This is a genomic window from Acinetobacter sp. YZS-X1-1, from assembly GCF_000804305.1.
Lineage (GTDB): Bacteria > Pseudomonadota > Gammaproteobacteria > Pseudomonadales > Moraxellaceae > Acinetobacter > Acinetobacter variabilis.
In genome coordinates, this window is the sequence record NZ_JWHB01000009.1 from 1 (window position 1) to 106000 (window position 106000).

A 106000-nucleotide genomic window follows, 5' to 3' on the forward strand; every position below is an offset into this window, starting at 1 on the left:
AACGTTTATCACTGATTAAATTTTGACTAACACAAGAGGTCTATTATCTTAATTATATTTATAGTTAAGTGATTAATCATATGTTTTTTGATTTAGCTGAAATCAAATTATTTATATAAGCATAAGATTCTTAGTGTAATGACAAACAAATACCAACAAACAGCATGATAAAAAATTGCATAATTAAATTTAAGTGAATTTTCACATCTTGATAGCAAAATCATCAATCCTTGCTACACTGTCTCAATTATGGAGGAATTTGGTGATGAACATTCTTGAAAATCCTAAACTTATCCATATATTACACTTATATTCTTTTATTTGTTTTCAGCCTGAAAATACTTAAACTCCTAGTTCAATTTTTGTCTAAATTTATATTTTTGAGATTCAGTTTATATGCAGATTTACTTGGCACGAAATAATCAACAAGCTGGCCCATATACGCTCGAGCAATTAAATCAGATGCTTACCAACCAACAAGTACTTCTGACTGATTTGGCTTGGCATCAAGGTATGACCGAATGGAAAGCTTTAGGTGAACTCACCCAAGGGAAACTGATCTATCAGCCTGAAGGCTATGTAGCACCAGAAATGCCAGCGACACCTGCCTATCAGGCTCCACAGAACGCAAATGAGTCAAGTACAGACTATCTTCGTGCCCGTAGCTCTCAAAATGTTGCAGCAAAAAAAGAACTGGCGAGTATTCCAAGCCGTATTTTAGCCAAGATTGTGGATCTGCTTTTATGGCTGCCTGCGACGTTTATTTTGACCGCATTTTTTACTCCTGAACAGGAAACCCAATTCGCACAACTGAACCAGGAATTTATGAATGTGATGTTAAGTAGTGATGCTGACCCTGCTTTGGCACAGCAGCTACAGACTCAGATGTTTGACATGTTTTCACAGCAGGCATGGATTGCGACTGTAATTTACCTGGTGATCATGCTCGCTATTCAAGCTTTTCTGATTGCCAAATCGGGTCAAAGTATCGGTAAAAAACTGACTAAAATTAAGATCGTAGATGCTGAGACTGGTGAAAAAACCAGCTTGATGCGTGCCTTCACTATTCGCAGTGTGTTCTTTATTCTCCTGAATATTATCTTCATGCCACTCAGCACAATCATTGACTGGGCGTTCGGTTTAGGGCAAAAACGTCAAACCGTGCACGATAAACTGGCAAAAACCCAAGTCGTTAAACAATAATTAGTCCTGCCATAAAATGGGATGTTTTGGCATCCCATTTTCCTACATAACTTTGAAATTACAATAAAATTCCTATAAATATTCTTGAAATCCGACCGACAAAATCGGTTTTTATTACAGTCATTTAAAGCACCTTTATATATAGCTTAGTTTGGCAATATCAGGCATAATGCCCTACAACGTAGCGGTGTATTATGATTAGAAGGGTGTTTTGTAAAAAAACGGCCTCTTTTATCATGCGACACTTTAATCGCTATCCCATATTAAATTAGGGAATGGGACTCTTCACCGAGGTTGTAAAATGAGACAAACGATTTTAGCTGTATTGTCTTTATCAACGATGGCTGCACTTTTAACAGGGTGTGGTGGTGATCTAGTACTTCTGAACTCTAAGGGTCCAGTTGCTGAAGGCCAAAGTAGCCTGATGATGACTGCGATTTACTTAATGCTGTTGGTGGTAATTCCATCAATTATCATGGCATTATGGTTCGGTTGGAAATATCGCGCATCGAATAAAGACGCAGACTATAAACCTACATGGGCACACTCTACTGCGATTGAAATTGTAGTTTGGGGTATCCCTGTCATTATTATTGGTATTTTAGCTTGGTTAACTTGGTGGGGTTCCCACAAGTACGACCCATACCGCCCACTTGAGGCAGATAAAGCACCATTAACAGTTCAGGTTATTGCTGAACAGTTCAAATGGATCTTCATCTACCCAGAACAAAATATTGCGACTGTAAACGAAATTCGCTTCCCAGAGAAAACTCCGGTAAGTCTTCGTTTGACTTCTAACTTCACGATGAACTCATTCTTCATCCCTGCGTTAAGTGGTCAGATCTATGCAATGGCGGGTATGCAAACTCACCTGAACTTAATGGCAGACGAAACTAGCCCAGCTGAAGGCTACCGCGGTTTCTCTTCTAACTATTCAGGCTATGGCTTCTCACAAATGCGCTTCCGTGCACATGCTGTGACTGATGCTCAGTTTGCTGAATGGGTAGCTGCAGTTAAAGCTGGTAACGGTACTTCAGTAAATCCAGAAGCAGTTCAAAAAACTGTTTTAGACCAAGCTGAATTTGCAAGCTTGCGTGACGGTAACCGTGGTAAACACCAAATCGAAGCGATTATTGCAAAAGCTACGACTCCTGAAGAGAAGGCTGCTGCTGAAGCAATGAAGCCTTACCCAACTAAGCCACATCCAGTGACTTACTACTCTTCTGTTGAGCAAGGTTTGTTTGAATCTGTGATCAATAACTACATGAGTAACTATCACGGTGCTGATCACTCAGCGTCTTCTGTTGCTCACCAGGAAGCAGCTGCTTCTGAAGCACATGTAGATGTTGAACATGCGACTGCTTCTCAAGGAGAATAATTCATGAGCTTCTTAGGTAAGTTAGGTCCAGATGCAATTCCGTACGATCCAATCGTACTGGTAACTGTTGCAATGATGATCTTAGGTGGTATCGCAGTTGTTGCGGGTATTACCTACTTCAAAAAATGGGGCTACCTGTGGAACGAATGGTTCACATCTGTAGACCATAAAAAAATTGGTATCATGTATATCTTTGTATCAGTGGTCATGCTGGTACGTGGTTTCGCCGATGCGATCATGATGCGTCTTCAGCAGTTCCTTGCAAAAGGTGGCGGCGAAGGCTACTTGCACCCAGAACACTATGACCAGATCTTCACCGCACACGGTGTGATCATGATCTTCTTCGTGGCAATGGGTCTTGTTGTTGGTTTAATGAACATCTCTGTACCGCTTCAAATCGGTGCACGTGACGTTGCATTCCCATTATTGAACTCTTTAAGCTTCTGGCTGTTCGCTGGTGCTGCGGGTCTGATGATGGCTTCACTTGCGATTGGTGAATTCGCTGCGACTGGTTGGATGGCTTATCCTCCACTATCAGGCATTGAATACTCTCCTGGCGTCGGTGTGGATTACTACATCTGGGCACTGCAGATTTCAGGTCTGGGTACGCTATTAACGGGTGTTAACTTCTTCGTTACCATCATCAAAATGCGTGCGCCTGGCATGAAACTGATGGAAATGCCAATCTTTACCTGGACATCTTTATGTACAGCAGTATTGATTATCGCAGCATTCCCAGTGTTGACTGCTACTATTGCAATGCTGTCTCTTGACCGTTACTTCGGCTTCCACTTCTTCACAAACGAGCTAGGCGGTAGCCCAATGCTTTATGTGAACTTGATTTGGACTTGGGGTCACCCAGAAGTATACATTCTGGTATTGCCAGCATTTGGTATTTACTCTGAAGTTGTATCGACTTTCGCTCGTAAAGCATTGTTCGGTTACAAATCAATGGTATATGCAACAGTTGCAATTACAGTATTGTCATTCGTTGTATGGGTTCACCACTTCTTTACCATGGGTGCAGGTGCCAACGTTAACGCGTTCTTCGGTATCATGACCATGATTATTGCGATTCCTACTGGTGTGAAAATCTTCTCTTGGTTGTTCACCATGTATAAGGGTCGTATCGTTTACACTACCCCAATGCTATGGACACTTGGCTTCCTTGTGACTTTCGGTATCGGTGGTTTAACAGGTGTATTGATGGCAGTTCCACCAGCGGACTTCCTGGTACACAACTCTTTATTCCTGATCGCTCACTTCCATAACGTAATTATTGGTGGTGTAGTATTCGCGATGTTCGCGGGTATCATCTTCTACTGGCCGAAAATGTTCGGTTGGAGACTGAATGAGACTTGGGGTAAAGCAGCATTCTGGTTCTGGTTCTTTGGTTTCTACTTTGCATTCATGCCACTTTATATCCTTGGTTTCATGGGTATGACTCGTCGTCTGAATACATTTGATAACCCAGACTGGGATCCGTATGTAAACATCGCAATGTTCGGTGCTGTTCTAGTTGCACTTGGTATTGTATGTTTCATCATGCAAATCATTGTTGGTTTCCTACAACGCGATCAACGTCTAGATTTGACTGGCGATCCATGGGATGGTCGTACGCTTGAATGGGCTACATCTTCTCCTGCTCCGTTCTATAACTTTGCTCATCTTCCAAAGATCAATGGTATTGATACTTTCTGGATCGAGAAAGAAAACGGTGTTGCTTATGCAAAACCTACGAAGTACGAAGATATCCATATGCCGACTAACCGTGCTGCTGGTTTCATTATCGCAATGTTCATCACTGTTATGGGCTTCGCGTTAATCTGGCACATCTGGTGGTTAGTAGCGGTTACTTTCGTAGCAGCTATCATCAGCTTCATCGTGTCTTCTTTCACCAAGAAAGTGGATTACTATGTTCCTGCTGCTGAAGTTGAGCGTATTGAAGGTGAACGTTATGCGATCCTTGAAAAACACTTGAAGAAGGACTAAGACCATGGCTGAAGTACTTCATCACGATAACCACGGACACGATGAGCATCATCATCACGATGATACCGACATCACTGTCTTTGGTTTCTGGACTTACTTGATGAGTGACCTTATCCTTTTCGGTACACTCTTCATTGCATTCGCTGTTTTAAGTAGCCACGTTCCATTAGGCACTCCAAGCGCGCGTGATCTGTTTGGTGATTCATTAGGTTTCGTTTTAACTGAAACGTTTGCCCTTTTGATCTCTTCCGTAACTTTTGGTTTTGCCGTTCTAGCTGCCTACAAGAAAAACGTTGGTCAGGTTCTTACCTGGTTAGCGATCACTTGGTTATTTGGTGCTGCCTTCATCGGTATGGAACTTTATGAGTTCAATCATTTAGTTCATGCTGGTCATGGCCCTAGCACTTCTGCGTTCCTGTCTTCGTTCTTTACGTTGGTAGGTACGCACGGTATCCACGTAACTTCAGGTTTGGTATGGATGATCGTGTTAATGATTCAAATCAAGAAATATGGTTTGACTCTACCTAACACTCGTCGTCTTGCGTGCCTAAGCTTGTTCTGGCACTTCCTTGACATCGTATGGATCTGTGTATTCAGCGTAGTTTACTTGATGGGAGTTCTATAATGAGTCATGATCATAACGCTGCTGGCGAATCACACGGTAACATGAAGCAATATACTGTTGGCTTCATCCTGTCTGTTGTCCTTACTGTAATTCCATTCGGTATGGTCATGGCAGGTGGTTTTAGCCGCGGTATCTTGATTACTGCTATTGCAATTACTGCAGTCGCTCAGATTCTTGTGCAATTAATTTACTTCTTGCACATGAACTCTTCTTCAGAGCAACGCTGGAACGTAATTGCATTTGTGTATACCATCTTAACCATCGCTATTCTTTTAGTGGGTTCTGTATGGATCATGAACTACCTGCACTACAACATGATGATCTAAACTGGTTGTCATGCTGAAAAAGTATTTATTCCTGACTAAGCCAGGAATTCTCTTCGGTAACTTTGTTACCACTTTGGGTGGCTACTTCGTAGCCACCCAAGGTTCTGTAGATTTCCTTCTTCTGCTTCTTACTCTTATTGGTACTACTCTCGTAGTGGCATCAGGATGCGTGGTCAATAATGTTATTGATCAGGACATCGACCAAAAAATGCAGCGCACGCAAAATCGCGCACTTGTCAAAAAAACCATTTCTGTCCCTGTTGCTCTTGCCTTTGCTTTTGTACTGGGTGTGATCGGTTTTGGCATTTTATGGTTCTGGGTAAATGCATACGCTTTCCTATTCGCAGTTATTGGTTTTGTCGTATACGTTGGTTTTTACAGCTTATGGACAAAACGAACAACTATTCACCAAACACTGGTAGGCAGTATTTCTGGCGCAGCACCGCCTGTGATCGGTTATACCGCAGTTGCAAGCCAGTTTGACCTGGGTGCCCTTTTAATTTTTTTAGGGTATGCACTCTGGCAAATGCCTCATTCATGGGGAATTGCAGTTTACCGTTTTGAAGATTACAAAAATGCAGGCATTCCAATTCTGCCTGTCGCTCGTTCAATTCGACGTACCAAGATCGAATCTTTGATCTACGTGATATTGTTCGGAATCACCATGAATGCTCTATTTGTTTATGGTTATGCAAACTGGATTTATCTGGTGGTATTGAATCTGATGACGCTTTACTGGATCTATCTCAGTATTCAGGGCTTTAAAGCTGAAGATGATCAGGCATGGGCAAAACAGTATTTCATGTTCTCGGTCAAACTGATTACCGTGATCAGTATTATTTTCAGTTTTACTTCTACTGCCCCGCAGAATCCAATCATATTCTTTTAAGAAGATAGAGTTTTACTCTATCTTTTTTTATTTCTTCACTAAATACATAATCCCCTCCGAGCTTACTTAAAGTAACTTTGTTTCCTTTAGATACTTAACTCTTGTAAATTTTTTATTTGTTTCCATACCTGCTCAAACATTCATCATCTGGCAAGATTTGCTTGTATTTCAGCCCCAAAACCACTAAACTTCACGCTTCGCATATTATGCGACACAACCAAGGTTGTGACTCCTTGCTTCAATTTCACTTAAATTGGGGCTGTTTAAACCGTAAGGAGCTGACAATGCGTCACTACGAAATCGTACTATTGGTACATCCAGACCAAAGCGATCAAGTTGTGGGTATGGTAGAACGTTACCTAACTCACATCAAAGAAGCTGAAGGTCAAATCCACCGTCTTGAAGACTGGGGCCGTCGTCAATTGGCTTACCCAATCAACAAGATCCACAAAGCTCACTACATTCTTATGAATGTTGAGTGTGGTCAAACTACTCTTGATGAGCTAGAAGAATTGTTCCGTTATAACGATGCAATCATTCGTAGCCTTATCATCCGTCGTGAAAACGCTATCACTGAAGAGTCACTATTGGCTAAGAGTGCTGAAGAAAAACGTGCGCGTAAAGCTCAACGTGAAGAAGCACAACAAGCTCAAGACTCTGCTGAAGCATAAGGAGAACCTAACATGGCACGTTTTTACCGTCGTCGCAAGTTCTGCCGCTTTACAGCTGAGAACGTTACGTACATCGACTACAAAGATATCGACACTTTAAAACAGTACATCACTGAAAACGGCAAGATTGTTCCTAGTCGTATTACAGGTACTAAAGCTCGTTACCAACGTCAGCTAGCACTTGCTATCAAACAAGCTCGCTACTTGTCTTTGATCCCTTACACTGACAATCATAAGTGAGGTTGAGCTGTGGATATTATTTTATTACAACGCATTAAAAACCTTGGTAAACTTGGTGATAAAGTTTCAGTTAAAGCTGGTTACGGCCGTAACTACTTGATCCCTCAAGGTAAAGCAGTTGCAGCTACTGAAGCTAACACTGCTGCTTTTGAAGCTCGTCGTGCTGAACTTGAGAAACAAGAAGCTGAAGTATTAGCTGCTGCTCAAGCACGTGCTGACCAATTGAACGAAGTTAACATCGTAATCACTGCGAAAGCTGGTGATGAAGGTAAACTGTTCGGTTCAATCGGTACTCGTGACATCGCTGACGCGTTGACAAATGCTGGTCTTACAGTTGACCGTGCTGAAGTTCGTCTTCCAAATGGCGCGCTTCGCAACACTGGTGAATTCAACATCGCAATCCAATTGCACCATGATGTTGCTGCAGAAGTTCTGGTTACTATCGTAGCTGAGTAATTTCTCACCGAAAAAAGGGCATGCTTCGGCATGCTCTTTTTTTATCTCTAAAAAATATAATCTGCTCAACAGTAAAAAATTCAATTTATTCTTCGCGTTCACAAAAAATTGCACTTCGCATTTTGGATCAGACCGCGTATCATTTCATCTCGTAGTGAATAAACCTTATTCATCTCCGACAATATTTAACCATTGTATTTAAAATCAGGGATTTATATGTCACAGGCGAATGCCAGCAAAAAGGCACCTACCGCTAAACCAGAAATTGTTGCTGATACCCAACTTAAGGAGTTCCGTACTCCCCCGCACAATTTAGCGATTGAACAGGCTGTACTTGCTGCCCTTATGACTGTGGCTGAATCTTTTGAACAAGTCGGTGATGTGCTGACTGAAAATGATTTTTATGCGACCCGGCATAAATATATCTTCCGTGGCATTGAACAGCTTTCTAAGGAAAATTCGCCTTATGATGCAGTACTGGTTCATGACTGGCTAATCAAGCAGAACTTACTGGATGCTGTCGGTGGTGAAGAATATTTAATGCAGCTAATGGCTGACTCGCCTTCAAGTTTCTATAACCTGGAAACCTATGCGGGTAAAATTAAAGAATTCTCTACTTTACGTAGCATGATCAAGGTCAGCTCTGAAATTTTACAGAATGCCTATGACACTAAAGGTCGCCCGGTCAGTGAAATTCTGGATTTGGCTGAAACTAATATTTTTTCGATTGCCGAACAACATAATAACAATGCCAAGGCTCAAGGCCCGAAAGCAATTAATACCGTGGTAGCTGACGTATTCGACAAGTTAAATGAACTGTCTCAATTAGAAGGTTCAATTACCGGTCTGACCACCGGTTTCGTGGAACTGGACAATAAAACTTCCGGTATGCAGGCCGGTGATTTGATTATTGTCGCAGCCCGTCCTTCTATGGGTAAAACCACCTTTGCCATGAATTTGGTCGAAAGTGTGCTGTTTAACAACAACCTCCCTGCGCTGGTCTATTCGATGGAAATGCCAGCGGATTCGATTGCGATGCGTTTGATTTCATCTTTCGGCCGGGTGCATCAAGGGCATTTACGTGCCGGTAAAATGGACAGTGATGAATGGTCTAAGGTAACCAGTACCATTGTACATTTACAGGAAAAGCATCTTTATATCGATGACTCCTCTGCACTACCACCGACTGAGGTTCGTGCGCGTGCGCGTCGTATTGCTAAAATGCATGGTGGTAAACTCGGTTGTATCATGGTCGATTATCTTCAGTTGATGAAAGTGCCGGGTATGGGTGATAACCGTGTAGGCGAGATCTCGGAGATTTCTCGCAGCTTAAAAGCCTTGGCTAAAGAAATGCAATGTCCTGTGATCGCCTTATCACAGTTGAACCGTTCTCTGGAGAACCGTCCAAATAAACGCCCGGTAATGTCTGACCTTCGTGAATCTGGTGCGATCGAGCAGGATGCCGATTTGATCATGTTTATTTACCGTGACGAGGTTTATAACAAGGAATCCAAAGAAGCTGGTACTGCCGAGATTATTATTGGAAAACAGCGTAATGGTCCAATTGGTACAGTTCGTCTGGCATTTGAGGGTCAATATACCCGTTTCAGTAACCTCTCTCCTGAGTTCTATGCCCAGTATGATGATGAAGAGTAAGCACTCAAGGTTAATCTGATTCCAAAAAAGAGGCCGAAATGGTCTCTTTTTTATTTAGAATGCTTGCTTTGCATGAAATTATATAAATGAGCATGTCCATTTATGGTAGATAGGTCTACAATATTCGCAATTCTGAAATGACCGCTTTTGTTTTCACAATCCTGTTATTTCTCTCCCTCTTTTGTGTGTTCCACACGATATTATTTTTGTCATCCCGCAGGAGTATCTAGGGTGCGCCAAGCTACAGTTTATATTGACAGTGAAGCACTGCAATATAATTTAAACCGTGTCAAACAACTTGCCCCAACCGCTAAAATCGTCAGCATGGTCAAAGCCAATGCTTACGGACATGGAGTTAAAGACTGCTTAGCAGCCTTAAAAGATAGTGATGCCTTTGGTGTCGCTTGTCTGGAAGAAGCGCTGGAAATTCGTGAACTCGGCTATCAGCAACCCATTACCCTGATCGAAGGCATTTTCTCTGCAGATGAAATGCAGGTTGTGATCGATCAGAATATTGAAGTCATTGTGCATCATCAGCCACAACTGGATTGGTTACTGGCAAATAAAGAAGCCTATATTGCGAAAGGCTTAAAAGTTTGGGTAAAACTCAACAGCGGTATGAACCGTCTTGGTTTTAAAATTGATGTGATTAAAGATGTGATCAATCAACTAAAAGCAGAAGGTTTTACCTGCGTGCTGGCGATGCACTTTGCCAATGCGGATGCGGAACATCCACTCAATGAACAGCAAATCCAGCAGTTCCTTGAAGTGAAAAATGACTGCGCACCTTTAATAGGTTCTTGCTGTAACTCAGCTGCAATCTATAAATATCCAGAATTGCATTTTGACTTTGTCCGTCCAGGCATCATGCTCTACGGCGCGACTCCATTTGCAGACAAAACTGTACATGATTTAGATCTAAAACCAGTCATGACTTTTACTGCCGAAGTGATTGCACTGAACAATATCAAAGCGGGTGAACATGTCGGCTATGGTTCTACTTTCACTGCTGATCAAGATATGGCTTTAGCCATTGTTTCTATCGGTTATGGTGACGGTTATCCACGTGCTTTCCTGAAACAGAACTATGTAGCGATTAATGGTCAGCAAACCCGTGTGATTGGCCGTGTGGCAATGGACATGATTGCCATTGATGCAACTGGTCTCAATCTGGAATTAGGTACTGAAGTCGAACTATGGGGCAAATCCCGTCTGGTTGATGATGTAGCTGAAGCCAATGGTACGATTGGTTATGAATTACTTTGCCGCATGTCTGCCCGCCCGGTACGCAAACTGGTTTAAAGAAAAACTAGCCAAAAATAAAAAAGCCCAATATAAATTGGGCTTTTTTATACGGTCAGTATTTAAGCTAATTTTTGCTCTTCATTTTCGATTAATGACAGTTCAAGTAATAAAGCATCTACTTGTTCCTGGTTAAAATCATTAGGCGTAAAAACTTCAAGCCCCATCTCTTGGCAGAATTGTTGAATGGAACTACGTTTAGAAATGTATTTCATCGACCAGTCGACAAAAGTACGCTGCTCAATCTCTTTAGTTTCAAATAGTTTAATATTTTTATGGCGTGAATCTTTAGATAGTCTCTCTGTCAGTAAAGCTTTTAAAACCAGACATTCACCTTCCAAGCACTGGAAAAAATGTCCATCAGCAAAATAAAGCACCCCTGTTATTTGATTAGGATGATTAAAATCACGTGCTTCTTTAAGGATATCCGTTAAATCTTGAAGTAAGTCGGCTTTGGACGAGGTACTTTCACTAGCATAACAAAATTGGTACATGCGGCTAACCTCTATTCTTATCTATGCAATATCGTATAGAAGTTAGCACTGTACACTAAGCAGTCAATTTTTACTAATTTTTATAAGAAATACTTATTTTTATTTCTATAAATCTTATAAGAAATAGTCATTCGATGGTGTGGGTAATTCCGCCAGGCCTTTCTTTAAAGTTTCTGACCATTGCCGGCTAATATCCGTAAAATACTCATCGTCTTCAGCAATACGTTTCCCTTTCGGCATCATTAAACTGTCTTTTTTATAGACGAGTACATCCAGCGGCATACCGACAGATACATTTGAACGTAAGGTAGAAGCAAAAGAAATTAGAGAACAGCGTAATGCCTCATCGAGTGGCATATCATAGGTCAGAGCACGATCCAGAATCGGCTTACCATATTTGCTTTCACCAATCTGGAAATATGGCGTATCCCGTGTCGCGCAAATAAAATTGCCTTGCGGATAAATATGATAGAGCTGCATTTCCTGATTTTTAATCTGGCCGCCGACCAGGAAATTACAATAGTAAGTACTTTGTTCTAAACTATCATCAGTCACATTGGCAATTACTTTTTTGAGCGTATTGCCCACCAGTTCCGCAACATCAAACATGGTGGGTAAACTCAGGATATTCGGTTCCTGCCTGAGTTCCAGCTGATTTCTGATATGTCCGATCACTGCCTGTGTTGTTGCCAGATTTCCGGAGGCTTGGAGTACGATAACGCGCTCCCCATCTGCCCCAAAGGTATATAATTTTCGAAATACCGAAATGTGATCCACACCGGCATTGGTGCGTGTATCACTGATAAATAGCATACCTTGCTCTAAACGAAGGGCACAACAATACGTCATTTTTTGTCCTTATTAATGAATTAACATCCTAGTACCTGGACGATGGAATACATGGATTCCACACCGCCTTCTTCTCTTACACCACGTACTGGCGCAACATCCCAATAGTCGCGTCCCACCGCAACATAGACATGCGCACTTGGCGTAAATAACAGATTACTCACATCAAAACAGTACCATGCCTGTTCAACAAATACCTCAGTCCAAGCGTGACTTGCCAGATGTGAGGCATTCTGTGCATAAAGATAACCTGATATATAACGTGATGGTAACCCTAAATGTTTACACATGGCGATAAAAATATGACTGTGATCCTGACAGACGCCCTGACGTGCTTCAAAAGCATCAATCGCAGAACCCTGTACCGTAGTACTATTTGATATATAAGGAATATATTCGAGAACGGCTTGAGCCAAGCCGATTAAATGTTTACGAGTTAATGCTGCAACATGGCGCTCTGCAAAATCTTTCATCTCTGCATTACATTTTGTGGCTTCAGTCGGCTGTAAAAACAGATAGGGATTTAACGAATCATTCAAGCCATGCTCATGTGCAAGATTTAGCTCAACGATGCCTTGTGCCATGATCATCAGGCTATGATAGGATTCACGCTGTGTACTGGTCATCCAGAGATTCTGAAAGGCATCATGACGAATCACTTTCTGACCCGGTACACTGACATCCCAATAATGCACTTTCTGATGTTCATTGGTGGAAGGCATCATTTTGATGTACTGAATACTGTTCCTCACCTCGGCTGTGTATGTATATTGCGTCTGGTGATTCACCATCAATTTCATACATCAGCCTCGAACAAGCGATGAATATGATCACTAAACTGGTAAAACTGCTTCAGATCAGGTGCGGCACGTAACTGTTTCCAGTATTGCTTTACACTGCCCCAGCCAATCTCACAGAGCGTATCCACAATATAATCAATTTTGCATAAGGTACGGGTAGTATCCTCACCGAGACGTAATTGCTGATCTAGCTGTTCCAGACATTGGCCCAGACTGAAAAACAGAAATACATCTGATGATTCTGCTTCCAGAATTTCGGCACAATCTGTCACGACATCGCAGATATAACCGGCATTCTGATCGGCAGTTTTAATCAGTTTCAGTAGTTCGGAATAAGCTTTGCCTGACAATACACCGCGCAATTCCTGAATATTGTCTTTTGCCACCTGAAACTGCTGGGTAAATGAAGTCGGCTGGGTACTATCCAGAACCAGCTCATTTAATGAACTGGCATCAAACGCAGGCAAACAGAAAGCATGTGCATAAGCCACAGCGGCTTCATCATCTAAAAATGGAAAATGCGAACATAAAAACTGGGTACGAGATAAATAACGGCCTAACCAAAAAATATGTTGCGCATTGGTATTTAACAAAACCATGACGTTATCCTTCTTTGGAATGTTATGAATGTAAGTTGTCGACTACCCAGGTATCTTTGATCCCGCCACCTTGCGATGAGTTGACCACCAGTGAGCCTGCCTGCATGGCTACCCGGGTCAGACCACCTGGCACAATTTCAGTGCGGTAAGGTGAGCTCAAGACAAAAGGACGCAGATCAATATGTCGTTCAGCAATACCAAAATTGCTTAAAGTCGGACTGACCGACAAATCCAAAGTTGGCTGCGCAATATATAAATGCGGCGCAGCTAAAATCTTATCTCTGAAAATATCAATATGCTGTTGAGAGGCTTGTGGCCCAATCAGCATGCCGTAACCGCCAGAACCTTGTGCTTCCTTGACGACCAGCTGATCCAAATTTGCCAACACATAGTCCAGATCTTCCGGATTACGGCATTGGTAGGTTGGAACATTATTTAAAATCGGTTTTTCACCTAAATAAAAATGAATCATTTTATCGACATAAGGATAAATCGATTTATCATCTGCCACACCTGTACCCGGTGCATTTGCGATTACAACATTATGTTGTAAATATGCAGACATTAAGCCCGGGACACCCAAAGTACTATCTGGTTTAAAGCACAGTGGATCAAGATAGGCGTCGTCGACCCTTCTATAAATAACATCAACCTGTTGACGCCCACGTATCGTTTTTACATAAACCTTAGAGTTCTCAACAAAAAGATCACGTGATGTCACTAAAGGCACATCCATGTCCCTTGCAAGGCAAGCATGTTCATAGTAAGCACTATTGAAACGACCCGGAGTCAAAACCACAATGAATGGATTATCGGTATAGGCATTTTCCGCTAGAATTTCTCTTAAGAGTTTTGGATATTGCTCAATACCGGCAATATTGGATTGCTCAAACACTTTTGGCATTAACTTCTGGCTGATCTTGCGGCATTCCAGCATATAGGACACACCAGACGGCGTTCTCAGGTTATCTTCCAGTACATAAAATTCGCCTTTGGAATCCCGGATAACATCAATCCCGCTAATCTGGCTATAGATACTGCCTTTCAAATGATGCTGATACATATGCGGCTGATACGCTTCATGGGTCAGTACCTGAAGTTCAGGAACAATATTGGCTTTGAGAATATCCTGCTGATGATAAATATCATGCAGAAAAAGGTTTAAGGCACGAACACGCTGTGCTGAACCGAGTGCCACCATATTCCACTGTTTACGGGCAATCACCCGTGGGATTACATCAAACGGAATAGTCCGCTCAGTGCCTTGCTCATCGCCGTATACGGTAAACGTAATACCATCATAAAGAAAATGTTCTTTTGCTACTTCATTTAGCTGATTCAGTTCATCCAGTGTATGCTGTGACAGCCATTCTTCAAGTCGTTGACCTGCCTGACTGTTCATCACCTGATGATCACGCATTTCATTGAAAAATTTCGAAGAAATCTCTTGGTATAAAAAATGCGGACTATGTTTGATTGAAATATTGAGTGCTGTAGTATCTGTAAAATTTTTGCTTAAATCTGCTGCAGTATGATTTTCTACTGTTGTAATAGTATTTGTATCCTGGCTTTCTTTTAGCATACAAACCTCTTCATTGTAATCTACTATAATAAAATCAGAGCAATATCCATGCCATGACATCCGTTTCGAAGTCTGTATTAACCCAGTAAAGTGCCTATTCACTCAATATCATTTTTCGCCAAGGTGTTTACGGATTGTAGGACAATTGTTGCGCAGAATAACTTGCGAAAAAAATCCAGATTTCTTATTGTGGTAAGCTCATATTTAATTTTTTTCCACTGATTGCCAGTAAAAATACATTATGTCAGCACAAGAAAAAGAAACCTCCAATAGCCTTTACCGCCAATGGCAAATCTTGTCGCGTCTTTCTACCGGCAAATGGATGGGAACCCGTGAACTCCAGGAAATCTTGAATCGTGAAGGGATCGAGATCAGTTTGCGTACCATTCAGCGTGACCTGAACCAGATTGCCCAGCGTTTTCCGATTGAGAGCAGTAAAACCACGCCACAAGGCTGGCGCTGGCGTTCAGATGCGCCCATTCAAAGCTTGCCGCATATGACCAGTTCACAGGCGGTGACTTTTATGATGGTGGAAGAACATCTCAAACACCTACTGCCACCTAGTCTGATTGAAGAAATGAACCCCTGGTTTGATCTGGCTCGACGCAGCCTGTCATCACAAAATAATGTACGGCAATGGATTAACCGGGTCAGAATCGTGCCCGCCACTCAGCCACTTATTCCGCCTGTAGTCGATAAAACGGCCCAACAGGCGATTTACGAAGGCCTGTTACAGGACAAACAGCTGGAATGTGTTTATCAGGGTCGTGGTCATAATGGCGAAGAGAAAACCTATATTTTAAATCCGCTGGCATTGGTACAAAAAGGTTCAATTATCTATCTGGTCTGTACCCGTCATGATAAATCGGATATTCAAACCTTTGCCCTGCACCGTTTTAAATCAGCGGTGGTGCTGAATTCTCGTGCCCTGCATCCGGTAAATTTTGATATTGATGAATACATCGAATCTGGGGCTTTAGGATTCCGGGTCGATTTTAACCAGCCAACAGAAAATGTATTGCTTCAACTGAGCATGCCTGAATCTGATGCGCACTATTTTGAAGAAAGTCAGCTCAGCAAAGATCAAAACATTGAAAAAATTGAAAATGGCATGGCCCTGATTAGTGCGACTGTGCCTTTTACCTCGCAACTGGTCTGGTGGTTACGCAGTTTTGGTAATAAAATCAAAAACATCGAACCAAAAATAGTGGCAGATGCTGTTTACCAAGTGAATGAAACTGATTCAGTCTCTTCCAAAGAATAAAAAAGTCCCCATTTTGGGGACCTGATCAATTTATCATTTTATTTTTATTATTGCTCTGGTGATCTGTTACTGAGCCGGTCTACTTTCCTCTTGCCCCAGAAAACAGACCGGATGTGTCACATTAGAAATGAAAGAGCCTGATAACATGAGCAAGCCAGCTCTGCATTATTAAAACGGATCGATTTTTTTGTCATAATTTACACTCCTGCTGTGGGGATAAAAATCACTATAGAGCGCTTAAGCCTGTTTTTGAAATAAAAAGAATGCATGCCTTTTGCATAATTTTTCCATAGAAGATTATTTGGAAAATTTATTATCTAGAAGATAAGTATGGCAGCTATTAAAAGACTTTCAGCAAGTTTATAAAATTAAAAAACAATTCTATGCTTGTATAAGCCAGGCAGCTCTGCACATTATTAAACGCTATCGTAGTGGAAATAGGAATTTAATTTCATAATGGCTAACCCTGCGCAATTAGTACGACACAAATTACTTAATACTTTCTTTTCACGGCACTCGGTCTGGTTTGCCTGCATCACCATCGCCGTTATTTTTACGATTTTTCATATCGGTTATGAACCGCGCTATATCTATTATTTTATGCCGGCAACTTTGGTGAATACCTTATGGATCGTCAGTATTCTGCTGAGCCTGCTAGGCCTATATGATGTCTTGCAGAACAGACATTCAATCTTAAAAAATTACCCGATTATGGGTCATTTCCGCTTTATCTTTGAAGAATTCCGCCCCGAAATTCGTCAGTATTTTATCGAAGCGGATCGAGATGCATTGCCATTTTCACGTATGCAGCGCAGTCTGGTGTATCAACGGGCCAAAAATGAAAATTCAGATAAGCCCTTCGGCTCAATCATGAATGTCTATGAAGAAAATTATAAGTTTATTAGCCACTCCCTCACTTCTTGCAGACCTGCCGATCCAGAAACCTTCCGCATTCTGATCGGCAATGAGCAGTGTACGCAGCCCTATTCTGCTTCCATTTTGAATATCTCAGCCATGAGTTTCGGCAGTTTAAGTGCCAATGCGGTTCGGGCTTTGAATCTTGGTGCGCAAAAAGGCAAATTCTTTCATGATACCGGGGAAGGTAGTATCAGCCCTTATCATCTGGAACATGGCGGTGACATTGTCTGGGAAATTGGTAGCGGATATTTTGGTTGTCGGACCTTAGAGGGTCAGTTTGATCCGGTGAAATTTGCAGAAAAAGCCAAGCTACCTCAAGTAAAGATGATTGAAATCAAGCTTTCGCAAGGCGCAAAACCTGGACATGGCGGGATTTTACCTAAAGCCAAGATTTCAGAAGAAATTGCTCAGATTCGCGGGATTAGCCGTGAACATGATTGTGTCTCACCTTCTGGTCATCCAGCATTTAAAACCCCGATTGAAATGATGAATTTCATTCAACAACTGCGCGAGCTTTCTGAAGGTAAGCCAGTCGGATTCAAACTTTGTCTGGGTCAACCTTGGCAATTTATGAGTATGGTGAAAGCCATGCTACATACCAAAATTTATCCTGATTTTATTGTGGTAGATGGATCTGAGGGCGGTACCGGTGCTGCACCAATTGAATTGATTGACTATATGGGTACTCCTTTAAGAGAAGGTCTTTTGTTTGTGCACAATACCTTGGTCGGTGCAGGATTGAGAGACAAGATTAAAATTGGTGCAAGCGGGAAAATTATCAGTGCTTTTGATATTGCCAGTACCATGGCACTTGGCGCAGATTGGGTCAATTCAGCGCGCGGATTCATGTTTGCAGTCGGATGTATTCAGGCACAGAGTTGTCATACCAATCAATGCCCAGTAGGAGTGACTACTCAGGATAAAGAGCGTCAAAAAGCACTACATGTCCCGACTAAGGCAGAGCGAGTGTTTTATTTCCATAAAAATACAATGCATGCCCTGTCTGAGCTAATCGCTTCAGCAGGTTTAAAACATCCTTCTGCCATTAAGCCGCATCATTTGGCACAGCGAATCAGCAATCATGAAATCAAGAACTTTGCCCAGATTCATTTCTGGCTTAAAGAAGGCGAATTATTACATTGCGAAAATAAAGATGAGGAAAATTTCTATTTCCGTATGTGGAATATGGCCAAACTGGAAAGTTTTTGAGCTTATAAGAAATAAAACTTAGTTAAATTAGACAAGAAAAAGGCGTTTACTGAAACGCCTTTTTTTAATTGAGAGTGTGACAGTCTAATAATAGGTCTTACTGCCATGCGCATGTAAAAAGGCTGGAATTAAACCTGTGAGTGCTGCACGGATATCCGCGCGTTCATTAATCAATTGATGTGAACCTTCTTCCAGCATTAACAAAGTTTGCAGGCGGAACTTGCGACGGATAAATTCAATGTTATAACGCCAGTCCACTGTCTGATCCTGAGCACCTTGAGCTAACCAGACAGGGATTCGGCAGGCTGGACGTGCTTCCATTTCCAACATCCAGCGTGACATCGCCAGAATCCAATCCATGCCCATCATGCGGGGTTGTAAAGGATCTTTAAGTCGGATAAAACGCAGAAATTCAGGATTATGGTTATTACGGCGGAAATGACGTGGTACTTCACGCTTGATCCGGCTGATAATGCCGAGACCGAGCGGATTATGCCACCAGGCAGTTTTAGCTGGACGAATCAATGGTGACAATAACAGCACGCGATCTACAAACGGATTTTCGCGTCGTTCTGCAAATTCGAGCAAATGATGCATCCAGATCGCACCACCGGTACTTTGTCCAATGCCAACCCAAGGTTTAGGTAACTGCTCGGCATGCTTCACATAGCGATATACCGCATGCAAAACCTGTTGGTAATGATCAAAATTCTGGATACTGGCAGATGAACCATCGCTGAGACCATGCCCCGGCAGATCATAGGTCAGGACGCTAAAACCCTGTTCCAGTAACTCACGTACGATCGGCTGATAAATTCCGCTATGTTCCAGATATCCATGTAATAGAAACGCCGTTCCCTGAATCTTGTCAAAACGGGTATTTTCTAGATTAGGTGTAAATACTTGCACATGCAGTTTAAACAGCGGCATCTGTACATAGCCTTGCCAATGCTTGCAATCCAGTAAATCAAAACCATACAGTCTGCGATAAGACAGCAGATCAATAGTGGGCTGGTCATCCCTGTTCAGGTTTAAGGGCTGTAAAAGCTGTGGCGTTGTTTCCCTGCTTGGCACAGGTAAATCCAGCTGTTTCAGGATGGTCGGGGTTAAAAACGGAATATCAGACATTAAGGCACCTCCCGACAGTCACTGGAGCCAAACCACATATCGCGGATAGTGGCCAGCATTTCATAATTGGCACGGCGACTATGATCATAATTTTGTCGACTTGGACGCCAACGGGTCAAGGACTTCGGCATCGGTGCTTCCACTGGAATAGTTTGAATGCCATTTAATGCAAACAGACGACGGGTACGTGGCATATGATAACGGTCGGTAATCAGAATCACAGTCGGTGCTCCACCTTTTTTTTGCAATAATAATGAGCTGAAACGGGTATTTTCACAGGTATTCATGCTACGGTCTTCAAGCAATTTGGCATCGACATTGTAATTTTGTAACCAGCGCTGCATATACGGCGCTTCCACACCACTCAATACGATCGGTAACTGATACTGTTTTTCAACTGCGAGTGTGGTTTCCAGACGCAAACGGGTATAGTCATTGACCACAATATCCTTACCATTTTCATGCAAGGTTAAACCACCACCTAAGACCACAATGGCATAAGGCTTAGATTGATTGACCGGTTTTTGTTGCTGCTGTTCTTGCAGTAAAGCCAGATCTTCCTTGATTTCCTCTTTCGCTGTGACCTGAACGGCACTCGCTTCTTCATCTTCTAAAGGATGAGTTATCAAGAATTCAATATATTGCTCAACGCGTTCTTTGTTTTCATTACTGTCCCACTCCAGCAGTTCGCGGACCTTCTGAGTTGGGTCAACGGCTTCAACAGGTTCTTGCTGGGACAATAAAGGCACTTGTGCAGGCTGATTCTGTTCTGCTTTTTCTTCCTGCTGTTCACGCTGATGTTCTTCAATCATCTGTTGCAGTATCTTGTAGCGTGCCTGAATCAGCATCAGATTGGCAGAATGATTTTTCTGGATATCCTGTTCCATCACATGGAAATAAGCCTGACGGGCAATCCACTGATCAGAACCTGGTTCGAGCGTATCATCTTCACTCAGGGAAGCCATTTTCTGGCTTTGTGCTGCAACTTCGTTAATTTCAAAGGACACAAATCGATTGAGTCCCTTAACCACAAGCTGCGAATAAAATGGCGAATAGATTAACATCACCAGACAGCCGAAAAATACAAACAGTCCTGCGACGATTTGTACTAAACGGACCATCCAATGGGTGTTTTTCATATACGTTATTTATCCTGATGAGATCGAATTAAGCCTTTACAATCAAATAATACCGGTTCAGGTTCTAGCATAATCTTAAATTTATCCCAGACTGTCTGCTGTACTGCGCCATAGGTTTGACGGACATCCGTCAGAGAAGCATGACCATAGTTCACCAGAACCAGCGCCTGTTTATGGAACATGCCAACTGGCCCAAGCTGTTTCCCCTTCCAGCCTGCCTGATCAATCAGCCAGCCTGCCGCCATTTTAACCTGATCATTGGCCTGCGGATAATGGGGCAAATTAGGAAAATGCACAGCAATTTGGTCAAAAACCTGTTGATTTACGATAGGATTTTTAAAGAAACTTCCCACGTTTGGAAATTCTTTAGGATCAGGCAGTTTACTCTGACGAATCCGGATCACCTGCTGCTGCAAGTTTTCTGCTGTGAGATTATCACCCACCGCTGCTTTAAGATCACCATAATTCAGTTTCAGATTTGCCTGTTTTAGTAATTTAAAAATAACGTGTGTAATCACATAACGTGTTGGATCATCTTTAAAAATACTATGACGATAGGAAAAATGACAGTCTGCGGCAGGAATGGAATCAAATTTTTTCAGCTTACGGTCATAGACCTCTACCGCATGAATAAATTCGCCGACCTCGACACCGTATGCCCCAATATTCTGCACTGGAGATGCGCCGACTAGTCCGGGAATCAGGGCCAGATTCTGCAAACCATAGAATTTCTGTTCTGTCGTCCAGAGTACGAAGTCATGCCAAACTTGGCCCCCGCCTACCCGCAGACATTGATGCTGCTCATTTCCTTCCAGCATTTCAATGCCCTGAATATCCATATGCAGGACGAGTGCATCAATCTGTTCCGGCAATAACATATTGCTACCGCCAGAAAGAATTAACACATTCAGTTGTTGCTGCTCAGCAAACTCCAGTGCAGCAATCAGATCATCAGTTGATTGGATCTGGCTGTAATAAGCGGCAATCGCTTCAAGATTTAGCGTGTTAAAAGGTTTAAGTTGAACCTGAGTCTGAATCTGCATGACTTAAACCTTTTCTGTTTGATGTTGTTTAAAAATTTCTACCCAAGCCCGACTGCTGGACTCACATTGGTTCAGGACACGCTCAAAACCATCTGCCCCGCCATAATATGGGTCTGGCAAAGCCTGTTTTGGATAGTGCTGATCATGTTCACTCATTAAAGCAACCTGGGCACGCAGGTGTCCGAATTCTGCCTCTGCCTGATGCTGAAGCGCGTGAATATCCGCCAGATTTTCCAGATCCATCGCCAGAATCAGATCATAGTCAATAAAATCATGGGTTTTAAGTTGACGCGCACGCAGACCGGAAAGATCATAACCTCGCTTTAAGGCATGCTGCTGGCTACGCAAATCAGGTGCTTTCCCCGGATGGTAATTACTGGTTCCTGCTGAGTCGATCACAATATCGAGTTTCTGTTCATCACAATAATGTCTGAGTACCACTTCTGCCGTGGGAGAACGACAAATATTTCCCAAACAAACACATAACACCTTATATGGCGTTCTGGATGACATAAACAACCTCAGAGTTAATCATTTTCAAGATACTTATGTTAAGTTATTTACCTGATGAATCCTATATCACCGCCCCATAATAATTTTGTATTTGCGATAAAAATTAAAGGATAAAGACATGAATCGATTTCAGTTTCAAACCGTTCCCAACATCATCGCCGGCCTTGGCACGATTCAGGAATTATCCTCTATTCTCAAACAGGGCCGTTATCAGCGTGTTTTACTGGTCACTGATCCAGGTATGCTACAGCATCAATTACACATGCCTATTCTGGAAATTATTGAAGATGCGGGACTAGATTATGCAATTTATTCCGATGTACAGGCCGATCCACCTGAGCATGTAGTGCTTGAAGCCGCAGATTTTACCAAACAGGAAAATGTCGATATCGTAATTGGCTTTGGTGGTGGCAGCTCTATGGATGTCGCTAAACTGATTGCAATCTTGAGTCATCCGGCACAGCACCAATCTTTGTCTGATCTGTATGGCGTAAATCAGGCTACTGGCCCCCGTTTGCCCTTGATTTTGGTTCCTACCACTGCAGGTACAGGATCTGAAGTCACCCCAATTTCAATTGTCACTACCGGTGAAACCACAAAAACCGGCATTGTGGCACCGATCCTGTTTGCGGATACTGCCATTCTGGATGCAACATTTACCCAAAATCTGCCACCTTTAATTACTGCTGCGACCGGCATTGATGCCATGGTTCATGCTATTGAAGCTTATACTTCTAAAATCAAAAAAAATCCTTATTCCGATATGCTGGCCAAGCATGCTTTGAAACTGTTAAATGCCAATCTGCAACGTGTGCTGGACGATGATCAGGATCTGGAAGCGCGTCAAAACATGCTGGTTGGCTCGATGTTGGCAGGTCAAGCCTTTGCCAATGCACCAGTGGGTGCTGTGCATGCGTTGGCATATCCGTTAGGTGGACACTTCCATATTTCGCATGGACATAGTAATGCACTGGTATTAACTGAAGTGATGAAATTTAATACACCGGATGCTAAAGCCCTCTATGCCGAACTGATGTGCTGGTTAGATCCGCAAAGCAAAGGCTGTCACGATGGCCTGACTGACCTGTTTATTGATCATTTTAATAACCATCTGGTGAAAAGTGGCTTAACCCTGAAACTCAAACAGTTAGGAATTCCTGAACACATGCTGATGATTATGGCGGAAGATGCCATGAAACAGAGCCGACTGTTACAGAACAATCCACGTGAACTTACTCTGGAAGATGCTTACAACATTTATCAGGCGATTTATTAAGTTTCAGATTATTTTCGACTCAGCAGATCTAGCCACTACAAGTTATTTAAAAATATGAAAGCAGCTCTTAAACAACGCGAACATTATTCATTTTTTCTGCCGATACAGACTCGTTGGGCGGACAATGATCTGTATGGCCATGTCAATAATGTCACTTATTACAGCTATTTTGATACGGCCGCGAATGCCCTCTTGATTCAGGAAGCCGCATTTGATCCCAAATATTCTCCAATAATTGGACTGGTGGTCAGCTCGCAATGCCAGTTCAATCAGGAGCTGTCTTATCCGGAAATTATAGAGGTAGGTGTCGCCATAGAAAAAATGGGTAATAGTTCTCTCAGCTATGATCTGGCAATCTTCAAAATGAACTCTGATACGGCAGCAGCTCAAGGCAGTTTCGTGCATGTGTTTGTCGATCGCTACACACGAAAAAGCACCCGGATTCCAGCTGAAATGCGGGATGCTTTAGCGCGTTTTGTCTCAGTATAAGATTATTTTATTTCAGCTGAATATTGTGCAATTCACCATCAAACTGTTCTAGCAAGTCACGTACAGCCGGTTCAGTCTGCAACAGCTCTTCTGCACGTTTAAAAGCACGTACTTTACGTTCTTGCTGCATGGTATATGGCGTTAACTGCTCTACATCTTCAAATTTGACCTGGAAAATGGTCTGCGGCCATTGTTCCCGTAAAGCTGCTTCGAGATGATGTTGTAGCTGCGACAAAAGCGGCTGATAACGCTCTGGAATATGAAAGACCGATGCTGCATTAATGTGGCCGGTCATGATGCCATACTGAGCCAGTTCCTGAACTGCTGGAGATAACTGGCTGTTACGAAACCAGAATTCCCATTTTTCTACCGTCCATTCACCTTGCATATCCTGTACCGGAATTTGCAGAATATCCTGCGGCATCAGATTATGGTCTGTAGAAACATTTGTATTTGCGATTTGAGTTGATGCAGCCTCTGTCTGAGTAGAAATTTCTGGCTGGCTTTCATCTGCTTTATGAATCACTTGTTCTGATCCAGGAGTCGAGGCATCCAGATTAAACTCCGGTTCTTGTTCTACTGGTGCAGCAGTATCATTTTCAGGAATGAATTCTTCTAAGAGGAAATCATCACTGCTGGCTTCAGGGCTGGATGGAACAGGTTCTGCAGGAACATCGTCAAAACCAAACAGGCCATCTTCCAGGTTTGGATCAAATACAATTTGTTCAGACTCAGATTGTTCTACTCTAGTTGATTCAGCTTGTATAACTTGAGGCTCAGAATTGGTTTCTGGCTCGTCTTCATCCAGAAAGTCATCCGAAGATAGTTCAGACTGTGTAGTGACTGGATTATCATCCTGATCGTCTTCATAGTCATCATCTAAGGAAAAATCTTCTACAGCTTGAGTAACCGGAGCACGCTCCTGCTGCATTATCTGATTTTGTTGTGGAGTTGAGGCAGCAGGTACAGCTTGTTGTATCTGAGCTGTATTGGCTGGAATTTCATTGGGTTGTAACGGACGGAAGGCTAGCAAACGCAGCACCGTCATCTCAAAGCCTTGCTCTTGCGTAACTGCAAGCTGTAGGTCAGCACGACCTTTACAGGCGATTTGATAATACAGTTGCAAATCTTGTGCTGAAATTAAAGCCGATAACTGCATGATCTTTTGATTGATCTCGGCACTGTATTTCAGGCTTAAATCTGGCAGATATTGTAATAAAGCCAGTTCATGCAAGGTAGAAATCAGCTGATCTAAAACCAGTGATACATCCAGCGCCTGCTGACGGAACTGCAATAACAATTCGCTGACACGTGCTTTCTGGTTTTGATGAATCGCCAGAATCAGATCATAAATAATTGTTCGGTCGATCAAGCCCAGCATGTCTTTGACATCCTGATGCTGGATCGCCCCCTGACCATAGGCAATCGCCTGATCGGTTAAGGATAAGGCATCACGAAGCGAGCCCTGAGCAGATTCAGCAATCTGCCAGATCGCATCCTGATCAGCCTGAATGCTTTCTTTCGTCAGGATATTGCCCAGATGTTCGGTAATTTCATCAACAGCCAATGGACGCAAAGTAAATTGCAGGCAGCGAGAAATAACGGTAATCGGCAGCTTTTGTGGATCTGTGGTTGCGAACAGGAATTTGACATGCTCCGGTGGTTCTTCCAGTGTCTTTAATAGAGCATTGAAAGAATGCGTGGACAGCATATGTACTTCATCGATCAGATAAACCTTGAAACGACCCTGAGTTGGCGCATAAGGGACATTGTCCAGCAGCTCACGGGTATCTTCGACTTTGGTACGTGATGCCGCATCGATCTCGATCAGGTCAATAAAACGGCCTTCATTGACGGCGGTACAGGTCGGACACACCTCACAAGGAGTTGATGTAATACCGGTTTCACAGTTCAAGCACTTCGCCAAAATACGTGCAATCGTGGTTTTACCAACACCACGCGTTCCCGTAAACAAATAGGCATGGTGCAAACGGCCACGCTCCAGTGCGCTTGTTAAGGCACGTGAAACATGGTTTTGACCGACCAATTCGTTGAAATTGCGGGGACGGTATTTTCGCGCAAGTACTTGATACATGTATGCTCCTTTTTACAGGTCTAAGCATACTGTTTTTTTATAAAATAGTGAATGAATTAATCAGTTATGATCTGGAGAGATAGGCCTATCAATCTGATTTAAATCAACTATCTCGAAGCTGTTTGCTCCATTTTTATGCCTGAGTGAAATATCAGAATAGTTTTTGTATATTTGAAAGATAAAATATCTATTGATCTTCCATCTATTTGAGTAGATGAATACAATCTTAAAAATAAAAATTTCTGATCGAAGGTAAAGAATTGAGTTGAATCTGCTTAAGCGAATCGCCCTAAAATAAAATCACTCTGCATCTGGTAACGTTTACCGCTTTTGTCTTCACGGATTTCCAGCACATGCTCTTCCAGATCAACATACAGTAAATTACGAGTTGCTACATTCACCAGCTCAATTTTCTGATAAGAATCATCCTGAAAACGAATCGGACCACTAAAGGTTTCCACCCCATTATGACCACTCAGGCTTTCACGCTGCAAAGTATAAGTCTGATCTTCATACAGAGTTAGCATGACAGCCATACCTGGGCAATCATCACAACGCGACAAGCAGCCCATACAAGGAGTTGTACCCTGATACTCTCCCGCCCATGCTGGAATCTGCGCCTTGGCTTCAACAATAGTATTTTTAGCTGACTGGGTTTGATCCTGACAACCGAATAAAGCACCGGTTGCCACTAAGGGAATCAGTATTACTTTTTTCATGATTTCATTTCGCAGCGCTGGAATTTGCCACAAAATAGCATATTTTAAATGACTTACTAAACTCCCAAATCAAGGATATTCAGTTAGCGCCAGCCTTTTCTTCCTGTCAATACCGCATCAGCACAGCGCAAAGTTTCCTGCGTCAGACCCCAAAGACGGTAATCTCCAGTTAATGAACCTGTGGGGAAGTTATGGGTATAGGCAAAACTTAAACTGCGTTCCGGATCGCACCAGGCACCAGAACCGTTAAAGCCCATATGACCGAAACCTGTAGAGGCTTTACCCAAGGTCAAAATACGGTGATAACCCAGACGCCAGTGCATGGGTACAGGCATCACCCGATCACGATGGGTATATTGCACCTGGCTTAGTCGCTGGAATACTGGAGGTGAAATCAACTGCTGGCCTTGCCAGGCACCGTGATTGGCCAACATCACATAGATTTTTGCCAGACTGTCTGCAGTAAAGACGCCATTAGCCGAAGGAATAATTGCCTGTAAACCTTCATCACTAAAGAAGTTAAAATTCTTCATGCCTTTAGGAATCATGCCATCCTGAAAATCTTGTGGACTCTGACCACTCCAGATCAGGGCGCGCTCCATTAAACCGGGTTTGCGTGCGGCTACTTTTTTGCCTTTAGAAGATTGAGATGCAGACTTTGCTTTAAAGATCGGTCGTGCAACTCGAGGCAGTTCATCCAGCGGCACACTAAAATAGGCACCATTTAATTGCAGAGGCTGAACCAGATATTCCTGCATTAATTGGTTTAATGATTTACCGGTTGCCTTTTCCAGTACTCCACCCACTTGCCATCCAAAAGTCAAAGGTTGATAAGCGGCATCTGTCGTAGTCTGAAAACGTGGTTCAGCTGCCGCGATCCGCTCCAGCATGTGTGACCAGTCAGCCATTTCAGTGGCATCATCAATGATATTACGGATATCAAACAAGCCACTTTGATGGCTCAGCATATGTGCCAAAGTAATCGACCGTTTACCTTTCTGGGCAAATCCAGGCCAGTATTCTGCAACTGATCTGTCATAGTCCAGATAACCTTTACTGACCAGAATATGCGCTAGGGTTGCTAGTACACCTTTGCCAGTGGAATAGCATAGTGACATGGTATCGGGCTGCCAGTTTTCTGTGGCAGACTTCTTTCCGGTATAGATATCGACAACTTTTTGTCCCTGAAAATATACAACAAGTGCTGCACCACCCTGATCAGTACGTGCATCCTGTAAGCGGCTAAACTGACGAGCAAGGTCGCGAAAACGAGCATCTACATTGCCCTGATAATTATGCTGATCAGCAAACAGATAATCTTTAATTGGCTGCATCATTCTATCCATAGAATTTTGATCCCTTAAAATGAAAAAGCCTAAATCGAGTTTAGGCTTTTAATTCAGATTTAAATTGCTTTTACATGGCCGGTCACATGCGGCTTCTGGTTCTTGCTGTTTCGGATCAGGAAATCTGTATCATTCGCTGCTTGAGCAGTCAGGAACTCAACTTTAGAGGGTAAATACATCGGCAACTTGAACCAGACATCGGCTTCATAGGCATCCGGCAAGGATAGATTAGCCAGTGCTTTGGCTTTGCTCCACATACCATGTGCAATCGCCTGTTTAAAACCAAAAGCCTTCGCTGTAACAGCATGAATATGAATCAGGTTAAAATCCCCTGAGGTCATGGCATAACGGCGGCCGGTATTTTCTGAAATTTTCCATTCAGTATTCAGCTTATAGTCCGGCGCTTTACTTTCTGCGGATTTTGCAGCAGCTTTAGCATCAGTCTTTTGACGTGAAAGATAAGTCGTTAATGCCTCAACAACGACTTCATTGCCTACTTTGACTGTGGTAATAAAATCAAACTGAACCCCTTTGTCATGTGGCTGTAATTCACCAAACTTGCATGACAAGGTTAAAGTCTCATTTACACCGACTTTACGGTATTGCTTGACCTGATTACGGATATGTACCAGTCCTAAAATCTGGAACGGAAATGCTTCCGAGGTCATCATGTGCATTTGCAGGCTTTGAGATAGTACGGTCAAATAAATAGCTGGAATATAACCATTATTTTTAAAGCCACATACTTCATTATAGGCTTTTAAATGTTTCTGATCGACCTTGAATGAATCCACCACATATTCAACTTGCGGTAGAACTTTTTCAGCTCTCGGCTTTTTAAAAATCAAGCCTTGAATCACTTTTGGATAGGCTAAATAAGGTTTTGGAAGTTGACTAAAATGGCGCGTATTCATACTGAACCTTTGGAAATATTATCTTTATAAAGTGACCTCTCCTGAGCATACTTCAATCATTGTATGAAAGTGAAGTACTAGAGAGGTTTTGAGAATTCTTGGAATTTTCTCTTTAGAATTTTAATCTCCCTGAACCCCCTTTATTAAAGGGGGACTTCTCCTCTCTTTTATAAAGAGAGATCGGGAGGGGTCTATTAAGCTCCTAACAGGCTTTGACCACAGACACGAACCACGTTGCCATTTAAACCTGTTGAAGCCGTAGAAGCAAACATTGCAATTGTTTCTGCAACATCTACAGGTAGACCACCTTGGCTCATTGAGTTCATACGGCGGCCAGCTTCACGGATTGCAAATGGAATCGCAGCCGTCATTTGTGTTTCGATAAAGCCCGGTGCAACAGCATTAATCGTTATACCATTTTTTAAGGTTGGTGCTGTGAATTTTACCACACCAATCACACCCGCTTTAGACGCTGCATAGTTGGTTTGACCCAGGTTACCTGCAATGCCTGAAATTGAGGATACACAGATAATACGGCCATTAGCATTTAGACCATTGTTGGAGATTAAATAGTCATTTACACGTTCAATGGCAGACAGGTTGATGTTAATCACCAGATCCCATAGCTCAGGTTTCATATTAGCCAAAGTCTTGTCACGGGTAATACCAGCATTATGCACAATAATGTCCAGACCACCCTGCTCAGCTGCTGCTGCTTTGATTTTTTCGCCTGCATCTGCAGCGGTAATATCAATGGCTAAAGTTGAACCCCCAATTTCACCAGCTACACGGTCAAGGTCTGCTTGCTGTTGCGGAACATCCAGACAGATGACATGTGCGCCATCACGTGCCAATACATGAGCAATCGCTTCACCAATACCACGGCTCGCACCAGTCACTACAGCGGTTTTTCCTGCTAATGGTTTAGTCCAGTCCACATCCACTTTTTCAGCAGGTGAAACACGGATCACCTGACCAGAAACATAGGCAGAACGTGGAGAAACTGCAAAACGTAAAGCAGACTCAAGGTTTGCTTCAGCACCGGCATCTACATAGATCAGGTTCGCTGCAATACCTTTTTTAAACTCTTTACCCACAGATTTTACAAAACCTTCCAGTGCGCGTTGAGCAATTGACTGACTGACTGATTTAGCAGTTTCAGGCGTAGTCCCCACAATCACGATACGGCCAGAACTTTGAATTTGACGTGCAATCGGGTTAAAGAAATCATAAAGTGATTTTAATTGTTCTGAATTTTCGATTCCTGAAGCATCAAAAATGACAGCTTTGAATTTTGATTCTTTATCGCCCGGATTAAACGCACCCAGATTCAGTCCAGCTGATGCAGCAGCCTGTTGCAGTTCAGCATTGTTACCTGCATAGCTATTCGCATGAATATTTGCCAGAACCTGAGCAATAGCACCAGTCAATGTACTTGCCGGTGCTGCTCCAAACAATACCGCGCCTTTAACTACAGGTGTAGCAGACTCAAAACGGTCTAAAGAAGTTGGGGATGGCAGACCCAAATTTTTAATGACAAATTTACCAATAGGAGATTTTGCAAAAGTTTGGTACTGATCAGTCATGTTTATTATCTCTCATACAAATTAATTTTTGGTTGATCTAAAGTTATCTTTAAACTTCAGTATGATGCCAGACACTTATATTTCAATAGATCTACCAGATTCCGCCCAATCATACTTGAGATAACAGGCAGATGACTTGACCTAAGCGCAGTCTGTAATGTCATTGTAGTCAATACAGCCTATCTTCTTCTATGCTAATGTAACCACCAAGAAGACGATCTATTTGCCTGGTAAAGCCTTATGAGCAAAACAACTCAAGATAATCCAGCAGTCGAGAACTCTGCGACAGAAACTGTGTCAAAACCATCAACGCGTAGCAAGCGTAGCACTAAAAATCCTGATACAGCCAATGCCGCAGAAAAAAGTCCGGCTAAAACCACACGTACACGCAGTACATCTGCACGTACCAAAAAAACGACTTCAAGCCAACAAGATTCAACATCTATAACACAGACTTCTGTTCAACAGGAACCAAACATGAGCCAAAATACAGTTCGCCGCGTTGCTATTATCGGTGGTAACCGCATTCCATTTGCACGTTCTAACGGTGCTTACTTTACGGCATCCAATACTGATATGTTCACAGCAGCCCTGAATGGTCTGGTTGAACGTTTTAACCTTCAAGGTCAACGCTTAGGTGAAGTGGTTGCAGGTGCTGTACTGAAACATAGCCGCGACTTCAACATGACTCGCGAATGTGTACTGAATACTGCTCTTGCACCGGAAACCCCTGCTTATGACATCCAGCAAGCATGTGGTACTGGCCTTCAAGCGGCATTCCTGGTCGCAAACAAGATTGCTCTAGGTCAAATCGAAGTGGGGATCGCAGGCGGTGTAGATACAACTTCTGATGCACCAATCGCTTTTGGTGATGGCTTACGTAAAGCATTACTTGAGCTGAATATTGCGAAAACGGCGAAAGACCGTTTAAAAGCACTGACTAAAATCAATGTGAAAGACCTGATGGATGCACCCAAAAATGGTGAGCCACGTACTGGCCTGTCTATGGGTGACCATCAAGCAATTACTACACTGGAATGGGGTATTTCTCGTGAAGTGCAAGATGAGTTAGCCGCTTCTTCACACCAGAAAATGGCAGCAGCCTATGAAGAAGGTTTCTTTGATGACCTGGTGACTCCATTCCTGGGTCTTGAACGTGACAACAACTTGCGTCCTGATTCTTCAGTTGAAAAACTGTCGAAACTAAAACCTGCTTTTGGTAAAGGTGATGCACGTACCATGACTGCGGGTAACTCTACTCCACTGACCGATGGTGCTTCTTGTGTGCTATTGGCTTCTGAAGAATGGGCTAAAGCAAATGGTCATGAAGTACTGGCTTACCTGACTTTCCAGGAAACTGCTGCCGTTGATTTCGTAGAGAAGAAAGAAGGCCTGTTGATGGCACCTGCTTATGCAGTTCCTCGTATGCTGGAACGTGCTGGTCTGAAACTGCAAGATTTTGACTACTATGAAATTCACGAAGCATTTGCATCGCAAGTACTTTCAACATTGAAAGCTTGGGAAGATCCAAAATTCTGTAAAGAGCGTTTAGGTCTGGATGCTCCACTAGGTTCAATTGACCGTGCCAAACTGAACGTAAAAGGTTCTTCTCTTGCTGCAGGTCACCCATTTGCAGCGACTGGCGGTCGTATTATCGCGACTGCGGCAAAACTGATTAACCAGAAAGGTTCAGGTCGTGTGCTTGTTTCGATCTGTGCAGCTGGTGGTCAAGGCGTAACAGCAATTATTGAAAAATAATCCAAGCCTCATATAAAAAACCGCTCATAAAGAGCGGTTTTTTATTGCAGTAATTTTCATAAATCACTGAAGATTACTCTAGTAAAGACTCAAGTTAAGCTTTTCGGTAGTCTGGTTCCAGACCCATTTTGGCTTCAAGGTGGTCATAGCACCACTGGAAAATAAAGGTATACACTAGAATACATAACGTCATCGCCAAATCCAGAAGAAAAGCCTGCGCCAGACTGATCTGTAATGCATAAGCTACCATCGGAATCGTCGCCAGCATCAAACCACCCTCAAATCCAATCGCATGAGCAATCCGCACTTTGATGGTTCTTTTCAGACGATGTTTGGCTTCAAACTTTTCAAAATAATGATTAAACAGCATATTCCAGAACATTGAAGTCACAGCCATCGCAATTCCGAGAGCGCCTGTGACCTCAAGCGGCATATGCATGAGCGTACTCAGTAATATGGCAATCACCACCAATAAAATGCCTTCATATAAGGTGGCATGAATCAGTCTTCTTTTCGAAATTAACATTTCAGTTCATCAAGTCAGGAGATAGAAGAATTATATTTCTTTAAATTTGATTATTCGAGTTAGAATCTATCAATAAAAATGAAAGATAGAATTCATGAATATTAATCAAGAACAGCTGCTGATGTTTAAACTGGTCATGGAAACCGGCTCCTTCTCTGCTGCTGCACGTAAACTTGGTAAAGTTCCTTCTGCAGTGAGCATGTCCATTGCCAATCTGGAAATTGATCTTAATCTGGCGCTATTTGAACGCATTGGCCGTGAACCGAAACCCACCGCGCAGGCGAAAGTGCTATATGAAAAAACTGAACAGCTTTTGGTTGAAATCAACCAATGGAAGCAACATGCGCTTGCGCTCAGTTCAGGCCTGGAATCTGAATTAAATATTGTGGTGGTGTCTGAATTACTCCATACCCGCTGGACCGATTATATCGTTTTGCTGGAACGGGAATTTTCAGCGCTGCAAGTTAATGTATTTAGCGCACCCCAAGAGGATGCTCATCGCATGCTGTTTGAAGGTTCAGCGCAGTTAGCGCTGATGTTTGAACGAGAACAGCTGGAAACCCGTGAACAGTTTATAGAATTAAAGCGTGAGGTACTGGTCGCCGTTGCGGGCAAACAGCATCCATTAAGTCAATTTCATCAGGTCAGTTATGAGCAGATTTTACAAAATCGACAGATTGTTGTTGCCAGTCGTGATCGTAGCATTAAACCAGAACTACTCTTTTCCCGAAATTACTGGCGCACTGACAATCATCAATCTGCCTGTAACATGATCCTGCAAGGTTTAGGCTGGGGGGTACTTCCTCTGGAAATGATCAATGAACAGCCACACTTGCAGGAGCAACTACAGATCTTGCAGCTGCTCGATTTCACCCCAAAATTTGAATATTTTGTCGATCTGGTCTGGAGTCGGGAAACTCGACTGGGTACAGCTGCTCATTTTTTGATTAATCACTTGCGTCAGCAGCGAAAAACCGACCATTAATCACAGAAATTCAACGACAGCCTACTTGGTAAGAGGATGATTTATGATATATAAGAATGCATAAGCAATAACCATAGAACTAGATCGTAATGACATTAACTGCATTAAACCAATTAAAAAACTTGACGACTATTGTGGCAGATAGCAGTGATTTAAGCGCAATTGAGAAATTTCGCCCTCTGGATGCAACCACAAATCCATCTCTGATTACTGCTGCAGCGAAACAGCCAGAAAATCAGGCATTGATTGAAGCTGCTTTTCAACAAGCCCAGCAAGAAGGCTATGTGAATAATGCCCTGATAGAACGCACCATTGATATTTTGACCGTCAAATTCGGTGTTGAAATTTTAAAACTGATTGAAGGTCGTGTTTCGACTGAGGTGGATGCCTCCCTGTCTTTTGATACTGAAGCGACCATCGCCAAGGCTAAAGAATTACTCGCGCTATATGAGCAATATGGGATTAATTCTGGCCGCATCCTGATTAAGATCGCATCGACTTGGGAAGGTATTCAAGCAGCGAAAGCGCTGGAAGAAGAAGGTATCCATACCAACCTGACCTTATTGTTTGGCCAGCATCAGGCCCATGCCTGCGCTGATGCCAAAGTGACTTTAATCTCACCTTTTGTCGGCCGCATTCTAGACTGGTATAAGAAAGCGGAAGGTGTTGAGTCGTATCCGATCGAAAAAGATCCGGGCGTACTTTCAGTGAAGCGCATTTATGAATTCTATAAAGTGCATGGGATTAAAACTGAAATCATGGGTGCAAGCTTCCGTAGTATTGAACAGGTCCTGGGCCTCAGCGGTTGTGATCTGCTCACTGTCGCACCAAACTTGCTGGAACAACTGGAAAATGATCAGCGTGAAGTTCAGGCTCAACTTTCAGCCAAAGATATTCAATCTCAAGGTGAACTGAATCCAATCAGTCATGCCGATTTTGATGCGCAACTGAAACAGGACCAGATGGCTAGTGAATTACTGCAAGGTGGTATCGATGGCTTTATCAAAGCCCGTGAACAACTGGCGGCTTTATTAAAGGAAAGTTTTTTGAGCACCACCTAATTTCACAGCGAATTTATAGAATTTCTCCAAGCCGATGTTGCTATAATGCCACATCGGCTTTTTTCATTTTTGCGAGTTCTTCGTGTTTGGTATCACAGATCTAACGACCTTTATCATTGGGACAACGTTAATTGTGTTACTGCCGGGGCCAAATTCCCTCTATGTCATGTCGATTGCCTCCCGCTTTGGTATCAAGACCGGTTATATGGGCGCCTTAGGGGTTTATAGCGGTGACCTGATTCTGATTCTATGTACGGCGTTAGGCGCAGCCTCTCTACTTCATGCATTTCCCGTGCTATTTATTGCCCTGAAAATTATTGGTGCTGTCTATCTCAGTTATCTTGGGATCAAACTGATCATTGCCGCCTATCAGACTTTTTTTCCGAAACAGTCGTCACAACGTGTTCAGATTAAAAAGGCTACTCCTGAAACTGTCGAGTCGATTCAGCCCTTTCGCACAGCATTGACGATCAGTGTTTTAAATCCTAAGGCAATTCTATTTTACTTGTCTTTTTTTGTGCAGTTTGTCGATCCTGTTTACCCTTATCCGGCACCGACTTTTGCACTCTTGGCTTTAATCCTGCAACTGATCAGCATGACCTACCTTTCAATCCTGATCTTTTCCGGGGTCAAACTCGCGAGCTATTTCAACCAGAATTATAAATTGACCACTGGCGGAGTTGCTTCAGTAGGAATTCTATTCTGCGGGTTCGGAATCAAACTGGCGACTTAAACCTTCTAAAAATTAGTAGATTTCTGGCAAGAGCAGCTCTTTCTAAAATTGTTAAAAACATTGTGTTTATATATGAAAAGCGTATGATTTAAACGCATTTAAAAATAGTTTCATGGATGATGCCTAAACTTTTACAAGATCTCTCCTTTCCTGCCATCATGGCGGGTTTTATTACCTGCATGATTGGGATCAGCGTATCCGCGGTACTGGTCATTGAAGCAGCGCAAAGCCTGGGTGCAAATGCAGCGCAAATCAGTTCCTGGTTATGGGCACTCGGCATAGGTATTGGGGTTTCCGGCTTGCTGCTTTCCTGGAAATATCGCTATCCAATTTCCACCGCATGGTCGACAGCCGGCCTGGCGTTAATTATTGCTTCCGCAGGCCATTACAGTCTAGCCGAAGCGATTGGCGCTTTTCTGATTTGCGGTATCCTGATTGCCTGTCTGGGATTTTTCGGAATATTTGACCGGATTTTTCAGTTTATTCCGCAAAGTCTGACCAGCGCCATGCTGGCTGGTGTTTTGCTGAAATTTGGTATTTCGGTATTTGGCAGCCTGCAACAATCCTGGGGCTTTGTGCTTACCGTACTGGCTATCTATCTCATTTCCAAAAAGCTCAGTACCCGTTATAGCATTGTCATTACCGTCTTAATGGCAATTACGCTCTGCCCGTTCTTTATCGATTTTACGCTTCCACATTTGAACTGGAGCATCGCCCAGCCTGTATGGACCACACCAGAATTTAGCCTGCAAGCTATTTTAGGACTGGCTCTTCCGCTGATGGTGATTAATCTGGCATCGCAATATTTACCAGGCCTGGCTGTAATTAAAAGTTATGGCTATCCACCCAAGGTAAATTCGATTTTAGGCTGGACTGGCCTCACTCAGGCACTACTCGCTCCATTTGGCTGTTTCAGTGTTAATCTTGCTGCAATTAGTGCAGCAGTCAGTCTGGATGCACAGGCACATCCTGATCCAGCTAAGCGTTATATCGCAGGTATGAGCTGTGGTCTGTTTTATATTCTGATGGGTTTCTTCGCTGCGACCCTGACCAGCTTATTGATGGCTTTTCCGGGTATTCTGATTACGGTTCTGGCTGGCATTGCCCTGTTTGGCACCATTGGCCACAACATTGCACTGGCTTTTCAGGACAGTCATGACCGCGAGGCCGCACTGATGACCTTTCTGTTCAGTGCATCCAATATCCAGTTTTTCGGCATTGGTTCTGCTTTCTGGGGCCTACTGCTTGGCTTGATGGTTTATTTACTATTTAAGCTTAAACCTCAGCTGGCTTAAATTCATGAAAATAGAGATAACTTATGTCTATCTCTTTTAATGTCCTGATGCTTGAGAAAACAAATTAATGACCACTACACCGGAAATAATCAGGGCAATACCGATAAAAGCAGGAAGATCCAGCGCCTGCTTAAATACAATATAACCAACAATGGCCGTGAGAATGATCCCCACACCGGCCCAGATCGCATAAGCAATGCCTAAAGGAATCACCTTAATCACCTGAGACAGCAAATAAAAGGCGATACAAAATAAAACGACCACCGCTAAAGAAGGCCACAAACGGGTAAAGCCTTCAGATTTCACCAGAAATGTAGATCCAGTGACTTCGGCAATAATGGCCAAACCCAACAAAAGATATGCCCAAGTCGCAGGGTTCATTTTTTCCATTCTCCAAATCTATCTTTCCTAAAACAAAGCTTAGTTATGCTCTTAAGAAATAAATTTTTTATAAGTTTATGTTGAGGGGCGAAAGCTGATGCAAAAAATCCAGCGTCTTGATAAAAGTCTGCTGACTTTCTTTCTTGCCCATAAAGAACTGATATTCATGAATCAGCCAGGCTTTAGATTCGGGATAAAAAACTTCTGTCACTGGAACCTGTTGCGCTTTTAAAGCTTTGATAAAAGGCAAGGATTGGGTATTAGTCAGAAAGTCCTTGTTGCCCCCGCTAATGAATACTGGCGGGTACGACGGCGTAATATACTGGATTGGAGAAATACGTTTGAGAAACTCGGCATCATTTTTACGATCCCCTGTATAGGCCTGAATCAGGCTATATACGCCCCACTCTACGATCTTCATTTCATCAGGTGCAGTACTGGCAAATGACTCCAGGTCATAAATACCACAGTGCAGAATCAGACCTTTAAGCTGAGAGGGTTGCAGATAAGGCTGAAAATCAGATTGTTTGGCGAAGTCAGGATTTGTTAGAAGCGCAGCATAATGGCTGGCCATATTCGCCCCGGCAGAATCTCCGGCCAGATATAAATTCTGGGCATCAATCTGGTATTCGGCTACATGTTGAGTAATAAACTCCAAGGCCTGATCAATCTGATGTAACTGACTTGGATAAATCGCTTGAGGTGCAAACTGATATTGGACCGATACCACGTTATAACCTTGCGCAGCCAGAAGTTTAAAATAACCTCGGGCATGCTCTTTAGAACCAGAAATCCAGCCACCACCATGAATCCACACAATAGTTGGTTGAGGGCCGATACTTTCGATATTTTGTGGTTGATATAAATCCAGAGAGAGCTTTTTCTGCGGTGAATAGACCATATTCTGATGCACGATGACCGAACCGGGTGCATAGCGATCCATCACCTTTTGCTGCATCCCTGTGGTCAAATTAAAAGCACCGGCAATGACCCGGCTATTTTGTACAGTATTTTGACAGCCTGCCAGAATAATTGAACAGAGCAGCAATAAATGAATGGCAAAAAACCTCAAAACCTTCCTCATAGATCAGCCCAAAAATAAGCCTAGGCAGTTTAAACCATCCCCAGAAAAACAGCGTCATTTATTCTGTTATTTTTGATCAACAAACCTGAATTCCTAGTTTTTTGCTCTGTTTTTTCTTTAATCAAATCTCTGCTTTCATGTGAAAAATATCTGTAATTTAAAGATTTTTTGCCATTTTTCAGCTTTTTGCAATTGCACCCTTGGTTGCACTGTGCTATCAATAAATCAGAGCGTAAAAGACACACAACATGCGGAGAAAAATCATGGCTTACCAACATATTTTAGTCCCAGTAGACGGTTCAGATATTTCCTTTTCTGCAGTTCGACATGCAGCCAAAATTGCCAAGGCATTTGGCAGTAAACTTTCCCTGATCAGCCTGATTGCAGAAGACCCTTTTACCGAAGCTGACTTCTACTACAGTTCAACCATCATGAAAGAGTATTTTGCTCAGGCTCATGCCAATGCAAAAAATGCCCTAAAAGAAGCCACTGCAATTGCAGACAGTGAAGGTATAGAAGCAGATTCCCGCATTGTGACTGGTCTGGTGAATGCCGAACATATTGCTGAGACTGCAGAGGAAACCCAGGCCGATCTGATCGTCATGGGTTCACACGGCCGTAAAGGCTTCCAGAAAATGATTCTGGGCAGCTTTGCACAAGATGTTTTGGGCGCCAGTCAAATTCCGGTATTAATCGTTAAAAAATGATCTGATTTGCGCATCTTCAAGGTGCGCAATTTTTTCAGGCAGTGTTTCTGTCTAAACCCTTCTACAGTGAACCTCCATTTTCTAAATGACCATTTCACTGCATATCCTAAAAATGAGGAGGCACTATGCAAAACTATGAACATATTCTTGTCGCACTCGATGAATCCTCAATGTCCTATGCTGCAGCTGAACATGCCCGTGAGCTGGCTAAAGCTTTTAGTAGTAAGGTGACATTGGTCAGTATTATTGCCGTAGATCCATTTAAAGGTGTGGACTTTTATAAGGTTGCTCCCGCAGTCACTGACTATTTCATGCAGGCAGAACAACATGCACTGGATCTTTTAAATGAGATCAAGGCAAATTTTGTGCATGATGGTACGCAAGTCACGACTAAAATCATTCATGGTATGGCACCTTCTGAAGGAATTCTTCAGGCAGCGCAGGAAGTTCCGACCGATCTGATTATCATGGGATCACATGGCCGCAAAGGTTTGCAAAAACTGATGCTGGGCAGCGTGGCACAGAATGTCCTTTCCCAGTCCGAGATTCCGGTATTGATTGTGAGACCGTAAAGCAGACAACAAAAAAAGCCTGCTATGCAGGCTTTTTTTAGCGAATTTTTTGATTCAGTTCATTCAGGAAGAGTTCAGCATCCAGCTGGCTATTAAATACTTTTTTGTATTCTCCAGCTTGCTGAATAGAATGCGGTGTATATTGAAGGGAGATTTCAAACAGACCAGTCGCAGCATTTCTGCTGACATGAACCGCAATAATATGCCGAGTATTTAAATAAAAACCATCTTCGATTTTCACCAACATCTTGAATAAGACCTCTAGTATATCAATTTGAAGATTTCTTCATGTTTAATAGAAAAGTATAGTTTTACTTTCCTGTCTAGCCTCTTACTGTAAACCTTTTATGTGGCTGATTTCGCATTATAGGATTTTAAATGTGTTTAGATTCACCATTTAAAATAAGTAAATAATAAGAAGCCGGATCAGATGATCCGGCTTTTTACATAATGATCTTATACGCTTAACATGCTGTTCAATGTCTCAGAGACATTTTTCGATTTCACCTGTGGTTTTAAAGCTTCAAGTTGTGCTTTGACTTCACTGCGCTGCGGTTCAATCAGGGTATACCAGCGTGAAAGCACCTGAAGCAGACGTGAACCGACAATCGGGTTTTTCTGATCCAGATATTTCGCCAGCTCGATATAATGCTGTACACCAAAGCTCCAGGTATTGACCGGATTGGCATTCAAACCGCCACTCACTGCACGAATACGGTTTGGCACTTTCAAGTCATAATCTGCATGCTCAGTGAGTGCTTTAATTGTTTCTGCTGTCGCTTTTGGATGAGCGGCTTGCAGCATGAACCATTGATCCAGTGCCAGTGCTTCATCTTTAAAGCGGTTATAGAAATCATCCAGGAATGCTTTGGCTTGAGGTGCATCATTCCATACCAGCACACGCAAGGCACCTAAACGTTCAGACATGTTGCCTGTGTTTTGGTATTGCTGCTCTGCCAGTTCAAATGCACTTTCATCACCTTGACGTGCAATCAGCATCAACATGATATTTTTCAATGCACGTACACCCATCGCTTGGGAGAAATCTGACTGCAATTCAGGATCCAGACTCAGATAGATTTCTTTAGCTGTGGCTCCAAAGGCACGTGCCAATTTATGCAGCAAGGCATCACGTTTTTCCTGAATCATGGCTGGATTATAGTCTGTATCAATCCGGCTACCCAGGTAACCTTCAGCCGGTACATCAAACAGACGGGAAGCCAATAACGGATCTTTTTGAATCAGATCAGGCAAGGTATTCAGCATCGCCTCGATATAGATTTCAGAAGGTTGATCATCCAGCAGAATACGTTCTAATAAAGTCTGCGTCGCTTGCCACTGGTTAAAACCATTGGTTTCATATTGCAACAGGAACGCCAGTTCTTGTTCAGAGTAATCAAAATGCAGAACAACGGGTGCAGAGAAGTTACGCAGTAAAGAAACAACCGGCTTGCTAGTTATACCGCTAAACTCGATGGTCGCTTCATCCTGATCAAACAAATACACCCCATCTTTGACGCCATTTTCAAATAAGGCATCAGAGTGCAGGCTCAGCTGCTCACCTGTAGCCGCATCAAACAAGGCTAAAGCCACTGGAATCGGAACAGCTTTCAGATTCGGATATTTCGGATGAGCTTTCAGGCTTTGCTTAAAGCTAAGACGATAAGTTTGTGCATCTGCATCATACTCACCTTTTGCGACCAGTTTCGGTGTACCTGGCTGGTTATACCAAGTCAGGAAGTTTGATAGATCCACACCAGAACCGGCAGTCAATGCAGCTACCCAGTCTTCAACCGTTACGGCCTGACCATCATGACGGCGGAAATATTCATCTGTACCCTGACGGAATTTTTCTTTACCGAGCAAAGTCGCCATCATACGGTTAATTTCTGCACCTTTTTCATACACGGTCGCAGTATAGAAGTTATTAATTTCTACAAAATGATCCGGACGCGGTGGATGCGATAAAGGGCCAGAATCTTCCGGGAACTGATGCGCTTTCAGGACTGCAACATCATCAATACGCTGTACCGCAGCAGACTGTAGATCTTCCGAGAAAGACTGATCACGGAATACAGTCAAACCTTCTTTCAGACACAGCTGGAACCAGTCACGACAAGTAATCCGGTTACCCGTCCAATTATGGAAATATTCATGGGCAATCACGGACTGTACACGCATGATGGCAGCATCAGTTGTATATTCTTCATCAGCCAATACGCATGAGGTATTGAAGATATTCAGACCTTTGTTTTCCATCGCTCCCATGTTGAATGCGCTGGTTGCTACGATCATGTAATTATCGAGGTCGTATGGCAGACCATAATGCTCTTCATCCCAACGCATGGAATGTTTTAAGGCTTCCATCGCGATTTTGCATTTTGGAATGTCTTTTTCTTCAGCATAGATTTCCAGTGCCACATCACGACCTTCTGATGTGGTATAGCGATCTTTCATTACTGCCAGATCACCAATGACGCAGGCAAATAAATAGCTCGGCTTTTTGGTTGGATCTTGCCAAAGTGCATAGTGACGATTTTCATCCACTTCACCCGTCTCAATCAGGTTACCGTTAGCTAGTAGCACTGGATACTTTTTGTCAGCTTCAACACGAGTAGTAAATACAGACAATACATCTGGCCGGTCTGGATAGAACGTAATTTTACGGAAACCTTCTGGTTCGTTCTGAGTGACGAACAGATCTGAACTGGCCTGATACAAACCCTCTAGCATGGTATTGGTTTCTGGGTGAATCTTGACGACTGTTTCAATGGTCGCCTGATCTGGAGCATTGCTAATCACCAGTTGCTCAGTATCCAGAATATAATCTGATGCATTTAGTGGCTGACCATTTAACTGGATCGATTGCAGTTCGAGGTCACGACCAAGCAATACCAGATCACCTGCTGTTTGACGCTGCATCTCCAGTTTGCTGCTGACCAGCGTATGATCGTCATAGACTTGAATATTCAGGTCGATAGAATTTACAACAAAAGAAGGTTTTTGATAGTCTTTTAAATAAATGGTTTGATCTGCTTCGATCACCGGATTCGCCGCGATATTCATATAATGTCCTGATCCTTTATTGCACAGCTTCTAAGGCAAAAGATTGTCAATGTATTGATCATACGCCTTGATCTTGAACCTGTCTGTGCGTTTCATTTGTATTGTATATGGGAATAATTACTAATCTTTTCAATTGAGCTACATCAAAATATACGATAATCGCCTTATATTTGCCCGATATCTAAAATCCCCCTCTGTAAAACAACTTAAAGATAGAATAAAAAAAGCCCTCATCTGCAGTGTATGATTCCTGCACATGCAAAGTATTATTCCAATATGGAAAATTACTGCCCGAGTTCAGAACAACCTTATCCAATTTAGATGCTGGGCACTGCAAAATCTGACTTCTAAAAGATTAAGTTCTGATTAATCTGCGTTCTGAATTGCACTTTAAATGCACAAATGACACGCACCAATTTGAATGCATTTTGGCTCACCCAATAGCAATGGCAGGATTTAAAGAAAGATATATGCCAAGTTTTCAGCCAATATCATATTTTTTTACATTTTCTTATCTATTTGATTTAAAAATATATAATTTAGGATTAATAGCAATTCCGAAATACTGATTAAAAAATGAGCATGGTTTTTGCTACAGTTTAAGTGTGTTTTCTCCAAGCGCAAAGACTCCAAGAATAACGACAACAAAGAAATTGAGGTGAGATATGTATTTAAAACAGCATGTGGTACGGATTGAAAATCTTAAAACACTTCAGGTTCTGGATCAGGCCAATATTGATCATAAAGTCATTGCCCTGTTTATGAGTTCTGAAGGCGTTCAGCTACAAGCGCATGAGGTCAGTGCGATTCTGAATACTTATGATGCACTCGGTGGCAAAAAGGTTCCATCCAAAAAAGTGCAGGCGTTGATTCAAGCGAAACATCAAGGAGAGGAAGACGAAACATTACCCTGCCCCGTTTAAAAAACGATGATCCAGTTTTCTTGAATACAGGGCTACTTCGGTAGCTCTGTTTGTTGAAAGGCTCTCTCCTCCTGAAATCTGCTGCATTAAAATATTCTCAAATAACGCGTGACTTTGATGAGCTGTGTATAATCGCAGTTTCTCTTTATTCTGGAGTTGTGCGCAATCATGGTATTCAACGTTCTGCAAAAACAGCTTGATGAAAGTACGCAGTGCCCACTATGTAAGGCCTCCATGTACTGGATCGAGGCAGAACAGTATGATCAGGACATTACTTATCATGAATGCAGCCACTGCCAGCATCAGCTCTATACCGACCAGAAACATAACTGTTATTGCGATCAGTGTCTGGCTCATCGTAAACGTATGCTGAAAGAAGTCCGTTTACAGGAAAACCGGAAATTTCATAAAAAGCAGGATCGGCATGAATATGAGCTCAATCAGCTCAGTTTTATTAATAAACTGTTTCTGCTCTCGATTCTGGATGAACAGGTTCAGGAACATAGCCAGCATCAGGAATATATTGACTGGCATGCCATTAAATATTATTCCATCAGCCCGAATTACCTGTATCAGCATGGTCTGGTCAAAAATCTGCTGAAAGATCAGATTCTAGTTCCTAGAGATATTCAACAAGAGAATCAGCAGTACTATATTAATGTACGTCTGGATGGCTATTCTGAGCCAAGCCTGTTTAGTATTACCCAGCAGTTGCGTTTCTGGTTCTATGAAAATCTGAGTAAAGGCGTGCCTTTTAAAAGTGCGGATGAAGTCAAAGATGCACTGTATTGTCTACTGTATCAGGAAGTCATTCAATTCGCACAGTTCTATTGCCGTAGCTGGGGTATCCAGATTGCGGGCAATCAAAGTTTTCAGGCTTTCTGCTATCGCCTGCTCGATGTTTTGGCTGTGGGACAGATTTATTATCTCGTGCAATCGGCCCTCGAATATCTGTATCAGCAGAAAGCTTTAAAACCACGAAATGAAAATTTCATTAATACCAATTTACTGAAAAAGACCCTACAGCAATATCGGGAACGTTCAGTGAATGAAAAATGGGAAACCTCAATTCTGCCTCGTCCACCACAATTGCCTTTGTGCAAAATGAGCAGCATTCTGTTTTTCCGCTTTCTTGGTTATGATGAAAATATTTTCTTCCAGCCGATCTGGCGTTCATGGCAGAAGATTGAACCACGCCTGAAATTTTATTCACAAAAACGCTGTATGCATTGCGGCTCACAAGAGCTTACTGTTGAATATGATGCCAGCGATTATGTCAGCCTGTTATGCCGTAACTGCAAACATCAAGACCATTATTTTACCCGCTAAGCATTTAGCAGCTCTATTCATATTTGAAAGATCAGGATGATGAATACTTCCGTGCAACAATTACAAAATACTCTTCTCGATCAGATCTGTGAAGCCTGGTCATTGCTTCAAGAGCAGCAACCATTGGTACATGTGATGACCAATGCGGTGGCCAGCAACTATGTGGCCAATATCTTGCTGGCTGCGAATGCTTCGCCCGCTATGATTGATAATCCTTTTGAAGCAGAGAGCTTTGTCAAAATTGCTGGAGCACTCAGTTTAAATTTGGGAACGCCGACTACCGAACAGGTCGAGGCGATGCAGATCGCTACTAAAACAGCACACAGTATCCAAAAGTCATGGGTACTAGATCCTGTTGGTTATGGAAACGTACTGCATTGGCGTTCAAGTGTTGTGGATCAGCTCATGACCTATCAACCCACAATTTTACGGGGGAATGCTTCAGAAATTGGTGCTTTGGCAGGGAAAAAAATCGAGTCCAAAGGCGTCAATAGCACTGTTGATAGCTCAGAAGTTTATCTACAGGTGCAGTCCTTACTGGAACAATGTGAATGTATTGCTATTTCAGGTGAGTCTGATTACATCATTTCCAGAGATTATCCTGTGATTCAGGTTTTAGGCGGTTCATATTTACAGCCGCGCGTCACAGCAACTGGATGTGCCTTAGGCGCACTGATTGCAGCTTATAGTGCAGTAAGTTACCCTACGATCGCAGCACTCTCTGCTCATGTACATTTTGCAATCGCCGGTCAATTGGCTTTTGCCAAAGCACCGACCTTAGGTCATTTTAATACTGCATTTATGGATGAGATCCATCAATTGAATATAGAAACGATCCGTCAATATGCAGACTTTCGGATTTTGGCAGATTAAGCATCTGTCGGGTGTTTTATAATAAATATATGGAACACCCTATTACACTATTCAACTTATTTTTTAGATAATTAAAGTCAGCCATAATCTGGCAAAAATAATTTTTCAAGCGCTCAAGCTGAGTATTGTGTAAGCTTTGGATGAGCTTTTGTATCTCAAATTTGACTAATATCTTTCAAAATTACGTGATATATATATTTTACCAATTAGTCAAATTCACACTTATTTTTAAACTTTATTTAAATTTGTTTAATAATTCTAAATAAAGCATGTCTGCAATTTAATACTTCATCAAGATTTCTTACTTCTAAGCCAGTAAAACCTATTACTCATTCTTGGCTTCTGAAATATTCAATACTCCATTTAGCCTGAAAAATAAGCTTAGGTAAGCATTAATATCTAAGTCATAAATAGTATTCAATAAAAAAGTCAGTTGCCCTTAAGCAACTGACTCAAAAAAATAATAAAGACAGGCGATTAACCTTGATAATGGATACTCACCGATTTAATCCGGTTATTTTCGATTTCCATTACCTTGAATTGAACACCTTGGTAGTTCAGTTCAGTGCCTACCTCGACCACACTATTGGTTTTATCCAGAATCAGACCAGCAACACTGATATAGCCTGCATCTTCATCAATCAGATCCAGCATACCGAGCTCAAGTTCTAACTGGTACAGATCCAGCATACCGGACGCAATCCAGTGTGTATCATCAACTTTGACCAGATCCAGCTGCTCATCGGCATCTGGGAATTCACCGGCAATTGCCTCAAACACGTCTAGCGGTGAAATCAGACCTTGTACATGACCAAATTCATCACTGACCAGTACCAGAGAGCCTTTTGATGTGCGCAAGGTATTAATCGCGTCAATCACTTTCATTCTTTCAAAGATATAGATAGGGCGATGACGCTTGATCAAAGCTTTTAATTCTTCCGGTTCATCCAGTACATCTAATAGTTCTTTGGCACGAACGATGGTAATCACCTTATCCAGACTGCCCCGGCAAACCGGAAACAGGCTGTGGGGTACAGACAGGATTTTTTCACGGATCTGTTCCGGACTATCCTCCAGATCGACCCAGGAAATCTGGCTTCGTGGGGTCATGATCGATGCTACAGAACGCTCTGCCAAGGTCAATACCCCGCCAATCATATAGCGTTCTTCATCCGCAAAGGTTTCCTGTGCTTCATGCTGAATGGTACTGGTGGTTTCAAGCTTAGCACCCATCAGTTGAAGAATACTGTTAGCGGTACGATGACGCAGCGGAATCTTGGCTTCATGTTTCGCAGCATTGCGCTGACTAAACTGGTTAAAGGCTTCAACTGCAATTGCAACACCAATACCGGAATAGATGTAGCCTTTTGGAATATGGAAACCGAAACCTTCTGCCATCAGGCTGATCCCGATCAGTAACAGGAAGCTCAAACATAGAATCACAACTGTCGGATGACGATTCACAAAGTTAGTCAATGGCTTAGACGCCAGTAACATCACGGCCATCGCGATAATCATGGCTGCCATCATGACATAGATATTATCGACCATACCTACGGCGGTAATCACTGAGTCTAATGAGAATACAGCATCCAAAATGACAATCTGAACCACAACGGCTGTAAAGCCCGCATATGCCACCTTGGTCGTGACCTGTATTTCAGGCTTGCCTTCAATTTTTTCATGAAGTTCGGTAACGGCTTTATAGAGCAGGAATAAACCACCAAAGAGCAGAATCAAATCCCGTCCGGAGAATGTCCAGTTAAATAATTGAATAAGCGGTTGAGTCAAGGTGACTAACCAAGAGATTGCGAACAGTAGACCTAAACGCATCAACAAGGCTAAGGATAGACCGATCACGCGGGCCTTATCACGCTGTTCAGGAGGAAGTTTCTCAGCCAGAATGGCAATAAAGACTAGGTTATCAATACCTAAAACGATTTCGAGAATAATAAGAGTAATTAAACCAACCCAAATTCCGGGATCTAATAAAAATTCCATTAGCACACCATCCCATTTGAGTATGTAAGCAACGAATATGGAAGATCAACGCACGGCGAGGGATCCATTTAATTTAACCTTTTCAACTTAAGATACATCCATTATGCATAAACTTATGATTTTTGAACAATAAAATTTATGAAAAACTGTTACACCGCTTTGCCTCCCCCTTGTGGTGAAATCTTTTAATTTTCAAATCATTGGCCTGAATCTGTTATGTTCTACATAACTCATTACAAATTAAAGAAAATTTAGGCTTCTTTTTGACCCTAAGCCCATTAAATCTATCTGATAGAAGCCTGAGATATAAATTACTGTTTCTCTTAATATTCATATCTCTTCATACATCATAAAATATTGAATGATCCACTATCCTGCTACGTCCCTTAAATCCACTTATCTAAAGACATATTTTAAATATGGATTTTTTTATTAAAATAGTTCATACACGTTATGAATAGTTAGTCGTAGGATCAAAAAGATGCATAAGTTTCTCATCCAAAACGGTTTTATTCGATGAGTGACCAAATTAAATGTACTCGCTCTAGCTTTCGATCAGATCTGAAAAATCCGAATCTGCATCGTGCTACAGATTATAAAATCTACCAGAGCATTCATTTAAACAGCATCGATTTTGAATTGTATTTCCGCATACTCACCAAAAGTAAGATATGCGCAGGTCGGCCATTTATCCATATGGTTTGCCAATCTAGTTCTTATTCAGACTCTAAATTTAATCTGGAGTCTTAAGATTTGCATGTCATATCAATGCCATTCATCTGGATAAAGACAGTTACAATTTGCCCCGATTGATCTACAACACATAAATCACCTGATTTTTTTGATGTTAAGAAGATCTAACAAATGCAATCTCGTTAACATTTTAAAAATAAAGGTTGAAACATGTATAAACTTTTACATAAAATGTCAGTGCCCTAGAAAAATAAATAAAAGGAACATTTCATGACTAAAAAATATGCAAAATTTTTACCTTGTGCAGAACACTTTAATTTAGAAAACTTTCCATACTACTGGGTGACTCAAGTTCATGCCCAATATGTCCTAAATGTAGATCATGCACTTAAAAAGTATGGTGTCGATAATTCACGTCGCCGTATTTTGCTTGCTCTTAAAGCCAAACCACATGCCAGCGTTTCTGACCTGTCAGAAATGGTCGTATCTAAAATGTCGACAACCACCAAGATCGTTTATCGCTTAAAAGATGAAGGTCTGGTTGAAACCTATTCCTGTGAAGACGATGCTCGTATTACCCGTGTCGTGCTGACTGAAAAAGGAATGGAAATGACACATAAAATTAATGACCTGACCAATGTTGTACTGGAACAGTCATTTGAAGGGCTAACCCCATTACAAATTGAAAAAACTATGGAAAGCTTACGCCATATCTTTAAAAATTTGGCTCGTTAAGTATTTTTCAATTTTGAATTTAGCTGGCGAGATCAATAACACCTTTTATAATAATTAACGATCCGCCATTGCTTTCTAGGTTTTAGGAATCAAAAAAGTTCAGCTGTGGACTAGCTTTTTTGATTCTTTCTTTTGGTACATGTGAACATTCGAACTCCTCTACTGGAAATCCCTGTACAAAGCTGCGAATATCCGGTTGCGTGAGATTCAGCCATTCATGTAAACGTTCGTGCGGAATCACAATGACTGAACGTTTAATATTTCCCGGCTCATGAAACTCTTTCATCATGGGATGGTCTATTGCATCCATCGTAATCATACTGGTTGAACGTATGATTTCATCCTGCACCCGAGCAATTTCATACAGTGCCGCAATAAAGGTCGCCTTTCCATCTTTACGTCTGACGCCCCAGCGCTGTGGTTTATTATCAAAATACTTTGACTCATAAAATTCCGAGACGGGAATCACCCCAAACTTGCATTTGGCTGTCGCCTCTGCAAAGGTTGGTTTTTGCAGCAAAGTTTCATTTCTGGCATTGTAGGTTTTTGTCCCAATCGTTTTATCCTCTGCCCATTTGGGAATAAAGCCAAAGTTAACCGAGCGCCATTCCAGACCTTGATCAGATTGAAATAACAAGGGTGTAGCATAATTCGGATAGACTTCTTCCGGATATTCAAAGGGAATTTCCGGCAAGCCCAGATCATGTATTTGCTGCGAAGTTAAAGGCTTAAAGTTGGCACACATGCTTAATCAGACAGATCACTTGATATTCTGATTATAGCTTGATGCCAAGCTTAAACCTGTATGTATTATGGATAAGTTTCTATCATTTAATATTATTCATTGGGTACAGTCAGCCAGTGAGTACGGGTGAATTCCTCAAAAATCCAGCGTCCATTAAAACGTCCAAGTCCAGAGTTTTTCTCGCCCCCAAACGGTGCATTAGCCTGATCTGCCACACTAATACTATTGATATGGGTCATACCGATATCAAGCTGTTCCGTAAAATTAATACCACGTTCAATATTCGAGGTACAAACCGCACTGGATAAGCCAAAACGGGTATCATTGGCCAGCTTTAAGGCATGTGTTTCATCACGAGCTTTCAGTATTGGTAGAATCGGTCCAAAACTTTCTTCCTGAGCCAGTGGAGATTCAGGTGCTACCCCAGTAAAGATATGTGGATAGACCAGATTACCTTCTATACCCCCTTCATATACTAGCTCTGCACCCTGCTCTTTTGCACTTTGAATAATCTGCTGATGTTTTTTGACCTGACTCTGATTGATGATCGGACCAATAATGGTCTCTTCCAGATTTGGATCACCCACAGCAACAGTTTTCACCCGTTCTAAAAGCTTTTCCACATAGGCATCATGGATGGACGCATCGACAATGACGCGATTAGTGCTCATACAGATTTGCCCCTGATGCATAAAGCGTCCCATAATTGTCAACTCTACTGCCAGATCAAGGTCTGCATCATCCAGAATCACCAGTGGCGCATTTCCGCCCAGTTCCAGCGCCAGACGTTTAATTCGAGGGCTGGCTAAGGCTTTGCTTCCTACTTTCTGTCCGACTTCTGTAGAACCCGTGAATGAGATCATTTTTGGAATTGGGTGCTCGACAAAATAATCACCAATTTCACTGCCTGCCCCTGAAACCACATTGAGCACACCTGCAGGTAAGCCAGCTTCTTCAAACAGCTTTCCTAATAGGGTTCCACCTGTTACCGGCGTATCACTTGCTGGCTTGAGTACCACACTATTTCCACAGGCAATCGCTGTTGCTACAGAACGCATGGATAAATGAAATGGAAAATTCCATGGACTAATGATGCCAATCACACCCAAGGGTTTTCGTAGTACCAGACTTTTACGTTGTGGATCTTTGCTCTCCAGCTGTTCAGTCTTGATCTGCTCTGGAAATTTCTGGCTTTCCTGAATAATAGATAGAGCAGCGCCAACTTCCAGACCAGCTTTAAAACGGGTACTTCCAGACTCAAGAATCAACCATTCAATAATTTTATCCTGACGTGCCTGAATTACCTGTTGTAGTTTTTGCAGGATTTGCTGTCTGAACTCAACTGATTTAATGGCACCCTGCTGAAAGGCTTTATCAGCTGCCGCATAAGCCGCATCCACATCTGCTGTACTGGCAGCCTGCAGAGTAAAGATTGTATCTTGAGTATAAGGATTCAAGTTCTGAATCATTTTCTGGGAACGACCGGGTTGCCACTGACCCGCAATAAACTGCTGATCCAAATTTTGATATGCCATGCTGTTCTTCCCTGCAATTTATTGATTTGCTTTTACTTTAGCAGAGTCATTTCAGGATGGAAGTGACAGCGACGAATTGTTACGCTTTTATCTTGAGCTTTCTAAGTGAATGAAAATTATTGATCCATGAATCTCATTCTTTGCTGTCTAAATCTTCCAGTACGTCAGCCAAAATATGATTCCTAGAAATTAAAACTTGAAAATTAAATCAAGTCTTAAATGCCATTATCCAAAGCTCTACAGCTATCCAGCATGAGGAGCTGTAAACGCTCATAGGAATTGCGATTGGTATATATAAAGCTGATATTCAACAGATAATTATTATTAAAGTTCTCTCCCTTAACCTTGCTCTGCTCTGTTTTAGGTGTTCCGTCAGTTAATTTACATTCCAGAAATACATTTTTATCCTTAGATCTTTTTTAAGAGCAATAAAAAAAAGCCTCCGAAGAGGCTTTTTCAAGTTACAGGATTAGTCACCTGTATAACCTTTAAGTTTTAAACGAGCTGCGTGTAGAAGCGGCTCTGTATAACCTGATGGCTGTTCACCACCTTTAAAGATCAGGTCAGAAGCAGCCTGGAATGCAATGCTGTTGTCAAAGTCAGCAGCCATTGGCTTGTACAGTGGATCATTCGCATTTTGCTCATCCACAATTTTCGCCATGCGTTGCATTACTTCTTCAACCTGTTCACGCGTTACAATTCCGTGACGTAACCAGTTGGCAACGTGCTGAGAAGAAATACGTAAAGTTGCACGGTCTTCCATCAAGCCCACATCATTGATGTCTGGAACTTTTGAACAACCTACACCCAGATCAACCCAACGAACCACATAACCCAAGATACCTTGACAGTTATTTTCTAGTTCTTTCAGTTTCTCTTCTTCAGACCAGTTTGTATCAGTCGCAAGAGGTGGTGTTAATAGATCATCTAAAGGCAATGCTTCAGTTGCAAGCAATTCTTGCTGACGGTTCGCTACATTGATTTGATGGTAGTGAAGCGCGTGAATTACTGCACCTGTTGGAGATGGAACCCATGCACAGCTCGCGCCTGCTTCAGGGTGCTCAGTCTTGGTTTTGTACATGTCTAAAAGCATGTCTGGTTTTGGCCACATGCCTTTACCAATCTGTGCTTTACCACGTAGACCCGTTTGCAGACCTACCATCACGTTACGGTTCTCATAAGCTGGGAACCATTTTTGGCCTTTGATTTCGCCTTTACGAACGAATGGCCCTGCTTCCATGAAGGTATGGATTTCATCACCTGTACGATCCATGAAACCGGTATTAATAAAGATGGTACGGTCTTTTGCCTGAGCAATACAGTTTTTCAGGTTAACTGAAGTACGACGTTCTTCATCCATGATACCGATTTTCAGGGTTTTCGCAGGTAAGCCAAGCGCCTGTTCAGCACGTTCAAACAGCTCAACCGCAAATGCAACTTCTTCTGGACCGTGCATTTTTGGCTTAACGATATACATAGAACCGGTACGTGAGTTCTTGATCGTGTTCTCACCACGGATATCAGCCACAGAAAGCAATGGAGTGACTAATGCATCCATGATGCCTTCATAAATTTCTTCGCCATCTACAAGGATCGCCGGGTTTGTCATCAAGTGACCAACGTTACGAAGCAGCATCAATGAACGACCATGAACCTTGGTCTCAACGCCTTCAACATTTTTGAAAGTACGGTCAGCATTGAGTTTACGGGTAATAGTCTTGCCATTTTTCTCGATAGACTCTTCAAGCGTACCTTTCATCAAGCCTAACCAGTTACGGTAGCCTTCTACTTTCTCTTCAGCATCAACTGCTGCAACAGAGTCTTCCAAGTCCTGAATCGTTGTTACAGCCGCTTCAAGTACAACATCTTTCACGCCAGCTGCATCTGTCTGTCCAATTGGACTGTTTGCATCAATCTGGATGATTGCGTGCAGGCCGTTATTTTTCAGTACGATTTCAGTCGGCGCAGAAGCTTCGCCATTGTAACCAACGAATTTAGAGCTATCCGCAACAGTTGTGGTAGAACCGTCTTTCAGCGTTACAACCAGCGCATTACCTTCAACTGCATATTTGGTTGCATCAGCATGTGAACCTTGTGCCAGCGGGAATGTTTCATTTAAGAAGTTTTTCGCGAATGCAATTACTTTCTCACCACGTTTCGGGTTATAGCCTTTACCTTTTTCAGCACCATCTTCTTCAGAGATCACGTCGAAGCCGTATAAAGCGTCGTATAAAGAACCCCAGCGTGCATTCGCTGCGTTCAGGCAGTAACGCGCATTACGTACTGGAACTACCAACTGTGGGCCAGCCAATAGTGCAATCTCTTCGTCTACATTTTCAGTGCTGATCTGGAAATCTTCTACTTCTGGTAATAAGTAGCCAATCTCAGTCAAGAAAGCTTTGTAAGCTTGTAATTCAAATGTGTTATTGCGATGCCATTCATCAATTTTAGCTTGAATATCATCACGCTTAGCCAAAAGTGCTTTGTTTTTAGGGCTAAGATCAACAACGACTTGTTCAAAGTTCTTCCAGTATGTTTCGCTGTCCAAACCAGAACCTGGTAGTGCTTCATTTTCGATAAAATCGTAAAGTTCTTTAGCAATCGCTAACTTGCCTTTTTGAATACGTGCAGTCATTGTCTTTCCTGATATTGCTACTTTTTATACAAGAGATTCTAGTATACCGATTAAAATCTAGCTGAATAGTACTATCACACCGCAAAATAATGAGCATTTTTCTAATAAGAATACCCTCATATCCTTATTAAATGATGTCTCACACGATGCAATATCATCCTGCTAAATACCCTCATGACAGTGTATAAAGTTTTTGAAATGTAGAAATTAGACTTAAGTTCAGAATTTTGAATAAAAGTTGTCCGTTCTTTTTATACAAGGTCATATTTAGATCAAGATTAAGCCATGTTTGGCTGAACTTGTCGATCTTTGATGCAATGAAATGCATAAAAAAGCGCCGGTCATGACCAGCGCTTGTTGTATTTATTCAGGCTCGCTCGAAGCTATTTTCTCGATCTGGCGATGTTCAGAATGCAGGTATTCATCTGACTGCATTTCCAATAAGCGTGAACGAGTCCGTTCAATTTCGAAAGCCAGTCGCTCACCTTTATAAAGATCAACGATATTATCTTCTGAGGTCAATAGTAATTTGACTCCACGGTCATAAAATTCATCGACCAGATAAATGAAACGGCGTGTGGCATCATTCAGGAAATCGGTTAAATGCGGCACATTGCTGACTAATACCGTATTGTAAATATTCGCAATTTCAATGAAGTCAGCTGGGCTACGCGGTTTTAGACACAGTTCAGAGAACTCACACCACAAGACATCTTCAGTATGGGCTACAGTTTCCACAATACGGTTATTGATGATGATTGACTCTTGAGAAGAGGTTTGGGTTTGAGTCAGTGCAGTATAGCGATGTGCCAACCAGTTTTTATTATCATGCGTTAATGGATATTTGAATAACTGTGCCTGCTTTAAGACACGTAAACGGTAATCCACACCGGCATCTACATTCAGAATGACACAGTTTTTCTTGACCATTTCAATGGTTGGCAGAAAACGGTCACGGTGAATCCCATTTTTATATAAACCATCTGGCGCAATATTCGAAGTCGCCACCAGCGTAATGCCACGCTCAAACAGCTTCTGGAACAGATCACTCAGGATCATGGCATCTGTCACATTAGATACAAAAAATTCATCAAAGCAGATCACCACAGCATCTTTATAAATCTGATCCGCTACCAAATCTAGCGGATTGCGCTGACCTGAAAGCTTGTTTAACTCACGATGCACATGCTGCATGAAATGGTGAAAGTGCATACGGGTTTTACGGCGAAATGGAATCGACTCATAGAACTGATCCATGAGCCAGGTCTTGCCACGACCTACTCCACCCCACATGTATACACCTTTTGGCGAAGTCTGACGACGGAAACGGCGAAAGGCCTTCTTAGAAGCTTTAAAACGCTGAATTAATTCCAGCCAGGTACGATTCAGCTCATGTACGGCCATGGCCTGTGCATCATCGGGCATAAACTGTCCTGAAGACAAAGCCTGTGCATAACGTTCTGCAGGAGAGATCGGACTAAAAGCGGTGCTGTGCTGTGAATTAAAATCGGACATAGGTTTCGTACTATTCAGGATCTGTTTAATTATAGCGGAGTTTAGAACGCACACTATAACACTTTGGCATTAACTAACTTAGGCTATTTTATATATTGCCGAGGACTTTGCCCAAACCAGCGCTTAAAGGCATGGTTAAAAGCAGCCGGTTCGGAATAACCCAATAACTCTGCAATCATTTCAATCGAATACTGTTTATATTCAATGAGTCGCAAAGCTTTGTCTTTAATAATCTCTTCGCGAATCTGTTTATAACTGGTATCGAACTGCTGTAATTGATGGCGTAAAGTACGTTCTGGAATATTCAGAGCCTGAGCCGTTTCAGCCATACTCGGCATCAAACCGGTTTGCAACTCCAGATAATCCTGTACTCGCTGTACCACAGTCGGGACATCCACATCTTCCGCCAGACGTTCCAGTTCAGCCAAACACTTTGCTTCATAGATTGCAAAAGTCTCCGCATCTGCTGAAGGAATCCGGATATCCAAAATGGCCTCATCAAACCAGAATGCAGCTCTTGCAGCACCAAACTGTACCTGTGTTCCATAATAATCATGATATATTTTCTGGGTAGCAGATTGTTCCGGTGCGGCGAAAGGCAGTTCAATCTGCAAGTCAGGTTTGGACAGGCCCATCATCTTGTAAATATCGCGAATGAACTTGAATGTACCTGAAATCTCAGCTTGCGCGACCAGCATTCCCAGATGGTCTTCCGTTTTCTTGGGATAATAGCAAAGCGCACTGCGGTACTCACTTTGCTCCAGTCCCAACTGGCCGGTAAGATGCGTCAATTGCTGAAAACGAATTACCTGATGCATCGCATCCCGTACGGTTGGACTGGTCACCAGCAACATCAGCAAAGGCCCATAACCTGCCAATGCATAATGCTGGCCGATCAATAAACCCTGTTCTGGCTGGATATCCTGACCCACCACTTTGAGCACATCATATTCCACGCTTGGGTGAATAATTGAAGTCGGATCAAGCGCATCAACACGCAAGCCGATATTTTGCAGTTTTTGATCGACCTCTATGCCAGCCTTGCGCATACCCTGGATCAGATACATCAGACTGAGAACAGAACGTTTCATAACCATACAAATACAATGTGATAGCTCTAGTTGTACTATAAAAATAAACTGTCGGCTATTGCCGTTTAGATCAATTTTATATCTAATAGCCAGTTAATAAATCAAGATAATTATCCATTATTAAAATAAGCAAGGAATGCGAAGATGCTGGACAATACACGCCTTACCCACACTCACCCTTATACCAAAGTGGCCATTATCGGTGCCGGTTTTGGCGGGATAGCGATGGCAATACGTTTACAGCAACAAGGCATCCATGATTTTATTATTTTAGAAAAAGATAGCGATTTTGGTGGAACCTGGCGCGATAATCAGTATCCGGGAGCGGCCTGTGATTTGCAATCACATATGTATTCCCTATCCTTTGTACCCAAAACTGACTGGTCAAAACGCTACGCCGAAGCACCGGAAATTTTTAGCTATATTCAAGATTTAGTCAGTGATTCTAATCTTCGGGCTTTTGCTCGGCTGAATACTGAAGTACTCGGGATTCATTATTAGCAAGACCGATGCTTATGGCAGATCCATCTGCATGATCAAAGCATTCTGGAAGCTCAGTTTGTAGTATTTGCCTCTGGTCCTTTACATGTTCCTCAAATTCCCCATATTGCGGGCATTGAAAAATTTAAGGGCAAAATCTTTCATTCTTCTCACTGGGATCATCATTATGATCTCAAGGGAAAAAATGTTGCATCGATTGGGGCTGGTGGCAGTGCAATTCAATATATCCCTAAAATTGCACCCAAATGCAAACAGCTCTATGTCTTTCAACGTACTGCGACTTGGGTTATTCCACGGGATGAGCGCCTATATCATGACCTGGAAAAAAGCTGTTTTCCAAATATGAATGGTTCCGCAAGTTACACCGGATTCGTCTGTACTGGTCTAATGAGTCGCGTGTAGTGCCTATCGTTAAACCAACTGTCATGAAATATGCTCAGAAACTCGCAGAAGCTTATATTCGCTATCAGGTCAAGGACAAGGAAACTGCCAAGAAATTGACCCCAGATTACATCATGGGCTGCAAACGGATTCTGGTGTCTAACCAATACTTCCCTACCTTTAACCGTAAAAATGTGGAACTAGTGACTGAAGGTATTCGTGAAGTGACCGAAAACAGTACTATTACTGTAGATGGTAAAGTACGTCCGATTGAGTGCCTGATCTACGGTACCGGATTTATTACCGATCCAAGAATTTATCTGAAAAATTTCGATTGCACTGGCCTGAATGACATTCACTTAACTGATGTCTGGAAAGATGGTGCCGAAAGCTATTATGGAATCTGTGTTAAAGGTTTTCCGAATCTGTTCCAGCTATTAGGACCGAATACTGTGCTGGCACATAACTCAGTGCTTTTTATGATTGAAGCGCAAGTAAGTTATATCCTGCAAATGATCGCCCTAGTAGATCAATCACATAGTGATGCGATTGTGGTCAAAGATCAGGTACAGGAAAAATTCAATCAGGATGTCCAACATATGCTGGACAATACGGTCTGGCAATCTGGCTGTGTCAGCTGGTATCAACAAGAAGGTGGGAAAAATTTTGCCTTATGGCCCACCTATACCTGGAAATACTGGCTCAAAACCAAAACCCTTAATGCAGCAGATTATTATTTTTTAAATAAAGCCAGTTAAAAGTCCTTCACATTCATAGTGCTAGCGATGGCATAATAAAGACTGATTTATCATACTTTTTTATTATGCAATCGCTTTGGTTAGTCTCCCAGCTTCTGGTCTGTTTAGCGCTTGGTTTTGTTTTTGCAAAACGGCTTCCTGCTTCACTCACGAAAATATGCTTTAAGGTTCTACCATATTTTAGTTATATCTTACTGGTCGCTATTGCTTTTGAGTTTTCTGGGCTTCTGACGGAATTACCTCACCCTGACCAGATTCTAAATACCTCTATTACAATTGCTTTTCTCACCTCTATTGGGGCATTTAGCTGTTGTTATCTGCTATTTAAATGGGCAGATTTTCAACCTTCTTCTGGACGAGTCTCCACTGAGCTAGTAATTAAATCACTGATTAATATCAGTTATGCATTCTTCGCCTTAGCTGCTGGGTACTTGCTGCATTATAGTTTCACTCAAATGGGGCTTTCTGTTCAAATCAGTACTTGGCATTTATTACTGGTCTTTATGTTTCTGATTGGACTGGATCTTGCCTACTCACCACTTGATCGCTCATGGTTGAACTGGAAAATCCTGCTGGTCCCAACAGGTTGTATTGCTGGTTCATGCGTGGCTGCAATTATCTATTCTTTCTGGAATCCGGATATTCATTTAAAAGACCTGATTATGCTGTCACAAGGTTATGGTTTTTATTCAATGTCAGGTGTTGTCGTTACAGAACTAAGAAATGCGGAACTGGGCAGTATTGCCCTGATGAATGACCTGTTTCGGGAAATTTTTGCGATTTTACTAATGTATTGTGCAGGCTGGCGTTACCCAAGATCAGCAATTTCTGCTGCAGGTGCGACTGCGATGGATGTGACTTTACCCATGGTCAAACAGGCCTGTGGCAATGATTTTATTCCACATGCCATGGTGAGCGGTTTTATTTTATCTGTATTGGCGCCAGTAGCGGTAAGTGTGTTGGCGGTAATTTAAAAATCCCTCCCGACCTCCCTTTCATAAAGGGGGATTTAGGGGGATTCAATTAGAAATAAAATAAACTACGGAATATTAAAAATTCAAATCAACCCTACTCAATGAATCTCCTACTGTCTCCATCATCTCTGAAGCGAGTTCTACAATATCTATGCTATCAAGGCCTGACATCCAGTCCCATGAACCCGACTGTGCCTGTTGTTTATATTTTTCCTGCTGTTCGAACTGATCTGCTATTTTTTCCATCTCCAGCCTTTGTTCTAGCATTTTTTGTTCTGGTGTCTTTATTATTCTCATTTGAAATTCCTTTTTATTTTTATACAGCTTTTCTCAATGTATAAAAAAAGCCTTTCATATGAAAGGCTTTTCATCGGGTAACTGGAATTACAATGTTGCCAAAATATCTTTTAGAGTCTGACGAGGATTTTCCGACTTGGTAATTGGTCGTCCAATCACCAGATGTGTTGAGCCATCCAGCATTGCCTGTTTTGGTGTCACAATACGTTTTTGATCGTCTGCATTTGAACCTTCAGGACGAATCCCAGGAGTGACCAGTGCAAAGTCTTGTCCAATGCTTTCACGCAGCATTTTCGCTTCTTGTGCGGAACAGACCACTCCATCTAAACCACTGTCTTTAGTCAGCTGAGCCAGACGTTTTACATGTTCATTAGGCTCAATATCCAAGCCAATGTCTTTCAGGTCTTCACGTCCCATAGACGTTAATACAGTTACTGCAATAAGTTGAGTTTTATAGTTGCCTGCTTTTAAACGCTCAACACAGGTCTCCATCATTTTACGACCACCTGAAGCGTGGACGTTGACCATCCACACACCCAAGTCTGCCGCGGCACATACCGCTTGTGCAGTGGTATTTGGAATATCATGGAACTTCAGATCTAGAAATACATCAAAACCTTTATCCTGAAGTGCTTTTACAATGATAGGACCTTCATGAGTAAATAACTCTTTGCCCACTTTTACTCGGCATAAGGCAGGATCGAGCTGCTCTGCAATCCTTAAGGCATCAAATTGACTTTTAGCATCCAGTGCAACGATGATACTCATGAGAAGACCCTTCAAATTGACAAAATTAAACCATTATACGGATTAGCCCTATAACAACCAAGAATATTTTCGCAAAAATGATTTTTTTAATTCAAATTAAGTCATTTATTTATATAATTTTTATATATTTTTCTAAATACCATTAAACAATAAAAAACGCCTTAGAAGCTAAGCTAAAAGGCGTTCGATCAAAACAGGCGAAGTAAAGATTCGGTAGATTACTTCTACTTGTCATTTTCGTTTAAAGCGGTGCCGATGGCCTGTCATTAGAATTAATATCTAATACTGTTTTCTCATGTCGTGTATGAGCCGCCGCTTCTGCTGCCATCATCTTGGCAGTATTCAACTGTTCCTTACGTAGATGCTCAATATCTTTACGTAGTCGTTTAATTTCCCAATTGCTCTGAAAAACGCGGAAAACCTGCACACCGAGTAACAAGCCAACCACTATTCCTAAGGAAAGAGTCAAAAGGAGCAATAACCCTAAACGCATTGCAGGAACTTGAGTAAATAACAAGTCCACTGAGACCTCAGTCCCGTTTTGCAACACCAAAGCTAATGAATAGCCAAAGACGAGCAATAAAAGAATGACCAGAACGTAACGCATGAACACCCCGTAAATATCTTGTTTATTTGTTTGCAGATTCGTTTACTGCATCACGAAGTGCTTTACCTGGCTTAAAGTGTGGAACAGCTTTTGCTGCAACTTCAACAGATTTACCAGTTTTAGGATTACGACCCACGCGAGGCTCACGATGATGTAATGCAAAGCTGCCAAACCCGCGAATCTCAATACGGTTATCAGATGATAAAGCTTCAATCATTTGATCAATCATAATTTTAACTGCTTCTTCCACTAAAGGTTCAGCCAAATGCGGATTCTTTAGCGCGATGCGCTCTATTAAGTCAGACTTATTAAGTGCTTCAGTAGTCATCTGCGACCTCTTTAATTATCAAGCTACTCGGGATCTATTTTCCGATAATAACCTGTTTAAATACAAAACGGTAGCGCAATAATTAAATACTACGCTACCGTTTACAGTATTTGTGTAAAAAGTATTACTTAATTTACATTAACAATACAATTCACCATCTACTCTTAGTGATTCATTTGCGCTTTGATCAAGTCACCAATAGTTTTAGGACCATTGTCTTGACCAGCAGCAGCTGTTTTCAGATTTGCAACAGCTTCTTTCTCTTCAGCTTCGTCTTTCGCTTTGATAGACAAGTTGATAGAGCGAGATTTACGATCTACATTAATGATCTTAGCTTCAACTTCTTGACCAACTTCAAGGAATTTAGTCGCATCTTCAACGCGGTCGCGGTTGATTTCAGATGCTTTAAGAGTTGCTTCAACTTCATCAGCTAACTTAACAGTAGCGCCTTTAGCGTCAACTGCAGTTACAGTACCTTTAACAAGCGCACCGCGTTCGTTAGCAGCTAAGAAATCGTTGAACGGATCGCTGTTCAATTGTTTGATGCCAAGGCTGATACGGTTGCCTTCAGCATCTACAGACAGGATAACTGCTTCAACAGTGTCACCTTTCTTGTAACGACGGATAGCTTCTTCGCCTTGTTCGTTCCAAGAGATGTCAGACAAGTGAACTAGACCATCGATACCACCTGGTAATCCGATGAAGATACCGAAGTCAGTGATTGACTTGATAGTACCAGATACTTTTTCACCTTTATCGTGGTTCTTAGCAAACTCTTCCCATGGGTTAGCACGAGTTTGTTTGATACCAAGAGAAATACGACGACGTTCTTCGTCCACTTCAAGAACCATAACGTCAACTTCGTCACCGATCTGAACAACTTTAGATGGGTGGATGTTTTTGTTAGTGTGGTCCATTTCTGAAACGTGTACTAGACCTTCAACGCCTTCAGCGATTTCTGCGAAACAGCCGTAGTCAGTCAGGTTAGTTACGCGAGCTTTAACGATAGAACCTTTAGGATAACGGCTCATGATCGCTAACCATGGATCTTCACCTAATTGTTTAAGGCCTAAAGATACGCGGTTACGTTCGCGGTCGAATTTAAGTACTTTAACAGTAACTTCTTGACCCACTTCAACAACTTCTGATGGGTGCTTGATACGTTTCCAAGCCATGTCAGTGATGTGAAGAAGACCATCGATACCGCCAAGGTCAACGAACGCGCCGTAATCAGTAAGGTTCTTAATAGTACCAGTAACTGTTTGACCTTCTTCAAGCTGAGCAAGAAGAGCTTCACGGTCAGCTGAAGATTCAGCTTCCATAACAGCACGACGTGAAACAACAACGTTGTTACGTTTAGCGTCAAGTTTGATTACTTTAAATTCTAACTCTTTGCCTTCTAAGTGAGTAGTATCACGAATAGGACGAGTATCAACTAAAGAACCTGGAAGGAACGCACGAACTGGACCGATGTCAACAGTGAAACCGCCTTTAACTTTACCAGAGATAACACCAGTAACGATTTCGCCGTCTTCAAAGATTTTTTCAAGTTTAGTCCAAGTCTCAGCGCGTTTAGCTTTTTCGCGAGAAAGAACTGTTTGACCCATACCATTGTCAAGTGCTTCAACAACTACGTCTACAGTGTCGCCAACTTGAACTTCAAGTTCGCGCTGTTCATTTAAGAACTCAGCACGGTCAACAACGCCTTCAGATTTAAGGCCAGTGTCAACAGTTACCCAATCAGAGTCGATGCTTACTACAACGCCTTGGATGACTGCACCCTTTTCAACGTTGAGGTTTAATTCGCTTTCTTCAAAGAGGGCTGCAAAAGATTCGGTCATGATATATCCGATAAAGTCAGCGGTCTTGGATCAGACAAGGCCGGTTTAATTAAGCGTCTACATAGTCCATATAAAACTGATCAAGCTATGCATCTGCTGAAATAATAGGGTTATTGAGCTAATTGCTGATCCACATACGTGGTCATCAGCTTAAATACTTCATCGATATTCAAATCTGAACTGTCGATGATGTACGCATCAGCAGCAGGTTTGAGCGGAGCGACAGTGCGTTCCATATCTCGTTTATCCCGCGCTTCGATATTAGCTAAAATGTCGTTTATTTTAACATCCAGCCCCATACCCTGCAACTGCTTTACACGTCTTTGCGCACGGGATTCAGCCGAAGCTGTCAAATAAATCTTGGCTTGTGCATCTGGGAATATACTGGTCGCCATATCGCGGCCATCTGCCACTAGACCAGGAGCTTGAGCAAAAGCATGTTGACGGGCCACCATAGCAGTTCTAAGTTCAGGAATTGCAGCAACTTTTGAAGCATACTCACCCACCCGTTCGGTACGGATAGTTTGGGAGACATCTTCACCATTCAGCCATACCTGAACACCTGATTCAGTGCTGACAAATTGGATATCCAAATTTGTTGCAATTTGTACGCATTCAGCCAGTTTAGTATCCAGTTCATCGAGTAAATTATGGTGATGCAATGACAGTCCTAATAAACGATACAAAGCCCCTGAATCCAGTAAATGAAAATGGTAATGTGCTGCAAGTTTTGCAGCCAGTGTGCCTTTGCCAGATCCACTTGGACCATCAATGGTAATAATTTGAACTGTCATTACTTTCCCGTTATTTATACAGATTTTGCAAGTTTTGCGAGGCCTAGTTTAATCCCTGTCTTGAGCTGTGCAAGAATTAATTTACTGACAAATGGAAGACGTGCCTGCAATTCTATCGTATAAGTCACCAGACTTTTATTATCGTCCAATGCTTCAAACTCAATAGTACCCAAATGATGTTTAATCAAAGGATTCTTTACGATCTTGTATTCAATACGGGAGTTCGGCTCTAGCAAGGTAATTTGCTCTTTTAGCGGCTTGACTGGACCTAAACCCATGCTACGCACAGAACCCACACCATCTGGGCGCTCAGGGTCTGCCGAATCCTTAATCCGTTCCACCTGCATTGGTGCAAAAGCCACATTATAAGCATCGTGTTTAGACAGCAATTCAAAAACCTTATCAATCGCTGCTGGGAATTCTTTTTTTACCTGAATCGCATTTTTCATTTTTCTTTTTCCTGAAAATAAATGATTTTAAAGTGAGCAAAGTTTAACGAATTAGATTCGATTTATTTATGAGCATTCAGTAATTTTTCTTGCAATTTCAGCTGGCGTTTTTGTTCACGACGCAACTTGAAAAATGCACTCAACTGCTCAGCACACTGCTGCTGCATACAGCCCGAGTCAAATAGAAATACATGATTATAGTAGCCAGTCTCAAAAAGCTTGCGTGCACTCACCAAAGAACCTGCTTTGGGCTCATTTGTACCAAAAACGACCCGTGAAATACGCGAATGCACCAATGCACCTACACACATGGTGCACGGTTCCAGAGTTACATAGAGGACAGCATCTTCAGGCAGGCGGTAGTTTTTCAGGTTCTGACAGGCTTCACGTAATGCTACGATTTCAGCATGGGCAGTCGGATCATTTAAAGAAATAGGCGCATTGTAGCCACGGCCAATGACCTGATTTTGGCTGACAATCACGGCACCCACAGGAATTTCACCCTGCTCAGCAGCAAGTGCAGCCTGCTCATAAGCAAGCTGCATCCAGTATTCATCGGTAAATTGTGTTTCGGACATTCAGACTTAAATCACACCATAGTGTTTGAGTAACTCATTCCAGCTTTCAATGGTGGTTACTGGTGGATTCTGAGACAGAATGCCTTTCAGGCTTAAATCACTACCCTTTTGCCATTCTGGAGACAGATCTTTATCGACCAGACGTGCACGCACGCCTTCAACAAAGTCAGGATGACGGATTTTCCAATCTGAAATCTGGGTTTCCAGTTCAAAAATTTCATTCCATGAATGAACCTGTTTACCCCATTGCCATAATAACCAGCTTAGAGCAGCGGTTGCAGGTGAACCTTTTTGCAGGTTTTCGCTGGCCTGACGCAACCAGTCACTGCGCGCATCACTTAAACCAATAATCGATTCATAGTCATGTTCAAAGTTTACGCCACGACATACACTGTGGATTACATCCAGTGAGTTTTGCAGAGGACCCGGGCCTACAGGACGGTGCATGCTGTTCAAGGTGTCATCAATCGCACGGAAATCGCCAGCTGGATAATGTTCCCAGTCTATATTCACGACCTTATCTAACACTGAATCACGTTGTGCATCACAGATATGAGTCGCCCAGCCAATACCGTAAGCACCCGCAGCAGTCATAATGGAACCCGTTAAACCTGTAAACAGGCCAATCGCTCCACGGTCTGCTAGGAAGCGGGTCGCACCCACATCTGGATATAAACCAATATTAATCTCAGGCATGGCCAGACGTGAATACGGCGTCACCAAACGGAATGGAGCCGCCATAAACAGGCCTAAACCACCACCCATAACATAACCTTCACCCCACACCAATACCGGCTTGGCATAGTTATGCAGTAATAAATCCAGCGCATATTCCTGTTCAAAAAACTTATTGGCGGTTGCCACTTCATCATTAATTACTAACTGACGCAGCTTACGTACATCGCCACCGGCACAAAATGCTTTCGGGGTAGTTGAATCCAGCCAGATCGCTTTTACGCTGTCATCTGTATGAAAGTCCTGAAAGACTTCTAGCAATGCTGAAACCAGAGATTCATCTAAAGCGTGTAATGATTTTGGACGATTCAGGCGAACAATGCGCCAGCCATTATTGGCTTGTTCAACAATCAGGTCCGGATGGTAAGGTGTAGTTACAGGATAATAAATCATGCGTCCAGCTGCCAATCTATAGGCTCAATGCCATGTTGTTTGAGATAATTATTCGTTTTCGAAAAAACTTTACAACCAAAAAAACCACCCCGGTTTGCTGACAAAGGCGAAGGATGTGCTGCCTTTAAGACCAGGTGTTTATTTTGATCAATGCGCTGTCCTTTACGCTGTGCGTATGCGCCCCAAAGAATAAAAACGATATGTTCACGTTGTTCATTCAATACATCAATGACGTGATCTGTGAATTCCTCCCAGCCACGTTTCTGATGTGAAGTTGGCTGTGCTGCCTCTACAGTCAATACAGCGTTGAGCAGAAGTACACCCTGTTCCGCCCAATGAGTTAAATCACCATGTTTAGGGATTTTTACGCCTAAATCATTATGTAACTCATGAAAAATATTACGTAAAGATGGAGGTAATGCAACCCCTTTTTGCACCGAGAAGCTTAAACCATGCGCCTGATTCGGGCCATGATAAGGGTCCTGACCAATGATGACCACTTTGACCCGGTCTAATGGCGTTGTATTCAAAGCATTAAAAATCAGATGATTTGGTGGGTAAATTACCTTGTCTGCTTTTTTTTCTTCAATTAAAAACGTTTTTAACGCATCCATTTTCGGGCTCAGTAAAAAATCACTGAGTCCATATTTCCAGCTGTCATCTAACTGAACTTTATTCAGTTTGGCAATTTGCTGTTCATTTAAAGACATGCTTCAATCCTAAATCTATGTCAGTCTGCGTTTATATTCGAATTTTTAAGGCTGGACTTGCAGATCCACAGCCGGGTTATGAAATGAAAGACCCTGTTTCAGTTTCGCAAACATCTCTGAATCTGTCCATTCTGCCCGGACCTGCTCCGAGAATTCAATCTGTTCCAGGCTAAGTGGACCCATCTGTTCATTCTGGATATCTTCCAGGAAGCTTTGCGCATAGCCTGTATCAGTTTCATGGACAATCACAGAGTAAACTTCAACATCCCCTTCACCATTCTGAGTAATGGTGGATGCCAATACCTGCTGAGCCAAGAAGAAGAAAATACGTGAAAACTGTTCTGCAGACGGTGAAACTGGCAAAGATACCCAGCGTGCACTAAAGTTTTTACATGCCTGAATATATTCAGGATCATCTTTTTGCCAGAAGCAGATCGCATGGTCAAAAGAATCAAAGAAATCCTTAATCACCCCTTTGAGCAGACCAAAATCATATACCATCTGGCCATGATCCAACTTCGACGCTTTCAGCAATAACTCAACTTTATAACTGTGACCGTGGATCGAACGTTTACAGCGATCCGAGGTGCAGTTACGCACAATATGAGCATTTTCAAACTTAAATAACTTACGAATTAACATATGCCGTAATGTCGTCAAAAAATAGGTGAATTAATTTCAATTATAAAGCAAAAGTAAACCTATGAGGATTAATTTTGCAGTTCATCATGATAGGGAAAAGGGATTAAGGATACGCGAATCAAATTCAAGAAATGAGAGCATTCTAAAATGATGATATTTTAAAAAGGCGCCATGCTTCGATAGGCAACATAAACCTTCTTGTCCTGCCGCACCAGATCACTACTAAACTGACGTTTACGTTCACTCAGCATCACTTCGATACGTGCTTTAAAGTGATTGGATTGCACTCCAAGCAGGTTATTAAACAGGTTATGTTTGGCTGCATCCACCTGATCAAAGGGTTCTAGTGTCCAGAGATCAGCCACATTGGAAAAATATTCCAGATTCGCCTGACGGTGATCCAGCAATTGCTGCACAGCATTCACATCCAGCTTTTCATCCATGCTCGCCAAAAGAAATGCAGATGCGGTATTAATATTGACTGTACTGTCTTCTACAGGTGCAGCACTGAGATAGGGTGCGATTAGTTTGTACTTGTTTTCTTCAAAGCCTCGTACCAGTTTCAGCTCTTCAACGCTATGAAATTTGGCATTCGGAGGTAGAGAACCATTCGGCAAGCCCTGATAATAATTGGATTCTGCACCCATTGGGCCACTTGGCATCTCATCTTCATCCTGCCAGTCGATCACGGCTTCACTCAACTGCTCTGGCAATCCAGCACGTTTTAATATCAGCTCGAACCAGGCTTTAGCATTTTCATTCACTGTGCCTTCTGCTGTAATCAGGCTATTTAAATTAAACTTACCCGACTCATCTTGCAATATTCCCGAGACATAGCCATCTTCAACCGGAAAAGCCGGCATTGGTTGCGCCCAGGTTTCATTTAAATGATCAACTTCTGCTGCATTCTCTGCGTCATCAACCAGCAATTCAGAAAAAAACGCTTCAGCACTTTTGGCATACATCAAAGACTGGTTTTGTCGCATTAAATAAGCGGTGCTTTCAGCAGTTGCGGCCTGACGTTTAGCAATAGTCGCAGCCAAAATAGTTGCAAGAGCCACCATCACTAGAATGGTAATCAGAGCAATCCCCTTCTGCTGTTTGATCATCATTGCTTTGTTCATCTGCATTTTATTATTCTTTGTCAGGTTAACTTTTGGGTTTTAAGCAGGAAATCTGTATTCAACAAACTGAAAATCCACTCATAACTGACCCCATTAACCATTAAGTTGATTTTAATGCCTTTGGGCAAGCGCTGTTTTTGCTCAACCTGATTTAAATCAAATGATGAGTCTGGCCATTGGGTCATTTCATTCGGATTAAGCACTACGATCTGAAACTGCTCAACATCGGACAACAACACACTGGATTCAGGTTGATCACGACCGGTCTGGTTTAAATTCCGGTATTTCAGACGATATAGTTTTTGTTCATCTGCCCGGTACTGATATTCAACCCGTTCATCTGGAGAAATCCCCTCTTCCAGAGGATCGGTAACTCCAGTCTTACTAAAGTTAAAACGCCCGTTTTGCAAAACCAGTGCCGGCTGAATATCACCATTAATATTGGCCGTTAAAGGCACCGCCTGTACCGTATCACGCAAGATCTGCTGATAAGTATCTTGCAACTGACTTAAGCGCTGTTCATGCACCGCATTACGGTCTTTGGTTTGTATAATATAATCAAATACTTTCCAGCCTAGAGCAGACAGTACGGCGAAAATAGCAATAGCAACCAGTAGTTCTACCAGCGTAAATCCCTTTGACTTCATGGCGCTTCATTCATCCGGTGATTAAAGAACATCAAGCTGCTAATTCCATTTTCTGCCTGACCGGTTTCAGTGTTGACCAGACTCACCTTTAATTCAATACGTTGTACATTAGGACTTAAAGTAGGCTCACTGCGCTTATCAATTTGCCAGGTTTCGCCCTGCTGGGTGAGTTGTTTAGATTCAGTACCAGTGAACCACTGCTGATTGATTTCCATCAGTGCCGCTTCATTCAAGGCAACAAACTGGGCTTGGGTTCTCAAAATGGCATTCGAAGTCGATTGGGTATATTGCATGGCAACTTTAGTCAGGGTCATGGCTGCTGTGGCAAAAATCGCCAGCGCAACCATCACTTCCAGCAAGGTAAATCCTGAGGCACGATTAAGTCGAGTAATACTCGACCTGAGCGGCATTGTCGCGCAAGAAAGTCCAAAAGCTGTGCTTGAGGAGTCGCGATGAGTGAAATGCTGTTTCACCGCTGCGCAAGACGAAGAGCTATGCCCGGAGTGCGCACGATCAGCATTTGACTTAAATGGCTTGATTACATCAGCTCCGGCACTCTGCTTGAAAACCCTAGCTTTCATGGACTTTACCCAAGTGATCAATTTCAATCGGATTGCCCACTTCACGATCTTCCAGATAGAACTGGATTCTGACCGGTTTAACTTCACCATTGCCTAACCAGATCAGCTTGGGTGCATTGGCTTCAGTAAGATCCCGATTTTGGGCATTATTATAACGCTGCTCTAAAGGCTGAATCCGGAAAGAGACCTGTTCCGGTAAACTGCGCAGATTAAACTCCGCATAACTTTGCCATTTCTGCTGATTTAAAGTCGGTTCTGCCTGATTAGGTGAACGATATTCCACGACCCCGTAGCGAAATGGTGAAATATCAGTGGCAGCCTGAACATCAAGCGCAAGAATACGGGATTGATCATTAGCTTCCCGCAAGATCCGCTGCAAATCCAGTAACAGGACTTCCCGCGTCTGCATTGCCTTGCGCTGATCTACCCCACCAATATTCAATACAACTAGTGATGCCATAATACTCATAATCACAATCACCACCATCACTTCGATTAGAGTGAATCCACGAATGGAGGCGTGATGTGATCTGATCATAGGCAACTCTTAGGCGAACTACTCGGCAGGATGGACCTGTTTCGGTAAAGCTAAAGCTTGATCAATAAGGGCAACGCGCAAGGTATCGCGTGAACCAAGATAGCGCTGGTAGAAACTGGAGTTAAGAATAGCAGCTGCACCATGGGTCAATGACCAGATTGAGGCCAGATAATCACGCACCGACATGCTGCTATTGATTGAAGCCAGATAGCTTTCAGTCATACGGATAATCAGACGTAAGCGCTGTTTGCGCACCTGATAAAGTTCGCTAAACAGATGCTGAATTCCAACACCTGTTGTAGAAAGACGTTCTTCAATCTGATGAAAAAGGACAGTACGTTCAGGGTGATGCAGATGGTGCAACATAAAGAAAGCCAGATGTTCAGGAAAAGCCTTGTCACTATCCTGAATCATTTCCAGCAACATGCGCTCATTACGGATAATCAGCAGTATGTACAATTCATCTTTACTCTGAAAATGCTTATAAAGAGTGCCTTTGGCCAGATCCAGTTCTGCTGCCAGTGCATCCAGGGTCATCCCGGCTTCACCATTTTCTAGCAGTAACTGTTCTGCAACTTGAAAAATCAAGGTTTCTCTTGCTCGAAACTGAGCCTGACGATCCATCTTCACCCTATAACTCTCTTGTACTCTTATCTAACTTTATTTACTTTGAATTCAGAAGATTCTCAAAGTTCTGCTTTGTGATATAAGCCATTTCTTCTAGCGACTTATCATATACATCGCAAAGGGCTTTGGCTACATAAGGAACGTATTTTGGTTCATTAGATTTGCCACGATATGGCATTGGAGCAAGGTAAGGACTATCCGTTTCGATTAAAACACGATCAAGTGGAACCTGTTTGGCAACGTCACGCAAATCCTGGGCATTTTTAAAAGAAACAATACCGGAGAAAGACACATAGTAACCGCAGTCTAAAACAGCTTTAGCGGTTTCCCAGTCTTCGGTAAAACAGTGCAAAATGCCATGGGTAGATTTTTCTGCACGAATAATATCAACTGTGTCATGCTTGGCAGAACGGGTATGCACAACGACAGGTTTTTTCACAATTTGTGAGGCATGAATATGACGGGCAAAACAGTCTTTTTGCTCGGCAATAAAATCGGTGCTGTGATAATAATCGAGCCCCGTTTCACCCAGCGCCCAGACTTTTTCTGGCTGTGCCAGTTCAACCAGATATTCAGTAGTCGCACGCGCCATCGTTGCCGCATCTTCGCAAGGATGTACACCGACGCTATAACCGACATCAGGATGACGGGCCGCGATTTTAGCCAGCTCGATATGATCATCCAGATCCACCGAGATACTCATAAACTTGGATACGCCTGCTTCACGGGCCTGAGCAAGCGCCTGATCCAGATCACCATTATAAGGTGTTAAATCGAGCAGTGTTAAATGGCAATGAGTATCTACAAACACAATGAGTTCCTACCGAAGGTAAATTAACTACATAGTGTAACTTTTACGTCCATCAGATTTAAGACCTGCAACCAGACGATCGGCTTCATTTTTGAAGAAAACACCCTTTTCACCGGTGAGCTGAATCCCAAAACCTTGTGGCTTGATGCCATTCTGCTTTTGAGATATCCAGATTACTTTTCCGGTTAATGGAATTTTCTGCGACTGTTCAGGTAAAGTCGTCAAAACAAATACTTCTTCACCCAGCTTGACTGGTTGCTTGGAAGGAATAAAAAGTCCACCACCTACAACATATGGCATATAACTGGCAAATAACGTTTCAATATCCGGAATATTGGCCTGAATAATACCGCCCATACGTGGTTGCATCTTGTTTTCCCCTTAAGTTAAAGATTCATCAGCTTGATACACAATTCATCGAGCACCAGATTACTTTGTACATTCTGCTCAAGATATTGTTTGGCTCGCTGAAAATCCTCATAAATTTCAAAAAGTGTTTCCAATGAATATTGTTCGGCCAATACATTAAAGTCCAGATCAATGTTTTTTACGGCCTGATTTAGCTTGACACAAATTAAATCGGACAACAAGTATTCAAACATTTGACCAAATTCACCAAAACTCAGGCTTTTATTCCATTTGGTCGCAATTGCCATGGGCATATTTTTTTGAATAGCCAGTTTTTTCCAGTCTTCTATGAATTCCTGACGTGGTGGCAGCCATGAACTTTGTGCAACCTCAACCGCTTGCAAAGGCATCTGATTGGATAAATTCATCAATAACTGCTGCTGGCTCGAACCTGCTTCAGGTAATTGCACTTCTACATATTCACTGAATTGCACTGATGAAATCCGGTCCAAAGCAAAATGCTGTAAACGGCTGCGAATAGTTGCAGGCAATTTCAGATAATGATCCGCAAGTAAAATGATGACAATATTTTCACCCGGTTCTTCCAGAGTTTTCAGCAAGGCATTAGAAGAGGCAATATTTAATGCTTCAGCGGGTTCAATGACAACGACGCGCCAGCCATCCACGGTCTGCTGTACAAAAGGCAGAAGATCACGGATTTTTTCAATTTTAATTTTGGCATTCTGTTTTTTATTGTCTTCATCAGTACTGATATAGACGTAATTCGGATGGGTATCCGCTTTTAACCACTGACAGCTACCACACTCACCGCATGGCCCATCAGGCTGACGGTTCAGGCATAAAACCCAGGCCAGAAACTGCTGGGCAAAGGCTTCTTTACCACAGCCTTTTTTTCCATAGAATAACAAACCATGCCCAAGCTTAGGAAAACGCCCGGTTAGCGTTTCCCAAACCTGTTGCTGCCATGGATAAATCTGTGCATTGACATCAAGCGGCATGGAGAATTCTCAAATTAAGCAAAAGAAGATGGATCCATCTGGTTCAGGCGGTCCAGATCTTCCTGCGTATCGACACCTGGCGGTAAATTGGCTTCTGCCACAGCAATGGCAATACGGTGACCATTTTCCAGTACACGTAACTGTTCTAAAGATTCCAGTTTTTCCAGCACACCTATTTCCCAGGTTACATATTCCTGTAGCAGTTTTACTCGGTAAGCATATAAACCCAAATGACGATAAGCCCAATCATGCAGTTTTTGTTTAGCCAGTTTGGCACCATCACGGTCATAAGGAATCGTAGCACGACTAAAATACAGGGCCTGATTGTGCTTAGACATCACAACCTTAACAATGCTGTCACGCTTAAATTCCTCTAAATGATGAATTGGCTCACACAGAGTCGACATTGAGCAAGCTGGCTGATCTTCTAAAAGTTGCGCCACCTGTTTAACCAACTGGGCCGGCAATAAAGGTTCATCACCCTGTACATTCACGATAATGTCATCACTCGCCCAGCCCTTGATTCGAGCTACTTCACTTAGACGATCCGTACCTGATGGATGATCTGCTGAAGTCAGGACCACATCAACGCCTTCAGTACGGCAGACTTCAGCAATACGCTCATCATCTGTCGCCACACACAGGTCATCAAAGCCTTGTACTTTTTTAGCCTGATCCACGACACGCAGAATCATTGGACGACCATGGATTTCCAGCAAAGGTTTACCCGGCAAACGTGAACTGGAGAAGCGTGCAGGAATAACTATATGTTTCATCGTAAATAAACCTTAAGAAATAGAAATACCCTGTTGCTCTAATTGCTGCTGCAATATTGTATAACAGGCAGGTGACAAGACTGCATCGACCGGCACCACCCAGATATCCCGCTGATAATCTGGATACTGTTTGAGTAATGCCATAATTTTAACTGCATCTTTTTCAGTAGTAATAATCGGACTATTGTCATCGAATTGTAGATCTTCAATTTCATAATCATGATGGTCTGGAAATTCGTGACACTGAAATTGCTGCAGCCCCAGATGTTCTAGCGTTTGATAAAAACGCTGCGGAAAACCGATGCCGACTACTGCATAAAAAGCCGCAGTTGGATCAAAGCTTTTGATGACATCCTGATTTAATAGATAGGGCTGAGAGGCTGCAAGATGCATATGCAAAGGTGAAACTGGATTTGCTGCATGTTCAATTACGGTACCCTCTTCTAAGCGGGTAACGGGTTCACGCAGATAACCTTCAGGTAAAAGTTTCTGGTTGCCCAAGCCTCGGTTATTATCCAGCACAATCCATTCAATCTGACGATTTAAAGCCCAGTGCTGCAAACCGTCATCACAAATGATTAAATCCAGTGCATGCTTTTCTAGCAAAAGCTCAATGCTCTTCTGGCGATTTGGCCCCACAGCCATCGGCACACCAGTCGCTTGCACAATTAAGGCCGGTTCATCTCCCACCACTTCAGGCAAGGTATTTAAATCGACATAGGCTGGAAAAGGACCTTTACCACCATAACCTCGGCTGATCACACCAATCCGTAGGCCTTTTTCAGTAAGGTAATCCACCAGATGAATCAGTAAAGGTGTTTTACCACTCCCACCTACGGTAATATTCCCAATCACCATTACTGGAATAGGTGCGGTATAACTTTTCTTGATTCCTTTTCGGTAAAGCCAGTGATTGCTGACAAAACCCAAGCGGTAAAGCCAGGACAAAGGACGCAGCACAACCAGCCACTTTGCCTGTGTATTCCAAGCATCCTGAATGATCTGTGCCAAAGCCATGACTTAATGTTCCTCGAAATTACGTTGGTGCAGCTGATAATAAGCACCTTGACGTGCAATCAGCTCAGCATGATTACCCTGCTCTATAATACGACCCTGATCCATCACCACAATGCGGTCGGCATTTTCAATCGTGGATAGACGATGCGCAATCACAATCGTAGTTCGATCTTGCATCGCCTGATCAAAGGCACGCTGAATAAAGTATTCAGATTCATTATCCAGCGCACTGGTCGCTTCATCCAGAATCAGAATCGGTGCATTTTTCAGAATAGCACGGGCGATCGCAATACGCTGACGCTGACCACCTGACAGATTCAGACCTTGAGCACCTAGTGGCGTATCATAACCTTGTGGCAAGGCCATAATGAAATCATGCGCATAGGCGGCTTTTGCTGCTGCAATGATTTCTTCATCACTCGCACTTTCTAGCTGGCCATAAGCAATATTTTCACGGACAGTACGGTTAAACAGCACTACCTGCTGGTTTACCATCGCGATCTGGGTACGTAAAGCAGTCAATTCATAATCAGTAATCGGTTTTTGATCCAGCAAAATTTGCCCGGATGTAGCTTCCTGATAACGTACTAACAGATTCACTAGAGAGGTTTTGCCTGCTCCTGAACGTCCAACCAATGCGACAGTCTCGCCCGCTCTCACTTCCAGGTTAAAGTCATGAATCGCATGGTGACTATCGCCATAAACCAGATTAACATCTTTAAATTGAATATTGCCTTTTAAGGCATCATTGAGTTTGCCAGTATTATGTTCTTCAGGCATATCTAGCAATTCAAACACAGAATGTGCAGCCGCCATACCACGCTGAATTTTTTCATTCACATCAGTTAATGTCTTGATTGGGCGTGCCAACATGCCTGCAGCTGTAATATAAGCAACAAATTCACCCGCAGTAGTATCTCCCAGAATTTGTGGGCGCAACGCAATATACATCACGATACTGAGTGAAACTGACATGATCAGCTGTACCACTGGACTGTTCAGCTGCTGCACTGCCACCATCTTTAAGCCACGGCGTAGATTTTCCAAGGAATTCTGTTTAAAGCGTTCCTGCTCATAAATCTGACCACCAAAACCTTTGACAATCAGATTGGCATTTACAGTTTCCTGAACCACATGGTTCACATCACCCATGGTGTCCTGAACCTGTTGTGATAGCTTGCGCATCCGTTTTGAGGCTTTACTGATCACAAAACCAATCACAGGTCCAAAGATCAGAATACACATGGTTAAACGCCAGTTGGTATATAAAAGATATCCCAATAAGGCAATTGTGATCAGACCTTGCTGAATGATCGTTCTAAGTGCTTCAGTTGAGGCTGCGGTGAGCTGCTCAACGTTATACATAATTTTGGCCGTAATATGACCGCTGGTATTGTCCAGAAAATATTGCGCAGGCAAACGCAATATTTTGGCAAAGACTTCCTGACGAATATTAAATACCAGATTACGGGAGATGACCGCCGTATAATACCCACCGAGGAATAGGCCTAAGCCCCGGAAGAACATCAGTACTACCACTAAGAATGGGAAAAGTAAGGTGAAACCCTGGTCTCTGTTTTGTATCGCCTCAATGATATATTCCAGTAATTTGGCTACAGAAACTTCTGTCGCCGCATTCATAGAGAAACCAAGCAGGACAATTAAGGCTGTGCCCCAAAATGGTTTTAAATAGTTTAAAAGGCGAAGATAGACCTTAAAATCGTGCTTCACTAATAACCTCGAGTTGGTACTTTCGTACTGATGTTGACATTAACAAAGCCAAGTTGCCCTGCAACGTCCATGACACGAATAACATCCTGATGTGTCGCTTTTGCATCAGCGGCAATGACAAACATTAAATCACGACGTTCATTCGAAATCTGTTTAATTGCCGTATTTAAATCTGCTGCATCTTTACTGGCAATAGACTGACCATTCACGGCATAGTGACCATTGGCATCCACAATCACTTCAATTTTCTGGTCAAAATTCTTGGGCGGCACACCTTGCGCATCTGGAAGCGTTAGGTTCATCCGGCTCATCTGGTTAAACGTGGTTGAAAGCAGCAGAAAGACCAAAATAAATAGCAGGCAATCAATCATGGGCGTCAGATTGATATGTACATCTTCCACCTGATTACGTTTAAATTTCATGCCCCTGCTCCTAGCTTGCTTTCTTGATGCGTTCTTCTACATCATCTGAAGCATTCAAATAGAACAGGTTGGCATGAAATAAGGTTGCCTGCTGTTCAAGTTCCGCCACATATTCCTGAACCAGACGCTGGAAATAACGATGTGCAAATAAAGCAGGAATAGCAATCAACATACCCGCTGCTGTTGTGATCAGTGCTTTGGAAATACCGGGCATCATTAACACCGGGTCACTATTAGTACCGACATCAATCATTAAAAATGATTCGATAATCCCAATGACTGTACCCAGCAAACCGAGTAAAGGCGCTACTGCGCTCAAAGTACCCAGAAAATTAATATTTTTTTCCAGATAGCCAATTTCCTGTGAAGCTATCACTTCCATCTGAGCACGAGCATATTGCTCAGACTGGTGACGCGCTTCAAAACCAGCAGTAAATACACGACCCAAAGTACTGTTTTTCAAAGCTGAACTCTGTTGCAGCTTTTGCATGGCTTGGTCTGCATTTTGTGCAGGACCTATCAGAAGTGAGTTGGGCAGTACCAGACTCTTTTTTAAACGAATGAAGCGCTCGACCGAGATCGCCAGCATAAATATCGAACACAATACTAGCGGCAGCATCAACCAGCCGCCTGCTTTAACCAATTCCCACATCTGATTTATTCCCCAATAAAAACAAATTTTAAATTAATTATTCTTCGCCCAGGATCGAAAGAATCCCATCCAGCTCTTCTAAAGAATGATAGCTAATGACCAGCTTGCCTTTTCCTTGCTTGTTGTAGTCAATTTTAACATCCGCACTAAAGCGCTCAGACAGACGCTGAGTCAGCTGCTGAATGTCTGGCGCAATCGCTGCTTTTGGTTTTTCTGTTTTCGGTGCATTGTAGTCGCGTACCAACTGTTCGGTTTGGCGTACTGATAGGCTTTTTTCAATGACCATCTCAGCAACTTTAAGCTGATCTTTAGCCTTCAAAGTCAGGATGGCACGTGCATGTCCCATATCCAGCAAGCCCTGCTGCATAAAGTCTTTTACTTCTTCAGCCAGAGTTAGCAGACGCAGCAGATTGCTCACTGTGGTACGCGCCTTACCGACAGTATCGGCAATTTCCTGATGGCTTAAACCAAACTCGTCATGGAAACGCTGCAAAGCCATCGCCTGATCAATCGGGTTCAGGTCCTGGCGCTGAATGTTTTCGATTAAAGCTAATGCAATTGCGACCTGATCATTCAGCTCACGCACAATCGCAGGAACTTCAGTCAGGCCTGCCAGTTGGGCCGCACGCCAGCGACGCTCACCCGCAATAATCTCGTATGGATAGCGTTCATCATCGACCGGACGGATCACGATCGGTTGCATGATGCCATGCTTTTCAATCGATGCTGCCAGTTCCTGCAGATCCTGCTCATTGATATAGCGACGTGGCTGATATTCACCACGTTTCAGCAGATTGACATCAATCTGTTTCAACTGACCATGATCAAGACCTTGTGCTTCGAGTTGTAATTTTTCTTTTTGAATTGATCCCAGCAAGGCATCTAAACCACGACCTTTGGCGAGTCCACGTTTCTTGACGGTCATGCTTTACTTCCTTTTTTCACTTTGCTTTTCTTTAATACTTCAGCTGCCAGATTCAAGTAAGCAACTGCACCCTTTGAACTTTTTTCAAAATAAATCACTGGTAGACCATGTGCCGGCGCTTCAGCCAGACGGATATTACGTGGAATCACGGTTTCATAAAGTTTTTTACCAAAATATTGCTCTAACTCTTCTGAAACATCACGGGTCAAGGCATTTCGTGCATCATACATAGTACGCAATACACCCACGATCTGCAGGTCTGGATTAAGTGCCTGCTGAATTCGATCGATGGTTTGTGTCAGATCAGCCAAACCTTCCAATGCATAATATTCGCATTGCATCGGGATGATGACACCATCCACCGCTGCCAATGCATTCACGGTGATCAAGCTTAAGCTTGGTGCACAATCAACAATGATATAGTCGAATGAGGATTCAATTTCCTGCAAAGCTTCACGCAAAATGAATTCACGGCCTTCTTGCTCGGCAATCGCCAGCTCCACACCAGCCAGATCACGGTTTGCCCCTAAAACCTTATATCCGACTTCAGCTTTAGTAATCGCAGTTTCAATCGGCACTTCACCTAGCAATACATCAGTCACTGAATACAGCAGGTCATTTTTCTGAATCCCCGACCCCATGGTCGCGTTACCTTGAGAATCCATATCCACAAGCAAAACGCGTTTTTTTAACACAGCGAGAGATGCCGCCAAATTTACTGCGGTTGTGGTTTTACCGACACCACCTTTCTGGTTGGCAATCGCAATAATTTGTGCCATGTTGACCCCGATCCTTCAAAAATTTTAAATACGTTTTAATAGAAGTAAATGACGTTGTTCGTCCAAGCGCGGAACCTTCAGTTCAATAATCTGACAGCTAAATTCATCTTTTAACGCTGCCACTTCCTCTTCAGGAATCAAACCTTTCATGGAAGCAATAATACTCTGCTCATGCATATACGGTTTAGATGCATTCACAAAATCTGTCAATGAAGCAAATGCACGACTGGTAATCACATCAAACTGACCCAGCTCATTGATACTGTCTTCATTTTCCACACGGGTTTGTACTGCAATGACATTTTTTAATTTTAGGTCTGCAATAAACTGCTTCAGGAAACGAATTTTTTTACCGTTTGAATCCAGTAGTACACATTCACGCTCAGGCTGACATAAAGCAATGATCATGCCCGGCATACCACCACCAGTCCCGATGTCGAGCAAACGACCTGCAGGCAAATCCTTTAGAATACTCAAACTGTCAAGCAGATGCTTAACTAGCATTTCCTTAGGATCACGAATTGCAGTCAAATTGTATGCTTTATTCCACAGCACCAAAGCGTCCTGGTACTTGAGTAATAAATTTAAAGCTTCATCAGACAGCTCTAAACCTAAAGCCTGGCTACCCTGCTTTAGTTCTTGAAAAAACGTGTGCATAAACAATTAACGCTCGAAAAAGTTAAGTGGAAGTATACCGTTTTCTCTATATTGGCACAGTAGGGAGTGCTTAGTGAATATTCACTTAAGCAGACTTCCCTTCTCGGATCATTAAATCCAGTGCATTCAAACGCTCAGGTGTTCCCACATCCACCCAAATACCTGTCAATTTAGAAGCAGCAATCTTGTTTTCCAGCATTGCTGCTTTTAATAGTGGTGCTAAAGGACGTTTTCCAGCCTCTAAGCCTGCAAACATTTTCGGATGAATCACTGATACACCACTAAAAGTCAGGTTTTCACCCGCCACCTGCTGGTCAAAGGTATAAGCCTTACCGTCTGCAAGTGTAAAATCACCGTTAGGGTGCTGCTCCGGGTTTTGTACCAAAACCAGATGTGCCAGATTTTCACCCAGCTCAACATTCAATAAAGGTGCAAAGTCCATGGTTGTCCAGACATCACCATTGACCAGAATAAAAGGCTCATCACCCAGAAGTGGTAAAGCATTAATAATGCCACCGGCTGTTTCCAGCCCTTCACCTTCATGTGACCACAAAATCTTGACACCAAACTGTGAACCGTCACCCAAAGCCTGAGCCAGTTTTTCACCTAGCCAGGCAGTATTGATGACAATTTCATTCACACCCATCGCAGCCAGTTTTTCAATATGCCAGACAATTAATGGTTTGCCGCCAACTTCCAGCAAAGGTTTTGGCGTATGCAAAGTTAAAGGACGCATGCGGTTGCCCAAGCCAGCCGCGAGAATCATCGCTTTCATTTAGGCCGCTACCTCGTATGAACCATATTTTGCTTCAAAAGCTGGCATCACTTTTTCATGAATAAACTGCATAAATGGCTGTAATTCTGGATAGTCTTTGGTTTCTTCGAGCAGATACCACATCACACGTGGCAGGTCTTTTAGATAGCCAGATTTCCCATCTCGCTCAAATAGACGTACGAAAATACCTAAAATCTTGATATGACGCTGAATCGCCATCATATCCGCATCTTTTTTAAACTGTTCGAAATCACGGTCCTGTTTTGCCGCTGCTGGTAACAGGTCATAGAACACTTTAAACCAGCGATACACGCGATCTGCATTCCACTGTACATAAGCATCACGGGTAATAGAGATCAGGTCATAGGTATCAGCACCAATCACTGCATCCTGAAAATCAATCACACCCAGTTCGGTTTCATTTTCGATTTTCATCAGGTTACGGCTATGAAAATCACGATGCACAATGACTTGAGGTTGTGCCAAAGCAGCATTCGCCAGTATCGCAAATGTGCGCTTGATCAAAGCAGATTCCGCTTCAGTAGGCTGGATTTTTAGAGCAGGTAGCATCCAGTCAGTCAGCAACTCCATTTCAGAAATAAGCTTCTCATAAGAATAAGCAGGAAACTGACCTTCTCCAGGAATGGACTGCAGCTGAATCAGCTGTTTAAAACTTTGCTCATAATAGGCATCAACCGTCTGATCATTCAGCAGATTTGACAACAGCACATCACCAAAATCTTCGAGCAGCAAAAAACCATTTTCCAGGTCTTTGGCCACGATGTGTGGAACACGTACGCCATGGGCATCAAAAAATTCATCAATCGTCACAAAAGGCACACAATCTTCTTTTTCTGGTGGTGCATCCATGAGCATAAATGTTTTATTATTCAGTTTGATTCGTGCATAACGACGAAAACTTGCATCGCCTGCTAAAAAATGTGTTTCAAATTGATCTGAACCGAGTACAGAAGCAATCCAAGATTGTATCAATTGTTCGCGTTGAGTATTCATTTGCAATAAATTCTAGTACAGGCTGAGTTTTTAAAGTGCTAAGTGTAGCTACTTATCAACTTTTTCTCTATGATGCGACAATAATTAATTGCGATAAAAGCATGATTGGTTAATGAGACAAATGAAGCATCACTTTAAAATAAACCCTCTAGCGACTGCGATCTTAACCCTTTTATGTAGTAGCTCGGTCTCAAGCTATGCTGCATCAAATGACTCATCCAATGTAAATGCGGAACAACTTAAACAGCGCATTAATGAGACCTATCCCGGTGAAGCATTCTTCTCACAATATTATGTAGATAAATCTTCACCAGAAGCACAGCAGCGTCAAGGTAAATACCTCAGTTCAGCCTATTGTGAAGGCGCCTGGGTCACTCCAATTGCACCTGATGCACCGACGATTGACCCTGAACAGGCAACTTCAACCATTACTGCAGACTATGGTCATTATAATCCGGCCGGTGATTCCTACTTAGAAGGCAATGTGGTCATTGATCAGGAAGGTCGCCAGATTCGTGCGGAACGCGTGACGATTGATCAGACTCAAACCTATGCTAAGGCAGAAGGTCAAGTCCAATTGGCCCAAGGTGGCTTGATTTCGCAAAGCGATGATATCAATTACAACCTGAAAACCCAGCAAGGTGACTTAAACAACAGTTTCTTCATTGCCGAAGAACAACATGCGCATGGCCGTGCTGAAAAGATTGCCAAAACCTCTGACGATACGCTTGAACTAGAAAATGCCACCTATTCTACCTGTCCACCTGAACAGAAACCGACCTGGAAAATTCAGGCAGATCAAATCAAGCTGAATCAGGAAACCGGTCGTGGTGAAACCCGAAATACCAAGCTCTATGTGAAAGATGTTCCGGTACTGGCTGTTCCTTATTTTAACTTCCCAATCGATGATCGCCGTACCACTGGGATTCTGACGCCAACTTTCGGATTTACCAATGATGGCGGCCTGGAATTGGGTGTACCGGTTTATCTCAATTTGGCACCACAATATGATGCGACCATTACGCCACGTTATATTAGTGACCGTGGTGCGATGCTGGATGGCGAGTTTCGTTATCTAACAGAAAACTATGGTGAAGGCCGGATTTGGGGTGGCTACCTGCCATCTGATGAAAGTTATAGCAATAAAGACCGTAAAGACCTGCACTTCCTGCATAACTGGCAAATCAACGATCAGTTCTCAACAAATCTTGAATATAATTACGCATCAGACAAGGACTTTTTTGCCGATCTGGATAATAACCCAGATTCAAAAACAGACCTGAACTTGCGCCGTGCTTGGGAAGTTAATTATAAAAATGGTATCCCCGGCTTAAAAGCTCAATTTAAAGTTGAAGATTTCCAGACGCTTGATCCTGCCGTTCTGGATGAGGACCGCCCTTATGCGCGTTTGCCGCAGCTTTTGGTGAATTATAAGACCGGTAACCCACTGGGTTTACAATACGAATTTAATAACGATACGGCTTATTTCCAGAAAGACATCAGAAATACTGAAAATATTGATACCGGTGATGAAGCCATCTATCAACCAAGTGGTACACGCATCTATAATGATTTCTCGGTACGCTATAATCACTTTACCCCTTGGTCATTCTTCATTCCTCAGGCGACATTACGCAATATCAATACTTTCTATGATCAAGATACTATTGATCGTATTAATAATAATCAAACCAGCTCATCAAGTGAAAATCATTCTATCGTAGTGCCACAATTTACGCTGGACACCGGTTTAATTTTTGAAAAAGATGGTCGCTATTTACAGACCTTGACGCCTCGCCTGTTTTACGCTTATTCACCATATGAAAATCAGCGCAATCAGCCAAACTTTGACTCTGTCGTAGCCTCAATTAATTATGATCAATTATTTAGTGCACGCCGCTTCTATGGTAATGACCGCTTAGAAGACAATAACTTTGCTTCTTTAGGTCTTAGTTACAGTTTATTTAATGAAGAAGGTTTAGAGCGATTACGCGCCAGTGTGGGACAAAGTTTCTTCTTTGAAGATCGCCGTGTCACATTAGATCGTGAAGCAGATAAATTTGATCGTGAAAGCCATACTGGTCCAGTTATTCAGCTTAGAAGTCAGTTAAACAAAAACGTGCATGTCAACCTAAATTCTAGCTGGATGTCGAATGGCTCCAATGCCCAGCGTGATGTACAGGTTTATTATACGGGCGATCAGGGCAATCTATATAACGTAGGCTATTTCTATCGTAAAGATATTCCAAACCGCCAGGAAAGTTATGATCAGGTGGTTGGCTCATTTATCCAGCCAATTGCCAATAACTGGCGTCTGGTCGGCCATGCACAATTTGACCTGGACAATAGTGTCGCACGTGAATATTTACTTGGCGTAAACTATGAGTCATGCTGTTGGGGAGTATCTGTCTATGGCCGCTCATACTACAATGACCTAGACGATATCAATGACCCGGATGTGAAAGCGAAACGTGCAGTGATGGCTGAAGTAACGCTTAAAGGTCTTGGCGGGTTAAGCAACAAGCTAACCTCATTACTAGAAAATCGTATTCTAGGTTTTAACAATATCAATCAAACTTGGACAGAACGTTAATGAAGACAAAACAGTTAAAACAAATTTTTAAAGCGACCGCACTTGCGCTATGTCTTTCTTCAGCGATGACGACTTTTGCTGTTGCCCAACCTAAAGATGAAGTTGTAGCTGTTGTCGACAATAGCGCTATTCTGCGTAGTGATCTGGCACAAAGCGTTGCTGAAATTTCTCACCAGTTGCAAAAGCAAAACAAGCCTGTTCCACCGCAACCTTATCTTGAACAACAAGCACTTGAACAGCTAATTGTACGTCAGGCTCAACTGGAACAGGTTAAACGCTACAATATTCGTCCAGATGAAAAATCTTTAAATGAAGCAGTGCTTAAAGTAGCACGTGATTCAGGCTCCCCTAGCTTGGAAGCTTTCCAGCAAAAACTGGATGCTATCGCGCCGAATACGTATGCCTCTTTACGTAACCGTATTGCAGAAGATCTAGCACTTAGCCGTTTACGTCAGCAAGCAGTAAATTCACGTATTCAAATCAGTGATCAAGATGTTAAAAACTTCCTGAATACACCACAAGGTCAAGCTTTGTTAGGTAGCCAGGTACATGTTCTGCATTTACGTATAACCGGAGAAAATGCTCAACAGATTGCTGCGCAAGTAAGAAATGATTTAAGCAGCAGCAATGATATTCAGGCGATCAGCAAAAAATATTCAACTGGCGATATTAAAGTAGATGCATCTGATATGGGTGTTCGAAACCTATCAGAAATTCCAGGCGAACTCGCTGCACGTGTTTCTACTTTGCAAGCGGGTCAAACATCTGAGCTAATTCCTGCGGCAGATGGCGTGCATGTCCTGAAACTTTTAGAGCGTAAAGATGGTGAACAAAAAGCACTGGTACCTCAATACCAGACTCGTCATATTCTGATTCAAACATCAGAAGTGGTTAGCCCGGAAAATGCTAAGCAGATGATTGATAGCTTGTATACGCGTCTTAAGCAAGGTGAAGATTTTGCAGTATTGGCGTCTACTTTCTCTAATGACACAGGTTCAGCGCGTGATGGCGGCAGTTTAGGCTGGGTCAGCCCAGGTGTCATGGTACCTGAATTTGAACAGCGTATGAAAAGTACGGCAGTAGGTCAGATTAGTGAACCATTCCAGTCACAATTTGGCTGGCATATCCTGCAAGTGACCGATACACGTCAACAGGATATGACTCAGGAATATCAGGAACGTATGGCCCGCCAGATTCTGGGTGAACGCCAGTTTGATGCTGAGCTAGATAGCTGGTTACGTGAAACCCGTAGCAATGCCTATGTAGAAATTAAAGATCCACAGCTAGATCCTAAACGCGTTCGTTAATTTAAGAGAAGAAAAGCCAGCATTATGCTGGCTTTTTTAATGACTTAATTCTTTAAATAATAAAAAGCCTCTTATTAAGAGGCTTTCTATTTCAGATCCGATTAACGATTGTTTTCGTCGTCAGAAGAATCTTCAAATTTTGAATCGTTGTCAAAACCTGCGCCTTGACCACCAAAGCCAGCGCCTTGACCACCAAAGCCAGCACCTTGACCACCGAAGCCACCTTGACCACCGAAGCCACCTTGACCACCGAAGCCGCCTTGACCACCGAAGCCACCTTGACCACCGAAGCCAGCACCTTGACCGCCGAAGCCACCTTGACCGCCAAAGCCACCAGCAGCGCCTTGACCACCGAAGCCACCCGCGCCACCTTGACCACCGAAGCCCGCACCTTGTGGACCAGCAGGAGCACCAGCTGGACGAGGATTACGTGCAGGTACTACTGTAGAAATCGCGTGTTTGTAAACCATTTGGCTTACTGTATTTTTTAATAATACAACGTATTGGTCAAAAGACTCGATGTGACCTTGTAATTTGATACCGTTTACTAGGAAGATAGAAACTGGAATACGTTCCTTACGGAGAGAATTCAAGAATGGATCTTGTAAAGTTTGACCTTTAGACATGTTATAACTCCAAAAATTTAAAAATCAGCGCAAAAAACTATCTCTATTTTTCAATTAAAAATTATAAAAAAGATAGTACTCAAATTTTGCTTTATCCGTGACAGTTTCGCAAGTCTTCTTGGGCCTGCTCGAGCGTAAAATATGTTGTAAATTTATGCTTTTCTTGCAAAGATCTCAACCAGGTATATTGACGTTTGGCAAGTTGTCGTGTCGCAAATAAAGCCTTATCCTCCATTTCCTGTTGTTTTTCATGACTTAGGTCACCTTTTTTTAAGAATTCTATGGCTTGGCGGTAACCTACTGAACGCATTGAGGGTAAATTTTCGTCAAAATCGTATTTTCCCATTAATCCTTTAACTTCATTTAAAAATCCGTTTTTCCACATAATTTCAAGACGTTTTTCAATACGCTTATGCAATTCTAACCGATCAGGCATTAAGGCATAATTATAGAAACTGTAACGATATGGTAAATTTTTTGGTTGTTCTGCTTGTAGTTTTGTAATCGGCTCACCTGTTAGCTTAAAAACCTCTAATGCGCGGATAATTCTCTGTTTATCACTCACTTTAAATTTCTGACCCGCCAAGGGATCTACCTGACATAATTTAGCATACACCGCTTCCCACCCTTCACGAGCTGCTTTCTCTTCAATCTGGGCACGCACCGCGTAATCTGCGCTTGGTAAATTATCAGACAAGCCTTCAAGTAAGGCCTTAAAATACAGCATGGTGCCACCCACCAGAATTGGAGTTTTACCACGTGCATGAATATCATCAATCAGACGGCAAGCATCTTCGACAAAGTTTGCTGCAGAATAGACTTCGAGCGGACTAATAATATCGATTAAATGATGCGGATAGCGCTTTAATTCCTCTTTAGAAGGTTTCGCTGTACCAATGTCCATTTCCCGATAAACTAGCGCAGAATCGACAGAAATCAGCTCAAAATGACCTCGCTCGTATAGTTCACATGCCAAAGCAGTTTTACCGCTTGCAGTTGGTCCCATTAAATTGATGACCGGCAGTTGATTGGACATGTAAGGCTACTCTCCCCGAGCAAAAAGTTTATCAAGTTGAGACAATGGAAATGCTCGCCAGGTTGGACGACCATGATTACATTGGCTCGCAAATTCAGTTTGTTCCATCTGGCGCAGCAAAGCGTTCATTTCTGACAGACTCAACATTCGATGTGCACGTACTGCACCATGACAGGCCATACCTGCAAGAATCTGGTCACGTTTCTGCATTAAACCCTGTCCCTGATCATTAGGATCCAGATCATTCAATAATTCAGGGATCAAGGCATCAAAATCAGCTTTATGCAAAATGGCCGGTACGCCCCGTACAATGACCTGTTCATGACCATACTGGTCAATTTCCAGGCCTAAACGAGCGAGTTGATCTTTGAGCTCGTCAACACGCATGGCTTGCATACGACTAATGCTCACCACTTTAGGAATCAGCAATTGCTGGGATATCCAGAATTCTGGTTTATCCCAAGCCATTTTCATCTGTTGCAGTAGAATACGCTCATGCGCCGCATGCATATCTACGATGATTAGGCCTTCGTTATTTTGCGCCAGAATATAAATACCATGCAGTTGAGCGATCGCAATCCCCAAAGGATGCTCATCTACTTTACTTTGTAAATGTGACTGAAATGTATCCGATGCTGAATTATTGATTTCCGGTTCAGTTTCTCTTAACGGCGCGAGATAACTTTTCAAGGCATTATTCAGCTGTTGTGAACCCGAATATGACTTATTATAATCCTGCGCATAATGCACAGTTTGTGGACCTGATGACTCGAAATCCGTTAACACATCAGAAGCTTCTTCTTCATGCTGACGATACGGAGATGTGACTGGAATAACCGGTTGAGTGGCTACGGACTGATGCAGGCTAAACTGCTCCTGATAGCGCGGCTGAGGTGTTATCGCAACAGCTTCAGTCTCAGGTTTCATTGCCTCAGCCAGATCAACGGTCGCGGTCTGGAACTGTGCCAGGGTTTCCTTGGCATAGTGACGTACAAATTCATGTACTTCACGCTGGTTCAGGAAACGAATTTCATGTTTAGTCGGATGCACATTCACATCGATGCTTTCTGGATCGATCTCCAGAAATAGTAAATAAGCTGCATGCTGATGGCCATGCAGGATACCATCATAGGCCATGCGCAGGGCATGCGAAATGGTCTTATCTTTAACGATCCGGCCATTCACATAGACATATTGCAGATCGGCTTGAGCCCGTGCATCCGAAGGATGTCCGAGCCAGCCTGATAAACACATATTGATACTGTCTGCATCAATCCAGTAGGCATTTTCAGTAAACTGACGACCGAGTAGCTGTTGTACACGCTGAAAACGTAAAGCACCACTATCGGCAACCGGCAAATTCAGCTTGATGGTTTGGTTATGTTCCAATACAAAGCGAATATCGAAATGCGTTAAAGCCATACGGCGGACAATTTCTTCGATATGTCCAAATTCAGTGCCTGGCTTTTTCAGAAATTTGCGCCGCGCCGGAACATTGAAGAATAAATCCTGCACCCGGATCTGAGTTCCTTTGGATGCTGCGACCGGTTGAATATCCTGATGATCAAAAGCCGTACCGTTCACTTCGACCTGATAGCCAATACCATCTTCATTCTGGCTACTGGTTAAAGTCAGGCGTGACACTGCAGCAATCGAGGCCAACGCCTCACCACGAAAGCCCAAACTGGTAATCGCATGCAGCTCTTCAGCCGTTTGAATCTTACTGGTCGCGTGACGCATCACGGCTAGTGGCAAATCCTCATAATGAATGCCTCGGCCATTATCAATGATTTCAATCAGCGTACTGCCGCCCTGTTCCACCCGGATGATCAGCTCGGTCGCACCTGCATCAATCGAGTTTTCCAGCAACTCCTTGACCACAGATGCAGGACGTTCAATCACCTCACCTGCGGCAATCTGGTTCGCCAGCGCAGGATCAAGTGCACGGATACGGCGTATGCTTAAATCATCAACCATTTGGGAATTCACGCTCCAAAGCTTGCTGTAAAGCCAGATTAGAAGAAATCAAACTTGCGGTACGAGTCAGCTCATCTTCTGATTTTAAAATTTCAATAATTAAATCGGCTTGCGGGATTTCATCGCCACCCTTAGAAGGCCATTCAAATAAAAATAGCGCATTGGGAGTTTCTAAATAATCCCGGATTCCCATCAATTCAAGTTCATAAGGGTCATTGAGACGATATAAATCAAAATGAAAGATATCCTGACCATTCACCTGATACGGTTCCACCAGCGTATAAGTCGGACTTTTTACTGAGCCGTTATGACCAAGTTGTTGTAAGTAATAACGCGTCAGCGTGGTTTTCCCCGCACCCAAGTCACCAATCAAATATATAACGCCCGAAGAAAAATTATTTGCCAGAACTTTGGCCAGATTTTGGGTGTCATCTTCATGTTTTAAAGTGACATTAAATGAATAAGGCATATTACTCACGACATGATGAAAAAGAATAATTATGATAGCATCGCAACGCTTTAAAAGCCTATTCACCTCTGTGAGAAACTGTATTTTTTCACAGCATCCGTTCCAGACCAGAGATATATCCACGTTGTGATGACTTCAACTGTTGAATTTAACCCACCCATGCTGAATGGGGTTACGGCAAGTAAAGTATTCCTGCAAGCGATAGCTGATTCACCCAAGACAGTCTATGCCTATCTCTGTGCGCAATTTCCACATATTGAGTCAAGCGAATGGCAATCCCGTTTCGATAATGGGCTGGTTTATGATGCTCAGGGTAATACCTTAAGCATCGAAAGTTCTTTTCAAGCGAATACTCATTGTTTTTATTATCGTTTTTTGGCACACGAAGTGCATGTTCCTTTTCAGCATCATATTCTGTTTGAGAATGAACATCTGCTGGTCGTAGATAAACCTCATTTTCTGACCATGAGTCCTACTGGACAATATGTACAGGAAACCTTGCTGGTACGCCTAAAACAGCAAACTGGAAATGAACATCTCACCCCGATTCATCGATTGGATCGTGAAACAGCAGGAGTGGTGCTGATTTCAAAATGTGTGCAATCACGTGGGGTTTATCAGCAGATGTTTGCGACTCGGCAGGTACAGAAAACCTATCATGCAATTGCGGCTTATCGTGATGATTTAAGTTTTCCGCTCATCACAAAGTTGAAAATGGAAAAAGGCCAGCCCTTTTATACCATGCAGGTGGTAGAAGGAGAGCCTAATAGCGAAACCGAAATTCAACTGCTGCAACATGATCAGCAATGGGGCAAATATGAGCTAAAACCACATACAGGAAAGCAACATCAGTTAAGGGTACACTTAAGTCATTTGGGGATTCCGATCCAGAATGATCCTTTTTATCCGCAGGTTTGCCATAAGGCGGATGATGATTTTTCTGCACCTTTACAGCTACTGGCCAAACACATTCAGTTTACGGATCCAATTACCCAAAAGCAGATGCAATTTAGCTCTGAACTTGAATTGACACTGTAAATCTCTTGTCATTACAGATTATTTTCTAAAAACGGCAACTTGAGGATTGAAATCCCGAAGTTATCGATTAGAATAAGGCGAAAAGTTAAGTAATTTAAAGCTTTGAAAATATTATGAGAAAAACTGAAGTTTATCAAATTCGCCTGGATTCCCAAGAAAAGAAACAGGCATTTGCAGTATTTAAACAATTGGGGATTACGCCGGCTCAGGCAGTTCGTCTTTTTTTTAAACAGGTGGTTCTGACCAAATCAATCCCCTTCTCGATTGAAAATCAGAATATTAATCTGGAACAGCTGATCAAGTTACGCAAGCAGAAACAGAATGAACTTAAGGCAGAACAAACCTTAGGTCCAAATACTACAGCGATTCCAGCAGATCATCAGGAAATGAATCTGGATGATGATCATTTTGATTTATTTGAAGAACTGAATGCTATTTTAGGTGAAAGCGACAAAATTTAACATTGTTGCATTTACGAACAATTCTTAAGTTTCTCTCCTTTCAAACTTCGCTATGCTTGATGTTAATGATAAATAATAAAATTAACATGGAGTAAGCCGATGATCGTGCGACGTGCCCAGTCAGAAGATCTACCTAACCTGGCCGTTTTATTTGATGAGTACCGTCAATTTTATGGTACTTCTTCCAATCTGGATTTATCTTACGAGTTTTTGAAACAGCGTTTTGAAGATGGTCAAACTGTCATTTTTATCAACACTAAGGATGAGATTTTTACCGGATTTATTCTGCTGTATTTAAGATTTTCCTCAGTCGCATGTTCTACTTATTATGTGCTGGACGATGTCTATATTAGTCCGCCTTATCGCCGGCATGGTGCAGCCAAGCAACTGATTGACACTGCTATCTTGTTTGCCCGACATGAAAATGCGCTTCGAATCAGCCTGGAAACGCAAAAAACCAATTATCAGTCACATAAACTTTATGAGTCACTTGGATTTATTCAGGATAATGAATTTGTGACGTTCTATTGTTTCCTGAAATAAATCCCAGACTTTATTCGGTACGGAATTTTGCCTGTGCCACTTGTTCTGCGTCCAGATAGGTCCATTCCCCTATTGCCAGTTCATTCAAGGCCAATGCACCAATTTGAGCACGATGCAGCTGTTCTACTTTATTGCCCACAGCTGCCAGCATACGTTTTACCTGATGATAAACCCCTTGATGAATAGTCATTTGCAGACGATTGTCATCCAGACGAACAATATCTGTAGCAGCAAAGGTGCCTTTTTCATTTCTCAATTCCACACCCTGTTCAAGCTGTTGAATCTGCTCATCTGTCACGGGATCGGCAGTAGTCATCTGATAGACTTTCGCTACATGTTTCTTAGGATGGGTCAACGCTTGTAAAAACTGACCATCATCCGTCAGCAATAACAGTCCGGTGGTGTCCTGATCGAGACGACCTACACATTGAATTCCACGGTTTAACAGGATGTCATCAAACAGATCAAATACACTGAAATGATGTGTGGCCTGATGTGAGCACTCATAATCTTGTGGCTTGTTGAGCGCAATATATACTTTTTCCCGATAGCGATACTCATGACCATAGACGCTAAAAGTCAGATCTTGCAGATTCAGCTTATGCTTGGGGTTATCGATGAGTTCGCCTTGAATCGAAACAGCACCATTTTTAATCAGTTGCTGACAATGTTTTCGTGAGCCAAAACCTTGTGATTGCAACATTTTTTCCAATAGCATCTGTCTGAACCTGTTTAAACGAACAATAGGCGCATTCTATACCGAAAACTAACTAGATTCAGTTCTTATAAGGCTTTCTCCCTTTAAATGGCTAAAAAGCCTATAATCCTGTGACTTTTCATTTTTCCTATCTCCTTATGTCCCAATTTGATCTGAATCTGCTTGTTCTTCTGGTTCTACTGGCTTGCGGTATTTTTAGTCATAATACTGCTGTGACCATTGCTGCGGCCGTGTTGATCATATTAAAAATCACGCCTCTCAATGAACTCTTACCTTATGTACAGCAACATGGCCTAAATATCGGGATTATTATTTTAACTATTGGTGTATTGGCTCCAATTGCTAGCGGAAAAATTCCCGGTGACAGTATTCTGAAATCTTTTCTTAGCTGGAAATCTTTACTGGCAATTGCAATCGGTCTATTTGTTGCCTGGCTTGGTGGACGCGGAGTGAAACTGATGTCGAGTCAGCCTGATGTCGTTGCAGGTCTATTAATTGGTACGGTCGCAGGTGTGGCGGTACTTCGTGGTGTCCCAGTCGGGCCATTAATTGCAGCCGGGATTTTATCGTTATTGATTGGAACGCAATAAGTCTTTAACCATGATTGTGCAATATTCTTAAAAATTAATATTCTAAAATTAAGAACTGCAGAATATTAAATCACATGATCAGCGACATGGATGTCGCTCGTTGGATTGATGTACAGGATGTACCTTCAATCCAACAAAAGATTTTTGTTACTTTTGATCTTTCAAAAGTAAAAGCTCAGGTTAAATACTAAAATTTAAAAACCCAAATTTTATTCCACAAACAGCAAAGCCAAACGCACCTGATCATAACCCATACGCGGACTGGTCAGTTCCACGATCGGACGTAATTTAATACTGCCATCATCATTAAAATGATCTGAATTTTGACGTTTGGTTAGACGTTTATAAATCTTACGGACTTGTTCAACAACTTCCTCACCCGGATGAGCGACTGAGATATCCAGACCTTGTTCTTTATGCAAACGTCCCAGATGGTTAATGATAGTGGCAGGTGTCAAGCCACGTTCAGTTGCAATATCGGAAATCTCATACCCTTCTTCAAACAGTTCACGGGTTTCATCCAAGGTTGCAGTCGCGTAGTTTTGCTTACCACCATTTTTGGCAATTTTCTTATCATTACGCTGGATCTCGACTTCATTCAAAGTACCACCACAATGACGAATAAAGGCCTTATGCTGTACAGTCAAATCCACGTTTTCAAAATTCGCTTCTGCTTCATCTGACAGTTCCTGAAAACGGCGATCAGCCTTAATGGCAAGACTATCCAGTTCCAGAGCCTGTTCATTAAAGCCTTTCAAGCGTAGACCATTTAAGCTTTTTAAACGGGATAATGCTACATAGCCCTGACCTTTTTCAAAGGTATGGCTCAGGTCAATCTCAGCAGCTTCTAGTGTCATGCCTTGAGACTTATGGATGGTGATTGCCCAAGCCAGACGTAGCGGTATCTGCTGAAAACTGGCAATAGTTTTACCTGCTTCATTATCCACCGACCAGGTTTCAGGCTCTACAATCAGGGTAGTTCCATCTGTCAGTTTGACCTTTGGCAGAACCCCATGCTCATCATCATCTTCAAAGCCGATCACTTCACCCAAGCTGCCGTTGATATAACCCATATCAAAGTTATTCTTCACGAACATGACCTTGGCATGTTTTTTCAGGGTTAAGGCTTCGGGTGCTCGGACTGAAGACTTTAAGGTTTCAATCAGTTTTTCATTACCATCACATTGCGCATCAAACTGGCGGGGATCCTGATCAATTTCATTAAGATGCTTAAAGTTAATGCTGTCGACATCCATATTGTGGGTATAGAGACGTGTATAGGTATCGCCAATGTCCTGCTGACGTGTACCCTGTAGCGCTGAACGATGTTCAGGTGAAATGGCCTGTGCACGAATGGCATTCAGAATATCATTCAGATAGTCATTGTCCTGACGGTGCTGTTCAGTCAAGTAACAGACACGGAACTTGGCTTCAACCCAGGCATCCGACATAAAGCAGAATTTATCGCGGTTACGTTCATCATTTTTTCCAACGGGCGGCAACTGGAAAAAGTCCCCTGCTACAATGACCTGAATCCCACCAAAAGCTTCATCACTTTCCTTGAAATATTTCAGCACCTGATTGACCAGATTGAGCTGCTTGGCATGCAGCATGGAAATTTCATCAATGATCAGGACTTGCGCATTTTCCAAGTGTTCTTTCAGGTATTTACGCTCTTTCATGCGCTTCAGGTCTTCTTCAGACAAAAAGTCTTTGATCCCGATTCCTGCCCAGGTATGAATGGTCATGCCATTCATATGCGTTGCCGCAATACCAGTCGATGCAGTAATGGCAACCGACACCTTACGGGCTTTCAGATAATTGATATATTGATTGAGCGTATAAGTTTTCCCTGCACCCGCAGAACCGGTTAAAAAGACATTTTCTCCTGCTTTTAAGAGCTTAAGTGCAGTTTCCTGTTTCATAAAAGAGATACCGTAAAAGAACGGCTATAGCCTAACGATTTTTGCCGGAAAAGTTAAGCTTCACGGACAGAAAAGCACTGAATCAGGTCAAGCCTGCAGGTTTAACCAGTTAATAAAATGCTGGGCAATATTGATATATTCAACTTCCGCTTTTTGATTATTTGGATACTCAAGCTGGTCAAAGATGACTTGGTCTTTCTGCAACTGACAGCCTAAAATCAAAGGTAATTTAATGGCAGGATGTGACATGCGAAAGGCCACATATTCACCTTCGACTATACGCTGTGCATAACTTGCAGCCAGACAGTTCCGGAATATTCTAGCCTCTTCAATAATCCGCTCTAGTGTTTTCAATTCCTCAAACCGCCAATTAAAATACAGTAGAAAATGTGCTTGTGTGAGCGGCCTCCAACTGGCTAGAGCAAAGTCTTTTTTGAGCTTGGCAATAATCTCTTGCTTCTGAATTTGCTCATGCCAGACAACTGCCTGCGTAAATAAACTGGTCCAGCTTAAATTTTTAGGCACTTCTGTTTGAGTAGAAAAATACTCCGGCAGATAATCACGGATATAACCATCAAAACAGGATTCCCGCACATGCCTTGCATGTAAATAAAAGCGCTTCCTGAACTCTACAAATGGAATCTGGTTACGTTGTAGCACGTTATAAAAATCACGGTCTTGCTGAGTTTGGGGCCGAATACAAGCCAGCACATCCTCAGGCAAATCACGGGTGACCTTATACAGATGCTGCATATAAGCCTGCATCACCCGACTTAAGTTGGCGTAAACTCTTTTAGTCATCTGATCATCCATTGCCACTACATCCCGCAATAATCCGATCCATTCATCCAGATATAGAATCGATGGACTAATCGCAATACGATGATCCTCAATAGCCTGACGCGTCCCTTTGAGAACAACTGTTCGATTTAGCTCATGCTCAAACCAGTGATGCTGAATGGCATATTGATGAACATCATCAATAAACAGACGTGCTGCGATATATTGAAAATATTGCAAGGTAGCTAAAACAATCTGCGGATGAATATGATGCGTATCGATAAAGCTTAAGGCTGTTGCCGCCACCCGCACACTGCTATGTTGAATATTGCTGCTCAGCCAATCCAAAATTTCCGCAGGCTGTTTAAATAGCCAGTTCACTACGCGATGACAGTCAAATAAAGGAAGTTTGGCGACTTTTTTTTGCCATAAATAAGGATTATTTTCCAGAAAATTGCGTTTGGATAGCAGATCACTCCGATGCCAGCTATCACGATTCATCAACCGAACAAAGCCCAGTAGATGACTTTGCTCTTCAGCATGCCGATACAGCAAACGGATATCGTCAATATGGTCATTCAGCTCATGCAGATTGAACCGGTTTTCAAAGGATAAGGAGATAATCCGGAAGGTTGCTGGGTGCAGAAACTCAGGCGCACTAAAACAAAATGCATCCAGACTATCCATAACTGACTGAATCGATAGAAACTCATCTGGCTGCAAATATTGCAAGGAAAAGATTTGCTGTAGCTGTTTTAAGACATTCGCAGGAATCTCATGCCCACTTTGAATCCAATTACTGATACAAGGCTGAGTATAAACTTCGGCTTTAATCATAAAGGAGTCGATAATTTCAGCTTGCACAAGCGACATCTGCTTTAAGCAATTAGCAACTCGTTCAGGCGCATTAACCCATATATAGACTTGATCAATAATGAGCTGACGGAGCTGTTTGGCTTTATCACGTAAAAACAGGGAATGCTGGGGCTTTAAATCCCCAGTCAGAAAGTAAATATCCTGAAAGAAAAACTCTTCCAAAGCCTCTGCTTTAGCCAGCCTGGTATCAATCTGCATTTCTGCTAAGGCATGGGGACTTTCCAGATTTAAATCTTGAGGTGTATATAGCTGGATATTTAATAAGCCATTAAGCAGATCAATTCGATGCTCATCCTGATGAATCCTGAACAAATTCTGGGCATTCACATGACCAATAAGCGTCATTTGATCCAGATACAGCTGATTTAACTCAGGAAAAATACTGAGGCATTGTTCAGCGAGCTGTCTGAATGGCAGTAGCAAACCCTCCTGTTCCATATTTCCCCCTTCATTTTAACCCTATTGAGTTACAGACCTACTGAATTTCAATCCTTTAAAATCGCTTTTTCCTTTCTATTACAGAAATTGAAGCATGGTGATTTTTTAGACGATTCGATCTCAATGTAAAGCAAAGCAGGAATGATGAAAAGACCTAGACTTCATCTTGCCGACGTCTGTCAGCCAACAGTTCTAGCCCCTGATAGATCTTTTGTTGTAAATACTCACGAAAATCAATCAGATCATTCTCGTGCTGCACATGATGAATTGGCTGCCGCGGCATAAACTGAAAATAAAAAGGCAAGCGTTTGGGAAAAAGGTTTTTAGGCAAAGAAGGAATTACGTCACCATGACGTAATAATTTATTGAGTTGGGGAATTTTTAATAATTTTTGAAAATACTTATGTTGAATGATCTTATTGGCATCAAATCCAATCTCATAGATTTCATCACCGCCAAGTGCAGCAAAAGGGACAATATCATATTGAAACTTTTGAGCTAATTTCAGAAAACCGTAACGCTCTTTCCAGATCAGCTGATACTGCTCACCTTCCCGTTTCAGCACTTCACGGCCACCACCCGGAAAGACCAGAATCGAGTAGCCTTGCTGCATGGCCGAGCGGACATAGTCCTGTACACCATCAATAGCACCAAATTTCTTCACTGCTTCACGCCATAGCGGCACATAAAAATGGCTATGATCAGCAATACTGACCACAGCCACTTGATGTTCGTTGTACAGGTAATCAATCAGCATTGGCGCATCAAAGATGCCATACATGGAATGATTACCCACATACATTGCAGGTCGACTGGCATCAATATTTTCAGCCCCTAAAAAAGTAGGCGTGAAATACAGTTTGGATAAGGCACTTAAGCGCCTGATCCATGCTCCGTCATGCTTGACCTGCAAAATATGCTCCCGGCTTATGCCACGCGTTTTTGTACCAGGATTGAACCCACTGAGTAGCCTGCACCAAATGAACACAGTACGCCATATTCGCCGTCTTCAACTTCATTTGCAGTACGGTGTAAGGCAATGATGACACCTGCGGAAGAAGTATTGGCAAACTCATTCAGAATGATAGGTACCAGACCTGGTTTGGCATTTTCTTTACCCACTACCAGTTTCAGAATCAATTCATTCATGCTGGCATTAGCCTGGTGCAACCAGAAGCGTTTCACATCTGTAGGTGCAATATGATTTTTCTCAAGTTGAGCAGTAATCATCTTGGCAACCAGTGGACACACTTCTTTAAATACCTTACGACCGTCCTGACGGAAACGTTTGTCGTCGATATCTGCATTTTCAGACGTATTCAGGAAACCGAAGTTATTGCGGATATTGTTTGAGAACTGGGTAAATAATGAAGTATCCAGAATCTCGAAACCGGTTTTAGTTTCAGTATCTTCAATGATCGATGCAGTTGCGACATCACCGAAAATAAAGTGACAGTCACGTGAACGGAAATCGGTATGTGCAGAGGTGATTTCAACATTCACCAGTAATATGCGACGTGCACCTGCCTTGATAGCATCAGCAGCCTGTTTTAAACCGAAAGTGGCTGCTGAACATGCAACGTTCATGTCATAAGCATAACCTTGAATACCCAGAGCAGTCTGGATTTCAATCGCAACCGCAGGATAAGCACGTTGCAGGTTTGAACATGACAGGATCACGACATCGATATCTTCAGCAGTGACACCGGCATTTTCCATCGCCTGTTTTGCTGCGATCACGCCCCATTCTGCCTGAAGGGAAATTTCATCATCTGAACGTTCACGTAGATTTGGACGTAAACGTTTTGGATCGAGGATGCCAGTTTTTTCTGACACATAACGGCGTTGTACGCCTGACGCTTTTTCAATAAATTCTGCGCTAGAACCACGACGCGCATCTAATTCGCCTGCAGCGATTTTATCTGCATTTTCGTGATTATACAGTTCCACATAAGCATTTAAACTTTCAACTAACTCTTCATTGGTAATGACATCTTCCGGATGGAACAAGCCAGTACCCGTAATACGGATGCCCATGTAAAACTCCTTCTCAAAATGACCTATATCTTAACTGATTCCAAGACGTTCCCATACTTTTTGCAGGCGAGTTGGAGAAACGGGTGTTTTCGTTTTCATCGGTTGAGAAAACAATGAGATCCTTAACTCCTCAACCATAAAATACAATTCTTTAAGGCGAGCGTCATTTTTAAACTGAAATAATTTTTCCATCCACGGATCAATTTGGTCAATGGCGGAATCATCCCTGTGTAGGTTATTTGGCAAGCGCTCTAAACGCAAGATCAGGGCTTTCAAATAACGTGGAAATTCTGACCATACGTCGGAAGGTTTCCGATAAACGAAGTCAGAAAGACTCATCAAATCAAGCTGATCCTCAATATCATCAATATTTTTTCCAAATATAGATGGGTCTAAAACCAGTAATTTACGACGGATTTCCTGCCACTGGATATAAATATCCGTGATTTCTTTCAGTGCAGTCTGGCCATGAGTCAGGAAAGATTTTTTTACATTCTCCACCAACTTTTGGAACTCTTGCATATTGACAGGCAGCTCATTAATTGACAGGTGCAGTGTGGCATAAACTAACATTTGCTCCAGTTGAGCCTTATCGCCAAGCGGTGAATATGCCAGTGCCAGCGGTTTGGAAATCTGTTTTTTCAGCTGGCGCACCAGATCTCCGAGCTGCATATGCACCAGTCGAATAATCCCTTCACGGTGCTGTTTGACGGCTTCAGCCTGATCATTAAAGGTCTGAATCACGACACCAGATTCATCTTTCTGTTCCAGTGCAGCGAAGTCTTTGGTCGGAACCAGTGCCTGATATTGCTTGACCACTACACCCGTCACTTTTTGCGACGCTTCAAAGACAAAGTTTTCTGGGAAAGTTTTAAATTCACCTTTTAACTGTTTCACCGGACTATGAGTTTCAGTACGGCAACGGGCTTTCAGTTCGGCAAGATCACGGCCTTGTTCAATCACACGACCTTTTTCATCAATCACCTTGATCAAAGGCAAGAGATATTGCTCAACCCGATCCAGGCTAAAATCTTTTTCTGTAATCTGCTCGCCACGCAACTGGAAAGCCAGAAAACTGAAAATATGCTCACGTAGATTGACTGCATCAATACGGGCTGCCAGCTTTTTCGCAGTATCTGGAATCGGCACCAGACTACGGCGTTTATCTTTAGGTAAACTCTTTAATAAAGCTTCGATCAGCTCCAGACGCCAGCCCGGAATCCCCCATGACCAGATATTTTCATCGACCTGCGGCAAAGCCTGCAGCGGGATTTTAACCGTTGCACCATCTTCATCATGACTTGGGTCAAAACGGTAACTGGTCGCCAGACGCAATTCACCATTACGTAAATAATCCGGAAACTGTTGTGTGGTCGGACGATCATTCAGCCATAGCGCATCATCATCAATAAACAGATAACGTGGATCATGTGGCTCTACTGTCGCACGCCAGTCCTCAAAACTGCGGCGACTGGCTACTTCTGGTGGTACTTTGGAGGCATAAAACTGGTAAATGGTTTCTTCATCCACGACCAAGTCACGACGGCGTAGCTTGTCTTCTACCCGCTCCACTTCTTCCAGTTTCAGCAAATTATGCTTCAAGAAGGGTGGATTAATGCCGAGATTACCAGTAGTCAGTGCATCACGCAGGAAGATTTCATGCGCAGCCGGCTGATCCACTTTCTCATAATTGACCGGACGTTTCGGCTCGATGATTAGACCAAACAGAGAAATCTGATCATACGCATTGACCACACCTGCCTTTTTCGACCAGTGTGGTTCGAAATAATGATGTTTCAGTAAGTCACGCGCAGCGAGCAGAATCCATTCCGGCTCAATCTTTGCCAGAGTTCGTAAATACACCTGCGAGGTTTCAACCATTTCAAAAGCCATCACCCATGGGGTATTGGTTTTGTGCAGCGTTGATGCCGGGAAAATTCGTGCTTTCTGCTGACGGACTGCCATAAATACATTACGTTCATCAGTCTTGTTGGCAATAAAAGACAGTAAGCCAGTCAATAAAGCGCGATGCAGATTTTCATAACTGGCTTTCTTTTCATTAAAGGACAGCTTTAAGCCTTTAGCCAGATCCACCAGCTGCTCATGAGTTTTCTTCCATTCACGCAGACGTAACCAGCTCAGGAAATGATTACGTGCAAAAGTACGACGTTTGTTTTCGCTCATACTTTCACGGTTGTTATGCAAGGTATCCCAGAGCTTGATATAAAACAGGAAATCTGAATCTGCTTCACGGAACAAGGCATGTTTCTGATCGGCCTGCATCTGCTTATCCGCAGGACGTTCACGTGGGTCTTGTACTGCCAGAGCTGCAACAATCACCAAAGCTTCATTCAGCGCACCAAAATGAGCACCGCCAAGAATCATTCGCGCCAGACGTGGATCAATTGGCATTTTTGCCATTTGCTGACCGATTTTGGTTAGAGAATCCCCCTTGCCTTGAAGTCCTCCTTTCGTAAAGGAGGATTTAGGAGGATTAGTAGAATCTCCCCCAACCCCTCTTTCAGAAAGAGGGGCTTTACTCTTCTCCACCATCGCCCCAAGCTCAATCAAGAGCTTGCGACCATCATTGACCAGACGGTGATCTGGTGGCTCAATGAAATCAAAATCTTCCAGTGAACCTAAGCCCAGACTTTGCATCTGTAAAATAACGGATGCCAGATTGGTCCGTTTAATCTCTGGTTCGGTAAATTCAGGACGACTTAAAAAGTCTTCTTCACTATACAGACGAATACAGACGCCTGGCGCAATACGACCACAACGGCCTTTACGCTGATTGGCAGCAGCTTGAGAAACCGCTTCGATCGGTAAGCGCTGCACCCGTGAACGATAGTTATAACGGGAAATACGGGCAAAACCGCTATCAATCACATAACGGATATTAGGTACAGTCAGTGCAGTTTCTGCTACGTTCGTGGCGATAATAATGCGTCGGCCGCCGCCCGAAGGATTAAAGATTTTTTGCTGTTCTGCTAATGCTAATCGTGCGTAGAGTGGTAACACTTCAGTATGGCGTGGACCATGCTTGATCAAGGTTTCCTGCAGTTCACGAATCTCCTGTTCGGTACTGGCAAAAATCAGGATATCGGCATGTTCTAGATGACCTTTTTCCTGTGCATCCTGAAAACATTCTTCTACAGCTGCAACCACTGCACGTGGCAGATTTTCTTCAAAATCATCAAACTCGTCGTCATCACTGCCGACAATGCTCATTTCAGAAATTGGACGATAACGCACTTCTACCGGATAGCTACGCCCTTCCACTTCATAGATCGGCGCGCCATTAAAGTAGTTACTGAAACGGTTTACGTCCAGCGTTGCCGAAGTAATGATGACTTTTAGATCTTTACGACGCGGCAACAGCTGCTTGAGATAACCCATGATGAAATCGATATTCAGCGAGCGTTCATGCGCTTCATCGATAATAATGGTGTCGTATTTGGTCAGGAACCGGTCATTGGCTAGCTCTGCTAATAAAATACCATCCGTCATCAAACGGACAATCGAATCCTGCGAGCCCTGTTCATTAAAACGGACTTTAAAGGAGATCGATTCCCCCAGTTTCTCGCCAACTTCTTCCGCAATACGCTGTGATACGCTACGCGCAGCCAGACGACGTGGTTGGGTATGGCCAATCAGTCCAGTCAGGCCGCGACCTGCCAGCATGGCGATTTGTGGTAATTGTGTGGTTTTACCGGAACCGGTCTCACCAGCCACAATAATAACCTGATGCTGCTGAATCGCTTCAATCAGCTTATCTGCATACTGGGTAACAGGCAGATCCTGATTCAGCTTGATATTGGGAATGCGTTCGATACGCTGCATGACTTTGGCATGCGATTTTTCAAATAATTCTTGATATTGCTTTTGGTTGGCATCTTTACCTTTTTGGAGTCGATTTAAACGATGACGGTCACGCGCCATAACGAGCTGATCTACATTTAAAGGACTCTGCACTGAGAAAACACCTGATATAAAAAAAGACAATAGGCAGCTATTTTACGCTGTATTGCCCCTAAGCGAAAGAACGGCCATTTTGAATATTTTTATAATTTTTTAATTTTTACCCTTGAATTTTACTGCTTGCGGCATCATGTCTGAAGAGGCATTAAACCGGGGTGAGTCTTGTCATGATGTATTCACCATTCTACGGTTGAATCATTTATATCAAGAGCAATGCTGTTTGCGCTGATGGTGTTTTATTTTTAGCTTAATTCGGTTTTTCCGATGCATGTTATGTAAAAATACTGTTTCAGCAAGAAAAATAATTTCTGTACCCTATTGGAAATTAAATACAAACCTCAATCATGGAGACAATGATGAGCTTAATTAATACTGAAGTTAAACCGTTCAAAACAACTGCGTTCCAAAATGGTAAATTCATCGAAGTAACAGAAGCTGACCTTAAAGGTAAGTGGTCTGTAGTATTCTTCTACCCAGCTGACTTCACTTTCGTTTGCCCAACTGAACTTGGCGACCTTGCTGACAACTACGAAGAATTCAAAAAATTAGGCGTTGAAATCTACTCAGTTTCTACTGACACTCACTTCACTCACAAAGCTTGGCACGATTCTTCTGAAGAAATCAAAAAAATCCAATACGTAATGGTTGGCGATCCTACTTGGACTCTTGCTAAAAACTTCGACGTACTAATTGAAGCTGACGGCCTTGCTGACCGTGGTACTTTCGTGATCGATCCAGAAGGTAAAATCCAAATCGTTGAAATCAACGCTGGCGGTATCGGTCGTGATGCTCAAGAACTTCTTCGTAAAGTTAAAGCAGCTCAATACGTACACGCTCACCCAGGTGAAGTTTGCCCAGCTAAATGGAAAGAAGGCGACGCAACTCTTGCTCCTTCAATCGACCTAGTTGGTAAAATCTAATCTGTATTAGATTGAACTGATTCAAAAAAAAACCACGCTTTTAGCGTGGTTTTTTATTTGAACATTTATTTGATTGCTCTATTGGCCAACCGTTTTATTTTCCTTCTATCTAAAGCCATCCTGCCAAATCTTTATTTTTCACTTTAAAGATCATATAAAAATCAGGCATGCATATTGCATCCTCTTCATAACAATCCCCTACTTATGCTTACAATTCAGTTATACATCTTCAATGTCAGTTGGCATAAGTTCAAGACATAAGATAATAATATTCAGTGGAGGAAAACGTATGCAAAAACTGCTAACCGTGATCTCATGGGCTTATAGTCCTTCTAGCCGCCACCTGAAAATCATTTATAGCAATGGCGATATAGAGCTCTACCATCCTGTTCCCGAATTTGTTTATGACAACCTGTTAAGACGACAAGATAAAATGGCCTTTGTACAGAAGTATCTTGAATACAACTTACATTTTGACCGGGTTTGCCTGTTTTAATTTAACTAATTTCTACTTAACGATAAGTCACCATGAGTAAGCCAGCTCCAATCGGCAATGTACTTATGATAAAACGTGAATCCTGCTGGATCAGCTGAATAAATTCTTCTACTTCCGCAGCATGTGAAATCACATTATCCACCAGCAATACTCCACCTTTTGGCTTGAGCAATCGGGCCAAATGGGTCCAATAATCCACATAAGCATCACGTTCCGCATCTAACAATATAAAATCAAATACGTCCTGCTCAGCTTGCAGATAATACAAGGCATCTGTCACTTTAAAATCAATCAAATCCTTTAAGCCTAGCTGATTTGCATACTGCTCGGCCTGCGCAACTCTTTCTGCATCTGTTTCTAATGTTGTAATCATCGCTTGAGTCTGCCGGGCAGCTTCGGCCAGCCATAAAGTGGAATAGCCTGTAGAAGTCCCAATTTCCAGAATACGTTTGGACTGCTGGGCACGAATGAGTAATGATAAAAATCGGCCTGATTCAGGCTCAATATTTCGATAGCGTTGCAGACGTTCAGTTTGCTGAAGATCATGCGCATGAAAGGTCTTATACAGTTCCTGCATGAAACTTTCAAAATGTTGTAATTGATTCATTGCTCTTCCCTGAGGTTATCTAAATAAATTTTTTATGGATTGATTAAAGTGCCTGAACCAATTTAAAGCGTTCTACTTCACGATCATCACTGGTATTAATACTTTCTGTAAACATGGATAGCGGTCGAACCCAAATCGAATAGTCACCATAAAGACATTGATAAACCACCAGCTTTTCCTCCGTTTCACTATGTGTTGCCACATGCAGGACCTGATAAAGTTTACCCTTATAATGTTGATAAATACCGCGTTGTAATTCCATCGTTCAACTCTCAAATGCAGAATTCCAATCTTAACTGAAAAAGACCAATCACACTTTAAACTACTTGAAAATTCATGCTAAGCACCCATATATAAGCTTGAAATTAATCATGAATTTTTCAATACATTTGCAAAACCGATCAAATTTATAAAAACAAACTGTTTTATCTATTTATCG

Annotated in this window: 103 protein-coding genes and 1 pseudogene; 36 read left to right on the forward strand and 68 right to left on the reverse strand. The window is 42.5% G+C overall.

Annotated features, from left to right (window positions below; all coding sequences use genetic code 11):
• The first annotated feature begins 396 nt into the window (after window positions 1-396).
• From RJ01_RS07090 to alr, 11 genes are all read left to right on the forward strand, one after another.
• On the forward strand, window positions 397-1203 hold the full coding sequence (locus RJ01_RS07090) for an RDD family protein (RefSeq protein ID WP_034170531.1): 807 nt from the start codon (window positions 397-399) through the stop codon (window positions 1201-1203).
• Window positions 1204-1504: 301 nt separating this feature from the next.
• The gene (gene cyoA, locus RJ01_RS07095; RefSeq protein WP_005236020.1) at window positions 1505-2581 is read left to right on the forward strand and encodes a ubiquinol oxidase subunit II; all 1077 of its coding nucleotides are present in this window, start codon (window positions 1505-1507) and stop codon (window positions 2579-2581) included.
• Between the two features lie 3 nt (window positions 2582-2584).
• The gene (gene cyoB, locus RJ01_RS07100; RefSeq protein WP_034170532.1) at window positions 2585-4573 is read left to right on the forward strand and encodes a cytochrome o ubiquinol oxidase subunit I; all 1989 of its coding nucleotides are present in this window, start codon (window positions 2585-2587) and stop codon (window positions 4571-4573) included.
• A gap of 4 nt (window positions 4574-4577) precedes the next feature.
• Window positions 4578-5198 carry a cytochrome o ubiquinol oxidase subunit III gene (gene cyoC / locus RJ01_RS07105; RefSeq protein WP_004783873.1) on the forward strand — a complete coding sequence of 207 codons (621 nt, stop codon included), beginning with the start codon at window positions 4578-4580 and terminating at the stop codon, window positions 5196-5198.
• On the forward strand, window positions 5195-5524 hold the full coding sequence (locus tag RJ01_RS07110) for a cytochrome o ubiquinol oxidase subunit IV (RefSeq protein WP_171064814.1): 330 nt from the start codon (window positions 5195-5197) through the stop codon (window positions 5522-5524). The genes cyoC and RJ01_RS07110 overlap by 4 nt, the downstream gene beginning before the upstream one ends.
• A gap of 10 nt (window positions 5525-5534) precedes the next feature.
• Complete coding sequence (gene cyoE / locus RJ01_RS07115; protein ID WP_005236026.1) at window positions 5535-6413, forward strand: heme o synthase; 879 nt, start codon at window positions 5535-5537, stop codon at window positions 6411-6413.
• Between the two features lie 284 nt (window positions 6414-6697).
• Window positions 6698-7084: a 30S ribosomal protein S6 gene (rpsF, locus tag RJ01_RS07120; RefSeq protein ID WP_004696436.1), complete on the forward strand. Its 387-nt coding sequence runs from the start codon at window positions 6698-6700 to the stop codon at window positions 7082-7084.
• A 12-nt stretch (window positions 7085-7096) separates the two neighbouring features.
• Window positions 7097-7324 carry a 30S ribosomal protein S18 gene (gene rpsR / locus RJ01_RS07125; protein WP_004278792.1) on the forward strand — a complete coding sequence of 76 codons (228 nt, stop codon included), beginning with the start codon at window positions 7097-7099 and terminating at the stop codon, window positions 7322-7324.
• A 9-nt stretch (window positions 7325-7333) separates the two neighbouring features.
• Window positions 7334-7780 (forward strand): 50S ribosomal protein L9, encoded by a 447-nt coding sequence (gene rplI, locus RJ01_RS07130; protein ID WP_004783880.1) that lies wholly within the window; start codon window positions 7334-7336, stop codon window positions 7778-7780.
• A 216-nt stretch (window positions 7781-7996) separates the two neighbouring features.
• The gene (gene dnaB, locus RJ01_RS07135; protein ID WP_034170533.1) at window positions 7997-9436 is read left to right on the forward strand and encodes a replicative DNA helicase; all 1440 of its coding nucleotides are present in this window, start codon (window positions 7997-7999) and stop codon (window positions 9434-9436) included.
• 231 nt (window positions 9437-9667) lie between these two features.
• Entirely contained in the window at window positions 9668-10738 is a 1071-nt protein-coding gene (gene alr, locus RJ01_RS07140) for an alanine racemase (RefSeq protein ID WP_034170534.1), read from the forward strand.
• 62 nt (window positions 10739-10800) lie between these two features.
• Here alr and RJ01_RS07145 read toward each other — a convergent pair whose 3' ends face one another.
• From RJ01_RS07145 to RJ01_RS07165, 5 genes are all read right to left on the reverse strand, one after another.
• A complete protein-coding gene (locus RJ01_RS07145) occupies window positions 10801-11232 on the reverse strand; it encodes a BLUF domain-containing protein (protein ID WP_034170535.1) in 432 nt (143 codons plus the stop codon).
• 114 nt (window positions 11233-11346) lie between these two features.
• On the reverse strand, window positions 11347-12081 hold the full coding sequence (locus RJ01_RS07150; protein ID WP_005236031.1) for a proteasome-type protease: 735 nt from the start codon (window positions 12079-12081) through the stop codon (window positions 11347-11349).
• 20 nt (window positions 12082-12101) lie between these two features.
• Window positions 12102-12881, reverse strand: a complete 780-nt coding sequence (locus RJ01_RS07155; RefSeq protein WP_034170536.1) for a transglutaminase family protein — start codon at window positions 12879-12881, stop codon at window positions 12102-12104.
• The gene (locus RJ01_RS07160; protein WP_034170537.1) at window positions 12878-13480 is read right to left on the reverse strand and encodes an alpha-E domain-containing protein; all 603 of its coding nucleotides are present in this window, start codon (window positions 13478-13480) and stop codon (window positions 12878-12880) included. Before RJ01_RS07160 ends, RJ01_RS07155 begins: the two co-directional genes overlap by 4 nt.
• A gap of 22 nt (window positions 13481-13502) precedes the next feature.
• Window positions 13503-15062 carry a circularly permuted type 2 ATP-grasp protein gene (locus RJ01_RS07165; RefSeq protein WP_034170538.1) on the reverse strand — a complete coding sequence of 520 codons (1560 nt, stop codon included), beginning with the start codon at window positions 15060-15062 and terminating at the stop codon, window positions 13503-13505.
• A 241-nt stretch (window positions 15063-15303) separates the two neighbouring features.
• Between RJ01_RS07165 and RJ01_RS07170 the strand changes: the two genes are divergently transcribed.
• Complete coding sequence (locus tag RJ01_RS07170) at window positions 15304-16326, forward strand: YafY family protein (protein ID WP_005236034.1); 1023 nt, start codon at window positions 15304-15306, stop codon at window positions 16324-16326.
• Window positions 16327-16782: 456 nt separating this feature from the next.
• A complete protein-coding gene (locus RJ01_RS07175) occupies window positions 16783-18453 on the forward strand; it encodes an FMN-binding glutamate synthase family protein (protein ID WP_034170539.1) in 1671 nt (556 codons plus the stop codon).
• 84 nt (window positions 18454-18537) lie between these two features.
• Here RJ01_RS07175 and RJ01_RS07180 read toward each other — a convergent pair whose 3' ends face one another.
• The 4 genes from RJ01_RS07180 to RJ01_RS07195 are packed head-to-tail and all read right to left on the reverse strand — an operon-like array spanning window position 18538 to window position 22276.
• Window positions 18538-19581: an alpha/beta hydrolase gene (locus RJ01_RS07180; RefSeq protein ID WP_034170540.1), complete on the reverse strand. Its 1044-nt coding sequence runs from the start codon at window positions 19579-19581 to the stop codon at window positions 18538-18540.
• Window positions 19581-20720: a YdcF family protein gene (locus RJ01_RS07185; RefSeq protein ID WP_034170541.1), complete on the reverse strand. Its 1140-nt coding sequence runs from the start codon at window positions 20718-20720 to the stop codon at window positions 19581-19583. The genes RJ01_RS07180 and RJ01_RS07185 overlap by 1 nt, the downstream gene beginning before the upstream one ends.
• Window positions 20721-20725: 5 nt before the next feature.
• Window positions 20726-21763: a UDP-N-acetylmuramate dehydrogenase gene (gene murB, locus RJ01_RS07190; protein ID WP_034170542.1), complete on the reverse strand. Its 1038-nt coding sequence runs from the start codon at window positions 21761-21763 to the stop codon at window positions 20726-20728.
• Between the two features lie 3 nt (window positions 21764-21766).
• Complete coding sequence (locus RJ01_RS07195) at window positions 21767-22276, reverse strand: low molecular weight protein-tyrosine-phosphatase (protein ID WP_034170543.1); 510 nt, start codon at window positions 22274-22276, stop codon at window positions 21767-21769.
• A gap of 118 nt (window positions 22277-22394) precedes the next feature.
• Here RJ01_RS07195 and RJ01_RS07200 point away from each other — a divergent pair, with 118 nt between their 5' ends.
• Together RJ01_RS07200 and RJ01_RS07205 are read left to right on the forward strand one after the other, a co-directional pair.
• Entirely contained in the window at window positions 22395-23552 is a 1158-nt protein-coding gene (locus RJ01_RS07200) for an iron-containing alcohol dehydrogenase (RefSeq protein ID WP_034170544.1), read from the forward strand.
• 54 nt (window positions 23553-23606) lie between these two features.
• The gene (locus RJ01_RS07205; RefSeq protein ID WP_034170545.1) at window positions 23607-24041 is read left to right on the forward strand and encodes a thioesterase family protein; all 435 of its coding nucleotides are present in this window, start codon (window positions 23607-23609) and stop codon (window positions 24039-24041) included.
• 7 nt (window positions 24042-24048) lie between these two features.
• Here RJ01_RS07205 and dnaX read toward each other — a convergent pair whose 3' ends face one another.
• The 5 genes from dnaX to RJ01_RS07230 form a co-directional block, all read right to left on the reverse strand.
• On the reverse strand, window positions 24049-26136 hold the full coding sequence (dnaX, locus tag RJ01_RS07210; protein ID WP_034170546.1) for a DNA polymerase III subunit gamma/tau: 2088 nt from the start codon (window positions 26134-26136) through the stop codon (window positions 24049-24051).
• Window positions 26137-26411: 275 nt separating this feature from the next.
• Window positions 26412-26855, reverse strand: coding sequence for a copper resistance protein NlpE N-terminal domain-containing protein (locus tag RJ01_RS07215; RefSeq protein WP_034170547.1), 444 nt, complete (start codon window positions 26853-26855; stop codon window positions 26412-26414).
• A gap of 83 nt (window positions 26856-26938) precedes the next feature.
• Window positions 26939-28189, reverse strand: a complete 1251-nt coding sequence (locus RJ01_RS07220; protein WP_034170548.1) for a serine hydrolase domain-containing protein — start codon at window positions 28187-28189, stop codon at window positions 26939-26941.
• A gap of 71 nt (window positions 28190-28260) precedes the next feature.
• Entirely contained in the window at window positions 28261-29115 is an 855-nt protein-coding gene (locus tag RJ01_RS07225; protein WP_034170549.1) for a MaoC/PaaZ C-terminal domain-containing protein, read from the reverse strand.
• 194 nt (window positions 29116-29309) lie between these two features.
• Window positions 29310-30701, reverse strand: coding sequence for a 3-oxoacyl-ACP reductase (locus tag RJ01_RS07230; RefSeq protein WP_034170550.1), 1392 nt, complete (start codon window positions 30699-30701; stop codon window positions 29310-29312).
• 240 nt (window positions 30702-30941) lie between these two features.
• Between RJ01_RS07230 and RJ01_RS07235 the strand changes: the two genes are divergently transcribed.
• On the forward strand, window positions 30942-32459 hold the full coding sequence (locus RJ01_RS07235) for an acetyl-CoA C-acetyltransferase (RefSeq protein ID WP_034170551.1): 1518 nt from the start codon (window positions 30942-30944) through the stop codon (window positions 32457-32459).
• A 94-nt stretch (window positions 32460-32553) separates the two neighbouring features.
• Here RJ01_RS07235 and aceI read toward each other — a convergent pair whose 3' ends face one another.
• A complete protein-coding gene (gene aceI / locus RJ01_RS07240) occupies window positions 32554-32985 on the reverse strand; it encodes a chlorhexidine efflux PACE transporter AceI (protein ID WP_034170552.1) in 432 nt (143 codons plus the stop codon).
• A gap of 94 nt (window positions 32986-33079) precedes the next feature.
• On the opposite strand from aceI, the gene RJ01_RS07245 reads away from it, so the two are divergent.
• From RJ01_RS07245 to RJ01_RS07260, 4 genes are all read left to right on the forward strand, one after another.
• The gene (locus RJ01_RS07245) at window positions 33080-33970 is read left to right on the forward strand and encodes a LysR family transcriptional regulator (RefSeq protein WP_034170553.1); all 891 of its coding nucleotides are present in this window, start codon (window positions 33080-33082) and stop codon (window positions 33968-33970) included.
• Window positions 33971-34059: 89 nt separating this feature from the next.
• Window positions 34060-35031: a transaldolase gene (tal, locus tag RJ01_RS07250; RefSeq protein WP_034170554.1), complete on the forward strand. Its 972-nt coding sequence runs from the start codon at window positions 34060-34062 to the stop codon at window positions 35029-35031.
• An 82-nt stretch (window positions 35032-35113) separates the two neighbouring features.
• On the forward strand, window positions 35114-35764 hold the full coding sequence (leuE, locus tag RJ01_RS07255) for a leucine efflux protein LeuE (RefSeq protein ID WP_034170555.1): 651 nt from the start codon (window positions 35114-35116) through the stop codon (window positions 35762-35764).
• Window positions 35765-35883: 119 nt separating this feature from the next.
• Window positions 35884-37059 carry a benzoate/H(+) symporter BenE family transporter gene (locus tag RJ01_RS07260; protein WP_034170600.1) on the forward strand — a complete coding sequence of 392 codons (1176 nt, stop codon included), beginning with the start codon at window positions 35884-35886 and terminating at the stop codon, window positions 37057-37059.
• A 36-nt stretch (window positions 37060-37095) separates the two neighbouring features.
• Here the strand turns inward: RJ01_RS07260 and RJ01_RS07265 are convergent, their stop codons facing one another.
• The 3 genes from RJ01_RS07265 to RJ01_RS16105 form a co-directional block, all read right to left on the reverse strand.
• Window positions 37096-37440, reverse strand: coding sequence for an SMR family transporter (locus tag RJ01_RS07265; protein ID WP_034170601.1), 345 nt, complete (start codon window positions 37438-37440; stop codon window positions 37096-37098).
• A 67-nt stretch (window positions 37441-37507) separates the two neighbouring features.
• Window positions 37508-38512, reverse strand: coding sequence for an alpha/beta hydrolase (locus RJ01_RS07270; protein ID WP_034170556.1), 1005 nt, complete (start codon window positions 38510-38512; stop codon window positions 37508-37510).
• A gap of 41 nt (window positions 38513-38553) precedes the next feature.
• Window positions 38554-38802: a hypothetical protein gene (locus tag RJ01_RS16105; protein ID WP_152606026.1), complete on the reverse strand. Its 249-nt coding sequence runs from the start codon at window positions 38800-38802 to the stop codon at window positions 38554-38556.
• Here RJ01_RS16105 and RJ01_RS07275 point away from each other — a divergent pair.
• Window positions 38788-39231, forward strand: a complete 444-nt coding sequence (locus tag RJ01_RS07275; protein WP_005236076.1) for a universal stress protein — start codon at window positions 38788-38790, stop codon at window positions 39229-39231. The genes RJ01_RS16105 and RJ01_RS07275 overlap by 15 nt on opposite strands.
• Window positions 39232-39356: 125 nt before the next feature.
• Window positions 39357-39803, forward strand: coding sequence for a universal stress protein (locus RJ01_RS07280; protein WP_034170557.1), 447 nt, complete (start codon window positions 39357-39359; stop codon window positions 39801-39803).
• A gap of 37 nt (window positions 39804-39840) precedes the next feature.
• Here RJ01_RS07280 and RJ01_RS07285 read toward each other — a convergent pair whose 3' ends face one another.
• Both RJ01_RS07285 and pepN read right to left on the reverse strand, forming a co-directional pair.
• Window positions 39841-40050 carry a hypothetical protein gene (locus RJ01_RS07285; RefSeq protein ID WP_034170558.1) on the reverse strand — a complete coding sequence of 70 codons (210 nt, stop codon included), beginning with the start codon at window positions 40048-40050 and terminating at the stop codon, window positions 39841-39843.
• 209 nt (window positions 40051-40259) lie between these two features.
• A complete protein-coding gene (pepN, locus tag RJ01_RS07290) occupies window positions 40260-42869 on the reverse strand; it encodes an aminopeptidase N (RefSeq protein ID WP_034170559.1) in 2610 nt (869 codons plus the stop codon).
• A 665-nt stretch (window positions 42870-43534) separates the two neighbouring features.
• On the opposite strand from pepN, the gene RJ01_RS07295 reads away from it, so the two are divergent.
• From RJ01_RS07295 to thiM, 3 genes are all read left to right on the forward strand, one after another.
• Window positions 43535-43792, forward strand: coding sequence for a hypothetical protein (locus RJ01_RS07295; RefSeq protein WP_005236083.1), 258 nt, complete (start codon window positions 43535-43537; stop codon window positions 43790-43792).
• A gap of 168 nt (window positions 43793-43960) precedes the next feature.
• Complete coding sequence (locus RJ01_RS07300) at window positions 43961-45121, forward strand: hypothetical protein (RefSeq protein WP_034170560.1); 1161 nt, start codon at window positions 43961-43963, stop codon at window positions 45119-45121.
• Window positions 45122-45160: 39 nt separating this feature from the next.
• Window positions 45161-45994, forward strand: coding sequence for a hydroxyethylthiazole kinase (gene thiM / locus RJ01_RS07305; RefSeq protein ID WP_034170602.1), 834 nt, complete (start codon window positions 45161-45163; stop codon window positions 45992-45994).
• 477 nt (window positions 45995-46471) lie between these two features.
• Here the strand turns inward: thiM and RJ01_RS07310 are convergent, their stop codons facing one another.
• On the reverse strand, window positions 46472-47995 hold the full coding sequence (locus tag RJ01_RS07310) for a TerC family protein (RefSeq protein ID WP_034170561.1): 1524 nt from the start codon (window positions 47993-47995) through the stop codon (window positions 46472-46474).
• A gap of 963 nt (window positions 47996-48958) precedes the next feature.
• On the opposite strand from RJ01_RS07310, the gene RJ01_RS07315 reads away from it, so the two are divergent.
• Window positions 48959-49423, forward strand: coding sequence for a MarR family winged helix-turn-helix transcriptional regulator (locus RJ01_RS07315; protein WP_005236095.1), 465 nt, complete (start codon window positions 48959-48961; stop codon window positions 49421-49423).
• Window positions 49424-49505: 82 nt separating this feature from the next.
• Here RJ01_RS07315 and RJ01_RS07320 read toward each other — a convergent pair whose 3' ends face one another.
• The 5 genes from RJ01_RS07320 to RJ01_RS07340 form a co-directional block, all read right to left on the reverse strand.
• Window positions 49506-50168, reverse strand: a complete 663-nt coding sequence (locus RJ01_RS07320) for an SOS response-associated peptidase family protein (RefSeq protein ID WP_034170562.1) — start codon at window positions 50166-50168, stop codon at window positions 49506-49508.
• A gap of 92 nt (window positions 50169-50260) precedes the next feature.
• The gene (locus RJ01_RS07325; protein WP_034170563.1) at window positions 50261-51703 is read right to left on the reverse strand and encodes an aldehyde dehydrogenase family protein; all 1443 of its coding nucleotides are present in this window, start codon (window positions 51701-51703) and stop codon (window positions 50261-50263) included.
• Window positions 51704-52172: 469 nt separating this feature from the next.
• The gene (locus RJ01_RS07330; protein ID WP_034170564.1) at window positions 52173-54338 is read right to left on the reverse strand and encodes a malate synthase G; all 2166 of its coding nucleotides are present in this window, start codon (window positions 54336-54338) and stop codon (window positions 52173-52175) included.
• Between the two features lie 363 nt (window positions 54339-54701).
• Window positions 54702-55853, reverse strand: a complete 1152-nt coding sequence (gene zapE / locus RJ01_RS07335; protein WP_034170565.1) for a cell division protein ZapE — start codon at window positions 55851-55853, stop codon at window positions 54702-54704.
• 83 nt (window positions 55854-55936) lie between these two features.
• Complete coding sequence (locus RJ01_RS07340) at window positions 55937-56944, reverse strand: AraC family transcriptional regulator (protein ID WP_034170603.1); 1008 nt, start codon at window positions 56942-56944, stop codon at window positions 55937-55939.
• A gap of 144 nt (window positions 56945-57088) precedes the next feature.
• On the opposite strand from RJ01_RS07340, the pseudogene RJ01_RS07345 reads away from it, so the two are divergent.
• Window positions 57089-58584, forward strand: a pseudogene (locus tag RJ01_RS07345) (flavin-containing monooxygenase).
• Between the two features lie 65 nt (window positions 58585-58649).
• Window positions 58650-59558: a lysine exporter LysO family protein gene (locus tag RJ01_RS07350; RefSeq protein WP_034170566.1), complete on the forward strand. Its 909-nt coding sequence runs from the start codon at window positions 58650-58652 to the stop codon at window positions 59556-59558.
• A 75-nt stretch (window positions 59559-59633) separates the two neighbouring features.
• Here RJ01_RS07350 and RJ01_RS07355 read toward each other — a convergent pair whose 3' ends face one another.
• The 30 genes from RJ01_RS07355 to RJ01_RS07495 form a co-directional block, all read right to left on the reverse strand.
• Window positions 59634-59855 (reverse strand): hypothetical protein, encoded by a 222-nt coding sequence (locus tag RJ01_RS07355; RefSeq protein WP_005236122.1) that lies wholly within the window; start codon window positions 59853-59855, stop codon window positions 59634-59636.
• Between the two features lie 87 nt (window positions 59856-59942).
• Window positions 59943-60623: an orotidine-5'-phosphate decarboxylase gene (gene pyrF, locus RJ01_RS07360; RefSeq protein WP_004783982.1), complete on the reverse strand. Its 681-nt coding sequence runs from the start codon at window positions 60621-60623 to the stop codon at window positions 59943-59945.
• A gap of 241 nt (window positions 60624-60864) precedes the next feature.
• Window positions 60865-61230: a lipopolysaccharide assembly protein LapA domain-containing protein gene (locus tag RJ01_RS07365; protein WP_005236124.1), complete on the reverse strand. Its 366-nt coding sequence runs from the start codon at window positions 61228-61230 to the stop codon at window positions 60865-60867.
• Window positions 61231-61252: 22 nt separating this feature from the next.
• Window positions 61253-61558 carry an integration host factor subunit beta gene (locus RJ01_RS07370; RefSeq protein WP_005097312.1) on the reverse strand — a complete coding sequence of 102 codons (306 nt, stop codon included), beginning with the start codon at window positions 61556-61558 and terminating at the stop codon, window positions 61253-61255.
• Between the two features lie 164 nt (window positions 61559-61722).
• Window positions 61723-63399, reverse strand: a complete 1677-nt coding sequence (gene rpsA / locus RJ01_RS07375) for a 30S ribosomal protein S1 (protein ID WP_004783987.1) — start codon at window positions 63397-63399, stop codon at window positions 61723-61725.
• 110 nt (window positions 63400-63509) lie between these two features.
• Complete coding sequence (cmk, locus tag RJ01_RS07380) at window positions 63510-64193, reverse strand: (d)CMP kinase (protein ID WP_034170567.1); 684 nt, start codon at window positions 64191-64193, stop codon at window positions 63510-63512.
• A 14-nt stretch (window positions 64194-64207) separates the two neighbouring features.
• A complete protein-coding gene (locus RJ01_RS07385; RefSeq protein WP_034170568.1) occupies window positions 64208-64642 on the reverse strand; it encodes an SRPBCC family protein in 435 nt (144 codons plus the stop codon).
• 62 nt (window positions 64643-64704) lie between these two features.
• Window positions 64705-65220, reverse strand: a complete 516-nt coding sequence (tadA, locus tag RJ01_RS07390) for a tRNA adenosine(34) deaminase TadA (RefSeq protein ID WP_005236129.1) — start codon at window positions 65218-65220, stop codon at window positions 64705-64707.
• A 6-nt stretch (window positions 65221-65226) separates the two neighbouring features.
• On the reverse strand, window positions 65227-66348 hold the full coding sequence (locus RJ01_RS07395; RefSeq protein ID WP_034170569.1) for an enoyl-CoA hydratase/isomerase family protein: 1122 nt from the start codon (window positions 66346-66348) through the stop codon (window positions 65227-65229).
• Window positions 66345-67058, reverse strand: coding sequence for a uracil-DNA glycosylase (ung, locus tag RJ01_RS07400; RefSeq protein WP_005236130.1), 714 nt, complete (start codon window positions 67056-67058; stop codon window positions 66345-66347). Before ung ends, RJ01_RS07395 begins: the two co-directional genes overlap by 4 nt.
• A 45-nt stretch (window positions 67059-67103) precedes the next feature.
• Complete coding sequence (locus RJ01_RS07405; protein WP_034170570.1) at window positions 67104-67700, reverse strand: 6-carboxytetrahydropterin synthase; 597 nt, start codon at window positions 67698-67700, stop codon at window positions 67104-67106.
• Between the two features lie 158 nt (window positions 67701-67858).
• On the reverse strand, window positions 67859-68830 hold the full coding sequence (gene gspK / locus RJ01_RS07410; protein WP_081402654.1) for a type II secretion system minor pseudopilin GspK: 972 nt from the start codon (window positions 68828-68830) through the stop codon (window positions 67859-67861).
• A 14-nt stretch (window positions 68831-68844) separates the two neighbouring features.
• A complete protein-coding gene (gene gspJ / locus RJ01_RS07415) occupies window positions 68845-69471 on the reverse strand; it encodes a type II secretion system minor pseudopilin GspJ (RefSeq protein WP_034170571.1) in 627 nt (208 codons plus the stop codon).
• Window positions 69468-70052 carry a type II secretion system minor pseudopilin GspI gene (gspI, locus tag RJ01_RS07420; protein WP_171248456.1) on the reverse strand — a complete coding sequence of 195 codons (585 nt, stop codon included), beginning with the start codon at window positions 70050-70052 and terminating at the stop codon, window positions 69468-69470. Before gspI ends, gspJ begins: the two co-directional genes overlap by 4 nt.
• Window positions 70042-70590: a Tfp pilus assembly protein FimT/FimU gene (locus tag RJ01_RS07425; protein ID WP_034170572.1), complete on the reverse strand. Its 549-nt coding sequence runs from the start codon at window positions 70588-70590 to the stop codon at window positions 70042-70044. Before RJ01_RS07425 ends, gspI begins: the two co-directional genes overlap by 11 nt.
• A gap of 18 nt (window positions 70591-70608) precedes the next feature.
• The gene (locus RJ01_RS07430) at window positions 70609-71214 is read right to left on the reverse strand and encodes a TetR/AcrR family transcriptional regulator (protein ID WP_005236135.1); all 606 of its coding nucleotides are present in this window, start codon (window positions 71212-71214) and stop codon (window positions 70609-70611) included.
• Between the two features lie 40 nt (window positions 71215-71254).
• Window positions 71255-72028: a TatD family hydrolase gene (locus tag RJ01_RS07435; RefSeq protein ID WP_034170573.1), complete on the reverse strand. Its 774-nt coding sequence runs from the start codon at window positions 72026-72028 to the stop codon at window positions 71255-71257.
• Between the two features lie 27 nt (window positions 72029-72055).
• On the reverse strand, window positions 72056-72397 hold the full coding sequence (locus RJ01_RS07440; protein ID WP_034170574.1) for a PilZ domain-containing protein: 342 nt from the start codon (window positions 72395-72397) through the stop codon (window positions 72056-72058).
• A gap of 17 nt (window positions 72398-72414) precedes the next feature.
• Window positions 72415-73395 carry a DNA polymerase III subunit delta' C-terminal domain-containing protein gene (locus RJ01_RS07445; RefSeq protein ID WP_034170575.1) on the reverse strand — a complete coding sequence of 327 codons (981 nt, stop codon included), beginning with the start codon at window positions 73393-73395 and terminating at the stop codon, window positions 72415-72417.
• Between the two features lie 14 nt (window positions 73396-73409).
• Complete coding sequence (gene kdsB, locus RJ01_RS07450; protein WP_034170576.1) at window positions 73410-74171, reverse strand: 3-deoxy-manno-octulosonate cytidylyltransferase; 762 nt, start codon at window positions 74169-74171, stop codon at window positions 73410-73412.
• Window positions 74172-74183: 12 nt separating this feature from the next.
• On the reverse strand, window positions 74184-75188 hold the full coding sequence (lpxK, locus tag RJ01_RS07455) for a tetraacyldisaccharide 4'-kinase (protein ID WP_034170577.1): 1005 nt from the start codon (window positions 75186-75188) through the stop codon (window positions 74184-74186).
• Between the two features lie 3 nt (window positions 75189-75191).
• Complete coding sequence (gene msbA / locus RJ01_RS07460; RefSeq protein ID WP_034170578.1) at window positions 75192-76919, reverse strand: lipid A export permease/ATP-binding protein MsbA; 1728 nt, start codon at window positions 76917-76919, stop codon at window positions 75192-75194.
• Window positions 76919-77341, reverse strand: a complete 423-nt coding sequence (locus tag RJ01_RS07465; RefSeq protein WP_004784014.1) for a biopolymer transporter ExbD — start codon at window positions 77339-77341, stop codon at window positions 76919-76921. The genes msbA and RJ01_RS07465 overlap by 1 nt, the downstream gene beginning before the upstream one ends.
• Window positions 77342-77351: 10 nt before the next feature.
• Window positions 77352-77804, reverse strand: coding sequence for a MotA/TolQ/ExbB proton channel family protein (locus RJ01_RS07470; RefSeq protein WP_227504408.1), 453 nt, complete (start codon window positions 77802-77804; stop codon window positions 77352-77354).
• Complete coding sequence (locus RJ01_RS16845; RefSeq protein ID WP_224214002.1) at window positions 77801-77845, reverse strand: tetracycline resistance efflux system leader peptide; 45 nt, start codon at window positions 77843-77845, stop codon at window positions 77801-77803. Before RJ01_RS16845 ends, RJ01_RS07470 begins: the two co-directional genes overlap by 4 nt.
• A 185-nt stretch (window positions 77846-78030) precedes the next feature.
• Window positions 78031-78918, reverse strand: coding sequence for a ParB/RepB/Spo0J family partition protein (locus RJ01_RS07475; protein WP_034170580.1), 888 nt, complete (start codon window positions 78916-78918; stop codon window positions 78031-78033).
• The gene (locus tag RJ01_RS07480; protein WP_034170581.1) at window positions 78915-79697 is read right to left on the reverse strand and encodes a ParA family protein; all 783 of its coding nucleotides are present in this window, start codon (window positions 79695-79697) and stop codon (window positions 78915-78917) included. Before RJ01_RS07480 ends, RJ01_RS07475 begins: the two co-directional genes overlap by 4 nt.
• A gap of 24 nt (window positions 79698-79721) precedes the next feature.
• The gene (gene rsmG, locus RJ01_RS07485; protein ID WP_004784021.1) at window positions 79722-80354 is read right to left on the reverse strand and encodes a 16S rRNA (guanine(527)-N(7))-methyltransferase RsmG; all 633 of its coding nucleotides are present in this window, start codon (window positions 80352-80354) and stop codon (window positions 79722-79724) included.
• Window positions 80355-80439: 85 nt separating this feature from the next.
• Window positions 80440-81129 carry an N-acetylmuramate alpha-1-phosphate uridylyltransferase MurU gene (gene murU / locus RJ01_RS07490; RefSeq protein ID WP_034170582.1) on the reverse strand — a complete coding sequence of 230 codons (690 nt, stop codon included), beginning with the start codon at window positions 81127-81129 and terminating at the stop codon, window positions 80440-80442.
• Window positions 81130-82143, reverse strand: coding sequence for an aminoglycoside phosphotransferase family protein (locus tag RJ01_RS07495; RefSeq protein ID WP_034170583.1), 1014 nt, complete (start codon window positions 82141-82143; stop codon window positions 81130-81132). It lies immediately after the preceding gene.
• A 121-nt stretch (window positions 82144-82264) separates the two neighbouring features.
• On the opposite strand from RJ01_RS07495, the gene lptC reads away from it, so the two are divergent.
• Together lptC and RJ01_RS07505 are read left to right on the forward strand one after the other, a co-directional pair.
• Window positions 82265-84736 (forward strand): LPS export ABC transporter periplasmic protein LptC, encoded by a 2472-nt coding sequence (gene lptC, locus RJ01_RS07500; RefSeq protein ID WP_034170584.1) that lies wholly within the window; start codon window positions 82265-82267, stop codon window positions 84734-84736.
• Complete coding sequence (locus tag RJ01_RS07505) at window positions 84736-86043, forward strand: peptidylprolyl isomerase (protein ID WP_034170585.1); 1308 nt, start codon at window positions 84736-84738, stop codon at window positions 86041-86043. The genes lptC and RJ01_RS07505 overlap by 1 nt, the downstream gene beginning before the upstream one ends.
• A gap of 101 nt (window positions 86044-86144) precedes the next feature.
• On the opposite strand, the gene hfq is transcribed toward RJ01_RS07505, so the two are convergent.
• The 4 genes from hfq to tsaE all read right to left on the reverse strand — a co-directional run bounded on the left by hfq (window position 86145) and on the right by tsaE (window position 90151).
• Complete coding sequence (gene hfq, locus RJ01_RS07510; protein WP_034170586.1) at window positions 86145-86669, reverse strand: RNA chaperone Hfq; 525 nt, start codon at window positions 86667-86669, stop codon at window positions 86145-86147.
• Window positions 86670-86760: 91 nt separating this feature from the next.
• The gene (miaA, locus tag RJ01_RS07515; protein WP_034170587.1) at window positions 86761-87705 is read right to left on the reverse strand and encodes a tRNA (adenosine(37)-N6)-dimethylallyltransferase MiaA; all 945 of its coding nucleotides are present in this window, start codon (window positions 87703-87705) and stop codon (window positions 86761-86763) included.
• Between the two features lie 6 nt (window positions 87706-87711).
• Window positions 87712-89682, reverse strand: coding sequence for a DNA mismatch repair endonuclease MutL (mutL, locus tag RJ01_RS07520; protein WP_034170588.1), 1971 nt, complete (start codon window positions 89680-89682; stop codon window positions 87712-87714).
• A complete protein-coding gene (gene tsaE, locus RJ01_RS07525) occupies window positions 89675-90151 on the reverse strand; it encodes a tRNA (adenosine(37)-N6)-threonylcarbamoyltransferase complex ATPase subunit type 1 TsaE (protein ID WP_034170589.1) in 477 nt (158 codons plus the stop codon). The genes mutL and tsaE overlap by 8 nt, the downstream gene beginning before the upstream one ends.
• A gap of 129 nt (window positions 90152-90280) precedes the next feature.
• On the opposite strand from tsaE, the gene RJ01_RS07530 reads away from it, so the two are divergent.
• From RJ01_RS07530 to RJ01_RS07540, 3 genes are all read left to right on the forward strand, one after another.
• On the forward strand, window positions 90281-91189 hold the full coding sequence (locus RJ01_RS07530; protein WP_034170590.1) for an RluA family pseudouridine synthase: 909 nt from the start codon (window positions 90281-90283) through the stop codon (window positions 91187-91189).
• A 113-nt stretch (window positions 91190-91302) separates the two neighbouring features.
• The gene (locus RJ01_RS07535) at window positions 91303-91650 is read left to right on the forward strand and encodes a type II toxin-antitoxin system RelB/DinJ family antitoxin (protein ID WP_034170591.1); all 348 of its coding nucleotides are present in this window, start codon (window positions 91303-91305) and stop codon (window positions 91648-91650) included.
• 99 nt (window positions 91651-91749) lie between these two features.
• Window positions 91750-92193, forward strand: a complete 444-nt coding sequence (locus RJ01_RS07540; protein ID WP_034170592.1) for a GNAT family N-acetyltransferase — start codon at window positions 91750-91752, stop codon at window positions 92191-92193.
• A 10-nt stretch (window positions 92194-92203) separates the two neighbouring features.
• Here the strand turns inward: RJ01_RS07540 and RJ01_RS07545 are convergent, their stop codons facing one another.
• Complete coding sequence (locus RJ01_RS07545; RefSeq protein WP_005236177.1) at window positions 92204-92911, reverse strand: pseudouridine synthase; 708 nt, start codon at window positions 92909-92911, stop codon at window positions 92204-92206.
• A 137-nt stretch (window positions 92912-93048) separates the two neighbouring features.
• On the opposite strand from RJ01_RS07545, the gene RJ01_RS07550 reads away from it, so the two are divergent.
• Complete coding sequence (locus RJ01_RS07550) at window positions 93049-93501, forward strand: DUF441 domain-containing protein (RefSeq protein WP_034170593.1); 453 nt, start codon at window positions 93049-93051, stop codon at window positions 93499-93501.
• A gap of 209 nt (window positions 93502-93710) precedes the next feature.
• On the opposite strand, the gene RJ01_RS07555 is transcribed toward RJ01_RS07550, so the two are convergent.
• The 5 genes from RJ01_RS07555 to hrpA all read right to left on the reverse strand — a co-directional run bounded on the left by RJ01_RS07555 (window position 93711) and on the right by hrpA (window position 103532).
• Window positions 93711-95426, reverse strand: coding sequence for an AAA family ATPase (locus tag RJ01_RS07555; RefSeq protein WP_034170594.1), 1716 nt, complete (start codon window positions 95424-95426; stop codon window positions 93711-93713).
• 87 nt (window positions 95427-95513) lie between these two features.
• Entirely contained in the window at window positions 95514-97520 is a 2007-nt protein-coding gene (locus tag RJ01_RS07560) for a hypothetical protein (RefSeq protein WP_034170595.1), read from the reverse strand.
• A gap of 154 nt (window positions 97521-97674) precedes the next feature.
• Window positions 97675-98433 carry a 1-acyl-sn-glycerol-3-phosphate acyltransferase gene (locus RJ01_RS07565; RefSeq protein WP_034170596.1) on the reverse strand — a complete coding sequence of 253 codons (759 nt, stop codon included), beginning with the start codon at window positions 98431-98433 and terminating at the stop codon, window positions 97675-97677.
• A 14-nt stretch (window positions 98434-98447) separates the two neighbouring features.
• A complete protein-coding gene (locus RJ01_RS07570; protein ID WP_034170597.1) occupies window positions 98448-99557 on the reverse strand; it encodes a beta-ketoacyl-ACP synthase III in 1110 nt (369 codons plus the stop codon).
• A gap of 30 nt (window positions 99558-99587) precedes the next feature.
• Complete coding sequence (hrpA, locus tag RJ01_RS07575) at window positions 99588-103532, reverse strand: ATP-dependent RNA helicase HrpA (protein ID WP_034170598.1); 3945 nt, start codon at window positions 103530-103532, stop codon at window positions 99588-99590.
• A gap of 362 nt (window positions 103533-103894) precedes the next feature.
• On the opposite strand from hrpA, the gene ahpC reads away from it, so the two are divergent.
• Complete coding sequence (ahpC, locus tag RJ01_RS07580) at window positions 103895-104458, forward strand: alkyl hydroperoxide reductase subunit C (RefSeq protein WP_004784041.1); 564 nt, start codon at window positions 103895-103897, stop codon at window positions 104456-104458.
• Between the two features lie 289 nt (window positions 104459-104747).
• Complete coding sequence (locus RJ01_RS15795) at window positions 104748-104954, forward strand: KTSC domain-containing protein (protein ID WP_004784043.1); 207 nt, start codon at window positions 104748-104750, stop codon at window positions 104952-104954.
• 16 nt (window positions 104955-104970) lie between these two features.
• Here RJ01_RS15795 and RJ01_RS07585 read toward each other — a convergent pair whose 3' ends face one another.
• Window positions 104971-105561: an O-methyltransferase gene (locus RJ01_RS07585; protein WP_034170599.1), complete on the reverse strand. Its 591-nt coding sequence runs from the start codon at window positions 105559-105561 to the stop codon at window positions 104971-104973.
• Between the two features lie 43 nt (window positions 105562-105604).
• The gene (locus RJ01_RS07590) at window positions 105605-105823 is read right to left on the reverse strand and encodes a DUF1653 domain-containing protein (RefSeq protein ID WP_004784046.1); all 219 of its coding nucleotides are present in this window, start codon (window positions 105821-105823) and stop codon (window positions 105605-105607) included.
• Window positions 105824-106000: the final 177 nt, after the last annotated feature.

Excerpts from the sequence above, each read along its gene's own strand:
- RJ01_RS07090 (WP_034170531.1), top strand. The coding sequence starts at position 397 with ATGCAGATTTACTTGGCACGAAATAATCAACAAGCTGGCCCATATACG.
- cyoA (WP_005236020.1), top strand. The coding sequence starts at position 1,505 with ATGAGACAAACGATTTTAGCTGTATTGTCTTTATCAACGATGGCTGCA.
- cyoB (WP_034170532.1), top strand. The coding sequence starts at position 2,585 with ATGAGCTTCTTAGGTAAGTTAGGTCCAGATGCAATTCCGTACGATCCA.
- cyoC (WP_004783873.1), top strand. The coding sequence starts at position 4,578 with ATGGCTGAAGTACTTCATCACGATAACCACGGACACGATGAGCATCAT.
- cyoE (WP_005236026.1), top strand. The coding sequence starts at position 5,535 with ATGCTGAAAAAGTATTTATTCCTGACTAAGCCAGGAATTCTCTTCGGT.
- rpsF (WP_004696436.1), top strand. The coding sequence starts at position 6,698 with ATGCGTCACTACGAAATCGTACTATTGGTACATCCAGACCAAAGCGAT.
- rpsR (WP_004278792.1), top strand. The coding sequence starts at position 7,097 with ATGGCACGTTTTTACCGTCGTCGCAAGTTCTGCCGCTTTACAGCTGAG.
- dnaB (WP_034170533.1), top strand. The coding sequence starts at position 7,997 with ATGTCACAGGCGAATGCCAGCAAAAAGGCACCTACCGCTAAACCAGAA.
- RJ01_RS07145 (WP_034170535.1), bottom strand. The coding sequence starts at position 11,232 with ATGTACCAATTTTGTTATGCTAGTGAAAGTACCTCGTCCAAAGCCGAC.
- RJ01_RS07150 (WP_005236031.1), bottom strand. The coding sequence starts at position 12,081 with ATGACGTATTGTTGTGCCCTTCGTTTAGAGCAAGGTATGCTATTTATC.
- RJ01_RS07155 (WP_034170536.1), bottom strand. The coding sequence starts at position 12,881 with ATGAAATTGATGGTGAATCACCAGACGCAATATACATACACAGCCGAG.
- RJ01_RS07160 (WP_034170537.1), bottom strand. The coding sequence starts at position 13,480 with ATGGTTTTGTTAAATACCAATGCGCAACATATTTTTTGGTTAGGCCGT.
- RJ01_RS07165 (WP_034170538.1), bottom strand. The coding sequence starts at position 15,062 with ATGCTAAAAGAAAGCCAGGATACAAATACTATTACAACAGTAGAAAAT.
- RJ01_RS07170 (WP_005236034.1), top strand. The coding sequence starts at position 15,304 with ATGTCAGCACAAGAAAAAGAAACCTCCAATAGCCTTTACCGCCAATGG.
- RJ01_RS07175 (WP_034170539.1), top strand. The coding sequence starts at position 16,783 with ATGGCTAACCCTGCGCAATTAGTACGACACAAATTACTTAATACTTTC.
- RJ01_RS07180 (WP_034170540.1), bottom strand. The coding sequence starts at position 19,581 with ATGTCTGATATTCCGTTTTTAACCCCGACCATCCTGAAACAGCTGGAT.
- RJ01_RS07185 (WP_034170541.1), bottom strand. The coding sequence starts at position 20,720 with ATGAAAAACACCCATTGGATGGTCCGTTTAGTACAAATCGTCGCAGGA.
- murB (WP_034170542.1), bottom strand. The coding sequence starts at position 21,763 with ATGCAGATTCAGACTCAGGTTCAACTTAAACCTTTTAACACGCTAAAT.
- RJ01_RS07195 (WP_034170543.1), bottom strand. The coding sequence starts at position 22,276 with ATGTCATCCAGAACGCCATATAAGGTGTTATGTGTTTGTTTGGGAAAT.
- RJ01_RS07200 (WP_034170544.1), top strand. The coding sequence starts at position 22,395 with ATGAATCGATTTCAGTTTCAAACCGTTCCCAACATCATCGCCGGCCTT.
- RJ01_RS07205 (WP_034170545.1), top strand. The coding sequence starts at position 23,607 with ATGAAAGCAGCTCTTAAACAACGCGAACATTATTCATTTTTTCTGCCG.
- dnaX (WP_034170546.1), bottom strand. The coding sequence starts at position 26,136 with ATGTATCAAGTACTTGCGCGAAAATACCGTCCCCGCAATTTCAACGAA.
- RJ01_RS07215 (WP_034170547.1), bottom strand. The coding sequence starts at position 26,855 with ATGAAAAAAGTAATACTGATTCCCTTAGTGGCAACCGGTGCTTTATTC.
- RJ01_RS07220 (WP_034170548.1), bottom strand. The coding sequence starts at position 28,189 with ATGCAGCCAATTAAAGATTATCTGTTTGCTGATCAGCATAATTATCAG.
- RJ01_RS07225 (WP_034170549.1), bottom strand. The coding sequence starts at position 29,115 with ATGAATACGCGCCATTTTAGTCAACTTCCAAAACCTTATTTAGCCTAT.
- RJ01_RS07230 (WP_034170550.1), bottom strand. The coding sequence starts at position 30,701 with ATGACTGATCAGTACCAAACTTTTGCAAAATCTCCTATTGGTAAATTT.
- RJ01_RS07235 (WP_034170551.1), top strand. The coding sequence starts at position 30,942 with ATGAGCAAAACAACTCAAGATAATCCAGCAGTCGAGAACTCTGCGACA.
- aceI (WP_034170552.1), bottom strand. The coding sequence starts at position 32,985 with ATGTTAATTTCGAAAAGAAGACTGATTCATGCCACCTTATATGAAGGC.
- RJ01_RS07245 (WP_034170553.1), top strand. The coding sequence starts at position 33,080 with ATGAATATTAATCAAGAACAGCTGCTGATGTTTAAACTGGTCATGGAA.
- tal (WP_034170554.1), top strand. The coding sequence starts at position 34,060 with ATGACATTAACTGCATTAAACCAATTAAAAAACTTGACGACTATTGTG.
- RJ01_RS07260 (WP_034170600.1), top strand. The coding sequence starts at position 35,884 with ATGCCTAAACTTTTACAAGATCTCTCCTTTCCTGCCATCATGGCGGGT.
- RJ01_RS07265 (WP_034170601.1), bottom strand. The coding sequence starts at position 37,440 with ATGAACCCTGCGACTTGGGCATATCTTTTGTTGGGTTTGGCCATTATT.
- RJ01_RS07275 (WP_005236076.1), top strand. The coding sequence starts at position 38,788 with ATGGCTTACCAACATATTTTAGTCCCAGTAGACGGTTCAGATATTTCC.
- RJ01_RS16105 (WP_152606026.1), bottom strand. The coding sequence starts at position 38,802 with ATGTTGGTAAGCCATGATTTTTCTCCGCATGTTGTGTGTCTTTTACGC.
- RJ01_RS07280 (WP_034170557.1), top strand. The coding sequence starts at position 39,357 with ATGCAAAACTATGAACATATTCTTGTCGCACTCGATGAATCCTCAATG.
- RJ01_RS07285 (WP_034170558.1), bottom strand. The coding sequence starts at position 40,050 with ATGTTGGTGAAAATCGAAGATGGTTTTTATTTAAATACTCGGCATATT.
- pepN (WP_034170559.1), bottom strand. The coding sequence starts at position 42,869 with ATGAATATCGCGGCGAATCCGGTGATCGAAGCAGATCAAACCATTTAT.
- RJ01_RS07295 (WP_005236083.1), top strand. The coding sequence starts at position 43,535 with ATGTATTTAAAACAGCATGTGGTACGGATTGAAAATCTTAAAACACTT.
- RJ01_RS07300 (WP_034170560.1), top strand. The coding sequence starts at position 43,961 with ATGGTATTCAACGTTCTGCAAAAACAGCTTGATGAAAGTACGCAGTGC.
- thiM (WP_034170602.1), top strand. The coding sequence starts at position 45,161 with ATGAATACTTCCGTGCAACAATTACAAAATACTCTTCTCGATCAGATC.
- RJ01_RS07310 (WP_034170561.1), bottom strand. The coding sequence starts at position 47,995 with ATGGAATTTTTATTAGATCCCGGAATTTGGGTTGGTTTAATTACTCTT.
- RJ01_RS07315 (WP_005236095.1), top strand. The coding sequence starts at position 48,959 with ATGACTAAAAAATATGCAAAATTTTTACCTTGTGCAGAACACTTTAAT.
- RJ01_RS07320 (WP_034170562.1), bottom strand. The coding sequence starts at position 50,168 with ATGTGTGCCAACTTTAAGCCTTTAACTTCGCAGCAAATACATGATCTG.
- RJ01_RS07325 (WP_034170563.1), bottom strand. The coding sequence starts at position 51,703 with ATGGCATATCAAAATTTGGATCAGCAGTTTATTGCGGGTCAGTGGCAA.
- RJ01_RS07330 (WP_034170564.1), bottom strand. The coding sequence starts at position 54,338 with ATGACTGCACGTATTCAAAAAGGCAAGTTAGCGATTGCTAAAGAACTT.
- zapE (WP_034170565.1), bottom strand. The coding sequence starts at position 55,853 with ATGTCCGATTTTAATTCACAGCACAGCACCGCTTTTAGTCCGATCTCT.
- RJ01_RS07340 (WP_034170603.1), bottom strand. The coding sequence starts at position 56,944 with ATGAAACGTTCTGTTCTCAGTCTGATGTATCTGATCCAGGGTATGCGC.
- RJ01_RS07350 (WP_034170566.1), top strand. The coding sequence starts at position 58,650 with ATGCAATCGCTTTGGTTAGTCTCCCAGCTTCTGGTCTGTTTAGCGCTT.
- RJ01_RS07355 (WP_005236122.1), bottom strand. The coding sequence starts at position 59,855 with ATGAGAATAATAAAGACACCAGAACAAAAAATGCTAGAACAAAGGCTG.
- pyrF (WP_004783982.1), bottom strand. The coding sequence starts at position 60,623 with ATGAGTATCATCGTTGCACTGGATGCTAAAAGTCAATTTGATGCCTTA.
- RJ01_RS07365 (WP_005236124.1), bottom strand. The coding sequence starts at position 61,230 with ATGCGTTACGTTCTGGTCATTCTTTTATTGCTCGTCTTTGGCTATTCA.
- RJ01_RS07370 (WP_005097312.1), bottom strand. The coding sequence starts at position 61,558 with ATGACTACTGAAGCACTTAATAAGTCTGACTTAATAGAGCGCATCGCG.
- rpsA (WP_004783987.1), bottom strand. The coding sequence starts at position 63,399 with ATGACCGAATCTTTTGCAGCCCTCTTTGAAGAAAGCGAATTAAACCTC.
- cmk (WP_034170567.1), bottom strand. The coding sequence starts at position 64,193 with ATGACAGTTCAAATTATTACCATTGATGGTCCAAGTGGATCTGGCAAA.
- RJ01_RS07385 (WP_034170568.1), bottom strand. The coding sequence starts at position 64,642 with ATGAAAAATGCGATTCAGGTAAAAAAAGAATTCCCAGCAGCGATTGAT.
- tadA (WP_005236129.1), bottom strand. The coding sequence starts at position 65,220 with ATGTCCGAAACACAATTTACCGATGAATACTGGATGCAGCTTGCTTAT.
- RJ01_RS07395 (WP_034170569.1), bottom strand. The coding sequence starts at position 66,348 with ATGATTTATTATCCTGTAACTACACCTTACCATCCGGACCTGATTGTT.
- ung (WP_005236130.1), bottom strand. The coding sequence starts at position 67,058 with ATGTCTTTAAATGAACAGCAAATTGCCAAACTGAATAAAGTTCAGTTA.
- RJ01_RS07405 (WP_034170570.1), bottom strand. The coding sequence starts at position 67,700 with ATGTTAATTCGTAAGTTATTTAAGTTTGAAAATGCTCATATTGTGCGT.
- gspK (WP_081402654.1), bottom strand. The coding sequence starts at position 68,830 with ATGCAGATGAACAAAGCAATGATGATCAAACAGCAGAAGGGGATTGCT.
- gspJ (WP_034170571.1), bottom strand. The coding sequence starts at position 69,471 with ATGAAGTCAAAGGGATTTACGCTGGTAGAACTACTGGTTGCTATTGCT.
- gspI (WP_171248456.1), bottom strand. The coding sequence starts at position 70,052 with ATGAAAGCTAGGGTTTTCAAGCAGAGTGCCGGAGCTGATGTAATCAAG.
- RJ01_RS07425 (WP_034170572.1), bottom strand. The coding sequence starts at position 70,590 with ATGATCAGATCACATCACGCCTCCATTCGTGGATTCACTCTAATCGAA.
- RJ01_RS07430 (WP_005236135.1), bottom strand. The coding sequence starts at position 71,214 with ATGGATCGTCAGGCTCAGTTTCGAGCAAGAGAAACCTTGATTTTTCAA.
- RJ01_RS07440 (WP_034170574.1), bottom strand. The coding sequence starts at position 72,397 with ATGCAACCACGTATGGGCGGTATTATTCAGGCCAATATTCCGGATATT.
- RJ01_RS07445 (WP_034170575.1), bottom strand. The coding sequence starts at position 73,395 with ATGCCGCTTGATGTCAATGCACAGATTTATCCATGGCAGCAACAGGTT.
- kdsB (WP_034170576.1), bottom strand. The coding sequence starts at position 74,171 with ATGAAACATATAGTTATTCCTGCACGCTTCTCCAGTTCACGTTTGCCG.
- lpxK (WP_034170577.1), bottom strand. The coding sequence starts at position 75,188 with ATGGCTTTGGCACAGATCATTCAGGATGCTTGGAATACACAGGCAAAG.
- RJ01_RS07465 (WP_004784014.1), bottom strand. The coding sequence starts at position 77,341 with ATGAAATTTAAACGTAATCAGGTGGAAGATGTACATATCAATCTGACG.
- RJ01_RS07475 (WP_034170580.1), bottom strand. The coding sequence starts at position 78,918 with ATGACCGTCAAGAAACGTGGACTCGCCAAAGGTCGTGGTTTAGATGCC.
- RJ01_RS07480 (WP_034170581.1), bottom strand. The coding sequence starts at position 79,697 with ATGGCACAAATTATTGCGATTGCCAACCAGAAAGGTGGTGTCGGTAAA.
- rsmG (WP_004784021.1), bottom strand. The coding sequence starts at position 80,354 with ATGCACACGTTTTTTCAAGAACTAAAGCAGGGTAGCCAGGCTTTAGGT.
- murU (WP_034170582.1), bottom strand. The coding sequence starts at position 81,129 with ATGAAAGCGATGATTCTCGCGGCTGGCTTGGGCAACCGCATGCGTCCT.
- RJ01_RS07495 (WP_034170583.1), bottom strand. The coding sequence starts at position 82,143 with ATGAATACTCAACGCGAACAATTGATACAATCTTGGATTGCTTCTGTA.
- lptC (WP_034170584.1), top strand. The coding sequence starts at position 82,265 with ATGAAGCATCACTTTAAAATAAACCCTCTAGCGACTGCGATCTTAACC.
- RJ01_RS07505 (WP_034170585.1), top strand. The coding sequence starts at position 84,736 with ATGAAGACAAAACAGTTAAAACAAATTTTTAAAGCGACCGCACTTGCG.
- hfq (WP_034170586.1), bottom strand. The coding sequence starts at position 86,669 with ATGTCTAAAGGTCAAACTTTACAAGATCCATTCTTGAATTCTCTCCGT.
- miaA (WP_034170587.1), bottom strand. The coding sequence starts at position 87,705 with ATGTCCAATCAACTGCCGGTCATCAATTTAATGGGACCAACTGCAAGC.
- mutL (WP_034170588.1), bottom strand. The coding sequence starts at position 89,682 with ATGGTTGATGATTTAAGCATACGCCGTATCCGTGCACTTGATCCTGCG.
- tsaE (WP_034170589.1), bottom strand. The coding sequence starts at position 90,151 with ATGCCTTATTCATTTAATGTCACTTTAAAACATGAAGATGACACCCAA.
- RJ01_RS07530 (WP_034170590.1), top strand. The coding sequence starts at position 90,281 with ATGACTTCAACTGTTGAATTTAACCCACCCATGCTGAATGGGGTTACG.
- RJ01_RS07535 (WP_034170591.1), top strand. The coding sequence starts at position 91,303 with ATGAGAAAAACTGAAGTTTATCAAATTCGCCTGGATTCCCAAGAAAAG.
- RJ01_RS07540 (WP_034170592.1), top strand. The coding sequence starts at position 91,750 with ATGATCGTGCGACGTGCCCAGTCAGAAGATCTACCTAACCTGGCCGTT.
- RJ01_RS07545 (WP_005236177.1), bottom strand. The coding sequence starts at position 92,911 with ATGCTATTGGAAAAAATGTTGCAATCACAAGGTTTTGGCTCACGAAAA.
- RJ01_RS07550 (WP_034170593.1), top strand. The coding sequence starts at position 93,049 with ATGTCCCAATTTGATCTGAATCTGCTTGTTCTTCTGGTTCTACTGGCT.
- RJ01_RS07555 (WP_034170594.1), bottom strand. The coding sequence starts at position 95,426 with ATGAAACAGGAAACTGCACTTAAGCTCTTAAAAGCAGGAGAAAATGTC.
- RJ01_RS07560 (WP_034170595.1), bottom strand. The coding sequence starts at position 97,520 with ATGGAACAGGAGGGTTTGCTACTGCCATTCAGACAGCTCGCTGAACAA.
- RJ01_RS07570 (WP_034170597.1), bottom strand. The coding sequence starts at position 99,557 with ATGGGCATCCGTATTACGGGTACTGGCTTGTTCCATCCGGAAGATGTC.
- ahpC (WP_004784041.1), top strand. The coding sequence starts at position 103,895 with ATGAGCTTAATTAATACTGAAGTTAAACCGTTCAAAACAACTGCGTTC.
- RJ01_RS15795 (WP_004784043.1), top strand. The coding sequence starts at position 104,748 with ATGCAAAAACTGCTAACCGTGATCTCATGGGCTTATAGTCCTTCTAGC.
- RJ01_RS07585 (WP_034170599.1), bottom strand. The coding sequence starts at position 105,561 with ATGAATCAATTACAACATTTTGAAAGTTTCATGCAGGAACTGTATAAG.
- RJ01_RS07590 (WP_004784046.1), bottom strand. The coding sequence starts at position 105,823 with ATGGAATTACAACGCGGTATTTATCAACATTATAAGGGTAAACTTTAT.